The organism is Sanguibacter sp. HDW7 (assembly GCF_011300875.1).
In the GTDB taxonomy this organism is placed as follows: Bacteria; Actinomycetota; Actinomycetes; order Actinomycetales; family Cellulomonadaceae; genus Flavimobilis.
Genome location: NZ_CP049862.1, coordinates 3142101 through 3254551, shown reverse-complemented (window position 1 = coordinate 3254551; position 112451 = coordinate 3142101). Strand labels below are relative to the sequence as shown.

109 protein-coding genes (2 of these 109 cut by a window edge) are annotated in these 112451 nt (G+C 73.1%); 69 read left to right on the top strand and 40 right to left on the bottom strand.

What is annotated here, in order from left to right:
* Positions 1-78, top strand: the final stretch of a protein-coding gene (locus G7063_RS14665) for a DMT family transporter (RefSeq protein ID WP_240916126.1). Its footprint begins 912 nt before the window's first position; 78 of the gene's 990 nt are visible here — the last part of the coding sequence; its start codon lies off the left edge, out of view; its stop codon occupies positions 76-78.
* Positions 79-81: 3 nt separating this feature from the next.
* Here G7063_RS14665 and G7063_RS14660 read toward each other — a convergent pair whose 3' ends face one another.
* The gene (locus G7063_RS14660; protein ID WP_240916125.1) at positions 82-1167 is read right to left on the bottom strand and encodes a magnesium and cobalt transport protein CorA; all 1086 of its coding nucleotides are present in this window, start codon (positions 1165-1167) and stop codon (positions 82-84) included.
* 93 nt (positions 1168-1260) lie between these two features.
* Between G7063_RS14660 and G7063_RS14655 the strand changes: the two genes are divergently transcribed.
* From G7063_RS14655 to G7063_RS14615, 9 genes are all read left to right on the top strand, one after another.
* On the top strand, positions 1261-1905 hold the full coding sequence (locus G7063_RS14655; protein WP_166415044.1) for a metalloregulator ArsR/SmtB family transcription factor: 645 nt from the start codon (positions 1261-1263) through the stop codon (positions 1903-1905).
* 171 nt (positions 1906-2076) lie between these two features.
* On the top strand, positions 2077-3390 hold the full coding sequence (locus G7063_RS14650; protein ID WP_166415043.1) for an MFS transporter: 1314 nt from the start codon (positions 2077-2079) through the stop codon (positions 3388-3390).
* 84 nt (positions 3391-3474) lie between these two features.
* Positions 3475-7257: a nitrate reductase subunit alpha gene (locus G7063_RS14645; protein WP_166415042.1), complete on the top strand. Its 3783-nt coding sequence runs from the start codon at positions 3475-3477 to the stop codon at positions 7255-7257.
* On the top strand, positions 7257-9059 hold the full coding sequence (gene narH, locus G7063_RS14640; RefSeq protein WP_166415041.1) for a nitrate reductase subunit beta: 1803 nt from the start codon (positions 7257-7259) through the stop codon (positions 9057-9059). Before G7063_RS14645 ends, narH begins: the two co-directional genes overlap by 1 nt.
* Positions 9056-9844: a nitrate reductase molybdenum cofactor assembly chaperone gene (gene narJ, locus G7063_RS14635; protein ID WP_240916124.1), complete on the top strand. Its 789-nt coding sequence runs from the start codon at positions 9056-9058 to the stop codon at positions 9842-9844. Before narH ends, narJ begins: the two co-directional genes overlap by 4 nt.
* The gene (narI, locus tag G7063_RS14630; RefSeq protein WP_166415040.1) at positions 9841-10587 is read left to right on the top strand and encodes a respiratory nitrate reductase subunit gamma; all 747 of its coding nucleotides are present in this window, start codon (positions 9841-9843) and stop codon (positions 10585-10587) included. The genes narJ and narI overlap by 4 nt, the downstream gene beginning before the upstream one ends.
* Before the next feature lie 13 nt (positions 10588-10600).
* Positions 10601-11848 carry a ThiF family adenylyltransferase gene (locus tag G7063_RS14625; protein ID WP_166415039.1) on the top strand — a complete coding sequence of 416 codons (1248 nt, stop codon included), beginning with the start codon at positions 10601-10603 and terminating at the stop codon, positions 11846-11848.
* Between the two features lie 98 nt (positions 11849-11946).
* Complete coding sequence (locus tag G7063_RS14620; RefSeq protein WP_166415038.1) at positions 11947-12186, top strand: plasmid stability protein; 240 nt, start codon at positions 11947-11949, stop codon at positions 12184-12186.
* Positions 12183-12620 carry a type II toxin-antitoxin system VapC family toxin gene (locus G7063_RS14615; protein WP_166415037.1) on the top strand — a complete coding sequence of 146 codons (438 nt, stop codon included), beginning with the start codon at positions 12183-12185 and terminating at the stop codon, positions 12618-12620. The genes G7063_RS14620 and G7063_RS14615 overlap by 4 nt, the downstream gene beginning before the upstream one ends.
* A gap of 77 nt (positions 12621-12697) precedes the next feature.
* Here G7063_RS14615 and G7063_RS14610 read toward each other — a convergent pair whose 3' ends face one another.
* Genes G7063_RS14610 through glp form a run of 3 tightly spaced genes read right to left on the bottom strand, consistent with a single transcriptional unit; the run spans position 12698 to position 14993 of the window.
* Entirely contained in the window at positions 12698-13174 is a 477-nt protein-coding gene (locus G7063_RS14610; protein ID WP_166415036.1) for a molybdenum cofactor biosynthesis protein B, read from the bottom strand.
* Positions 13174-13659 carry a cyclic pyranopterin monophosphate synthase MoaC gene (gene moaC / locus G7063_RS14605; protein WP_166415035.1) on the bottom strand — a complete coding sequence of 162 codons (486 nt, stop codon included), beginning with the start codon at positions 13657-13659 and terminating at the stop codon, positions 13174-13176. Before moaC ends, G7063_RS14610 begins: the two co-directional genes overlap by 1 nt.
* Positions 13656-14993, bottom strand: coding sequence for a gephyrin-like molybdotransferase Glp (gene glp, locus G7063_RS14600; RefSeq protein ID WP_166415034.1), 1338 nt, complete (start codon positions 14991-14993; stop codon positions 13656-13658). Before glp ends, moaC begins: the two co-directional genes overlap by 4 nt.
* A 103-nt stretch (positions 14994-15096) precedes the next feature.
* On the opposite strand from glp, the gene moaA reads away from it, so the two are divergent.
* Both moaA and G7063_RS14590 read left to right on the top strand, forming a co-directional pair.
* A complete protein-coding gene (gene moaA, locus G7063_RS14595) occupies positions 15097-16203 on the top strand; it encodes a GTP 3',8-cyclase MoaA (RefSeq protein WP_370520720.1) in 1107 nt (368 codons plus the stop codon).
* 4 nt (positions 16204-16207) lie between these two features.
* Complete coding sequence (locus tag G7063_RS14590) at positions 16208-16480, top strand: MoaD/ThiS family protein (protein WP_206188170.1); 273 nt, start codon at positions 16208-16210, stop codon at positions 16478-16480.
* Between the two features lie 58 nt (positions 16481-16538).
* Here the strand turns inward: G7063_RS14590 and G7063_RS14585 are convergent, their stop codons facing one another.
* A complete protein-coding gene (locus tag G7063_RS14585) occupies positions 16539-17015 on the bottom strand; it encodes a molybdenum cofactor biosynthesis protein MoaE (RefSeq protein ID WP_166415033.1) in 477 nt (158 codons plus the stop codon).
* 240 nt (positions 17016-17255) lie between these two features.
* On the opposite strand from G7063_RS14585, the gene G7063_RS14580 reads away from it, so the two are divergent.
* The 6 genes from G7063_RS14580 (at position 17256) to G7063_RS15160 (ending at position 21322) form a co-directional block, all read left to right on the top strand.
* The gene (locus G7063_RS14580; protein WP_166415032.1) at positions 17256-17846 is read left to right on the top strand and encodes a molybdenum cofactor guanylyltransferase; all 591 of its coding nucleotides are present in this window, start codon (positions 17256-17258) and stop codon (positions 17844-17846) included.
* A gap of 237 nt (positions 17847-18083) precedes the next feature.
* On the top strand, positions 18084-18485 hold the full coding sequence (locus G7063_RS14575; RefSeq protein WP_166415031.1) for a molybdopterin-binding protein: 402 nt from the start codon (positions 18084-18086) through the stop codon (positions 18483-18485).
* Complete coding sequence (gene modA, locus G7063_RS14570; protein WP_206188169.1) at positions 18482-19393, top strand: molybdate ABC transporter substrate-binding protein; 912 nt, start codon at positions 18482-18484, stop codon at positions 19391-19393. The genes G7063_RS14575 and modA overlap by 4 nt, the downstream gene beginning before the upstream one ends.
* An 11-nt stretch (positions 19394-19404) precedes the next feature.
* Positions 19405-20235 carry an ABC transporter permease gene (locus G7063_RS14565; RefSeq protein ID WP_240916123.1) on the top strand — a complete coding sequence of 277 codons (831 nt, stop codon included), beginning with the start codon at positions 19405-19407 and terminating at the stop codon, positions 20233-20235.
* Positions 20232-20987 (top strand): ABC transporter ATP-binding protein, encoded by a 756-nt coding sequence (locus G7063_RS14560; RefSeq protein ID WP_166415030.1) that lies wholly within the window; start codon positions 20232-20234, stop codon positions 20985-20987. Before G7063_RS14565 ends, G7063_RS14560 begins: the two co-directional genes overlap by 4 nt.
* Complete coding sequence (locus G7063_RS15160) at positions 20984-21322, top strand: DUF6457 domain-containing protein (protein WP_206188167.1); 339 nt, start codon at positions 20984-20986, stop codon at positions 21320-21322. Before G7063_RS14560 ends, G7063_RS15160 begins: the two co-directional genes overlap by 4 nt.
* Positions 21323-21365: 43 nt before the next feature.
* On the opposite strand, the gene G7063_RS14550 is transcribed toward G7063_RS15160, so the two are convergent.
* A complete protein-coding gene (locus G7063_RS14550) occupies positions 21366-22517 on the bottom strand; it encodes an MFS transporter (protein WP_166415029.1) in 1152 nt (383 codons plus the stop codon).
* A gap of 215 nt (positions 22518-22732) precedes the next feature.
* Here G7063_RS14550 and G7063_RS14545 point away from each other — a divergent pair, with 215 nt between their 5' ends.
* Together G7063_RS14545 and G7063_RS14540 are read left to right on the top strand one after the other, a co-directional pair.
* The gene (locus G7063_RS14545; RefSeq protein WP_166415028.1) at positions 22733-23404 is read left to right on the top strand and encodes a DNA alkylation repair protein; all 672 of its coding nucleotides are present in this window, start codon (positions 22733-22735) and stop codon (positions 23402-23404) included.
* Between the two features lie 128 nt (positions 23405-23532).
* On the top strand, positions 23533-25182 hold the full coding sequence (locus G7063_RS14540) for a polysaccharide deacetylase family protein (RefSeq protein ID WP_166415027.1): 1650 nt from the start codon (positions 23533-23535) through the stop codon (positions 25180-25182).
* 115 nt (positions 25183-25297) lie between these two features.
* Here G7063_RS14540 and G7063_RS14535 read toward each other — a convergent pair whose 3' ends face one another.
* Both G7063_RS14535 and rsgA read right to left on the bottom strand, forming a co-directional pair.
* On the bottom strand, positions 25298-26380 hold the full coding sequence (locus G7063_RS14535) for a Gfo/Idh/MocA family protein (protein WP_240916122.1): 1083 nt from the start codon (positions 26378-26380) through the stop codon (positions 25298-25300).
* A gap of 126 nt (positions 26381-26506) precedes the next feature.
* Positions 26507-27529 carry a ribosome small subunit-dependent GTPase A gene (gene rsgA / locus G7063_RS14530; protein ID WP_166415026.1) on the bottom strand — a complete coding sequence of 341 codons (1023 nt, stop codon included), beginning with the start codon at positions 27527-27529 and terminating at the stop codon, positions 26507-26509.
* Positions 27530-28008: 479 nt separating this feature from the next.
* Between rsgA and G7063_RS14525 the strand changes: the two genes are divergently transcribed.
* The 4 genes from G7063_RS14525 to G7063_RS14510 are packed head-to-tail and all read left to right on the top strand — an operon-like array spanning position 28009 to position 31858.
* On the top strand, positions 28009-28995 hold the full coding sequence (locus G7063_RS14525; protein WP_166415025.1) for an ABC transporter substrate-binding protein: 987 nt from the start codon (positions 28009-28011) through the stop codon (positions 28993-28995).
* A gap of 46 nt (positions 28996-29041) precedes the next feature.
* Entirely contained in the window at positions 29042-30049 is a 1008-nt protein-coding gene (locus tag G7063_RS14520) for an iron chelate uptake ABC transporter family permease subunit (protein WP_370520719.1), read from the top strand.
* Entirely contained in the window at positions 30042-31106 is a 1065-nt protein-coding gene (locus tag G7063_RS14515) for an iron chelate uptake ABC transporter family permease subunit (protein WP_166415023.1), read from the top strand. Before G7063_RS14520 ends, G7063_RS14515 begins: the two co-directional genes overlap by 8 nt.
* Complete coding sequence (locus G7063_RS14510) at positions 31103-31858, top strand: ABC transporter ATP-binding protein (protein ID WP_166415022.1); 756 nt, start codon at positions 31103-31105, stop codon at positions 31856-31858. Before G7063_RS14515 ends, G7063_RS14510 begins: the two co-directional genes overlap by 4 nt.
* A 171-nt stretch (positions 31859-32029) precedes the next feature.
* Here G7063_RS14510 and G7063_RS14505 read toward each other — a convergent pair whose 3' ends face one another.
* The 7 genes from G7063_RS14505 to G7063_RS14475 form a co-directional block, all read right to left on the bottom strand.
* Positions 32030-32989, bottom strand: coding sequence for a fumarylacetoacetate hydrolase family protein (locus G7063_RS14505; RefSeq protein ID WP_166415021.1), 960 nt, complete (start codon positions 32987-32989; stop codon positions 32030-32032).
* Positions 32986-34161 (bottom strand): glycoside hydrolase family 88 protein, encoded by a 1176-nt coding sequence (locus G7063_RS14500; RefSeq protein WP_166415020.1) that lies wholly within the window; start codon positions 34159-34161, stop codon positions 32986-32988. Before G7063_RS14500 ends, G7063_RS14505 begins: the two co-directional genes overlap by 4 nt.
* A gap of 52 nt (positions 34162-34213) precedes the next feature.
* Positions 34214-34918 (bottom strand): DUF624 domain-containing protein, encoded by a 705-nt coding sequence (locus tag G7063_RS14495; protein WP_166415019.1) that lies wholly within the window; start codon positions 34916-34918, stop codon positions 34214-34216.
* Positions 34918-35808 (bottom strand): carbohydrate ABC transporter permease, encoded by an 891-nt coding sequence (locus G7063_RS14490; protein WP_166415018.1) that lies wholly within the window; start codon positions 35806-35808, stop codon positions 34918-34920. Before G7063_RS14490 ends, G7063_RS14495 begins: the two co-directional genes overlap by 1 nt.
* Complete coding sequence (locus tag G7063_RS14485; RefSeq protein ID WP_166415017.1) at positions 35808-36749, bottom strand: carbohydrate ABC transporter permease; 942 nt, start codon at positions 36747-36749, stop codon at positions 35808-35810. The genes G7063_RS14490 and G7063_RS14485 overlap by 1 nt, the downstream gene beginning before the upstream one ends.
* Positions 36750-36808: 59 nt before the next feature.
* Positions 36809-38125: an ABC transporter substrate-binding protein gene (locus G7063_RS14480; protein WP_166415016.1), complete on the bottom strand. Its 1317-nt coding sequence runs from the start codon at positions 38123-38125 to the stop codon at positions 36809-36811.
* Positions 38126-38196: 71 nt separating this feature from the next.
* Entirely contained in the window at positions 38197-40095 is a 1899-nt protein-coding gene (locus G7063_RS14475; RefSeq protein ID WP_166415015.1) for a DUF2264 domain-containing protein, read from the bottom strand.
* A 232-nt stretch (positions 40096-40327) separates the two neighbouring features.
* On the opposite strand from G7063_RS14475, the gene G7063_RS14470 reads away from it, so the two are divergent.
* The 3 genes from G7063_RS14470 to G7063_RS14460 are packed head-to-tail and all read left to right on the top strand — an operon-like array spanning position 40328 to position 44140.
* Positions 40328-42274, top strand: a complete 1947-nt coding sequence (locus G7063_RS14470; protein ID WP_206188166.1) for a heparinase II/III family protein — start codon at positions 40328-40330, stop codon at positions 42272-42274.
* Positions 42271-43383, top strand: coding sequence for a substrate-binding domain-containing protein (locus tag G7063_RS14465; RefSeq protein ID WP_240916121.1), 1113 nt, complete (start codon positions 42271-42273; stop codon positions 43381-43383). Before G7063_RS14470 ends, G7063_RS14465 begins: the two co-directional genes overlap by 4 nt.
* A 22-nt stretch (positions 43384-43405) precedes the next feature.
* Positions 43406-44140 carry a peptidase E gene (locus G7063_RS14460; protein WP_240916120.1) on the top strand — a complete coding sequence of 245 codons (735 nt, stop codon included), beginning with the start codon at positions 43406-43408 and terminating at the stop codon, positions 44138-44140.
* 165 nt (positions 44141-44305) lie between these two features.
* On the opposite strand, the gene G7063_RS14455 is transcribed toward G7063_RS14460, so the two are convergent.
* Together G7063_RS14455 and G7063_RS14450 are read right to left on the bottom strand one after the other, a co-directional pair.
* Positions 44306-45787, bottom strand: coding sequence for a DUF4127 family protein (locus G7063_RS14455; RefSeq protein WP_166415013.1), 1482 nt, complete (start codon positions 45785-45787; stop codon positions 44306-44308).
* The gene (locus tag G7063_RS14450) at positions 45784-46482 is read right to left on the bottom strand and encodes a GntR family transcriptional regulator (protein WP_166415012.1); all 699 of its coding nucleotides are present in this window, start codon (positions 46480-46482) and stop codon (positions 45784-45786) included. Before G7063_RS14450 ends, G7063_RS14455 begins: the two co-directional genes overlap by 4 nt.
* 200 nt (positions 46483-46682) lie before the next feature.
* Here G7063_RS14450 and G7063_RS14445 point away from each other — a divergent pair, with 200 nt between their 5' ends.
* From G7063_RS14445 to G7063_RS15530, 9 genes are all read left to right on the top strand, one after another.
* Entirely contained in the window at positions 46683-47384 is a 702-nt protein-coding gene (locus tag G7063_RS14445) for an N-acetylmannosamine-6-phosphate 2-epimerase (RefSeq protein ID WP_166415011.1), read from the top strand.
* The gene (locus G7063_RS14440) at positions 47381-48295 is read left to right on the top strand and encodes an ROK family protein (RefSeq protein WP_166415010.1); all 915 of its coding nucleotides are present in this window, start codon (positions 47381-47383) and stop codon (positions 48293-48295) included. The genes G7063_RS14445 and G7063_RS14440 overlap by 4 nt, the downstream gene beginning before the upstream one ends.
* A gap of 217 nt (positions 48296-48512) precedes the next feature.
* Complete coding sequence (locus tag G7063_RS14435) at positions 48513-49532, top strand: LacI family DNA-binding transcriptional regulator (RefSeq protein ID WP_166415009.1); 1020 nt, start codon at positions 48513-48515, stop codon at positions 49530-49532.
* 331 nt (positions 49533-49863) lie between these two features.
* On the top strand, positions 49864-51189 hold the full coding sequence (locus tag G7063_RS14430; protein WP_166415008.1) for an ABC transporter substrate-binding protein: 1326 nt from the start codon (positions 49864-49866) through the stop codon (positions 51187-51189).
* Positions 51190-51276: 87 nt separating this feature from the next.
* Positions 51277-52194, top strand: a complete 918-nt coding sequence (locus G7063_RS14425; RefSeq protein WP_166415007.1) for a carbohydrate ABC transporter permease — start codon at positions 51277-51279, stop codon at positions 52192-52194.
* Positions 52191-53132 (top strand): carbohydrate ABC transporter permease, encoded by a 942-nt coding sequence (locus G7063_RS14420; protein WP_166415006.1) that lies wholly within the window; start codon positions 52191-52193, stop codon positions 53130-53132. Before G7063_RS14425 ends, G7063_RS14420 begins: the two co-directional genes overlap by 4 nt.
* A 53-nt stretch (positions 53133-53185) precedes the next feature.
* A complete protein-coding gene (locus tag G7063_RS14415; RefSeq protein ID WP_240916119.1) occupies positions 53186-55624 on the top strand; it encodes a glycoside hydrolase family 2 protein in 2439 nt (812 codons plus the stop codon).
* 107 nt (positions 55625-55731) lie between these two features.
* On the top strand, positions 55732-56967 hold the full coding sequence (locus tag G7063_RS14410) for an AGE family epimerase/isomerase (RefSeq protein ID WP_166415004.1): 1236 nt from the start codon (positions 55732-55734) through the stop codon (positions 56965-56967).
* On the top strand, positions 56964-58838 hold the full coding sequence (locus G7063_RS15530; protein WP_370520718.1) for a PfkB family carbohydrate kinase: 1875 nt from the start codon (positions 56964-56966) through the stop codon (positions 58836-58838). The genes G7063_RS14410 and G7063_RS15530 overlap by 4 nt, the downstream gene beginning before the upstream one ends.
* A 114-nt stretch (positions 58839-58952) precedes the next feature.
* On the opposite strand, the gene G7063_RS14395 is transcribed toward G7063_RS15530, so the two are convergent.
* Positions 58953-59591 carry a TetR/AcrR family transcriptional regulator gene (locus tag G7063_RS14395; protein ID WP_166415003.1) on the bottom strand — a complete coding sequence of 213 codons (639 nt, stop codon included), beginning with the start codon at positions 59589-59591 and terminating at the stop codon, positions 58953-58955.
* 123 nt (positions 59592-59714) lie between these two features.
* On the opposite strand from G7063_RS14395, the gene G7063_RS14390 reads away from it, so the two are divergent.
* Both G7063_RS14390 and G7063_RS14385 read left to right on the top strand, forming a co-directional pair.
* Positions 59715-60521 (top strand): SDR family oxidoreductase, encoded by an 807-nt coding sequence (locus G7063_RS14390; protein WP_166415002.1) that lies wholly within the window; start codon positions 59715-59717, stop codon positions 60519-60521.
* 172 nt (positions 60522-60693) lie between these two features.
* Entirely contained in the window at positions 60694-60993 is a 300-nt protein-coding gene (locus tag G7063_RS14385) for a DUF1905 domain-containing protein (RefSeq protein WP_166415001.1), read from the top strand.
* A 30-nt stretch (positions 60994-61023) separates the two neighbouring features.
* Here the strand turns inward: G7063_RS14385 and G7063_RS14380 are convergent, their stop codons facing one another.
* The gene (locus tag G7063_RS14380) at positions 61024-61668 is read right to left on the bottom strand and encodes an NAD(P)-dependent oxidoreductase (RefSeq protein ID WP_166415000.1); all 645 of its coding nucleotides are present in this window, start codon (positions 61666-61668) and stop codon (positions 61024-61026) included.
* 119 nt (positions 61669-61787) lie between these two features.
* Here G7063_RS14380 and G7063_RS14375 point away from each other — a divergent pair, with 119 nt between their 5' ends.
* The 8 genes from G7063_RS14375 (at position 61788) to G7063_RS14340 (ending at position 70559) form a co-directional block, all read left to right on the top strand.
* Positions 61788-62294 (top strand): helix-turn-helix domain-containing protein, encoded by a 507-nt coding sequence (locus G7063_RS14375; protein ID WP_166415399.1) that lies wholly within the window; start codon positions 61788-61790, stop codon positions 62292-62294.
* Positions 62291-63106 carry a macro domain-containing protein gene (locus G7063_RS14370; protein WP_206188165.1) on the top strand — a complete coding sequence of 272 codons (816 nt, stop codon included), beginning with the start codon at positions 62291-62293 and terminating at the stop codon, positions 63104-63106. Before G7063_RS14375 ends, G7063_RS14370 begins: the two co-directional genes overlap by 4 nt.
* Before the next feature lie 413 nt (positions 63107-63519).
* Positions 63520-64134, top strand: coding sequence for a PadR family transcriptional regulator (locus G7063_RS14365; protein WP_166414999.1), 615 nt, complete (start codon positions 63520-63522; stop codon positions 64132-64134).
* The gene (locus tag G7063_RS14360) at positions 64131-64823 is read left to right on the top strand and encodes an ABC transporter ATP-binding protein (protein ID WP_166414998.1); all 693 of its coding nucleotides are present in this window, start codon (positions 64131-64133) and stop codon (positions 64821-64823) included. The genes G7063_RS14365 and G7063_RS14360 overlap by 4 nt, the downstream gene beginning before the upstream one ends.
* Positions 64820-66832 (top strand): ABC transporter permease, encoded by a 2013-nt coding sequence (locus G7063_RS14355; protein ID WP_166414997.1) that lies wholly within the window; start codon positions 64820-64822, stop codon positions 66830-66832. Before G7063_RS14360 ends, G7063_RS14355 begins: the two co-directional genes overlap by 4 nt.
* Positions 66832-68844: an FtsX-like permease family protein gene (locus tag G7063_RS14350; RefSeq protein ID WP_166414996.1), complete on the top strand. Its 2013-nt coding sequence runs from the start codon at positions 66832-66834 to the stop codon at positions 68842-68844. Before G7063_RS14355 ends, G7063_RS14350 begins: the two co-directional genes overlap by 1 nt.
* Positions 68845-68953: 109 nt before the next feature.
* Positions 68954-69958 (top strand): bile acid:sodium symporter family protein, encoded by a 1005-nt coding sequence (locus G7063_RS14345; protein ID WP_166414995.1) that lies wholly within the window; start codon positions 68954-68956, stop codon positions 69956-69958.
* A gap of 145 nt (positions 69959-70103) precedes the next feature.
* The gene (locus tag G7063_RS14340; RefSeq protein ID WP_166414994.1) at positions 70104-70559 is read left to right on the top strand and encodes a hypothetical protein; all 456 of its coding nucleotides are present in this window, start codon (positions 70104-70106) and stop codon (positions 70557-70559) included.
* 327 nt (positions 70560-70886) lie between these two features.
* Here G7063_RS14340 and G7063_RS14335 read toward each other — a convergent pair whose 3' ends face one another.
* A complete protein-coding gene (locus tag G7063_RS14335) occupies positions 70887-72197 on the bottom strand; it encodes an MFS transporter (protein ID WP_166414993.1) in 1311 nt (436 codons plus the stop codon).
* Positions 72198-72272: 75 nt separating this feature from the next.
* Between G7063_RS14335 and G7063_RS14330 the strand changes: the two genes are divergently transcribed.
* The gene (locus tag G7063_RS14330) at positions 72273-72815 is read left to right on the top strand and encodes an ASCH domain-containing protein (protein WP_166414992.1); all 543 of its coding nucleotides are present in this window, start codon (positions 72273-72275) and stop codon (positions 72813-72815) included.
* Between the two features lie 3 nt (positions 72816-72818).
* Here G7063_RS14330 and G7063_RS14325 read toward each other — a convergent pair whose 3' ends face one another.
* Complete coding sequence (locus G7063_RS14325) at positions 72819-73787, bottom strand: cation transporter (RefSeq protein WP_166414991.1); 969 nt, start codon at positions 73785-73787, stop codon at positions 72819-72821.
* 71 nt (positions 73788-73858) lie between these two features.
* On the opposite strand from G7063_RS14325, the gene G7063_RS14320 reads away from it, so the two are divergent.
* Both G7063_RS14320 and G7063_RS14315 read left to right on the top strand, forming a co-directional pair.
* Positions 73859-74548 carry a 1-acyl-sn-glycerol-3-phosphate acyltransferase gene (locus tag G7063_RS14320; protein WP_166414990.1) on the top strand — a complete coding sequence of 230 codons (690 nt, stop codon included), beginning with the start codon at positions 73859-73861 and terminating at the stop codon, positions 74546-74548.
* Complete coding sequence (locus G7063_RS14315) at positions 74545-75039, top strand: GNAT family N-acetyltransferase (protein ID WP_240916118.1); 495 nt, start codon at positions 74545-74547, stop codon at positions 75037-75039. The genes G7063_RS14320 and G7063_RS14315 overlap by 4 nt, the downstream gene beginning before the upstream one ends.
* A 139-nt stretch (positions 75040-75178) precedes the next feature.
* Here G7063_RS14315 and G7063_RS14310 read toward each other — a convergent pair whose 3' ends face one another.
* Complete coding sequence (locus tag G7063_RS14310) at positions 75179-75505, bottom strand: hypothetical protein (RefSeq protein ID WP_166414989.1); 327 nt, start codon at positions 75503-75505, stop codon at positions 75179-75181.
* Between the two features lie 90 nt (positions 75506-75595).
* A complete protein-coding gene (locus G7063_RS14305) occupies positions 75596-75958 on the bottom strand; it encodes a DUF952 domain-containing protein (RefSeq protein ID WP_166414988.1) in 363 nt (120 codons plus the stop codon).
* A 500-nt stretch (positions 75959-76458) separates the two neighbouring features.
* Here G7063_RS14305 and G7063_RS14300 point away from each other — a divergent pair, with 500 nt between their 5' ends.
* The 3 genes from G7063_RS14300 to G7063_RS14290 all read left to right on the top strand — a co-directional run bounded on the left by G7063_RS14300 (position 76459) and on the right by G7063_RS14290 (position 77445).
* Positions 76459-76635 (top strand): CsbD family protein, encoded by a 177-nt coding sequence (locus tag G7063_RS14300; protein WP_166414987.1) that lies wholly within the window; start codon positions 76459-76461, stop codon positions 76633-76635.
* Between the two features lie 86 nt (positions 76636-76721).
* On the top strand, positions 76722-76934 hold the full coding sequence (locus G7063_RS14295) for a hypothetical protein (protein ID WP_166414986.1): 213 nt from the start codon (positions 76722-76724) through the stop codon (positions 76932-76934).
* Between the two features lie 103 nt (positions 76935-77037).
* Positions 77038-77445 (top strand): NUDIX domain-containing protein, encoded by a 408-nt coding sequence (locus G7063_RS14290; RefSeq protein WP_206188164.1) that lies wholly within the window; start codon positions 77038-77040, stop codon positions 77443-77445.
* Between the two features lie 58 nt (positions 77446-77503).
* Here the strand turns inward: G7063_RS14290 and G7063_RS14285 are convergent, their stop codons facing one another.
* From G7063_RS14285 to G7063_RS14275, 3 genes are all read right to left on the bottom strand, one after another.
* Complete coding sequence (locus G7063_RS14285; protein ID WP_166414985.1) at positions 77504-78139, bottom strand: D-alanyl-D-alanine carboxypeptidase family protein; 636 nt, start codon at positions 78137-78139, stop codon at positions 77504-77506.
* A 185-nt stretch (positions 78140-78324) separates the two neighbouring features.
* Positions 78325-79596 carry a M18 family aminopeptidase gene (locus G7063_RS14280; protein ID WP_166414984.1) on the bottom strand — a complete coding sequence of 424 codons (1272 nt, stop codon included), beginning with the start codon at positions 79594-79596 and terminating at the stop codon, positions 78325-78327.
* Positions 79597-79651: 55 nt separating this feature from the next.
* Positions 79652-80191, bottom strand: a complete 540-nt coding sequence (locus G7063_RS14275; protein WP_166414983.1) for a GNAT family N-acetyltransferase — start codon at positions 80189-80191, stop codon at positions 79652-79654.
* Between the two features lie 82 nt (positions 80192-80273).
* On the opposite strand from G7063_RS14275, the gene G7063_RS14270 reads away from it, so the two are divergent.
* Positions 80274-82772, top strand: coding sequence for a glycoside hydrolase family 31 protein (locus G7063_RS14270; RefSeq protein WP_166414982.1), 2499 nt, complete (start codon positions 80274-80276; stop codon positions 82770-82772).
* A gap of 240 nt (positions 82773-83012) precedes the next feature.
* A complete protein-coding gene (locus tag G7063_RS14265; RefSeq protein WP_166414981.1) occupies positions 83013-84032 on the top strand; it encodes an asparaginase in 1020 nt (339 codons plus the stop codon).
* An 18-nt stretch (positions 84033-84050) separates the two neighbouring features.
* Here G7063_RS14265 and G7063_RS14260 read toward each other — a convergent pair whose 3' ends face one another.
* On the bottom strand, positions 84051-84827 hold the full coding sequence (locus G7063_RS14260; RefSeq protein WP_166414980.1) for a VOC family protein: 777 nt from the start codon (positions 84825-84827) through the stop codon (positions 84051-84053).
* 260 nt (positions 84828-85087) lie between these two features.
* Positions 85088-86674: an MDR family MFS transporter gene (locus G7063_RS14255; RefSeq protein ID WP_240916117.1), complete on the bottom strand. Its 1587-nt coding sequence runs from the start codon at positions 86672-86674 to the stop codon at positions 85088-85090.
* 450 nt (positions 86675-87124) lie between these two features.
* Here G7063_RS14255 and G7063_RS14250 point away from each other — a divergent pair, with 450 nt between their 5' ends.
* Positions 87125-87751, top strand: coding sequence for a chitinase (locus G7063_RS14250; RefSeq protein ID WP_166414979.1), 627 nt, complete (start codon positions 87125-87127; stop codon positions 87749-87751).
* Positions 87752-88107: 356 nt separating this feature from the next.
* Here G7063_RS14250 and G7063_RS14245 read toward each other — a convergent pair whose 3' ends face one another.
* Positions 88108-88434, bottom strand: a complete 327-nt coding sequence (locus G7063_RS14245) for a branched-chain amino acid transporter permease (RefSeq protein WP_166414978.1) — start codon at positions 88432-88434, stop codon at positions 88108-88110.
* Positions 88427-89206 carry an AzlC family ABC transporter permease gene (locus G7063_RS14240; protein ID WP_166414977.1) on the bottom strand — a complete coding sequence of 260 codons (780 nt, stop codon included), beginning with the start codon at positions 89204-89206 and terminating at the stop codon, positions 88427-88429. Before G7063_RS14240 ends, G7063_RS14245 begins: the two co-directional genes overlap by 8 nt.
* A gap of 208 nt (positions 89207-89414) precedes the next feature.
* Here G7063_RS14240 and G7063_RS14235 point away from each other — a divergent pair, with 208 nt between their 5' ends.
* Together G7063_RS14235 and G7063_RS14230 are read left to right on the top strand one after the other, a co-directional pair.
* On the top strand, positions 89415-89723 hold the full coding sequence (locus tag G7063_RS14235) for a hypothetical protein (RefSeq protein ID WP_166414976.1): 309 nt from the start codon (positions 89415-89417) through the stop codon (positions 89721-89723).
* Positions 89724-89853: 130 nt separating this feature from the next.
* Positions 89854-91077 carry a glycerate kinase gene (locus tag G7063_RS14230; RefSeq protein WP_166414975.1) on the top strand — a complete coding sequence of 408 codons (1224 nt, stop codon included), beginning with the start codon at positions 89854-89856 and terminating at the stop codon, positions 91075-91077.
* A gap of 11 nt (positions 91078-91088) precedes the next feature.
* On the opposite strand, the gene G7063_RS15355 is transcribed toward G7063_RS14230, so the two are convergent.
* The 5 genes from G7063_RS15355 to G7063_RS14210 form a co-directional block, all read right to left on the bottom strand.
* On the bottom strand, positions 91089-91760 hold the full coding sequence (locus G7063_RS15355) for a YigZ family protein (RefSeq protein ID WP_240916116.1): 672 nt from the start codon (positions 91758-91760) through the stop codon (positions 91089-91091).
* Positions 91761-91764: 4 nt separating this feature from the next.
* Entirely contained in the window at positions 91765-92367 is a 603-nt protein-coding gene (locus G7063_RS15350; RefSeq protein WP_240916115.1) for a shikimate kinase, read from the bottom strand.
* A 308-nt stretch (positions 92368-92675) separates the two neighbouring features.
* Positions 92676-93263 carry a hypothetical protein gene (locus G7063_RS14220; protein WP_166414973.1) on the bottom strand — a complete coding sequence of 196 codons (588 nt, stop codon included), beginning with the start codon at positions 93261-93263 and terminating at the stop codon, positions 92676-92678.
* Entirely contained in the window at positions 93260-93604 is a 345-nt protein-coding gene (locus G7063_RS14215) for a PadR family transcriptional regulator (RefSeq protein WP_166414972.1), read from the bottom strand. Before G7063_RS14215 ends, G7063_RS14220 begins: the two co-directional genes overlap by 4 nt.
* A gap of 52 nt (positions 93605-93656) precedes the next feature.
* On the bottom strand, positions 93657-94508 hold the full coding sequence (locus G7063_RS14210) for a Cof-type HAD-IIB family hydrolase (RefSeq protein ID WP_166414971.1): 852 nt from the start codon (positions 94506-94508) through the stop codon (positions 93657-93659).
* Positions 94509-94543: 35 nt separating this feature from the next.
* On the opposite strand from G7063_RS14210, the gene G7063_RS14205 reads away from it, so the two are divergent.
* Positions 94544-95686 carry a MalY/PatB family protein gene (locus G7063_RS14205; RefSeq protein ID WP_240916114.1) on the top strand — a complete coding sequence of 381 codons (1143 nt, stop codon included), beginning with the start codon at positions 94544-94546 and terminating at the stop codon, positions 95684-95686.
* A gap of 40 nt (positions 95687-95726) precedes the next feature.
* Here G7063_RS14205 and G7063_RS14200 read toward each other — a convergent pair whose 3' ends face one another.
* Positions 95727-96122 carry an ATP-binding protein gene (locus G7063_RS14200; RefSeq protein ID WP_166414970.1) on the bottom strand — a complete coding sequence of 132 codons (396 nt, stop codon included), beginning with the start codon at positions 96120-96122 and terminating at the stop codon, positions 95727-95729.
* A gap of 347 nt (positions 96123-96469) precedes the next feature.
* Between G7063_RS14200 and G7063_RS14195 the strand changes: the two genes are divergently transcribed.
* Both G7063_RS14195 and rpmF read left to right on the top strand, forming a co-directional pair.
* Positions 96470-96751, top strand: coding sequence for an HU family DNA-binding protein (locus G7063_RS14195; RefSeq protein ID WP_102509853.1), 282 nt, complete (start codon positions 96470-96472; stop codon positions 96749-96751).
* A 205-nt stretch (positions 96752-96956) separates the two neighbouring features.
* Positions 96957-97127: a 50S ribosomal protein L32 gene (gene rpmF, locus G7063_RS14190; protein WP_102509854.1), complete on the top strand. Its 171-nt coding sequence runs from the start codon at positions 96957-96959 to the stop codon at positions 97125-97127.
* Between the two features lie 211 nt (positions 97128-97338).
* On the opposite strand, the gene G7063_RS14185 is transcribed toward rpmF, so the two are convergent.
* On the bottom strand, positions 97339-100026 hold the full coding sequence (locus G7063_RS14185) for a lysylphosphatidylglycerol synthase domain-containing protein (protein ID WP_166414969.1): 2688 nt from the start codon (positions 100024-100026) through the stop codon (positions 97339-97341).
* Between the two features lie 114 nt (positions 100027-100140).
* Positions 100141-100950: a CPBP family intramembrane glutamic endopeptidase gene (locus tag G7063_RS14180; protein ID WP_166414968.1), complete on the bottom strand. Its 810-nt coding sequence runs from the start codon at positions 100948-100950 to the stop codon at positions 100141-100143.
* Positions 100951-101041: 91 nt separating this feature from the next.
* On the opposite strand from G7063_RS14180, the gene G7063_RS14175 reads away from it, so the two are divergent.
* From G7063_RS14175 to G7063_RS14160, 4 genes are read left to right on the top strand one after another with little or no spacing between them, the layout of a single operon-like run.
* Entirely contained in the window at positions 101042-101683 is a 642-nt protein-coding gene (locus tag G7063_RS14175; RefSeq protein WP_166414967.1) for a hypothetical protein, read from the top strand.
* Entirely contained in the window at positions 101680-101985 is a 306-nt protein-coding gene (locus G7063_RS14170) for a transcriptional regulator (RefSeq protein WP_166414966.1), read from the top strand. The genes G7063_RS14175 and G7063_RS14170 overlap by 4 nt, the downstream gene beginning before the upstream one ends.
* Complete coding sequence (locus tag G7063_RS14165; protein ID WP_166414965.1) at positions 101982-102881, top strand: ABC transporter ATP-binding protein; 900 nt, start codon at positions 101982-101984, stop codon at positions 102879-102881. The genes G7063_RS14170 and G7063_RS14165 overlap by 4 nt, the downstream gene beginning before the upstream one ends.
* On the top strand, positions 102878-103645 hold the full coding sequence (locus G7063_RS14160) for an ABC transporter permease (RefSeq protein WP_166414964.1): 768 nt from the start codon (positions 102878-102880) through the stop codon (positions 103643-103645). Before G7063_RS14165 ends, G7063_RS14160 begins: the two co-directional genes overlap by 4 nt.
* A 77-nt stretch (positions 103646-103722) precedes the next feature.
* Here the strand turns inward: G7063_RS14160 and G7063_RS14155 are convergent, their stop codons facing one another.
* Both G7063_RS14155 and G7063_RS14150 read right to left on the bottom strand, forming a co-directional pair.
* Positions 103723-106242, bottom strand: a complete 2520-nt coding sequence (locus tag G7063_RS14155; protein WP_166414963.1) for a cation-translocating P-type ATPase — start codon at positions 106240-106242, stop codon at positions 103723-103725.
* Positions 106243-106258: 16 nt separating this feature from the next.
* The gene (locus G7063_RS14150) at positions 106259-106561 is read right to left on the bottom strand and encodes a metal-sensitive transcriptional regulator (RefSeq protein WP_166414962.1); all 303 of its coding nucleotides are present in this window, start codon (positions 106559-106561) and stop codon (positions 106259-106261) included.
* A gap of 139 nt (positions 106562-106700) precedes the next feature.
* Between G7063_RS14150 and G7063_RS14145 the strand changes: the two genes are divergently transcribed.
* From G7063_RS14145 to G7063_RS14130, 5 genes are all read left to right on the top strand, one after another.
* The gene (locus tag G7063_RS14145; protein ID WP_166414961.1) at positions 106701-107354 is read left to right on the top strand and encodes an HdeD family acid-resistance protein; all 654 of its coding nucleotides are present in this window, start codon (positions 106701-106703) and stop codon (positions 107352-107354) included.
* Positions 107355-107708: 354 nt separating this feature from the next.
* Positions 107709-109145 (top strand): glycine betaine/L-proline ABC transporter ATP-binding protein, encoded by a 1437-nt coding sequence (locus G7063_RS14140; protein WP_166414960.1) that lies wholly within the window; start codon positions 107709-107711, stop codon positions 109143-109145.
* Positions 109142-110005, top strand: a complete 864-nt coding sequence (locus tag G7063_RS15155; protein WP_206188163.1) for a proline/glycine betaine ABC transporter permease — start codon at positions 109142-109144, stop codon at positions 110003-110005. Before G7063_RS14140 ends, G7063_RS15155 begins: the two co-directional genes overlap by 4 nt.
* Positions 110006-110082: 77 nt before the next feature.
* On the top strand, positions 110083-111000 hold the full coding sequence (locus G7063_RS15150) for a glycine betaine ABC transporter substrate-binding protein (RefSeq protein WP_206188162.1): 918 nt from the start codon (positions 110083-110085) through the stop codon (positions 110998-111000).
* Positions 111001-111268: 268 nt separating this feature from the next.
* A protein-coding gene (locus G7063_RS14130) for a sugar MFS transporter (RefSeq protein WP_166414959.1) crosses the window boundary here: on the top strand, positions 111269-112451 show its 5' portion. The gene runs 197 nt beyond the window's last position; the window shows 1183 of its 1380 coding nt (coding positions 1-1183); the start codon lies at positions 111269-111271; its stop codon lies off the right edge, out of view.

Below are 112451 nucleotides of genomic sequence, written 5' to 3'. Positions count from 1 at the left end.
AACGAGTGGGTCGGCATCGCGCTCATCGTCGCGAGCAACGCCGTCGTCTCCGCGCGCGGCCTGCGCCCGCAGGCCTGACGGCTACATCCAGCGGTTGCGGCGGAAGAGGACCCACAGCCCCGCACCGAGGGCGACCATGAGGCCCAGCGCCATCGGGTACCCGAGCGACCAGTGGAGCTCCGGCATGTCGTCGAAGTTCATGCCGTAGATCGCGCCCACGAGCGTCGGCGCGAAGAGGATCGCCGCCCAGCCCGAGATCTTCTTCATGTTCTCGTTCTGCCGCTGGTTGACGAGCGTCGCGTTGACGTTGAGGATCTGCGCGAGCGCCTCGCGCAGCCCCGCGATCGCGCTCGTCACCCGCGCAAGATGGTCCGCGACGTCCTGGAGATAGGCGCGCAGCTCCGGATGCACCCCGTGCTGCTCGAAGCCCGCCCGCAACCCGTCGACCACCGCGACCAGGGGCACCGCCGCATGCTGGAGGTCGATGATCTCCCTGCTCAGACGATAGATGCGCTCGGCGACCGCCTCGTCACCGTCGAACACCTGCCGTTCGATCTGCTCCCGGTCCACCTCGAGGTCCTCGACCACCCGCGCATACCCGTCCACCGCGACGTCGAGGAACGAGTGGACGACGGCCTCCGGCCCCAGCCGCAGCACCCCGGGATCCCGCACGAGCTGGTGCGCCTCCACCACGGACTCCCCGGAGCGCGACTGGCAGAGGATCGCGACGACGTTGCCCCGACGCAGCAGGTGGAACTCCGTGACGACGACGTCCTCCGTGGGGTCGTCGTACGCCGCCATGCGCGCGACGACGAACAGCACGTCCCCGTACCGCTCGAGCTTCGGACGCTGCCGCGCCTTGAGGAGGTCCTCGACGAGCAGCGGATGCAGGTCCCACACGCTGCCGAGGTGCGCGAGCTCCTCGGGCGACGGCATGTCGTAGCCGAGGACGACGAGGCTCTCCGGCTCCTCCTGCGCGAACGCGAGCGCCGCGTCGGCGGCAGCATCCGACGCGTTGTCGCCCACCGACCGGGACTCCACGACCTCACCGTTGCGCAGCTGCGTGACGTGCAACGTCGCGGTGCTCGCGTCGTCGGACCCGTCGCGACGGCCCATGAGGTCGAGCAGGCGACGCGGACGGTCGCGACGGGCAGGGCTCGTGGACATGAATGCTCCTAGGACGACGACGTTCCGAGCCTAGCGACATGGCGCGGGACCTAGGTCCCGCGGTGCGTGCCCGGGGGGAGGTACAAACGGAAGATGACGACGAGCAGATCGGCGGTGGGACGGGCGCTCGCGGCCGAGAGCCGCGTCGAGCTGCTCCACCGCCTGCAGACGGACGGCCCCCGCCTCGTCGACGACCTCGTCGCCGGCACCGGCCTGCACGCCAACACGGTCCGCGAGCACCTCGCCGTGCTCGTCGACGTCGGCCTCGTCCGGCGCACCCCCGAGGTGCGCACGGTTCGCGGCCGCCCTCGCATGATCTACCGCGTGACGACGGCCGAGGACCTCGCGTCCGACCCCGACGCCCGGAGCCGCCTCGAGGCCGACATCGCGCAGGCCCGCCGAGCCGCCGCCCTGCTCGCCGACGCCGCCCGCGACGACGGCACGACCGGGCGCGTTCCGGTCCCGGAAGGGTCCGAACGCGACGTCCTCGCGCTCGAGGCCCACCTCGACCGCGTCGGCTTCGACCCGGTGTACGCGCCGGGCGAGCTCACGTTCCACCTCTTCCGCTGCCCGTTCGTCGAGCTGGCACGCGCCCGTCAGGACGTCGTCTGCCGCCTCCACACCGAGCTTGCGCAGAGCGTGCTCGAGCAGGCCGACGGCGCCCACGAGGTCGAGCGGCTCGAGCCCTTCGTCGGCGAGGAGCACTGCACGCTCAGCCTCCGCCGTCGCATCGCCTGACCCGACGACCGACGACACGCTCGACGGATGTCACCCGAGGGGTGGCTCCGCCCGAGCCGGACGACTACGGTCGATTAAGCACGGTGTCGACGACGACATGCGCGAACCCTCCCGGGGCATGCTCGGACGACGGCACGCACGCCGTATCCGAAACGCACCCTGGGAGTGCAGATGGCGACGACCGCAGGACCAGACCTCGTCCGAGACCTGTCCAACTGGAACCCCGAGGACGAGCGCACCTGGGACAAGGGCCTCGCCTGGCGCACGCTCTGGGTGACGACGTACAACCTCACCCTCGCGTTCATGGTGTGGTACCTCGTCTCGGCCATCGCGCCGCGCCTCAACAGTGTGGGCTTCGACCTCGACCCGAGCCAGCTCTACTGGCTCGCGGCGATCCCCGGCCTCGCCGGCGGCGTCATGCGGCTCATCTTCATGTTCCTGCCGCCGATCGTCGGCACGCGCACCCTCGTGGGCGGCGCGACGACGCTCCTGCTGCTGCCCGTGCTCGGCTGGACGTTCGCCGTCCGCGACTCCTCGACGTCGTACGAGACGCTCCTCGTGCTCGCGTTCATGACGGGCATCGGCGGTGGCGCCTTCGCGGGCTTCATGCCCTCGACGAGCTACTTCTTCCCCAAGAAGAAGGCCGGCACGGCGCTCGGGCTCCAGGCCGGCATCGGCAACTTCGGCGTGAGCCTCGTGCAGCTCCTCGCCCCGTGGGTCGTCGGCTTCGGCCTCTTCGGGACCGCCGTCCTCACGCCCCAGTCGACGAAGGACGGCGGTGACCTGTGGCTGCACAACGTGGCGCTCGTCGTCGTGCCCTGGATCATCCTCGGCATCGTCCTCGCGGCCGTCGTGCTGCGACGCGTGCCCATCCGCGCAAGCTTCCGCGACCAGCTCGACATCTTCCGCGTCAAGCAGACATGGGTGATGACAGCGATCTACCTCATGACCTTCGGCGCGTTCTCGGGCTTCGCAGCGCAGCTCGGCCTCATCACGCTCGCCGAGTTCGGCAGCTTCGAGAATGCGCCCGACCCGCTGAAGTTCGCGTTCATCGGCCCGCTGCTCGGGTCCGTGACGCGCGCCGCGTGGGGTCCGCTCTGCGACCGCTTCGGCGGTGCGATCTGGACGCTCGTCGCCGGCATCGGCATGACCGTCTCGACCGTCTTCACGATCTTCTTCCTCGACCCGTCCGACGTCTCGAAGTTCGGCTGGTTCCTCGGTGGGATGCTCGCGATCTTCACGTTCGCCGGCATCGGCAACGCGGGCACGTTCAAGCAGATGCCGATGATCTTCGACAAGCGTCGCGCGGGCGGCGTCATCGGCTTCACGTCCGCGATCGCGGCCTTCGGCCCGTTCATCGTCGGCATGAGCCTGTCGTTCGTCGCGCCGCGCTCCTTCTTCATCGGCGCCGCCGTCTTCTTCGCCTTCTGCACGTGGCTCACCTGGACGAACTACGTCCGTCCCGGAGCGCCCCACCCGAGCTGACGCCCGCACGCCGGCCCCCACGGGGCCGGCGTTCGTGCACGTACGACGTCCACCTGACCCGGCGGAGCAGCCGAGAGAACGAGGATGAGCATGACCGACGCAGCGACCCGGGCCCCGGGCCTCGACAACGGCCTCGTCGACGCGCTCGTGCGCGTCGGCTCGAAGCTTCACAAGGGCACGGTCTCCGAGGACCTGCGTGCCGTGTTCGTCGAGGGAGGTCGGACCGGCGACGCGTTCTACCGGGACCGCTGGAGCCACGACAAGATCGTCCGGTCGACGCACGGCGTCAACTGCACGGGCTCGTGCTCGTGGAAGGTCTACGTGAAGAACGGCATCATCACGTGGGAGACGCAGCAGACCGACTACCCGTCGGTCGGCCCGGGCTCGCCCGAGTACGAGCCGCGCGGCTGCCCGCGCGGCGCCGCGTTCTCCTGGTACACGTACTCGCCGACGCGCGTCCGCTACCCGTACGTGCGCGGCGTCCTGCTCCACGCCTACCGGGCGGCGAAGGCACGCACCGGTGACCCGGTGCTCGCGTGGGCCGAGGTGACGGGGGACCCGGAGACGGCGCGCGCGTACAAGGCGGCGCGCGGCAAGGGCGGGCTCGTCCGGGCGACGTGGGAGGAGGCCGCGGAGATCGTCGCGGCCGCGCACGTCCACACGGCCAAGGAGTTCGGTCCGGACCGCATCGCGGGCTTCAGCCCGATCCCCGCGATGTCGATGGTGTCGCACGGCGCCGGCGCGCGCTTCGTGCACCTGCTCGGCGGCACCATGCTCTCGTTCTACGACTGGTACGCCGACCTGCCGGTCGCCTCGCCGCAGGTGTTCGGCGACCAGACGGACGTCCCCGAGTCGGCCGACTGGTGGAACGCGTCGTACCTCATGATGTGGGGCTCGAACGTCCCCGTGACGCGCACCCCGGACGCGCACTTCATGACGGAGGCCCGCTACCGCGGCCAGAAGGTCGTCACCGTCTCCCCGGACTACGCGGACAACACGAAGTTCGCCGACGACTGGATGGCACCCCACCCCGGCACGGACGGCGCGCTCGCCATGGCGATGGGCCACGTCATCCTCACGGAGTTCCACGTCGCGCGGCGCACCGCGCCGTTCGTCGACTACATGCGTCGCTTCACCGACGCGCCCAACCTCGTGCGTCTGCGCCGCCGCGGCGATGCGTGGGTCCCCGGCAAGTTCCTCACTGCCGCGGACCTCCCGACGCCGCCCGCCGACCGCGACGCCGCGTTCCAGACCGCGGTCCTCGACGCCGACGGCTCCGTGAAGATCCCCGGCGGGTCGCTCGGCCACCGCTTCGACCCGGCCAAGGCCGGCACGTGGAACCTCGAGCTCGGCGACCTCGACCCGCGCCTGTCCGTCATGGACCTCGACGGCTGGGACGGGCAGGCGGTCGAGCTCGACCTGCCGCGCTTCGACGTCGCCCCCGGCGACCCCGAGAAGGACGGCGCCGTCCCCGGCACGACCGAGCAGGGCCGCCACACGGGCGGCGCCGGCGCCGTGCGGCGCGGCGTGCCCGTCGTCGCCGTGGGCGACGAGCTCGTCACGACGGTCTACGACCTCATGCTCGCCCAGTACGGCGTCGGCCGTGACGGCCTGCCGGGCACGTGGCCGACGGGCTACGACGACCCGACGACCCCCGGCACGCCCGCCTGGCAGGAGGAGATCACCTCCGTGCCCGCAGAGCTCGCCGCCCGGATCGGCCGCGAGTTCGCGCAGAACGCCGAGGACTCCGGCGGCCGCTCGATGATCCTCATGGGCGCCGGCACCAACCACTGGTTCCACTCCGACACGATCTACCGCACGTTCCTCGCGCTCACTGCCATGACCGGCTGCCAGGGCGTCAACGGCGGCGGCTGGGCCCACTACGTCGGCCAGGAGAAGGTCCGCCCCCTCACGGGCTACACGCAGTACGGCAACGCGCTCGACTGGCAGCGCCCGCCGCGCAACATGATCGGCACCGCGTTCTGGTACCTCGCGACCGACCAGTGGCGCTACGACGGCCTGCCCGCCGACGCGCTCGCGTCGCCGCTTGCCGAGGGCACGTTCGCCGACCGCACGACGGCCGACTGCCTCGTCGAGTCCGCGCAGCGCGGCTGGATGCCCAGCTACCCGACGTTCGACCGCAACCCGCTCGACCTCGTCGACGAGGCCCGCGTCGCGGGCAAGGAGCCCGCGCAGCACGTCGTCGACTCCCTCGCCGACGGCTCCCTGCGCTTCGCGTGCGAGGACCCCGACAACCCGGCGAACTTCCCCCGCGTCCTCAACATCTGGCGCGCCAACATCCTCGGCTCGTCCGGCAAGGGCAACGAGTACTTCCTCAAGCACCTGCTCGGCACCGACTCCGCGGTCCTCGCCGACGAGGCCGGCCCCGACCGGCGTCCGAAGACGATGACGTGGCGCGACGAGGCGCCGCGCGGCAAGCTCGACCTCCTCGTGACGAGCGACTTCCGCATGACGTCGACGACGCTGTTCTCCGACGTCGTCCTGCCGGCCGCGACCTGGTACGAGAAGTACGACCTCTCGTCGACCGACATGCACCCGTTCATCCACTCGTTCAACCCGGCGATCAACCCGCCGTGGCTGACGCGCACCGACTTCGACATCTACGCGACGCTCTCCCAGGAGGTCTCGCGGCTGGCCGTCGGGCACCTCGAGGCCCGCTCCGACCTCGTCGCCGTGCCGCTCCTGCACGACACGCCCGACGAGCTCGCCTACCCGCGCGGCGAGGTCCCCGCGCAGGCCGAGCGCGTGCCGGGGCAGACGATGCCGAAGCTCGTCGTCGTCGACCGCGACTACACGAAGATCGCCGAAAAGTGGGCCGCGCTCGGCCCGCTCACCGACCGTCTCGGCATGGTGACGAAGTCCGTCGCGTTCGACCCGACGCCCGAGGTTGCCGAGCTCGGCGTCCGCAACGGCATCGTGCGTGACGGGGTCGGCGCAGGCCGCCCCCGCCTCGAGACCGCGCAGCAGGCGTGCGAGATGATCCTCGCGCTGTCCGGCACGACGAACGGCCGGCTCGCCGTCCAGGGGTTCAAGGACATCGAGCGGCGCACGGGCACGCGCCTCGCGCAGCTCGCCGAGGACAACGAGGGACAGCGCATCACCTTCGCGCACACGCAGGCGCAGCCCGTCGCCGTCCTCACGTCGCCCGAGTGGTCCGGCTCCGAGCACGGCGGCCGCCGCTACACGGCGTTCGCCATCAACATCGAGCACTCGCGGCCCTGGCACACGCTCACGGGACGGCAGCACTTCTACCTCGACCACGACTGGATGACCGAGCTCGGCGAGTCGCTGCCCGTCTACCGTCCGCCGCTCGACATGCACCGGCTCTTCGGCGACGCCCGCGTCGGCTCGACCGACGCGTCCGGCACGCGCGCGTCCGAGGGGCACGCCGAGGTCGCCGTCAGGTACCTCACGCCCCACTCGAAGTGGTCGATCCACTCCGAGTATCAGGACAACCTCTTCATGCTCGCGCTCTCGCGCGGCGGCCCCACGATCTGGATGTCGCCGCAGGACGCGGCGAAGATCGGCGTCACCGACAACGACTGGATCGAGTCGTACAACCGCAACGGCGTCGTCGTCGCCCGCGCGATCGTCTCCCACCGCATGCCGGAGGGGACCGTGTACATGTACCACGCGAAGGACCGCACGGTGGACGTCCCGAGGTCGGAGACCTCGGGGCTGCGCGGAGGTATCCACAACTCGCTCACGCGCGTGCTGCTCAAGCCGAGCCACCTCGTCGGCGGCTACGCCCAGCTGTCGTTCGCGTTCAACTACCTCGGTCCCACGGGCAACCAGCGCGACGAGGTCACGACCATCCGCCGCCGGAGCCAGGAGGTGACGTACTGATGCGAGTCATGGCACAGATGACGATGGTGATGAACCTCGACAAGTGCATCGGCTGCCACACGTGCTCGGTCACGTGCAAGCAGGCGTGGACGAACCGCTCCGGCATGGAGTACGTCTGGTTCAACAACGTCGAGACGCGGCCCGGCATCGGCTACCCGCGCACCTACGAGGACCAGGAGCGCTGGCGCGGCGGCTGGGAGCTCACCCGCCGCGGACGGCTCAAGCTCAAGGCCGGCGGACGCTTCTCGAAGCTCGTGAGCATCTTCTCCAACCCCGTGCTGCCCGAGATCTCCGACTACTACGAGCCGTGGACGTACGACTACGACACGCTCATCTCCGCCCCGCAGGGCGAGCACACGCCCGTCGCCCGCCCCATGTCGCTCATCACGGGCGACAACATGGCCATCACGTGGTCGGCCAACTGGGACGACAACCTCGGCGGCGCCGGCGAGACCATGCAGCAGGACCCGATCCTCGCGACCATGTCCAAGCGCGTCGAGGCCGAGTTCTCGCAGTCGTTCATGTTCTACCTGCCGCGCATCTGCGAGCACTGCATCAACCCCGCGTGCGTCGCGTCGTGCCCGTCGGGCGCGATGTACAAGCGCGAGGAGGACGGCATCGTCCTCGTCGACCAGGACCAGTGCCGCGGCTGGCGCATGTGCGTCACCGGCTGCCCGTACAAGAAGGTGTACTTCAACCACAAGACGGGCAAGGCCGAGAAGTGCACGATGTGCTACCCGCGACTCGAGGTCGGCCAGCCGACCGTCTGCTCCGAGACGTGCGTCGGCCGCCTGCGCTACCTCGGGCTCGTCCTCTACGACGCGGACAAGGCCCTCGCCGCCGCCGCGACGCCCGACGAGAAGGACCTCCTCGAGGCCCAGCGCTCGATCTTCCTCGACCCCCACGACCCCGAGGTCGTCGCCGCCGCACGCCGCGACGGCATCGCGGACGACTGGATCGAGGCCGCGCAGAACTCCCCGTGCTGGGACCTCATCTCCCGCTACGAGGTCGCCCTCCCGCTGCACCCCGAGTACCGGACCCTGCCGATGGTCTGGTACGTACCGCCGCTGTCGCCCGTCGTCGACGTCGTCACCGACTCCGGCAACGACGGCGAGGACGCGCCGACGCTCTTCCACGCGATCGACAAGCTCCGCATCCCCGTCGAGTACCTCGCCGGCCTGTTCAGCGCGGGCGACCCCGGTCCCGTCGAGCAGTCCCTGCAGCGCCTCGCGGCGATGCGCGCGCACATGCGCAACGTCAACCTCGGCCTCGAGCAGGACCCGCTCATCGCCGAGTCCGTCGGCATGGACGGCGCGACGATCGAGGCGATGTACGAGCTCCTCGCGATCGCGAAGTACGAGGACCGCTACGTCATCCCGACCGCGCACGCCGAGACGGCGCGCGAGCTCGAGATGCTCGGGCTCGACGAGCTCGACTCCGGCTGCTCCCTCGACCACGACGGCGGGCCCGGCATGGGTGGCCCGCGCTTCGGCTCGTCGAGCGGCAAGCCGCTGCGCGCGACCGTCGAGAACTTCCACATCCTCCAGGAGCGCCAGACGTCCGACGGCATGGAGGAGCCGCGCTCGCGCGTCAACCTCCTCACGTGGGACGGCAAGGGCACACCGCCCGGCATGTTCCCCGACCGTGAGGACGCGCCGCACGAGCACCCGCACGACGCCCCTCCCGGTGCCCCCGACCCCGACGGCCTCACGCCGCCCCCCGGTCCGGGACCCGACGAGGGCCCCGACGCCGGACCCGACCCGGGCCCGTCCTCCCTGCCCGAGGGAGGACCGCGACCGTGAGCGCCCCCGCACCCACCCTCTGGCAGCGCGTCACCGGCCGGGCGCCCCTGCCCGCCGGGCCGCCCGAGCCCGTCACGTCCGTGCCGCCCGCCTCGACCGCGCCGCGGCGCGGCGGACGCACCGAGCCGCTGCCGTTCCTCGAGCCGATCGACCTGCCCGACGAGCTGCGGCGCGCGACCCACATGGCCGTCGCCCTGCTCCTCGACTACCCGGACGCGTCGTTCGAGGAGCGGCTCGATGCCGTCGCGACGACCTCCCAGGCCCTGCCCGCGGTCCTCGGCGACGACCTGCGCACCCACATCGACACCGTCCGTGCGTGGGGCGTCGACCGCACCCAGACGCACTACGTCGAGACCTTCGACCAGAAGCGCCGCTGCGCCCTCCACCTCACCTACTACTCCTCCGGGGACACGCGCCGGCGCGGCATGGCGCTCGTGACGTTCGCCGAGGCGTTCGCCGCCTGCGGCTGGGAGCTCGGCGACGACGACCTGCCCGACTACCTGCCGAGCGTCCTCGAGCTCTCCGCACGCGACGGCGGCCCCGTCGCCGACATGCTCCTCGCGACCCACCGCGAGGGCGTCGAGCTCCTCCGCTCCGCGCTCCACCACGTGCGCAGCCCCTACCGGCACCTGCTCGACGCCCTGTGCCGCACGTTGCCGCAGGTCCCCGACGCCGTCGCCGCGCGCTTCGTGGACCTGCTCGCCGCCGGACCGCCCCAGGAGATGGTCGGCCTCGGCGGATCCCTCCTCCCGTTCCCCACCGTCCGCCAGGAGACGACGCCATGAGCACGACAGACCTCCTCCTGTGGGGCGTCCTGCCCTACGTCGCCGGCGCCGTCTTCGTCGTCGGGCACATCTGGCGCTACCGCTACGACCAGTTCGGGTGGACGACGCGCTCGAGCGAGCTCTACGAGAAGAAGCTGCTGCGCTGGGGCTCGCCCATGTTCCACGTCGGCGTCCTCATGGTCGCGGGCGGGCACGTCGTCGGGCTCCTCGTGCCCCGCGGGTGGCTCTACGCGATCGGCATCAACGAGCACATGTACCACCTCGGCGCGACGTGGCTCGGAACGTTCGCCGCGGTCCTCACCGTCGCGGGCCTCGCGATCCTCATCTACCGGCGTCGGCGCACGCGCTCCGTCTTCCTCGCGACGACCCGCATGGACAAGCTCATGTTCGTCGCGCTCGGCGGCGCGATCGTGTTCGGCACGGCTGCGACCGTCGTCGAGCAGATCATCGGCGGCGGCTACAACTACCGCGAGTCCATCTCGCCGTGGATCCGCTCGGTGATGTTCTTCCAGCCCGACCTCACGCTCATGGAGGGTGTGCCCGTGCTGTTCGCGCTGCACATCGTCTCGGGGCTGCTGCTCATCGCGCTGTGGCCGTTCACGCGCCTCGTGCACGTGTGGTCGGCGCCCGTCGGCTACCTCGTGCGGCCCCACATCGTCTACCGCTCGCGGGACGTGCAGCACGGCATGCGCGAGGGGCGTCCGGGCTGGGACCCGGTCGAGACGCGCTCGCGGAAGCGGTGAGACGCTGGGTCGCATGACTGTTCCTCCTGGTCCCGCCGCGCCCGGGGCGGCCGGGGCCGCCTCGGCAGGCGCCGCCGCACCCGGGACGGTCCGCGCCCCGGGGCCGCGGCGGCTCGGGCCGCTCGTCGAGCCCGGGCCCGCGCTCACCGGCGCACAGGCCGAGCGCTACGCGCGGCACCTCGTCCTGCCCGAGGTCGGGGCAGAGGGGCAGCGACGCCTCCTCGGCGCGCGGGTCCTCGTCGTCGGGGCGGGCGGCCTCGGCGCACCCGTCCTGCTCTACCTCGCGGCCGCGGGCGTCGGCACGCTCGGGATCATCGACGACGACGTCGTCGACCTCTCCAACCTCCAGCGCCAGGTCATCCACGGGACCGCAGACGTCGGCCGCAGCAAGGTCGACTCCGCCGCCGACGCCGTGCGCGCCCTCAACCCCGACGTCACCGTCGTCACGCACGACGTGCGCCTCGGGCCCGACAATGCGCTGGCGATCCTCGGCGGGTACGACCTCGTCGTCGACGGCGCCGACAACTTCGCGACCCGCTACCTCGTCGGCGACGCGTGCGCCGAGCTCGGCCTGCCCTGCGTGTGGGGCGCCGTCCTCGGCGGGCACGGGCAGGTCTCGACGTTCTGGGCCGCGCCGCCCGGCGGCGACGGCGTCGAGTACCGCGACGTGTTCGACGCGCCACCGCCGCCCGGGAGCGTCGCGAGCTGCTCGACGGCCGGCGTCCTCGGCGCCGTGTGCGCGGCCGTCGGCTCGATGCTCACGCTCGAGGTCGTGCGGCTCGTCTGCGGCGGGCCCTCGCTGCTCGGGCGGCTGCTCGTGCTCGACGCGTGGGGATCGTCGTGGCGGGAGCTCGCCGTGTCCGGGACTCCTGGGGGGCGGCCGCTCGGGCGGGACCTCGTCGCTGCTGTGGAGGCGTGCGGGATGCCCGGGACCCAGGTCGCCAGGATCGACGTCGACGCGCTCGCGGAGCTGCTCGCCTCGGGCGCCTGCGACGTCGTCGACGTGCGCTCGCCCGAGGAGTTCGCGGCCTACGGCATCTCCGGCACGCGGTCCGTGCCGATCGAGCTGTTCGAGGACGGGACTGCGTTCGTCGGGTCGGACGCCGTGCGCGCGCCGCTCGTCGTCCTGTGCGAGCTCGATGCTCGCGCGCTGCGCGCGGCGACGCTCGCCCGTGAGGCTGGTGTGGCCGACGTGCGTGCCCTCGCCGGCGGTGTCGTCGCGTGGCACGCGACGGGACGCGAGGTCGTGGGGTCTGACTGACCTGGCGTGATCGCGCCGTACCGCGGGTGTGCGAGAAGCGGAGGTGTTGCCGCAGTGATATCGTCGAAACCGGTTGATATCAGCGGGAGGTGTGACGGATGGCCGCGATGACTGTGCGAGGGATCTCGGACGAGACCCACCGAGCGCTCAAGCTGCGCGCTGCGGCACACGGCAGGAGCGCGGAGGCCGAGGTGAGGGCGATCCTCGACGCCGCCGTGGCAGACGAGGGTCGGGTGCGGCTCGGTTCCCTCCTTGCCGACATCGGACACGCCGCCGGCGGTGTCGAGCTCGAGATCGTGCGCGACCGCACCCCGTACGAGCCGGTCAACCTCGGGTGATCGTCCTCGACACGAACGTCCTCTCGGAGGCGGTGCGTCCGACACCTGCTCCGCAGGTCATCGAGTGGATCGACGCCCAGCACGTCGAGACGCTCTATGTCAGCGTGCTCACGGTGGCGGAGCTGCGGCTGGGACTCGCGGTCCTTCCCGACGGCGCGCGCCGTTCGATGCTCACGCAGCGTCTCGAGGACGAGGTCTTCCCGCTCTTCGAGGGGCGGGTCCTCCCGGTCGACGGCGCTGTGGCGCTCGAGTTCGCGCGCCTGCAGGCCGCCGCGCGGTCCGGCGGGATGACGATGCCGGTGATCGACGCGCTCATCGCAGCCACGTGCTCCGCGCACCGCTTCACGCTGGCGACGAGGAATGTCGCTGACTTTGCGGCCAGCGGCGTTCCGCTGATCGATCCATGGAGGGCCCCGGGCGCCTCCGGCGTGTGACTTGCGCGATCAGCGCGCAGCGGGCGCGGCTGACGGGCAGGGCGCGAGAGTGCGTCCGGGACGTGGGTGTGGAGCTGTCAGTGCGTGCGGCCTGCGAGCTGGTCGAGGGCGTGGGGGAGGACCGGGCCGAGCACGCGGACGGCGTCGCGCGCCGCGCCCGTCGAGCCCGCGACGTTGACGACGAGCGTGCGGTCGACGACGCCCGCGATGCCGCGCGAGAGGACCGCCGCCGGGACGCCGTGCGCCAGGCCGTCGGCTCGGAGCAGCTCCGCGAGGCCCGGCACCGGACGCTCGACGACCGTCGCCGTGACGTCGGGCGTGAGGTCGCGCGGGCCGAGGCCCGTGCCGCCCGTCGTGACGACGACATCCGCTCCGGCCCGCACCGCGTCGAGCAGCGCGGTGCGCACCGCGTCACCGTCGGGGACGATCGTCGCGTCCGGGACCTCCAGGCCCAGGGCTCGCAGGCCCGCGACGAGGATCGGGCCCGAACGGTCCTCGTAGACGCCCGCCGACGCGCGGTCGCTCACCGTGACGACGCGCGCTGACCCAGCCATCAGCGCGACCAGTCGCCCGAGCGGCCGCCGCTCTTCGCCTCGACCCGCACGTCCGTGATCGTCGCGAGCTTGTCGACGGCCTTGACCATGTCGACGAGCGCGAGCGCCGCGACCGATACGCAGGTCAGCGCCTCCATCTCGACGCCCGTCCGGTCCGCGGTGCGCACCGTCGCGGAGATCGCGACGCCGTCGTCCTCGACGACAAGGTCGACCTTGACGCCGTGGATCGCGATGGGGTGGCACAGCGGCACGAGGTCCGGAGTGCGCTTCGCAGCTGCGATGCCCGCGATGCGCGCGACCGCGAGAGCGTCGCCCTTCGGCATACCCTCGCCTCGCAGCAGCCGCACGACCTCGGCCGAGACGAGCACGCGGCCCGTAGCCGTCGCCGTGCGGACGGTCACGGGCTTCTCGGCGACGTCGACCATGCGCGCGGCGCCGCTCGCGTCGACATGGGTGAGGCGGGGAGCGTCGGGCGTCGAGGTCATGCTTCATCCTCCCGCAGGTCGAGGACGTCGACCATGGCCCCCGCCTCGAGATCCGTGACGTCGGCGGGCACGACGGCCAGGCCGTCCGAGCCGGCGAGCGCCCCGAGCAGGTGCGAACCGCGACCGCCGACGGGCGTCGCCTCCGGCACACCGCCCGGCCACGCGAGCGCGACCCGCACGTACTGCGCCTTGCCCAACGGCGAGGAGAGCGGCGACGTGAGCGCCGCCCGGACCCGCCGGCGCTCGAGCGACGCCGCGCCGGTGAGGCGCCGCAGCAGCGGCCGCACGAACACCTCGAACGACACGTACGAGCTCACCGGGTTCCCCGGCAGGCCCACGACCACCGCGCCCGACGGCAGCAGCCCCGACGCCTGCGGACGTCCCGGCTGCATCCGCACGTGCACGAGCTCGAGATGCTCGGCGAGCGCGTCCCGGACGACGTCGAACTCGCCGACTGACACCCCGCCGCTCGTCACGACGACGTCCGCCGCCAGATCGGGGTCAGTGAGCAGGGCGCGCAGCGCGGGGACGTCGTCGGGCACCGTCCGGACCTCGACGTCAGCGCCCGCCGCGCGCGCGAGCGCAGCAAGCTGGACGGAGTTCGACTCGAAGATCGCCCCGTGCGGAAGCGGCTCCCCGGCCGCGAGCGACCCGGGCGCGACAAGCTCGGAGCCCGTCGAGACGACGAGGACGCGCGGCCGCGCGTGGACCTGCAGCGTCGCGTGGCCCGTCGCCGCCGCGAGCCCCAGGCGAGCCGCCGTGAGGACCTCGCCCGCGCGCAGGACGACCTCGCCCGTAGTCACGTCCTCGCCGCGACGGCGGATGTTCGCGCCCGCCGGCACGGCCTCGCGCACCTCGACGAGCTCCCGGCCCGCGTCCGTCCGCTCGACCTGCACGACAGTGTCAGCGCCCGCCGGCACCGGCGCACCCGTCATGATGCGCACCGCAGAGCCCGGGACGAGCGTGAGGTCGCGTGGGTCGCCCGCGGGGACGACGTCGACGACGGGAAGGCGCCCCGTGCCGAGGAAGGGTCCGCCGTCCGAGGGCTCGCCGGTCCCGGAGGCGTCGTCCCGCTCCGCCAGACCTCGGAGGTCCGCGTGGCGCAGCGCGTAGCCGTCCATCGCCGAGTTGTCCCACGGCGGCAGGTCGACGAGCGCGACGACGTCCGCCGCGAGGACGCGCCCGAGCGCGGCGACGTCGGCCGGGATCTCTTCCGCGGGGAGCGGGGCGCCGAGCGCGAGGATCGCGGCCGCGTGCTCGGCGGGCGTGCGCGTCGGGCGCGGCGCGTCGAGGCGGGGTACGTCGGTGCGGGGAACGTCGTCGGAGAGGTTCACGGCGCCAACCTACTCGGCGCCACCGACATCCCGCAGGGCAGTCACCGGGTTTTTCCACGGGCGGCCCCGGGCAGATGTCGGTGGCCGCTCCTAGACTGGCGGAGTGGCGGACCTCACCTCGACCGACCACCCCGCGCAGGCGCCCGGCGCCGCACGTGCCGGGGTGCTCACGAGCGAGGTCGCACGGCCCGACGACCCCGGCCTCGTCGACCGTTTCGGCCGCCGTGCCGTCGACCTGCGTGTCTCTCTCACAGACCGCTGCAACCTCCGCTGCACCTACTGCATGCCCGCCGAGGGCCTCGAGTGGACGCCCACCGAGCAGATGCTCGACGACGACGAGATCTCGCGGCTCGTCCGCATCGCCGTCGAACGCCTCGGCGTCACCGAGGTGCGCTTCACGGGAGGCGAGCCCCTCCTGCGACGCGGCCTCGAGACCATCGTCGCCGCGACGCACGAGCTGCGCACCCCCGGCGGCGCGCGCGTCCCCACGTCGCTCACGACCAACGGTCTCGGCCTCGACCGGCGCGCCCGCACGCTCGCGGACGCCGGCCTCACACGCGTCAACGTCTCTGTCGACTCCCTCGACCCCGCCCGCTACGCGCAGCTCACCCGCCGTGACCGCCTGCACGACGTCCTCGCGGGCCTCGACGCGGCCGAGGCCGTCGGCTTCGCCCCCATCAAGGTCAACGCCGTCCTCGTGCGGGGCATCAACGAGGACGAGGCGCCACGCCTGCTCGACTGGGCGCTCGAGCGCGGCTTCGAGCTGCGCTTCATCGAGCAGATGCCGCTCGGCCCGCACGGCACGTGGGTGCGGGACGACATGGTGACGGCCGACGAGATCCTTGCGTCCCTCACCGCCGCGCACACGCTCGCACCCGAGGGCGCGGCCGTCCGCGGTGGCGCTCCCGCCGAGACGTGGCGCGTGCTCCGCGACGGCGTCGACGTCGGACGCGTCGGCGTCATCGGCACCGTCACCCGGCCTTTCTGCGGCGCGTGCGACCGCACCCGCCTCACGTCCGACGGCCAGATCCGCACCTGCCTCTTCGCGCGCGAGGAGACCGACCTGCGCGGGCTGCTGCGCGGCGGCGCGTCCGACGACGAGATCGCCGACGCCTGGCGCACCGCCATGTGGGGCAAGAAGGCCGGCCACGGCATCGACGACGAGGGCTTCCTGCAGCCCGACAGGCTCATGAGCGCGATCGGAGGATGACGGCATGACCGAGGTCATCGACGGGACCACGACCCTCACCGTCCGCTACTTCGCCGCCGCCTCGGCCAGCGCCGACTGCGAGCAGGAGGTTCTCACCGTCCCCGCCGCGCCGACCGTCGGGCACGTCACCGCCGCCGTCCTCGCCGCCCACCCCGGGCTCGAGGCGCTCCTCGCGCTGTGCAGCGTCCTCGCCGACGGCCGACTCCTGCGCGACCCTGACGCACCGCTCGACGGGGCGACCACCGTCGACGTCCTGCCGCCGTTCGCCGGAGGGTGAGGGACGCGGTGCGTGCCGGGGTGCCGGGTGCGTCGTCCGGACGCGCGAGCGGCGCTGCTCAGGCCGAGCCGACCCACTCCTCGCCGCCGTCGGACAGATCCTGCCGCTTCCACACCGGGAGGTGCTCCTTGACCGCGTCGACCAGCGCTGCCGCAGCCTCGAAGGCCTCGCGGCGGTGCGCCGAGCTCACCGCGAGAGCGAGCGCGCACTCGCCGACCACGAGCGGTCCGAGCCTGTGCGTCACGGCGACCGCGTCGACGTCGAGATGCTCGACGGCCTCCGCGACGACCCGCGCAAGGACCTCCGCCGCGTCGGGGTGCCCGACGTACTCGATGCCCGTGACCCCGCGGCCCCCGTCATGGTCGCGGACGACGCCTGCGAACGTCACGACCGCACCCGCGGCCGCGTCCTCGACGAGGCGCGCGTGCTCGTCGACGTCGAGCGGGTCCGTCGTCACGGTCGCGCGCACGACGGCGCGGCGCGGCGGCACGATCCGCGAGCTGTCGCGGTGGGCGGAGGCGTCGGGCAGGGTCACGCCCCCACCCTACGCACGCGCGGACGCGCTCCCCACGGCCTGCACCGTGTCAATGAACCGCGCGGTGTCGATGGAGAGCCCGCGCGTCGCGTCCCGTGCCCACGCCCGTCGCGTCACCCCCCACGTCGCCCCCCTCTCCGTCCTTCCCGACGGATTGACGCGTTCCGACGGTTCGACGGTCGGATGCCGTCAATCCGTCGGGGAAGGGTGCGGCGCGATGCGGTTGGGGGAGACGTGGGGATGAGAGCTGCGGACGTCGTCGTCGTCGTGCCTGCCGGCGGGACCGCTCGGCGGCTCGGGGGCGGGGACAAGACCGCGCTCGACGTCGGCGGGCGCTCGATCCTCGACCGCGTGCTCGACTCGACGTCCGCCTGGCCGCGCGTCGTCGTCGCCGACGACCCCGGGCACGCCGCCCACGCCCGCCACCCGGGCGTGCGCTGGGTCCGCGAGGACCCACCGGGCGGAGGTCCCGCCGCGGCGCTCGCCGCCGGGGCCGCGACCGCGCCCGACGCCCTCGTGCTCGTCGCGCTCGCGGGGGACCAGCCGTGGGCCGGCGACGTCGTCCCACGGCTGCTCGCCGCGCTCGACGCGACGCCGGGCGCGGGCGCTGCGCTGGCCGTCGGGGCGTCGGGCAGGAGGCAGCCCCTGCTCGCGGCCTACCGGCTCGCGGGTGTCGCGCACGTGCTCGAGGGAGGCGCGCACAACCTGCCCGCCCGTGCCCTCGCGGAGGGCCTCGAGATCGTCGAGGTCCCCGTGACCGATCTCGAGGAGCTCGACGTCGACACCCCGGACGACCTCGCCCGAGCCCGTGCGACGCACGAGCAGAACTAGAGGCTGGCGCCGCCCGCGAGCTCGTCCCTTCGCGCTGACCTAGTCGGTTGGAACCTGACCTAGTCGGTTGAACCCTGACCTAGTACCCCGCGGGCACTAGCTCGAGCCCGAGGGACTAGGTCGCGGGACGGCGCGGGACGCCGCGGTACGGCGAGCGAGACGCTGCACAGTCTCGCGATGAGGGTTTTTCACGGGCAAACTCACGCAGGTGCGGGTGAATCCCTCTAGTGTTGCCGCATGAGCGAGATTCGGGTGAGCGAGGCAGCGCGGCTGCTCGGGGTGAGCGACGACACCGTCCGCCGCTGGATCGACGCCGGGCGCCTGCCCGCGACCCGCAGCGACACCGGCCGGCGGACCATCGCCGGCGCCGACGTCGCCGCCTTCGCCCGAGAGCTCGCCGACGCGCCCGACGGTGGCGACGGCACCGTCTCCGCCCGCAATCGCCTCGACGGCATCGTCACGCGGGTCGTCCGCGACGGCGTCATGGCGCAGGTCGAGGTGCAGGCCGGGCCGTTCCGCATCGTCTCGCTCGTCAGCCGTGAGGCTGCCGACGAGCTCGGCCTCGAGCCCGGCAGCCTCGTCGCTGCCCGGGTCAAGGCCACGTCCGTGATGATCGACCGCCTCGGGGAGGCCCTGTGAGCACCGCACGCACCACCATCGTCCGCAGCTCGTCCGCCACCGCACCGACGGGCACGACCGACTGCGGCCCGGCCCGCATCCACCGCGCCCCGCGCCGTCGGGCAGCATCCCGCGCCGTGGCAACCCTCGCGCTCGCGGCGCTCGCCGCGGGCGGGCTCGCCGCGTGCGCGGACGACGCTGCGCCGGGAACGGCCGGGACGCAGGGGGCGACGAGCACGGGCGCAACCTCCGACGCGGCCGTCACGGGCCGCCTCGTCGTCCTCGCCGCCGCCTCGCTCGAGCCCGTCCTCACCAAGCTCGGCGCCGAGCTCGAAGCCGCGCACACGGGCCTGAAGATCGACTTCTCGTTCGCGGCGAGCTCCGCGCTCGCGGAGCAGGTCGTCGCAGGCGCCCCCGCCGACGTGCTCCTCACGGCGTCCGCCGCGACCATGAAGACCGCGGCCGAGCACGTCACCGACCAGGCCGTCTTCGCGGGCAACACCCTCGTCATCGTCACGCCGCCCGACAACCCGGGCAAGGTCGCGAACCTCAAGGACCTCACGAACAACGACCTGAGGCTCGCGCTGTGCGCCGAGGAGGTGCCGTGCGGCGCCGCGGCCGCGCAGGTCATCGAGAAGGCCGGCCTCAAGGTCACGCCCGACACGTACTCCGAGAACGTCACGGCGGCCCTCCAGCTCGCCGTCTCCGACGAGGTCGACGCCGCGCTCGTCTACACGACCGACGCCAAGGACGCGGGCGACGACGTCCTCACGATCGAGTTCCCCGAGGCGTCGACCGTCGTCAACGACTACCTCGTCGCGACCGTCGCCGAGGCGCCCAACGCGGCCGCAGCCAAGGCGTTCCGCGACCTCCTCGCCTCCGAGCGCGGCCGCAGCGCACTCGCCGAGGCCGGGTTCCGTCTCCCGTGACGCGTCGCGCCGTGGCCCGTCGAGCGCGGGCACCGCTCGCGCTCGCGGTCCCCGGCGTGCTCGCGCTCGCCTTCCTCGTCGCACCGTTCGTCGCGCTCGTCGCGTCCGCGCCCTGGCGCGAGATGGTGGGGCTGCTCGACGACGGGCCCGCGGCGGAGGCTCTGTGGCTGAGCCTGCGGACCGCCGGGTTGTCTGCGCTGCTGTGCGTCGTGCTCGGGGTGCCGCTCGCGTGGCTCCTCGCGCACGACGCGCTGCCGCTGCCCGGGCTCGTGCGCGCGCTCGTCACCATGCCGATGGTGCTGCCACCCGTCGTCGGCGGCGTCGCCCTGCTCGCGCTGCTCGGCCGACGAGGCCTGCTGGGCGAGCACCTCGACGCGTGGTTCGGCGTGCAGCTGCCGTTCACGACGGCGGCGGTCGTCGTCGCGCAGACGTTCGTCGCGCTGCCGTTCCTCGTCATCTCCGTCGACGCCGCGCTGCAAGCGGTCGACCCGCGGCTCGCGCAGGTCGCGGCGTCGCTCGGTGGCTCGCGCTGGTACGTGTTCCGGCGGGTCACGCTGCCCGTCGTCGCGCCGGGCGTCGCGGCCGGAGCCGTGCTCGCGTTCGCGCGGGCGCTCGGCGAGTTCGGCGCCACGATCACCTTTGCCGGCAACTTCCCGGGCGTCACCCGCACGATGCCGGTCGCGATCTACCTCGCGCTCGAACGGGACCGGGCCACGGCCGTCGCGCTGTCGCTCGTGCTCGTCGTCGTGTCGCTCGTCGTGCTCGTCGCGCTGCGCTCGCGGTGGCTCGGCGGGCTCGCGGGGCTCGCCGCGCGCGGTGCCGAGACGGTAGGTGCGCGGTGAGGCTCCAGCTCCCGGGGGCCGGGGTGGACGACGGTCACGTGCCCGGGGGTCTCCGTGCGCACGTCGTCGCCGAGCGAGGCCGGCTGCAGCTCGACGTCGAGCTGTCCGTCGCGCCGGGCGAGGTGCTGTGCGTCGTCGGCCCCAACGGGTCCGGCAAGTCGACGCTCCTCTGGGTGCTCGCGGGCCTCGTGCCGCTCGCTGCCGGACGCGTCACGCTCGGCGGTGCGGTGCTCGACGACGTCCAGGCGCGTGTCCACGTGCCCGCGCCCGACCGTCGGACCGGGCTCGTGCCGCAGTCGCACGTCCTCTTCGGACACCTGAGCGCGCTCGAGAACGTCGCGTTCGGTCTCCGCGCCCGCGGTGTTCCGGTCCGCGACGCCCGGAAGCGCGCGGCCGACGCCCTCGAGCACGTCGGTCTCGCCGACCACGCGCACGAGCGTGCCGACCGGCTCTCCGGAGGCCAGTCGCAGCGCGTCGCGCTCGCCCGTGCCGTCGTCGTCGAACCTGCGCTGCTGCTGCTCGACGAGCCGTTCGCAGCCCTCGACGAGGCTGCCCGGCCTCTCCTCCACGACGTCGTCCGCGACGTCGCCGCGGGGGGCACGCCCGTCGTTCTCGTCACCCACGACGCCGCCGAGGCTGTCGCGCTCGGAGATCGTTCCGTGCGTCTGGCTGACGGAAGGGCCGTCGAAAGGGGAGAATCGGTGCGGGAGGCGCGCGACGGGCGCGCCGAGGATGGATGGAGACCCCGGTGAGCGACCTGGACCGCTGGCTCGAGCAGGCCGGACCTGCCCTCGACATCGAGCAGGACGTGCTCGACCGCGTCACGGGGCCGATCCTCGACATGGTGCGAGACGTCGCCCACCACGCCGTCCGACCCGGTGCACCGCTCACGGCGTTCCTTGTCGGGCTTGCCGCCGGTCGAGTGCTCGACGACGGCTCCGACGTCGACGCCATCGAGTCCGAGGTGCTCGCACGCCTCGAGGTTGTCGACGGGCTCGTCTCCGAGTGGGTGCCGCCCGTCGACGATCAGCCCGCGCATACTGCAGGGGACGTCGCTGAGCGGGAGGCTCCGTCGGACGGGGCGTGACGGCGTCCGCCGTACGCACCCCCGCCCGGCGTGCCCCGAGCGGCTAGCTCGGTACCCGGCGTCGCAGCGTCCGCAGCAGCGGGATGCACACGACGAGCGCCGCCGCCGGCAGGAGGAACGCGAGGCCGAGCCGCGCGACCTCCGCGACGACCCCGGGAAGCGCGCCGCCCAGCACCGCCGCCGCATAGTTGAAGAGGTTGACGCGCGCGATGACCTCGTCGCTGCGTCCCGGCACGAGCTCGCCCGCACGTGAGAACGCGAGCGGCACGAGGCAGCCCGACGCGATGCCCGCCGCCGCGAAGCCCAGCACGACGAGCGGCACCGCACCCGACCACGCGATGACCACGCAGCCCACCGCGCCCACCGAACCCGCCACCACACCCACGCGCACCCGTCCCGCCGCGAGGACCGCGCGGTCCGTGAGCAGGCGCGCCACGAGCGACGCCGCGAGGTAGGTCATGTAGAGCAGGGGCGTGCGAGCGTCAGCGAGACGCAGCTCGTCCGTCGCGAGCACCGTCCCCCACGTCGAGACCACCGCGTCGACGACGAACGCCGCGAACACCACCGACCCCACCGCGACGATCGCGCCCGTCGGCAGCGGCGTGCGGTCCGACCGACGCTCCTCGACCCGGTGCGCCGCGCGCCGCGGATCGAGGTCCCGCACGCCGCGCACCGCGACCGTCGCGTGCAGGAGCACCGCGACAACTAGCGCCGCGACCGCAGGCAGCCCCAGCGCGAGCGCCCCCGCCGTCACACCCGTCGCGACGATCGCCGCGAACGTCCCCGCCGCGTAGAGGCGACCGAGGACCGGCCGCCCCAGGCGCTGCTCCGTGAGCGACGCCTGCATGTTGTACGACGCGTCGATGCCACCCAGCCCCAGCCCGACGAGCACGAGCGACGGAACCAGCAACGCCACCGGCACCGCGACCGTGACGAGCGCGAGCGCCACCCCCTGCACCGCGAGTGCCGCGACGAGCGCCTGCCGTGAACCCCACCGGACCGCGACCCGCTCCGCGAGGATCGACCCGCACGCCGCACCGATGATGACCCCAAGCATGACGAGCGACAGGTCGCCGTCGCTGAGGCTCGACCGGTCGCGCAACGCGGGCAGCGCCGTGACGAGCGCACCGTACCCGAACTGCTGCGCCGCATAGGCGCCACCTACCGCGACCAGCTGCCTACGTTCAGTCGTCACGCGTCCTCCTCGTCGAGGGTCCCCTGCGGGGGTCGGGATGACGTTACTGCCGGTGGGGGCGGTCGGGCGAGAGGTGGGGCGGGGAGGATCCAGGCCGCGAGTCCCGGGTGCTCCGGTGGTCCGACGGGGCGCGGGGGCGGGACCGTGCGGCGGGGTCACGATGTCGGAGGCTCGTCGTACGCTGCCGACAACGGCTGAACGACGGAGGACCACCCATGCCTGAGACCATGACGCGCGACGACGCCCTGGCGGAGCTCGCCGCCCTGCACGACCCCAAGGTGCGTGCGGTGAACGAGCGTCACGGCGACGACCACTCGGTCAACCTCACCAAACTGCGCGGCGTCGCCAAGCGTCTCGGGACCACACAGACGCCGCTCGCGCGTGAGCTGTGGGCGACGGGCGACGGCGACGCGCGCCTGCTCGCGCTGCTCATCCTCAAGTCCAAGGACCTCACTGCCGACGAGCTCGACACGATGCTCCGCGAGGCGCGCACGCCCAAGCAGCAGGACTGGCTCGTCGGCTACGTCGTGCGCAAGAGCCCGCACGTCGAGGCGCTGCGCGTCCGGTGGAAGGGCGACTCCGACCCGTGGGTCGAGTCCGCGGGCTGGGCGCTCACGAGCGACCTCGTGCCGAAGAAGGCCGACGACCTCGACCTGCCGGGCCTCCTCGACGAGATCACGGTGCGCATGAAGGACGCGCCCGAGCGGCTGCAGTGGGCGATGAACTGGTGCCTCGGCACGATCGGCATCCACCACCCTGTGCTGAGGGAGCGTGTTCTCGCGATCGGTGAGCGGCTCGAGGTCCTCAAGGACTACCCCACGCCTCCCGGCTGTGTCAGCCCGTACGTGCCGCTGTGGGTCTCGGAGATGGTCAGCCGGCAGGGGTGACGCGACCCGGGCGCCCGTGACGAGAACCTGACCAGACGTCCTACCTTTGGTGGATGTGGTGACCCGCGACGTCTCGTTAGCGTGGGGCTCGGGCCCGCACCTGCGGGTCCGAACGAGGGGGAGCCACAGTGAACCGCGTCCGCACGACCACCGTCGCGCTGCTTGCTGCAGCGTTCGCGCTCGGCGCCTGCACGCCGGGTCCGGTCGAGCCCGCGGGCACGACGACGCCCTCGCCCGCCCCGACGATCTCGCCCCTACCGCCGTCGACGACGAGCCCCGCCCCGACGACCTCGCCCTTCCCGGACGAGCTCGACGCCACCGGGACGGTGCCCGCCCTGCTCGACCCCGAGCTGCTCGCGGGAATGCCCCTGAGCGTGGGCACCCACACCGACAACGCCCGGCGAGTCTTCGCGCAGTGGCCGCAGGTCGGCCGTCCCACGATCGACACGACGCTCGCGACGTACGTCACCGGACGCGTCGCCGACTTCGAGCGTGACTACCCCGCGACGGGCCCGGAGTCGATCGCCGTCCCGGAGCTCAACGTCGGCTGGCACGTGCTCGGCTCCGCCCCGGACGCGATCGGGATCGTCATCGACGAGTTCCTCAACGCCGGCGGCTCCGCAGCCGAGTCCTGGAAGACCTTCTGGTTCGACCCGACCGCAGGCACGGTGCTCTCCCCGAGCACCCTGCTCGACGTCGCCCGGACCGACGTCGCGCTCGCGGCCGCAGTCGCGACGCGTCCAGAGCTTGCAGGTGCGACGGTCTCGGCAGTGTCCGCACCGCTCGTCGCGTTCGCCGACGACGGTTCGCTCGTCGTCGGCTACGACGAGTGCGAGATCACCGCGTGCTACGTCGGACGCGTCACCCTCGCCATCGCCCCCGACGCGACGACGAGCCTGCTCACCGACCGTGGCGTCGCGGCCCGCGCGGCGACGCTCCACCCGGTCGCGCTCGGTCCCGTCGCCATGCCGACGCCGACGGACGTCCCGACGACCCCCGAGCCGACCAGCACCCCGACGACTGGACCCACCGACGAGCCCACCACGACGCCCACCGAAGGACCCACTGGCGCACCGTCGGCCGAGCCGACGGGCACGGCGACCAGCACTCCCTCCGCGGAGCCGTCGGCCAAGCCGTCCACGAAGCCCACGAGCAAGCCGCGTCCGGCCAAGCGCGTCGACTGTGCGAAGGCGAAGTGCATCGCGCTGACCTTCGACGACGGTCCCGGCCCGTACACCGCGCGCCTGCTCGACGAGCTGCGCCGGGCCAAGGCTCCAGCGACGTTCTTCGCGCTCGGCCAGCGCGTCGAGACCTACCCGAAGGTCGCCCGGCGCATCGTCGCCGAGGGGCACGATCTCGCGTCGCACACGTGGGACCACCGCGACCTCACGACCCTGTCCGCGACCGACGTGCGCCTCCAGCTCACTCGCACAGCCGACGCGATCGAGAAGGCCACGGGCAGGCGGCCGACGCTCGTGCGGCCGCCGTACGGCGCGACGAATGACACCGTTCGAGCCGCCGCGAAGAAGGCAGGCGAGGCGGTGATCCTCTGGAACATCGACACGCTCGACTGGAAGACACGCTCGACGCCGAGCACCGTGAAGGCCGCGACAGCGGCGAAGCGCGGGTCGATCGTGCTCATGCACGACATCCATTCCTCGACGGTCGACGCCGTGCCGCAGATCATCAAGGGGCTCCGGGCAAAGGGCTACACGCTCGTCACGGTGACCGACCTCCTGGGCTCCCCGCAGCCGGGCAAGGCTTACTACTCCCGCTGACCGGCTCGGTCGCCGTCCTCCTCGACGGATTGACGGGTTGCTCCCATCCGATGGGGGGAACCCGTCAATCCGTGGGAGGCGGCGGGTCGGGTGGGGCAGGAGCGACGGGAAGGGGTCAGGACCAGGGCTGGCGGGCGACGGTGACGGGCCGGTCGGTCTCGACCGCCTCATCGATCGCGAGCGACACGGCGTGGTCGTGGCACGCCCGTGCGAGCGGGTAGGGCCCCGGCCCCTCGTCGCGCGCGAGGTCGGCCGCGCCGAGCATGAGGGTCGCGATCGCGATCTCCTCGTCCATGAAGCGCTTCCCGATGAACGGGTTGCTCCACAGCACCTCGCCGCCGAGCGACACGTGGTCGGTGTCGTACCCGTCGAGGTCGAGGTCGTAGCCGAGCTGACGGCGCCGCAGCGTCGTCGTCGTCACCTGCCGCGGGCCCGAGAGCCGCAGCACGTCGTCGTTCGAGATCTCGCCGTGCGTGCCGCGCACGAGGACGCGGCGCGAGCGGAGCTGGTTGTGCCACTGGTTGTCGGTGAAGTCGTAGAGGCCGTGGCGGCCGTCGAGGTCGAGCGTCGCGAGGACCGTGCCCGCGTCGTGCACCGAGTCGTCGTCGCTCCAGCCGTCGCGCGTGAGCGGCTGGACGATTCGCCCGCCGAAGCGGTGCGCACGGACGGTGACGGGGCCGTGGTCGTCGGCCGCGCCGAGCAGCCCGCGGATCATCGCGACGGCGTGGTACCCGTGCGTCGAGGACACGTGGACGGACTGCGGCTCGCCGACGAGCCCGCGCTCGACGACGGCGAGGCGCGCGGCGTGCATGGGCAGGGAGAGGTACTGCTCGGCGACGTGCACGCGGCCGGTCGCCCCGACCTCCTCCCACAAGGTGTGGAGGCCGTCGAGGTCCGGGGCGGGCGGGGTCTCGGCGAGGGCGACGCCACCCGCCCGGGCGACCTCAGCCGTCGCGACCGGCGTCACGGGCCACGGCGTCGACACGACGGTGACCTGCGGCGATGCTCCGGCGAGGAGGTCGGCGACGGTCGCGTAGCCCTGCGTCCCCCACGCAGTTGCGACGCGCTCGACGCTCTCCGGCCGACGGCTCGTCACGCCGACGAGCTCGAAGCTCTCGGGCAGTGCGCGGGCGAGGCGGGCGAAGAACTCGGCACGCCAGCCGGAGCCGACGATCGCGAGGCGGACGGGTGCGGGCACGGTGGTCTCCTTCGACGCGGGGTGTTCCCCGACGCTACGTCAGGACCCACGGCGCGCGGCCGTGCCTCGCCGACGTCGCCAGAGGCGCCGTCGCCCGCCGTCAAGCCGTCGGAGAGACGCGGAGGGTCAGAGGCCGCGGGGGCGGCCCTTGACCGCCATCGCCTCGCGGATGCGGGCGACGCGCGCACGGCGCTCCGTCCGCGCTGTGTACGCCGCGACCTCGCCGCGGCGTCGCGCCTGGTAGGCGATCTCGCGCTCGAGCTTCTGGAACGCGCCGAGGCGCGCGGCGTCGAGCGTGCCGTCGTCGATCGCGGCGTTGATCGAGCAGCCGGGCTCCGTGCGGTGCTCGCAGTCGGCGAAGCGGCATGTCGCGGCGAGCTCTACGACGTCGGCGAACGCAGCTTCGAGCCCGTCGGCGTCGCCCGTCATCGCGACCTCGCGGACGCCGGGCGTGTCGACGAGGCAGCCGAGGTCCTCGACGACGACGAGCTCCCGGTGCGTCGTGGTGTGACGGCCCCGCCCGTCGCCGCGAACGTCGCCCGTCGCGAGGACCTCGCGTCCGGCGAGCGCGTTGACGAGGCTCGACTTGCCCGCGCCCGACGGCCCGACCAGCACGAACGTGCGGCCCGGCCCGAGCAGGCGTCGGACGGCATCGAGGTTCTCGCCCGTGAGCGAGCTCGTCGCGACGACGTCGACGCCGAGCGCGACGGCGGCGACGTCGGGCACGAGGTCGCGCGTCGCGAGGTCGTTCTTCGTGAGGACGACGACGGGCGCGGCGCCGCTCGACCAGGCGAGCGTGAGCATACGCTCGACGCGGCGGACGTTCGGCTCGGGGTCGGCGGGCTCGACGACGATCACGGCGTCGACGTTCGCGGCGAGCACCTGCTCGTCGGACGTCGTGCCGGCGGCCTGCCGGGCGAGCGTCGTGCGGCGCGGCAGGACGCTCGCCCATGTCGCGCCGTCGGTCGCGACCCAGTCGCCGACGGCGAGCCCCGAGACGGGAACGGTGACGACGTCGTCGGCGAGCGCGACGCGCGCGGCGGTGCGTTCGGCGCGCACGACGCGGCCGGGCTGCGCGCCGCTGAGCGAGAGCGGGTCGGCGTCCCACGCGGTGGCGCGAGCGTCGTCCCAGCCGAGGTCTTCGAGCATGTGTCCTCCTGTGCGGGACCGGACGGCCCCGTCCCGTCGACCTTGTCGCGGCGTCGGGCATGAGGGCAACGCCTTTTCGCGCCGTCCCTGCGCGCCAACGCTTCATCGATAGCGGATCCGCACACAGGTGCAGTACGGATCGACTATCGAGCGCCCACCCCGCGCAGCGCCGGTGTTCCGATAGCCGATCCGGGCGCGTCAAGTGGCTCGATCGGCTATCGGAACGAGGAGGGGTGGGGTGGTTCGGGAGGGCGCGCGGTCGATAGCGGAGCAGTGCGAGGGAAGAGTGGAGTGGGCGCTGGTGAGAGGTTCGACGGGCCTTGGGTGTCTCGGTTGGTGACTCGGCGTCATCCGACTGGCGGACGGGTTGTGAATATGGTTAGTGTCACGTCACGTAAATGTTGTGAGGTGAGCCTTACCTGAGAAGATGGCTCCATCGCAGCGCACGCGCCCTGCATGCATCGACCGAGGAGAACCACATGATCCGCGTCCGACCCGCGCTCACCGCGCTCGTCGCCGCCACCGCGCTCGCGCTCACGGGCTGCGCCGCCGACACCGAGGCAGGCGCTCCCACGTCCGCCGGCGACGCGAAGACCGTGACGATCGAGGACAACACCGGTTCCAAGACGGTGAAGCTCCCGCTCACGTCCGTCGTCGCGACCGACAACCGCACGTTCGAGACCCTCGAGGCCTGGGGCGTCGAGCTCACCGCCGCGTCCCGCACGCTCATGCCGACGACGATCGGCTACAAGACGAACGACAAGATCATCGACCTGGGCAGCCACGGCGAGCCCGACCTCGAGGCCCTCGTCGCCGCCGAGCCTCAGCTCGTCGTCAACGGTCAGCGCTTCACGCAGCACGAGAAGGCCATCGCCGACCTCGCGCCCGGCGCGACGATCGTCAACCTCGACCCGCGCGACGGCCAGCCCTTCGACGCCGAGCTCAAGCGCCAGGTCACCGTCCTCGGCGAGATCTTCGGCAAGCAGGCCGAGGCGACGAAGCTCGCCGCCGACCTCGACGCCGCCGTCGCGCGCGTCAGGGCCGCGTACGACCCGTCGCAGAAGGTCATGGCCGTGACGACGTCGGGCGGCGAGATCGGCTACATCGCCCCTGAGGTCGGCCGCACGCTCGGCCCGCTCTTCGGCCTGCTCGGCCTCACGCCCGCGCTCGAGATCGAGGGTGCGTCCGACGACCACCAGGGCGACGACATCTCCGTCGAGGCGATCGCGCAGTCGAACCCCGAGTGGATCCTCGTCATGGACCGCGACGCGGCCGTCGCGGCGGACGACCCGGCGTACAAGCCGGCTGCGAACGTCCTCGCGGCCGCCGAGCCGCTCTCGAAGGTCTCGGCCGTGACGAAGAAGCAGCTCGTCTTCATGCCGACGGACACGTACACGAACGAGGGCATCCAGACGTACATCGAGTTCCTCGACACCCTCGCCGCCGCCTTCGAGGCAGCGGCCTGATCCCTCGGTGGCGCGTGGCCCTGCGGGCCGCCCGCCGCCCGGAGCAATGATGACGACGACGTCCCGCCCCGCGGGTACGCCCGACGCCGACGCGCAGACCGCGCGCCGGCGTCGCGGCGTGCCGTGGCTCCTCCTCGCCACGCTCGGTGTCGTCGGGCTGCTCGTCGCCTCGTTGTTCACGGGTCAGTACGACGTCGTGGGGGCCGACGACGGAGCGTGGATGTTCGCCGTGACGCGCGTGCCCCGCACGGTCGCGCTCGTCCTCGCCGGCGCGGCGATGGCGGTCTCGGGCCTCGTCATGCAGATGCTCACGCAGAACCGCTTCGTCGAGCCCACGACGACGGGCACGACCGAGTGGGCGGGCCTCGGCCTGCTCGCGGTGACGGTGCTCGCGCCGACGGCGTCGATCATGGCGCGCATGGGCGTCGCGATCGGCGCGTCGTTCATCGGCACGATGCTCTTCTTCCTCGTGCTGCGGCGGATCACGCTGACGAGCTCGCTCGTCGTGCCCGTCGTCGGCATCATGCTCGGCGCCGTCGTCGGCGCGGTCTCGAGCTACCTCGCGCTCGCGACGAACTCGCTGCAGTACGTCTCGGTGTGGTTCGCGGGCTCGTTCACGTCGGTGTTCCGCGGGCAGTACGAGCCGCTGTGGGTCGTGCTGCTCGTGCTCGTCGCGATCGTCGTCGCCGCGGACCGGTTCACTGTCGCGGGCCTCGGCCGGGACGTCGCGACGAACGTCGGCCTCAACCACGACCGGGTGGTCATGCTCGGCGCGGGGCTCGTCGCCGTCGCGACGGGGGTCGTCGCGGTCGTCGTCGGCAACCTGCCGTTCGTCGGCCTCGTCGTGCCGAACGTCGTCGCGCTGCGGCGCGGCGACGACCTGCGCTCGAACCTGCCGTGGGTCGTCGTCCTCGGCGTCGGGCTCGTCGCGGCGTGCGACCTCGTGGGGCGCGTCGTCATCGCGCCGTTCGAGGTACCCGTGTCGCTCGTCCTCGGCGTGGTCGGCTCGGTCGTCTTCATCACGATGCTCGTCCGCGGGAGGCGACGTGGCTGACACCCTTCTGGCCCCCGCGGAGGCCGCGTCGGCGCTGACGCCCGAGCGCCCGACGCCGCGCCGCTCGGGTGCGTTCGCGACGCCGCGCGACGCCCGACGCTACGCGCTGCTCGTCGTCGGCCTCGTCCTCGTGGCCCTCGGCCTCGTCGCCGCCTACCTGCTGCTCGACAACCCGGGCCGCCCCGGCAGCGCGGGCTACTGGCTCGTCGCGCAGCGGCGTGCGACGAGCATCGTCGTCATCGCCGTCGTCGCGTTCTGCCAGGGCCTCGCGACCGTCGCGTTCCAGACGGTGACGGGCAACCGCATCGTCACGCCCGCGATCCTCGGCTTCGAGGCCCTCTACGTCACGGTGCAGACCGCGGGCGTCTACTTCCTCGGCGTCGCGGGCCTCACCGCGCTGAGCGGCGTCCCGCAGCTGCTCCTGCAGATCGGCGTCATGGTTGCGCTCGCGGTCGCGCTCTTCGGCTGGCTGCTCTCGGGACGCTTCGCGAACCTCCACGTCATGCTGCTCGTCGGTGTGGTCCTCGGCACCGGGCTGCGGTCCGTGTCGAGCTTCATGCAGCGGCTCCTCACGCCGTCGGAGTTCGACGTCCTCACCGCCCGCATGTTCGGCTCGGTGTCGAACGCGGACGCGTCCTACCTGCCCGTCGTCATCCCGCTCGCGGGGCTCGCGGGAGGCGCGCTCCTGTGGCGCTCGCGGCGCCTCGACGTGCTCTCGCTCGGCGCGTCGGCCGCGACGGGCCTCGGCGTCGAGCACCGTCGCGAGACGCGGATCGTCCTCACGCTCGTCGCCGTGCTGGTCGCCGTGTCGACCGCGCTCGTCGGGCCCATGACGTTCCTCGGCTTCCTCGCGGCGACGATCGCGTACCAGGTGTCCGGCACGTTCAGCCACCGGCACGTCCTGCCCGTCGCCGTCCTCACGGCATTCGTCGTCCTCGCGGGCGCGTACGTCACGCTCAAGCACGTCTTCTACGCGCAGGGCATGGTGTCGATCATCGTCGAGCTCGTCGGCGGCACCGTGTTCCTCGTCGTTCTGCTGCGGAAGGGCCGCCTGTGATCACCCTCGAGAACGTCCGCAAGGACTACGCGTCCGACGTGCGCATCGGGCCGCTCGACGTCGAGCTGCCCGCAGGCGGCGTCACGGCGCTCGTCGGCCCCAACGGCGCCGGCAAGTCGACGCTGCTCACGATGGTCGGGCGGCTGCTCGGCCTCGACGCCGGCACCGTGACGATCGGCGGGCACGACATCACGCGCACCTCGTCGAAGGAGCTCGCACGCGTCGTCTCCGTGCTGCGCCAGGAGAACCACTTCGTCACGCGCCTCACCGTGCGCCAGCTCGTGGGCCTGGGGCGCTTCCCGCACTCGAAGGGGAGGCTGACCGTCGACGACGAGAGGCACGTCTCCGAGGCGATCGACTTCCTCGGCCTGCGCGACCTCGAGGGCCGGCACCTCGACGAGCTCTCCGGCGGGCAGCGACAGCGCGCCTACGTCGCGATGGTGCTCGCGCAGGACACGCCGTACGTGCTGCTCGACGAGCCGCTCAACAACCTCGACATGCGCCACGCGGTCGCGATGATGCAGCACCTGCGGCGCGCGGCGGACACGCTCGGTCGCACCGTCGTCGTCGTCCTGCACGACGTGAACTTCGCGGCCCGCTACGCGGACCACGTCGTCGCGATGAAGGACGGCCTCGTCGTCGAGCAGGGCAGCCCGGCGGAGATCATGCGGGACGACGTGCTCTCGCGGATCTTCGACACCCCGGTGACGGTCGTCGACGGTCCGCACGGCCCGGTGGCCTGCTACTTCTGACGCTGCCGTCCTGCGTGACGGATCGCCCCGCCTCCCTGGTCGAACGGGGCGATCGCGCGATGCGCCGGGAGGGCGGTGGCCCTGCCCCGCGGTCCGCCGGGGGACAGACGGGCGCCCGGGCGCGCACCCCGCACACCCGAGCGCCCTGCCCTCCCCGCGCGACGGAGCGGATCAGGCGGTCGAGGGGTCCGGCGGCGCCGTGGCCGACGGCGATGCTTCCGACGCCGCCGCCTCCGACGGCGAGGGGACGCGCGTCGTCTCCGGCGCCACGAACCGCGTCGTGAGGGAGCCCAGGCCCGTGACGGTGATCGTCACGGCATCACCCGCGACGAGCGGGCGGTGCGTCGCGTGCACGCCGGGCAGCTTCTGCGGCGAGCCGGTCGCGATGACGTCACCCGGCTCGAGCGTCCACACGCTCGACAGGTGCGCGAGCAGGCGCGGCAGCGGGAAGACCCACGTCGACGTCGACTGCGACACCGTGACGAGGCCGTCGCGCTCGACCTCGACGAGCAGGTCGCCCGGGTCGCCGACCTCGTCGGGCGTGACGACGACGGGGCCGAGCTGGCCGAAGCCGTCGAAGTTCTTGCCGACGGCCCACTGGCTCGTGCGGCGCTGCCACTCGCGGTCGGTGATGTCGTTGAAGACGGCAAAGCCTCCGACGTAGGACATCGTGTCGGCCTCGGGCACGTCCTTCATACGACGGCCGACGACGACCGCGACCTCGCCCTCGTAGTCGACGTCGAGGCTCGCCCGCGGCACCTCGATGAGGTCGTCCGCGCCGCGCACGGTGTTCTGCGTCTTGACGAAGATGTCGGGGAACGTGGGGTCCGGGTCCGCGTCAGAGCCGCCGTCGGGGTTGTGCCAGCGGTAGTTGTAGCCGACGCACACGATCTTCGACGGACGAACGGGCGGGGCAAGACGCAGGTCGTCGACCAACGGCAGCGTCATCGCGTCGGAGGCCGCGATCTCGTCCGCGACGAGCGTCGCGAGCAGGGCGTTGCCGAGGACGTCGGTGACGGTCGTGCCGCCGGGCAGGACACCGTCGAGCGCGAGCGCACGCTCGCCGTCGGGCGACGGGAGGATGGCCGCGGGGATCTCGCCCGCGGCCGTGACGACGGTCGCGAGCCTCACCAGTACCTCACCCAGCCCTGGCGCGTGTAGCGGACGAGAGCCTCGAGGTAGAAGTAGTCGCCCCACAGGCAGCCCTCGTCGACGCCGATGGACTTGGGTGCGTCGTACACGGAGTGCAGCAGCAGCGCGTCGGAGCCGATGCCCTCGGCCGCGGGCGTGCAGCGCTCGACGAGCGTACGCAGCAGCCGCTCGCCGGCGGCGAGGTACGCGGCTGCGCGCGCCTCGTCGGTCTCGATCGCCGCGAGCTCCTGGAGCCCGCACGCCGCGATCGCGGCCGACGACGCGTCACGGGGCGCGTCCGAGCCGTCCGTGTAGACAAGGTCCCAGTACGGCACGCCGTCCGAGGGCAGGTGCGCGAGGAAGTAGTCCGCGCAGCGACGGGACGCGTCGAGGAGCTCGGGGTTCTGGGTCGTCTGGAAGTTCACAGCAAAGCCGTAGATGCCCCACGCCTGCCCGCGTGCCCAGCACGAGTCGTCGAAGGCGCCCTGCTCCGTGCCGCCGCGCAGGGGTTCGCCCGTGACGGGGTCCCAGTAGAACGTGTGGAACGTCGAGTCGTCGGCGCGCACGATGTGCCGTGCGAGCTGTTCGGAGTGCCGGCGCACGGCGTCCGCGTAGCGCTCGTCGCCCGTCTGCTCGTGCGCCCACGTGAGGAGGGGCGTGTTCATGAGCGAGTCGATGATCGTGCGGCCGCGCTGCTCAGGGTCGGAGAGGTCGCCCCACGCCTGGATGATGCCGGCCGGTTCGAGGAAGCGGAGCATGAGGTGGTCCGCCGCGGCGAGGGCCGCGGTGCGTGCCTCCTCGGAGCCGGTGAGCCGCCACGGCGCGACGCACGCGAGCGTGTAGAGGAAGCCGAGGTCGTGCGTGTGGAGGTCCTCGTCCTGCTCGACGCGCCGCACGAAGTCCGCGGCGTGGGCCTCGGCGGCCGTGCGGAACACGTCGTCACCCGTGAGCTCCCAGGCGAGCCACTGCGTGCCCGGCCAGAAGCTTGTCGTCCAGCCGCGGTTGGCGCCCTCGGCGAAGCCGGGGGCCGCGGGCCGCGGTCGGTACCAGCCGTCGGTCGTCGTGTCGTCCGGGTACGTGGCTCCGAACCGGGCGATGTTGGCGCGGACGGTTGCGACGGCGGCGTCGACCGCGGAGTCGAGCCCCGTCACGGACGTGGTGGCGAGCGTCATGGGAACTTCCTTCTCGGAGCGCGCCGAAGCGCTCCGACCTGTTGAGGGTGGATCAGCGGCGGGTGGCCGCGGCCGTGAGCGACGAGTGCAGCGCGTAGCGCGCACCGCCCCACGCGGCATAGAGGAGCGGTGCCGCCAGCGCGCCGAGCGCGAGGGCGGGGTGGAGCGTGAACGCGGCGGCGAGCATCATCACGACGACGAGCGACGGCGCGGTGAGGAACAGGCGGCGTACGGCGGTCCACAGCGAGACCTTGAGGATCGTCCTCAGCCGCACGTCGGTGTGGTCCGGGAGCGCGACCGCCGCGACGAGACCCGTCGCGACCGCGACCAGCGTGAGCACGGCGAGCAGCGGGATCGTCACGGCCCCGACCGTCGTGCCGAGCAGCACGACGATGTCGACGACGAGGACGGTGACGGTCCCGGCGACGAGCGCGCCGAGGGCGAGAGAGCGGCCCAGGGTGCGGCGGTAGGCGCTGAGGAACGTCCGCACGGGACCGTGGCGCGGCCCCGTGCCGATGGTCCCGAAGACCCCGAACGACGCGGTGAGCGCCGGGGCGGCGAGGACCGCCGCGACGACGAGCGCGGGCCACGACGATCGCGGGTCGGTCGTGAGGAGCAGCACGACGAACGGCAGCGAGCCGACCGTCAGGAGGAGGTTCGTCGCGAGCGCGGCCCACACGGTGTCGGCGACGAGCTCGAAGCCCTCCTGGGTGAAGATCGTGCGGTGTGCGCGCGCCGGCGCGACGGACTGAGCCATCAGCCCTTCACCCCCGTGGAGGCGATGCCCTCGACGAAGTACCGCTGGCCGAGGAGGAAGATCACGGCGATCGGCAGGACCGACAGGACCGAGCCGGTCATGATGAGCGCGTGCTCGGCGTTGTACTGGCTGATGAACGTCTTGAGACCGATCTGGATGGTCCACAGGTCGCGGTCCCGCAGGTAGATGAGCGGGCCGAGGTAGTCGTTCCACGTGTTGACGAACGTGATGAGCGACAGGGACGCGATGGCCGGCACGCACAGCGGCATCATGATGCGCCGCCAGATGCCGTACTCGCTGAGACCGTCGATGCGGGCGGCCTCGCTGAGCTCCTCGGGCACGGACTCGAAGTACTGCTTCATGAGGAAGACGCCGAACGCGCCGAAGGCCTGCAGGGCGATGATCGCCCAGAGGGTGTTCGACAGGCCCATCTTCGAGAGCATGATGAACTGCGGGATCATGTAGGCCTGCCACGGCACCGCGATCGTGCCGATGTAGACGAGGAAGAGCACGTCGCGCCCGGGGAAACGGATGCGGGAGAAGCCGTAGGCGGCGAACGATCCCGTGAGCACCTGGAGGAACGTCACCGTGACGGAGAGGATGAGCGTGTTCTTCAGCCACGTCGACATGTCTGACTTCTGCCAGATGTCGAGGTAGTTCTGCCAGACGAACGGGTCCGGGATCCACTGGATCGGGATCGTGAAGACCTGGTTGTTCGACTTGAGCGAGGAGATGATCATCCACGCGAACGGCAGGAGGATCGCGGCGGACGCGATGATCATCACGGCGTAGCCGAGGACCCGGCCGACGGGCGCGAGGGGGCTCCGTCGACGGTCGGCGACGGGCGGCTCCTCGATGCGGGGCGTGGGTGGGGTGAGGGTCGCAGCCATCAGGACTCCCTCCTCTTGTTGACGAGGAACTGGAAGATCGTCACGGCGATGCAGATGAGGAACAGGACGACGGCGACGGAGGACGCGTAGCCGAACTGGTTCTCGACGAAGCCCTTGTTGAAGATGTACTGGCTGAGCACGAGGGTCGACTGGCCGGGGCCGCCGTTCGTCATGACGAGGACGAGGTCGAGCACCTTGAAGCTGGCGATCGTCAGCATGACGGTGACGAAGAACGTGGTGGGGCGCAGGCACGGCAGCGTGACGTTGGTGAAGCGCTGCCAGGCGCTCGCGCCATCGAGGCGCGCGGCCTCGTACAGCTGGGTGGGGACGGTCTGGAGGCCCGCGAGGAAGAGCAGCATGTAGTAGCCCATCTCGCGCCAGACGCTCACGAGGATGATCGCGGGCATGGCCCACGTCGAGCTCGTCGTCCAGCCCGGGCCGTCGATGCCGAACCAGCCGAGGATCTGGTTGACGGGTCCCGTGTCCGGGCTGAGGAGCATGTTCCACACGACGGCGATCGCGACGACCGACGTGATGTACGGGAAGAACGCGACCGTGCGGAAGAACGCGACGCCCTTGAGCTTGCGGTTGAGCAGGAGCGCGAGGCCGAGGCTCGCCCCGAGGGTCAGCGGGATGTGGACGACCGCGTAGTAGAGGGTGTTCGTCAGCGCCTTGTGGAAGCTGCGGTCCTGGAGCAGGCGCTCGAAGTTGTCGAGGCCGACCCAGTTCGCGGCGCCGAAGACGTTCCAGCTCGTCATCGACATGTAGAAGAGGATGACGACCGGCACGAGCGTGAGGACGGCGAACCCGATGAAGTTCGGGAGGATGAAGCTCCAGCCGACGAGCGTCGACCGCAGCGTGAGGCTCAGGGAGCGCCTGCGGCGGAGCGGCGCTGGGGGTTCGCCGGCTCGCCGGTCGTCGTCGACGACGAGGGTGGACATGGGGTCTCCTTCGGGAGGTGCCCCGGGGGCGCCGCGGACGGCGCCCCCGGAGCGGGATGTCAGAAGCTGGCCTCGGACTTCGCGCGCGCAGCGGCCTCGGCGAGGCCGTCGTCGACGCTCACGGAGCCGGAGAGCACCGCCGTGTGGAAGTCGTTGAGGATGTTCTGGAGGATCGCGGTCGTCGGGAGGACCGGGTTCTCCGGGCGGGTGTCGTGCGTCTGCCACGCGAACTTCGAGAGGTCGTCCGTCGGGATGCCCTCGAGGCCGAAGTACGTGTCGGTGACCGCGTCGGACAGGAGCGCCGGCGTGATGCCGATCTTGGCGAGCGCCTGCGCGCCGCCCTCGCCCGCGGCGAACGCGAGGAACTTCTTGGCCGCGTCGACCTTGCCCTTGTCGATGCCCGGGTTGATACCGAGACCCGTCGGGTCGGCGAACGTCACGGGCGTCGCGGACGTGCCGGCGGTCGAGGCGTCGAGCTGCGGGGCGGGAGCGATGCCCCACTCGAAGTCCTCGGCCTCGCCGTTCGCCTGCTGCTGGAGCAGCGTCGCGATGTACCACGAGCCCATGGGGAGCATCGCAGCCTGCTGCGTGCCGAACTGCGCCTGGTACGTGAGCGAGTTCGTCGTCACGGTGCCGAGCGGGACCTGGGCGCCCGCGTCCTGGAGGTCGAGGACCCGCTCGTAGTACGGCTTGAGGTAGGAGAAGTCGCCGCTCGCGAGGTCGGCGCCGGCCGTCTGCGCGAGGGCGAAGCCCTGGACGGTCGACTGCCAGGAGTGCTGGTACGTGCCGAGGGCCTTCGAGCCCGCGCCCTTGAGGCCGGTCGTGACGGCCTTGGCAGCGTTCGCGTAGTCGTCCCACGTCCACGAGCCGTCGGGCAGGGCGACGCCAGCCTTGTTGAAGAGGTCCTTGTTGTAGTACAGGACCCACGAGTCCTGGCGGTAGGGCACCGCGTAGGACTTGCCGTCGACCGTGTACGCATCCTTGCCGCCCGTCGCGGCGTCGAGCGCGTTCGTCACGTCGCTCACGTCGAGGAGCTGCTGACCGGACTGGTACGTGTAGAACATCTTGAGGTTCTTCTGCACGAAGATGTCAGGCGCGGTGCCGGCCGCGAGGTCCGCGGTCATCTGCGTGTCGTAGTTCGTCGCGTCGTACTCCTTGAGCTCGACCGTGACGTTCGGGTTCTGCGCGGTGAACGCGTCGGCGATCGTCTTGAACTCGGGGGTCGAGGCGAGGCTCCAGCCGGCGAGGGACAGCGTGACCTTCCCGTCGCCGCCGCTCGTGCTGCCTGCGGTGTCGCCGTCGCTCCCGCCGCAGGCGGTGAGGGTGAGCGCGATCGCGGCGGTTGCCGCGATCACCATGGGGGTCCTGCGCTTCATCCGTGCTCTCCTTTGAGGTCGGTGGCCCCGGGTGGGGCCAGCCGTGCGCCCGGGATGGGCGTCCGGCGTCGTCAGGGCAGGTCGGTCGACGTGCGTGCGCCGTCCGGCCAGGTCACGCGTGCGCGGCCCGGGGTCGACAGGTCGACCTGCGGGTGCACGGAGGCGGGTGCCTCGCCGCGCGTGAGCGTGAGGATCGTGGTGGTCCAGGAGCCGACGACGACGTCGTGCTCGGACCAGGGTGCGTGGCCCGTGGGGCCGAGCGGGCTCGCGTCGTGCCGGGTCGCGGAGCCGGTGCGGGTGCTGCCGTCGAGGGGGACGATGGTGGAGGTGAGGCCGTCGCCGTCGACGAGCGGCCACCCGCCGATGCGGAGAGTCAGGGCCGCGGCATCGACTCCCTCGGCGAGGGCGTCGACGCGGACGAGCCTGATCTCCCAGGGGCCGCGGACGAGCGAGACGGTCGTGAGGGTCCCGAGCGAGCTCGCCTCGCCGCGGAGCCCCGAGGCGTGGTCGCGCTCGGGCGTGCCGGGCGTGAGGAGATGGGCGTCGGCGACGGAGGCCGCGACGCCGACAGGCACGGGGCCGTCGTCGACGCGGACGTCAAGGGTGCGCCAGCCGGCACGGTGGGTGCTGCGGCCGTCGGCGGTGACGAGGCAGACGGACTGCTCGAGGGGGTCGACCTTGCTCGCGGCGTCGGTCCACGACGCGGTGGCGGTCGAGTAGCCGAGGCGCGCGTACAGGGGCGCGTCGCCGACGGCGTCGCCCTCGTGGGCGTGGTCGGTGCCGTGGTTGACGGTGCGGACGATGCCGTCGGCGTGGGTCGCGGAGATCAGCCAGCCGGGGGCCCGGACGGCGCGCAGGACGTCGCCGCGCTCGACGGGCAGGGGCTCCTCGGTCGCGGTCCAGGCGGGGTGGTCCTGCGGGAGCGCGAGGCCGAGGAAGCCCTTGGACGCCCAGTAGGGGGAGCCGGGGCCGGTGTACGCCTGGGAGATGGGCAGCCACTCGTGGTGCCAGCCCTGGGTGAGAAGGCCGTGGGCGTCGGGGGCGCCGTGCTCGACGAAGTGGCGGGTGATGCCCGACGCGGCGCGGCGCAGGAGGCCCGGCGAGTGCGACGGGACCTCGGCGAGCGCGCCCACCCAGAAGGGGGCGGCGGCGGCGAAGCGGTAGGTGAGCGAGCGGCCCTGGACGAGCGGTGAGCCGTCCGCCCCGACGAGCGCGAGCGCGTCGGTGAGGAACCGGTCGAGCATCGCGGTGTCGCGCTCGCGGCGGGGTGCGGCGAGGTCGGCGGCGCCCTGCATGCGCGCCCAGAGGGTCGGGTACACGTGGAGCGCCCAGCCCGTGTAGTGGTCGTAGGCGCGTTCGTCGCCGTCCGCGAGCCAGCCGTCGGCGCGGACGAACGTGTCGTGGGTCGCGAGGTCGTCGGCCATCTCGTCGAGGGAGTGGGGACCTCCGACGGAGCGGAGGAAGGTCTGGACGACGAGGCGGAACCACACCCAGTTGATGCGGGGGTAGGTGTCGTCGCCGACGGCGTCCGAGAGGTAGTCGACGAGGCGCTCCTGGACGGAGCTGTCGAGACGGTCCCAGATCCAGGGCCGGGTCATGTCGAGGACGAGTGCGATCGACGCGGCCTCGACCTTGGCCTGCGCGTGCTCGGACATGCGGAGCCAGCGCTCGGGCGAGCCGGGGTCGGTGCCGGCGTCGAGCCCTGCGGCGTACCAGCCGGCGAGGTCGTCGGGGTCGGCGCCGCGCTCGCCGGTGAGACGGAACCCGGCGAGGAGGAAGGTGCGTGCGAAGCCCTCGAGGCCGTCGACGTCGTGACCGTAGCCGCCGACGGGGCCGGGCAGGGAGATGCGGGCGTGACCGGCGGACGCGTGCGGACGGACCGACGTGAGCATGTGGTCCGCGAGGCCGGCCCAGCGGGCTCGGTCCCACCCGGTGAGCGGGCTCTCAGCCCGTGCGGTGGTGCCGGTCATGTCGCCTCCGTCCTCGCAGGTCTGCCGGTGGTCGTTCACCGGGTGCTCGGTGGTCATTCACCGAACAAGTTCGAAGATAGTTGTTCGCACATGCGCATTGTCAAGACTCGATAGTTCTTTTATGATCGTTTGTGATCGCAGACGATGGTCGTTAACGTGGCTCACGTCACGGCCACCAGCTGCGACCCGCACGACCCGACCCCGCCCTTCGACGACGACGGAGCGACACACGGTGACCACGACCTTCCACGGACCGCTCGCGGCGGCCCTCGACGCGCGCCTCCCCGCCGGCACCCGCGCGTCCGACCACCTCCTCGGTGCGGACGCGGCACTTCCCGTGCCGCCCGCGACCGACCGCACCGCGTGGGCCACGGTCGACGCGCCGACGCTCCGCGCGATCCTCACGCGCGCCGACGCCGAGCGCGACGACCCCTGGCACGTGCCCACCGCGACCCAGGCCGCCCGCTACCACGGCGACGGCGACCGGCTCGGCTACGAGGACCAGGTCGCCGGCCGCCAGCAACGTCTCGCCCGCGCCGCGACCGCCGCCGCAGCGACCGGCGACGCGGACCGGCTCGATGCCGTCGCCGATCTCGTGTGGCAGCTCTGCGAGCAGAGCTCGTGGTGCTGGCCCGCGCACGACGACGTGCGCGCCGCCCGCGGCTGGGTGCTCCCCGACCCCGACCGTCCCTACCTGGACCTCGGTGCGGGCGAGGTCGTCGGGCAGCTCGCCTGGACCGACCATCTCCTCGGCGTGGCGCTCGACGAGCGGTTCCCCGGCCTGCGGGCACGGATCCGTCGCGAGGCGCGCATCCGCGTCATCACACCGTTCCTCGACCGCCGTGACTGGCACTGGCTCGGCCTCGACGGGGACGTCCACAACTGGAACCCGTGGATCCACGGCAACGTCCTCGTCGCCGCCCTCCGCCTCCTCGACGACCCCGCGGACGCGGCGCTCCGCGCCCGGGTCGTCGAGCTGTGCGTCGAGGGGCTCGACCGCTACGTCGCCGTCCTGCCGGCCGACGGCGCGATCGACGAGGGCTACGAGTACTGGTGGAACGGCGCGTGCCGCGCGATCGAGGCCCTCGGCATCCTTGCGCACGCGACGGGCGGAGCAGCCGACGTCCTCGGTCCGGACGGCGTGCCGGCCCTGCGCGCGGCGCTCGGATTCCCGCACCGCATGCGCCTCGGCGACGGGTGGTACCTCAACGTCGCCGACGGGCGCGCACGCCCGCCGCGCGACATGGCGTGGCACGCGCTCCACCGTGCCGCCGCGCACGCAGGAGACGACGACGCCCGCCGGCACGCCGCGGCCCACCGCGAGCCCGGCACCCCCGTCGCGGACGTCGCCGCAGGGTTCGGGCGCCTGCTGCAGGCCCTCACCGACACCGCATGGCGCGACGCGCGCCCCGAGCGGGCGCCGCTCCCGGCCGACGTGTGGCTGCCGTCGGTCGAGATCCGCATCGTCCGGGAGCAGGCCGACGACCCCCGCGGGCTCGCGCTCGCCGTCAAGGGCGGCCACAACGCCGAGCACCACAACCACCTGGACGTCGGGTCGTTCGTCGTGACGTCCGACGGCGTGCCCGTCGTCGTCGACGTCGGCCGGCCCACGTACACGGCCGTGACCTTCTCGCCCCGCCGCTACACGCTGTGGCCCATGCAGAGCACGTGGCACAACGTGCCCCGGATCTCCGGCGCCGAGCAGGGCGTCGGCCGCACGTTCGCCGCGCGTGGCACGACGCGGCTGGACGACGGGCTCACGCTCGACCTCGCGCAGGCCTACCCGGTCGAGGGCCTCGAGCGCTGGGTCCGGACGGCGCGCCTGAGGCGCGACGGGGAAGGGGCGTACGTCGAGGTGACGGACGCGTGGCGCGCCGACGCGGACGTCTCCGGCGCCTGCGTGCATCTTGTCCTCGCCGGACGTGTCATGCTTCACGACGACGGCGCGACGATCGTTCCCGTCGCAGGCGCCCGCCCGCTCCGGCTGGGCTGGGACCGCGGCACGACCGTGCGCGTCGAGGAGCGAGCGCTCGACGACGAGATGCTCGCGCAGGTGTGGGGAACCAGGGTGACCCGGCTCGAGCTCGAGCCGGCAGGTAGGCAGGAGCTGCGCGTCGTCGCGCGCGTGCTCGACGACAGGGCCGGTGCTCACATGACCGGGAGCGAGGAGACGCTGTGAACGGGGGAGAGAGCATGGCGCGGGCGCCGCTCGCGGCCGAGCGCCGCGCTGCGCTGCTCGCGACGCTCGAGAGGGACGGGGTCGTGCGCGTCGCGGAGCTCACGGACGAGCTCGGCGTCACTCCCGTGACCGTCCGTCGTGACATCGTCCAGCTCGAGGCCGAGGGCCTGCTGCGCCGCGTGCACGGCGGTGCCGTGCCCGTGGCGCCGAGCGGCGCGTCCGGTGGTCGGGACGCGCAGCCCGAGGTCACCGGCTCGATCGGCGTCATGGTGCCGTCGCTCGACTACTACTGGCCGGGCGTGGTGCGCGGCATGGAGATCGAGGCGCGCAAGCACGGCCTGCGCGTCGTGCTGCGCGGCTCGTCCTACGACGCGCGGGACGAGCGGCCCATGCTCGAGCGGCTCGTGCGTGCCGAGAATCTCTTGGGTCTCGTCGCTGCGCCACGCATGATCGGACCGGGCTCGAGCGAGGTTGTCGAGTGGCTCGCGACGTCGGGCGTCCCGCACGTCCTCGTCGAGCGCGAGGCGACCCTCGCACCGCACCGTGAGGCCCTCGAGTCCGTCGTGTCGGACCATGCGCTCGGCGCGATCATGGCGGTCCATCATCTCGCGGGCCTCGGCCACCGGCGCGTCGGCCTCGTGCTGTCGCGGCAGTCGCCGACGTCGCGGAAGATCGCAGCCGGCTGGAAGGCCGCGTGCACCGAGCTCGGGCTCTCGGCCGACGAGCACTTCGAGCGCCTCGCGCCGGACAGCTCGCGGCCCGAGTACCCGCTCGTCGTCGAGGAGGTCGTGCGGACGGCCGTCTCGTCGGGCACGACGGCGCTGCTCGTGCACTCCGACCCGGACGCCTTCGCGATCGTCCAGCACGCGCAGGACCGCGGGCTGCGGGTCCCGGGTGACCTCTCGGTCGTCGCGTACGACGACGAGGTCGCGGGCATGTTCAGCCCTGCGCTCACGGCGGTGCGCCCGCCGCGCGAGTCGGTCGGGCACGAAGCCGTCGACCTGCTCGTCAAGCGGCTCGCGAACCCCGATCGGCCCGTGCACCGGACCTACATCAGTCCGCGCCTCGTCGTGCGCGACTCGACGGGCCCGGTCGCCGAAGGGGCCTGACGGCGCGGGGTACGGTCGTGGCGTGACGACGATCCTCACCCTCGGCGGCGGCGGCCACACGATGCCGCACGTCCACGGCCTTCCGTTCTCGCCGATCGACGAGCTTGCGCTCGAGCTCACGGGCAAGGACCGCCCTGCCGTCTGCTACGTCGGGACCGCCGGCGGCGACGAGCCGGGACCCGCGCTCCGCTTCCGCGAGGTCTTCGCGGACGTCGCCCGCCCGACGGTCCTCACGCTCTTCAACCGTGAGGAGCCCGACGCGTTCGGCACGGACGCCATCGGCCCGGGCGACCTCGAGCGGATCCTCGAGCAGGACCTCGTCTACGTCGGCGGGGGCTCGACCGCGAACCTTCTCGCCCTCTGGCGCCTCCACGGGCTCGACCTGCTGCTCGCCGAGGCGGCCGAGCGTGGGACGGTCCTCGTGGGCGTCTCGGCGGGCGGCAACTGCTGGTTCGAGGGGTCGAGCACGGGATCGTTCGGGCCGCTGCGGCCGCTCGGGGACGGGCTCGGCCTCCTGCCGGGCTCGAACTGCCCGCACTACGGCGGGGAGCCGGGCCGGCGCGAGGGCTTCGAGCAGGCGGTCGCGTCGGGCGTCCTGCCCGACGGCTACGGGGTCGACGACGGTGGGGCGCTGCTGTGGCGCGACGGGGTGCTCGTCGAGGCGGTGGCGGAGACGGCGTCGGCGGGCGTCGTCCGCGTGCGTCGGACTCCGGACGGCTCGGTGTCGGAGCCGGTCGCGGTCCGTCGTCTCGTCTGACGCCGGACGCACCGAGGGCCGGACGCGCCGAGGGCCGGCCGGGGACGCCCTCCACGGCGTCGTTCCCGACCGACCCTCAGCACCGCGTCACCGCGGTTCATCGGTCGTGACCGGACGATTACCTGTCCAGGACCCGTTCGGCCACGACCGAGGCCTTTGCTGCCCTCATGCAAGAAGTATGTCGACCTCGAAGGCGCGCTTCCACGGCAGGAACACCTGCTCGATGTGAAGCGCGTCACCTGGGAAGAGCATCTCATGCTCGCGCCGCAGCTCTGCGGTCACCCAGCTCTCCGCGTCCGCGACCTCGGCGTCGGGCAGCGGCATGTAGTCGCCGTGGAAGACGGCGTCCCACGCGCGCTTGCGCACGACCGACTGGTACGCGTGGTCGTCGAGCAGGCGACGCACCCGTGCGGGTCGCGCGAGCTCGCGCGCGGGCAGGCCGGTGCGGTCGGCGACGACGGCGGCGACGCCGAGCGCGACGGTCGATCCGAGGGCGTTGCCCGCGGTGTTCCAGCCGCCGTACGCGACGATCTCGTCGAGCAGCCCTGCGGCGCGCAGCCCCTCGACGAGCGTCGGGTCGGAGCCGTTCGCGTACCGGAGGTCGGCGACGGCGACCATGACGCCCGTCGCGACGTGCTCGGCGACGAGCGCGACGGTCGCGGCGGCCGCTGCGTCGTCGTCCTCTGGCAGGCCGGGGCCGCCCTGGTCGCCGCGCGCGGGGTCGGAGGTGTGGACGACGAGGACGAGGTCGGCGTCGTCGTCGACGACGCTCGCGCCGGCGGCCGCGATCTGGCGCGGGACGGACGTCGACAGCGGTGCGTTCTCGTAGGGCGGGATGCGCTCCATGCCCTCGGGGTCGGCCGTGACGTAGCGGACGCGCGGCGTGATGCCGGAGAGCATCGTCAGGGCGCGGCCGACGAGGACGGCGCCCGTCTCGTCGGCGCCCGGGTAGATCGGCACCTGCATCTCGGGGTCGAGCATGCCCCAGTAGGCGAGCCACGCCTGCTCGACCGAGCCCGCGGAGTAGCGGGCCGTGTCGTCGGCCGTGACGACGAGGTGGTCGAGGACGCCGTCGGCGCGCAGGTCGATCGACGAGAGGTTGACGATGTGGTTGCGCAGCCGGCGCCGCGCGAAGTCGCGCCGGACGTCGGCGGGGACGTCGGCGTCGGGGGAGCCCGTGCCGTCCTCCCACGCCTGGTGGGCCTCGCGGCCGAGGGCGTGCATGCGGCGGCCGTAGGTCGCCCAGTACTCGGGCTCCTCGATCGACGAGTCGTGGTCGGACGCGCGGGTGACGAGCGTGACGGCGAGGATCGGCAGCTCGGGCCGGGCGTTCTTGATCTCGCGGAGGACGTCGAGTCGGCGCAGGACCGTCGCGGTGTCCCCGTGGGTCGTGCGCGCGGGGATGAGGCCACCGTGGACGAGCATGTCGACGGAGACGACGAGCGCGCCGACCTCGGGGTCGGCGGCGCGCTCGCGCAGCCAGGCGGCGAGGGCGTCGGTGCTGGCTGCCTCGCGGTACGAGGCGCGCGCGCCCTCGGGCGGCAGCTCGAGGCGGTGGCCGGCGACGGCGGCGACGTCGGCGACGAGCCCGGTGTTGACGGGGCGTTCGTCGAGCGGGACGAGGACGATCGCGGGACGGGCGGTCATCGGGGGGGCTCCTGACGGGTGCGGCGGTGGATGGTGAGGCGGTAGTCGTAGCGGTCGCCGCGGTAGGTCGTCACGGCGTGCTCGACGACGCGGCCGCGGACGTCGTACGACGTCCGCGTGACATGGAGGGCGGCGGAGTGGTGCGGGGCCTCGAGGAGGTCGGCGGTGCGGGGGTCGAGGACGGTGGCGGCGACGGTCTGCTCGGCGCGGTCGACGTGGACGCCGCGGCGGGCGAGGGAGTCGTAGAGGGAGGCGTCGGGGACCTCGTCGAGGATCTCGGAGCCGAGCCAGCCGGGCAGCCAGACGTCCTCGTGGCAGACGGGTCGGCCGTCGGCGGTGCGGACGCGCTCGAGGTGGACGACGTCGGAGGCGGGCGGGACGTCGAGGGCGGGTCCGACGCGCGGACCTGCGGCGACGATCTCGCCGACGACGGTGCGCGAGCCGGGGACGACGCCGCGGGCGCGCATGTCCTCGGAGAAGGACGTGAGCTCGATGGTCTTGCTGATGCGGCGGTCGGCCGCGAAGGTCCCGGCGCCCTGGACGCGGTAGACGAGGCCGTCTGCCTCAAGGTTGGCGAGGGCCTGGCGGACGGTGGGGCGGGAGACGTCGAGCTCGCCGGCGAGCTCGCGCTCGGTGGGCAGCCGGGTGTGGGGGTCGGCGTCGGTGAGGAGGTGCTCGAGGTGGGCGCGGACCATGTCGGTCTTCGTGGCGCGTCGCGCGGCGGAATCGTCCGCCGGGATCGTGGCGCTGTCGTGAGCGAGAATGGTCCGGACCTCTTCGTCGACGGGCTGGGCACTTTTTCTGTCCTGCTAGCCATCATGCCCCGCTGGGGCCTAGATTGGATAGTACCTATTCGAAGAACGTTGCTCGACCGGACGGAAGGACTGCACACGCCATGGAGCGGGAACGGATCCTCGGGTGCATGCGCGGCGGGCTCGTCGTGTCGTGCCAGGCGCCCGCCGGGAGCCCCCTGCGCGACCCCGCGATCACGGCAGTGATCGCCCGCGCTGTCCTCCTCGGCGGAGCTGTCGGCCTCCGCGTCAACGGGCCCGAGGACGTCGCCGCGGTGCGCGCGGTCACCGACGTCCCCGTCATCGGCCTCCACAAGGTCGAGGGCGGCCCGCGCCCCTTCATCACGCCGACCGCCGACCTTGCGGCAGGGCTCGTCGCGGCGGGCGCCGACGTCGTCGCCCTCGACGCGTCGGCGCAGGTCCACGGTCCGCGGCTCGCGGGCTTCGGCGCGATCGTGGCTGAGATCGACGTCCCCGTCATGGCGGACGTCTCGACCCTCGACGAGGGTCTGCGGGCCGCCGAGCTCGGCGCGACGTTCATCGGCACGACCCTCTCGGGCTACACGCCCGAGTCGCTTCCCGCGCCCGACGGTCCTGACCTCGAGCTCGTCGCCGCGCTCGCCGCCGAGGGGCTCCTCGTCGTCGCCGAGGGCCGCATCCGCACGCCCGAGGACGTCGAGGCTGCCTTCGACGCGGGCGCGACCTCCGTCGTCGTCGGCGGAGCGATCACAGACCCGCTCCTCACCGCCCGCCGCTTCACGGCCGCGACCCCGCAGGCGCACGCCGCAGCGGGAGCCCCTGCATGACGGCCCTGACGATCGGCGTCGACCTCGGCGGAACGAAGATCGCCGGCGCCCTCGTCGCGCCCGACGGCGCGATCGTCGGCGACGTCGTCCGCGTCCCGACGCCCGCGGCCGACGGCGGCGAGGCTGTCCTCGCCGCGATCCTCGGCGTCGTCGCGCACCTCCGCCGCACGCACGGCAGCGTCGACGCGGTCGGCGTCGCGGCCGCCGGCGTCATCGACACCGAGGGTCGTGTCGTGAGCGCGACCGACCTTCTGCCCGGCTGGGCGGGAACGCCCGTCTCGCAGCGTGTCGCAGAGGCGACGGGGCTGCCCGCCGCCACGCTCAACGACGTCCACGCGGCCGCCCTCGGCGAGGCGACGCACGGCGCGGGCCGCGGAGCGGGCGTCATGCTCCTCGCAGCGGTCGGCACGGGGGTCGGCGGCGGCGTCGTCCGTGACGGGCGCGTCGTCCTGGGCCGGGCGGGCGTTGCCGGCTCCGTCGGGCACGTCGTCGTGCCGGAGGCCGCAGGGCACATGTGCTCGTGCGGGGTCGTCGGGCACGCCGAGGCGGTCGCGAGCGGTCCCGCGCTCGAACGCCTCCACGTCGCCGCGGGCGGCGACGCCGTCCCGCTGCGCCGCGTCGCCGAGCTCGCCGCGGCGGGCGACCCGCGCGCCGCCGCGATCGTCGCCGGCGGTGCGCGCGCTCTCGGCCGAGCCCTCGCGGGCGCCGTGAGCGTCCTCGACCCCGACGTCGTCGTCGTGGGCGGCGGCGTCGCCCAGATCGGAACCACCTACCTCGACGCGGTCGCTGCGGCGCTGCGCGAGGACCTCATGCCCGCGGTCCGCGACGTCCCTGTCGTCCCGGCCGCGCTCGGCACGGAGGCCCCCATCGTCGGGGCAGCCGTCGCCACCCGGAGGGACAGCGGCGCGTGAGAACGAGGGGTCGCCGTCCACGGCTCCTCGCTCTTGCGCGCCGCCTGTCCCTGGGCGGCGGGCGTCGGTCGACCGCGTCCCCGGAACGTCTCGTCGTGCCTCACGCACGCCCTTCGTCTCGGAGGGCGTGCCGCGACCTGCAGAGCCCGGCGACCGGGCGTGCGGCCCGGCGCGCCGTGGCCACGGTACTGTCGTCGCGGAACGAAAGGGGGCCGTCGTGGCTCGGGTGACGATCGCGGACATCGCGCGCAAGGCCGGTGTCTCGACCGGCGCGGTCTCGTACGCGCTCAACAACCGCCCCGGCGTCTCGGAGGAGACCCGCGCACGGATCCTGCGCGTCGCGAGCGAGATGGGCTGGGCGCCGAGCGCCGCGGCGCGGTCGCTGTCGGGCGCGAAGACAGAGACCGTCGGCCTCGTCCTCGCGCGCCACCCCTCGACGCTCGGCGTCGAGTCCTTCTACATGCAGTTCATCGCGGGCATCGAGTCCGTGCTCACGGAGCGCAGCTACGCGCTCCTGCTCCAGGTCGTGCCGGACACGGACGCCGAGATGCGGACGTACCGGCACTGGCGCGCGGCCCGGCGCGTCGACGGCGTCATCATGGTCGACCCCCGGCCCGACGACCCGCGTGTCGAGCTGCTCTCCGGTCCGGACCAGCTCCCCGCGGTCGTCGTGGGTGACCCGTCGCTCACGGGGTCGCTCACGAGCGTGTGGACGGACGACGCCGCGGCGATGCGCGAGTGCGTGCGGTACCTGCACGCGATGGGGCACCGACGGATCGCGCGCATCGGCGGGGTGTCGCACTTCGGCCACACGACGATCCGTGACGCGGCGTTCCGGGAGGAGTGCGCGCTGCTCGGCGTCGTCGGGCTCTCGGCGGAGACCGACTACACGCCGGCCGAGGGCGCGTCGGCCACGCGGGCGCTGCTGCTCGCTCCCGAGCGGCCGACGGCGATCGTCTACGACAACGACGTCATGGCGCTCTCGGGCATGGGCGTCGCGCGTGAGATGGGTGTCGTCGTGCCCGACGACGTCTCGCTCATCGCCTGGGACGACTCGCCGCTGTGCGAGGCGACGTTCCCGCGGCTCACGGCGCTGAGCCATGACGTCACGAGCTATGGCGCGCACACGGCGCGCCGGCTCTTCGCGCGCATGGAGGGGGCCGAGCCGGGCGCGTTCCTCGACTCGACGCCCGCCCTGCGCCCGCGCGGCACGACCGCGCGTCGTCGGCGGGACTGAGCGGGCCCGTCGGGTCCGGGTCGCGTCGGGCCCTCCTCGGCGGCGTGCCCGCGTCCGTGGCTCCGCCGCGCCCTGGCGTGCCTGCCCGACCGTCCCCGACGTGTGGGATCGATCCCACTGCCGCGTGCCCGGTACATGAGGGCCCTCAGGCATATCGCCCCTGATGGCGCGCGTCGCGTCGCTTAAGCGCGTCATAAGTTGCACGCTCGTACGCGCCGTCGAGACCAAACCGTGACCAGGAACCTTTGACTTACCACGACTTAACCGCTTCACTATCGAACGAGCGCAGGTCGAGAACCGCGCACGTCAACGACGACAGATGGGAAGCACGATGGCAAGGATCCACAAGGTGGCCGCGGTCGCGGCGATCGCCGCACTGTCCCTCACCGCCTGCAGCGGGGGCGACGACGCCCCCAAGGCGACCCCGACCGCGACCGGTGCCCCCACGGGCGACATCAAGGGCACGGTCACCGTCCTCACGAACCGCACCGACCTCACGAAGACGGTCTTCCCCGCCTACGTCGCGGAGTTCCAGAAGGAGTACCCCGGCGTCGAGGTGAAGTTCGAGGCGCACACGGACTACGAGGGTGAGGTGTCCATCCGCATGGGCACCGAGCAGTACGGCGACGTCCTGCTCATCCCGAACAAGATCACCAAGGACCAGTTCCCCCAGTACTTCGAGCCCATCGGCACCGTCGACGAGGCCGCCAAGACGTACCGCTTCGTCAAGACCGAGGGCTCGCTCGACGGCACGCTCTACGGCCTCGCCATCACCGGCAACGCCTCCGGCTACGTCGTCAACACCAAGGTCATGGCCGAGGGCGGCGTGACGACGCCCCCGAAGACGCCCGAGGAGTTCCTCACCGCGCTCAAGGCGGTCAAGGACAAGACCGGCGCCGGCTACTACACGAACTACAAGGACGGCTGGCCGCTCTCGCAGTGGCAGGGCAACCAGGGCGTCATCGCCGGCCCCGACTCCGTGACGATCCGCGACTCGCAGGACGCGCCGTGGACCGAGGGCAACGAGCAGTACGCGTTCGACAGCCTCCTCTTCGACATCGTCAACCAGGGCCTGTCCGAGTCCGACCCCACGACGACCAACTGGGAGGAGTCGAAGGTCAAGCTCGCCAAGGGTGAGATCTCCTCGATGGTCCTCGGCGGCTGGGCCGTCAGCCAGATGAAGGAGGCCGCGGAGAAGAACGGCGGCTCCGCCGACGACATCGCGTTCTGGCCGCTGCCCTTCACGACCGACGGCAAGCTCCACTCCGTCGTCTCGGGCGACTACAAGATCGCCATCAACAAGCACTCGAAGAACAAGGACGCCGCCAAGGCGTGGCTCACCTGGTTCATCGACAAGTCCGGCTACGCGTTCGACCAGGGCGGCGTCTCGCCGCGCCTCGACGGCAAGACCCCCGACACCCTCAAGGCCTTCGACGAGGTCGGTGCCGAGTTCGTCGACCTCAACCCGAGCCCGACCGGTGAGGAGTCCCTCGACTCCGACATCTACAACGAGGCCGAGATCGACCTCTGGGGCGACAGCTACCGCCGCAAGCTCGTCGACATCGCGCGCGGGGCCGAGAAGGGCGACAAGGCGTCGTACTTCACGAGCCTCAACGAGAAGTGGGCCAAGGCCCGCGCCGAGTTCGCCAAGAACTGACACGACCTGCGCGGGGCCCCTCGGGGCCCCGCGCACGGCCGTCCCGTCCACACCCCTGCACCTTCCCGCACGAGAAGAGCGTCGAGCATGGCCCTCCTGACACCGAACCGAGCGCGGACGGCACCCGTCCAGACGCGTACCCGCCGCGGCTGGCGCATCACGCCGTGGCTCTTCCTCGTCGTCCCGCTCGTCCTCCTCCTGACGTTCACGTACCTGCCCGTCGCGAACATGGTCTGGTGGAGCTTCACGAGCTGGGACGGGCTCAAGCCCGAGAAGATCTTCGTCGGGTGGAAGAACTACCACCGCATCTTCACCGACCCGGACATCCTCGAGATCTTCCTCGTGAGCGCCTACTACCTCGTCGGTGCCGCGATCCAGCTCGTGCTCGCGCTCTACTTCGCCGTGATCCTCAGCTTCAGGACGCGGCTCAAGAACCTCTTCAAGGGGATCATCTTCTTCCCCTACCTCGTCAACGGCGTCGCGATCGGCATCGCGTTCCTCTTCTTCTTCCGCCCCGACGGCACGCTCGACGCGCTGCTCGCGCTGTTCGGCGTCACCGACCCGCCCACGTGGCTCGGCGACCCGTCGATCGCGAACTACTCGCTCGCGTTCACGTCGGTGTGGCGGTACATGGGACTGAACTTCGTGCTGTTCCTCGGCGCGATCCAGTCGATCCCCGAGGACGTCTACGAGGCCGCCGACCTCGACGGCGCGACGACCTGGCACAAGGTCCGGTACATCGTCATCCCGGGCATCAGCCAGATCATCGGCCTCACCGCGATCCTCGCGATCTCCGGTGCCCTGTCGGTCTTCGAGATCCCGTTCATCATGACGGGCGGCGCGAACGGGACGACGACCTTCGTCATCCGCACGATCGACCTCGCGTTCGAGTACCGCAAGCTCGGTCTCGGGTCCGCGATGGGCATCGTCCTGCTCCTGCTCGTCATCATCATCACGATCGTCCAGAGGAAGCTCGTGCCGACCGAGAAGGGGGACCTCGCATGAGCGCCCCGACCCTCACCCCTCCCAGCAGCGACGACGTGCGTGTCGAGCGCACCCTGACGCTCGGCGACCGCTTCCGTGCCGCGAGCGCGCGCAACCGCGCTCGGACGGCCCGCGTCTCGAGCCCTGCGGCGGCCGTCCTCAAGTACGTGTCGCTCGTCGTCGCGTCGCTCGTCGCGATCGTGCCGCTGCTCACGCTGCTCTTCGCGTCGTTCAAGACGAAGGCGGAGTTCGCGGCGACGGGTCCGCTCGACCCGCCGAAGAACTGGCTGAACCTCAGCAACTACTCCAAGGTCCTTCTCGAGGGCGACATGATCGTCGCCTTCGTCAACACGCTCGTCATCCTGGCCGTCGCGCTGGTGGGCACGATCCTGCTCGGCACGATGACGGCGTACGCGATCGACCGCTTCAACTTCCGCGGCCGCGGGCTCGTCATGTCGGGCTTCCTCGTCGCGTCGCTCGTCCCGGCCGTGACGACGCAGGTCGCGACGTTCAAGATCATCAACTTCCTCGGCGTGTTCAACACGCGCTGGTCGGTCATCCTGCTGTTCCTCGGGACCGACATCATCGCGATCCAGATCTTCATGCAGTTCATGCGCTCGATCTCGCGCTCGCTCGACGAGGCCGCGATGCTCGACGGCGCCAACCGGTTCCGCATCTACCGCTCGGTCATCCTGCCGCTGCTGCGCCCGGCGATCGCGACCGTGGTCATCATCAAGGGCATCGCGATCTACAACGAGTTCTACCTACCCTTCCTCTACATGCCGAGCGGTGAGCTCGGTGTCCTCTCCACCGCGCTGTTCCGCTTCAAGGGTCCGCAGGGCTCCGAGTGGGAGCTCATCGCGGCTTGTACGATTCTTGTGATCGTGCCGACGTTGGTAGCGTTCCTCGCCCTCCAGCGGCACATTTACTCAGGCCTCACCTCTGGAGCGACGAAGTGACGAACCCTCAGGTCCCCTCGACCACGACCCGGGACCTCCGTGACGGATGGACGGTGCGCGCGACCCGCGGCCCCGTGCCCTACGGCCTCGAGCTCGGCACGGTGCCCGCGACCGTGCCCGGCTCGGTCCACACCGACCTGCTCGCCGCCGGGATCATCCCGGACCCGTACCTCGACAGCAACGAGCACGTGCTCGCATGGATCGGCGCGTGCGACTGGGAGTACCGCACCACGTTCGCGTGGAGCGCGGAGGGCCACGACCGCCACGACCTCGTGCTCGAGGGCGTCGACACCGTCGCGACCGTGACGGTCAACGGTGTCGAGGTGGGCCGCACGGCCAACATGCACCGCTCCTACCGCCTCGATGCCGCGGCCGCGCTGCGCGAGGGCGACAACGAGCTCGTCGTCGCGTTCACGTCGCCCATCAGCTACGCGAACCAGCAGGCGCTCGAGCTCGGCATCCGCCCGCAGTCGGGCAACGCGCACCCGTTCTACGCCATGCGCAAGATGGCCTGCAGCTTCGGCTGGGACTGGGGCATCGCGACCGCGACGAGCGGCCTGTGGAAGCCCGCGCGGCTCGAGTCGTGGTCGACGGCCCGCCTCGCCGCGGTCCGCACCGAGGCGCTCCTGCCCGACGGCGCGACCGAGGGCGCGCGCGGCGTCGTCCGCGTGAGCGTCGACGTCGAGCGCGTCGCGGACGTGCCGCTCACGCTCACCGTCGCCGTGGGCGACGCGACGACGACGGTCGACGTCCCGGCCGGTGCGACGAGCGCGACCGCCGACGTCGAGCTCGCGTCCGTCGAGCTCTGGTGGCCCCGCACGCACGGCGCCCAGCCGCTGCACGACGTCGACGTGACGCTCGCCGCGGACGGCACGGTCGTCGACGCGGCCCACCGCAGCGTCGGCTTCCGCACGATCACCCTCGACATGACCCCGGACGAGCACGGCACGAGCTTCACGTTCGTCGTCAACGGCGAGCCCGTGTGGGTCCGCGGCGCCAACTGGATCCCCGACGACGCGTTCCCGCACCGCGTGACGCGCGAGCGCTACGTCGCCCGCGTCGGCCAGGCCGTCGACATGAACATGAACCTCCTGCGCATCTGGGGCGGCGGCCTCTACGAGACCGAGGACTTCTACGACGCGTGCGACGCTCAGGGCCTGCTCGTGTGGCAGGACTTCCCGTTCGCGTGCGCCGCCTACCCGGAGGAGGAGCCGCTGCGCTCCGAGGTCGAGGCCGAGGCGCGCGAGAACGTCGCCCGCCTGGCCCACCGCGCGAGCCTCGCGCTGTGGAACGGCTCGAACGAGAACATCTGGGGCTTCCACGACTGGGCGTGGCAGCCGCGCCTCGCCGGCGCCAGCTGGGGCCTCGGGTACTACACCGAGCTGCTCCCCGCGATCGTCGCGGAGCTCTCGCCGGGCACGGGCTACACGCCGTCGTCCCCGTGGTCGGGCACGCTCGACCTCCACCCCAACGACGCGCAGCACGGCTCCATGCACTCGTGGGAGGCCTGGAACCGCCGCCCCATGAGCGCCTACCTCAAGGACGTCCCGCGCTTCATGGCGGAGTACGGCTGGCAGGCCCCGCCGACGTGGGCGACGCTCACGCGCTCGATCCACGACGAGCCGATGTCGCCCGAGTCGCCCGGCATGGTGACGCACCAGAAGGCCGCCGACGGCAACAACAAGCTCTGGTACGGCCTGCTGCCGCACTTCGAGCTGCCCTCGGACATGGACGCGTGGCACTGGGCCATGCAGCTCAACCAGGCCCGCGCCCTGCGCACGGGCATCGGCCACCTGCGCTCGCACGCCCCCGTGTGCATGGGCTCGGTCGTCTGGCAGATCAACGACTGCTGGCCCGTGACGTCGTGGGCAGCGGTCGACGGCGACGGCCGCCCCAAGCCGCTCGCGTACGAGCTCGCGCACCAGCACGCCGACCGCCTCGTGACGGTCCAGCCCCGCGAGGACGGCCTCGTCGTCGCGGTGCACGACGACAGCCCCGAGCCGTGGTCCGGTGACCTCGTGCTGCAGCGCGTCTCCTACGACGGTGACGTGCTCGCGTCGGCCACCGTGCCCGTCGAGGTCGCGGCGCGCGGCATCGTCGTCGTGCCCGTCCCCGCGGACGTCGCGACGGCCGGTGACGCCGCCGTCGAGCTCGTCACGGCGACGCTCGGCGACGTGCGTGGCGTGCGGTTCCTCGCGGAGCCGCGCGACTCACGCCTCGCGTCGGACCCCGGTCTCACGGTCGACGCGACCGTCGCCGAGGGCCCCGACGGCTTCGTCACGACCGTGACGATCACGCCCGACGTCGTCGTCCACGACCTCGCGCTGCTCGTCGACAAGGTCCACCCGGACGCGCGCGTCGACGACATGCTCGTCACGCTGCTGCCGGGGGAGACCGCGACGTTCCGCGTCACCTCGCCCGTCGCGGTCGACGCGGCGGCGCTCACGGACCGCGCCGTCCTCAAGCACGCAGGGCAGCTCGTCCGTTCCTGAACCGGTCGCGACGGCGGCACCCCCGGGGGTGCCGCCGTCACCCCCGCACGCACCTCACCGGGACGGGCGTCCACCGTCCCGGCCGCACGACGACGAAGGGCTCACCGATGATCCCCTGGACCTCCCTGCCCACGCACCGCGCCTGGCTCGACCAGCACGTCCGCGACCTCCTCGACTTCGGGCGCGCGCACGTCGTCGCCCCGGGCGGCGGCGCCGCCTACCTCGGCGACGACGGCCAGCCCTGGACCGACCGCGGCGTCCAGACGTGGATCACGTGCCGCACCGTCCACGTGTACGCGCTCGGCGCGATGCTCGGCGTGCCGGGCTCCGCACCCGTCGCGGCCGGCGCCCTCGCGGGCCTCACCGGCCCGCTGCGGGACGCCGAGCACGGCGGCTGGTTCCACGCGCTCGACGCGCAGGGCGCGCCCGACGTCGCCTCGGGCAAGTCCTGCTACGACCACGCGTTCGTGCTCCTCGCAGCGTCGACCGCGACGCTCGCCGGGATCCCGGGGGCGCGCGAGCTGCTCGACGAGGCCTGCGCGGTCTACCTCGACAAGTTCTGGGACGAGGCCGCGGGCCGCGCGGTCGACACGTGGGACGTCACGTTCACGACGCTCGACCCGTACCGCGGCATCAACGCGAACATGCACTCCGTCGAGGCGCTCCTCGCGGTCGCCGACGCGACGGGCGACGCCGCGTGGCGACAGCGTGCCGCGAGCATCGCGCGCTTCGTCGTCGGCCTCGCGGGCGAGCACGACGGCCGCCTGCCCGAGCACTTCGGCCCCGACTGGGTCGCGGACCTCGAGCTCAACGCCGACCGCCCGGGCGACCAGTTCAAGCCGTACGGCGCGACGATCGGCCACGGCTTCGAGTGGGCGCGCCTCCTCATCCACGTCGAGAGCGCGCTCGGCCTCGCCGCCCCGGACGACCTCCTGCCCGCCGCCGTCCGGCTCTTCGAGCGGGCGACCGCCGACGGCTGGGACGCCGACGGCGCCGAGGGCTTCGTCTACACGACCGGCTGGACGGGCGAGCCCGTCGTGCGCGACCGCATGCACTGGGTCGCCGCCGAGGCCACCGCGGCCGCCGACACGCTCCACCGCCGCACGGGCGAGAACCGCTACGCGGAGCTCTACGCCCGCTGGTGGGACCACGTCGTCACGTACGTCGTCGACCACGAGAACGGATCGTGGCACCACGAGCTCTCGCCGACGCTCGAGCCCGCCGGCACGGTCTGGCCGGGCAAGCCCGACCTCTACCACGCCGTGCAGTCCGCGCTCCTGCCGCGCCTCCCGCTCGGCCCCTCGATCGCGCGCGCCGTCGCGGACGGGCAGGTGGCGTCATGACGCGCTTCCTCGTCGTCGGCGAGGCCCTCGTCGACGTCGTGCCCGGGCCGGACGGCCCGCGCGACCTGCCCGGCGGCTCGCTCGCGAACGTCGCCCTCACGCTCGGCCGCCTGGGCCGGGACGTCACGCTCGTCACCGCGCTCGCGGACGACGACCGCGGGCGGCTCGTCCGCGGCTGGCTCGAGGAGTCGAACGTCGACGTCGCGGCCCACGTCCCGTCGACCGGGCGCACGTCGTCGGCCGCCGTGACGCTCGACGCCGCAGGCGTCGCCTCCTACGAGTTCGACCTCGCGTGGGAGCTCGGTGACGTGGACGTCGCGGACGCCGACGTCCTCCACGTCGGCTCGATCGCGTTGTTCCTCGAGCCCGGCGGGACCTCCGTGCGCGACGCCGTGCGCCGCGCACGCGGCAGCGCCGTCGTCGGCATCGACCCGAACATCCGGCCCGCTCTCGTCCGCGACGGCGACGCCGTGCGCGCACGCGTCGAGGAGATCGTCGCGCTCGCCGACGTCGTCAAGGTGTCCGACGAGGACCTCGCCTGGTTCGCACCCGGCGTCCACCCCCTCGACGTCGCCCGCCGCTGGTCGGAGTGGGGCGCGGGGCTCGTCGTCGTCACGCGCGGCGGCGACGGCGCCTGGCTCCTCCGCCACGACGGCACGCTCCTCGAGGTGCCCGGCCGGCGCGTCGACGTCGTCGACACCGTCGGCGCGGGCGACACGTTCATGGGGGCGCTGCTCGACGCGCTCGCGACGCGTGGCGTCGCCGGCGCCTCGGGGGCGGCACGCCTGCGGACCCTGTCCGACGCGGCCCTCCTCACCGCGGCCCGCGCCGCGGCGGCGGCCGCCTCCGTCACCGTCTCCCGTGCGGGCGCCAACCCGCCCACGCGCGCCGAGCTGCGCGACGTCCTCGGCCCCGTCGCCCCCGTGCCCTTCGCCGGCGCGCCGTGCACGGGCATGACCTGGGGCTGGACGGGCGTCCGCGGCACCTGGACCGGACCTGCCGCAGAGCGGTCGATGGACGAGCTCACGACGCTCGGCGTCGACTGGGTCGCCGTCGCGTTCACCGCCCAGCAGGCCACGGCGCAGTCGACCGAGATCCCCTTCGGCGACGAGCCCACCGTGACCGACGACGAGGTGCGCGCCGCGATCCGCGCCGCCAAGGAGCGCGGCTGGAAGGTCTGCCTCAAGCCCGTCGTCGACTCCGCCGACGGCACGTGGCGTGCCTTCATCGGCTTCTTCGACGCCGACGTGCCCGGCGAGCCCACGTGGGCGCAGTGGTTCGCGCAGTACACCGCGTTCATCGTCCACCACGCGCGGATCGCCGCCGAGGAGGGCGTCGAGATGCTCTCCGTCGGCTGCGAGATGGTCCGCACCGAAGGCCGCGACGCCGAGTGGCGTGCCCTCGTCGCCGCGGTGCGCGAGGTCTACCCGGGCCTCGTCACCTACAACTGCGACAAGTACCAGGAGGACCGCCTCACGTGGTGGGACGCCGTCGACGTCATCTCGTCGTCCGGCTACTACCCGACCGGCACGTGGGAGCAGCACCTCGACCGCATCGAGGCCGTCGTCGAGCGCGAGGGCAAGCCCTTCGTCTTCCTCGAGGCCGGCTGCCCCAGCCGCGACACGTCGCCCGCCCGGCCCAACGACTGGGCGCTCGACGGCGCGCCGTCCGGGCAGGCGCAGGCCGACTACCTCGCCGAAATGTTCGAGGCGTGCGCGCGACGCCCCTGGGTGCAGGGCTTCTTCCTGTGGGACTGGCCCGCCGAGCTCTACGCACCCGAGGACGCCGCGTCGAACACCGACTACTGCATGTACGCCAAGCCGGGTGCGGACGTCGTGCGCGACGCGTACGCGGCGATGCGGGGGCGCTGAGCACACGTCGCCCCTGGGCGGCGAGGACCGAGGTCGGCGATGCATATCGGCGACCTCGGTCCGCAGCAGCGACCTCGCAGAGGCTCGGCTGGGTCGCGGGGCGCTGGGTCGGGGTCAGAGGGGGAGGTCGTCGAGGGCGACCGGGGTGCCCGGCAACGGTGCGGTCGCGCCGCTGCGCAGCCCGGCGAGCACGAGCGCGTGCGCGCGGCGGAAGGCGTTCTCCGCCGCTGCCGGGTCCAGCGGGAGCGTCCGGCTCGTCGCGGCGGCCAGGAGGACGACGTCGCCCGTCGTGACGTCGTCGCGCAGCGCCCCCTCGGCCTGCGCCGCGGCGACGAGGCCGTCGAGGACGTCGAGCACCTCGTCGATCGACGCGCGCAGCGTCGGCGAGGCCCCGTCGGGGACCCCGCGCGCGAGGTGGAGCGCGACGCGCAGGGGCGGCGACCAGCCGGTCGCCCGGACGAGCGCGTCCCACGCGGTGGGCTCGGTCGCCCGGGCCTCGCGGACGGACGTGAGCACCCGCTCGACGACGCCCTCGAGCACGGCCGCGAGGAGGTCGTCGCGCCCCGAGAAGTGTCGGTAGAGAGTTCCGGGGCCGACGCCCGCCACGCGGGCCACCTCGTCGAGCGGAGCGTCGGGCCCGTGCTCGACGAAGACGGCGGTCGCGGCCTCGAGCAGGCGTCGACGGTTGCGGCGGGCGTCCGACCGGAGCGGTCGTGCGCCGGTGGGCAGGTGGTGCGGCGCGGTCTCGGTCATGACGTGCCTCCTCGGCGGCTAGGACCTTCGACTATTATCGACGGTAACCGGAGGTTGATCTCCGGTTCTACCGCAGCGACACGAGCGGACGGACAACGGCGTCCGGCCGGGAAGAAGGTTCACGTGCTCATCAAGGACAGCGTCGTCGTCGTCACCGGGGCGGGCGACGGCATCGGACGCGAGGTCGCCCTCGCCCTGCGCTCCCGCGGAGCGCACGTCGTCGCCGCCGACCGCAACGAGGCCGGGCTCGCCCGCACCGTCGAGCTCGCCGGCCCCGACGGCCCCCGCCTCACGACCCACGTCGTCGACGTCACCGACGACGCCGCGGTCTCCCGCCTCCGCGACGAGGCCCTCGCGGCGCACGGCCACGTCGACGCCGTCGTCAACATCGCCGGCATCATCCAGCGCTTCGTCCCCGTCAAGGACCTCTCCCTCGACGAGATCCGACGCGTCATGGACGTGAACTTCTGGGGCACGGTCCGCATGACGACGACCTTCCTGCCCGACCTCCTCGAGCGACCCGCCGCCGCGATCGTCAACGTCTCGAGCATGGGGGCGCTCGCGCCCGTGCCCGGCCAGTCCGCCTACGGTGCGTCGAAGGCTGCCGTCAAGCTCTTCACCGAAGGGCTCTACGCGGAGCTCCTCGGCACGAACGTCCGCGCGACGACCGTCTTCCCCGGTGCGATCGGCACGAACATCGCGAGCAACTCCGGGGCCGCGACGCCCGGCCGCCACACCGACGCCGCGTCGGCGGGTGCCAAGGTCACCTCGCCCGCCGAGGCGGGTCGCCAGATCGCCGACGCCGTCGAAAAGGGGCCGTTCCGGGTGCTCGTCGGGCCCGACGTCCGCGGGCTCGAGAAGCTCTCGCGCCTCTCGCCCCGACGCGCGACGGAGATGATCGCGAAGAAGATGGCTGCCCTCCTCGCCTGACCCGTTCCGGCGCGGCGCCCCAGGAGGGGAACGCGCCGCGCTGCCCGTGCACTGCGAGGTCGCTGTCCTGGACCGAGGTCGCTGATGCGCAGCAGCGACCTCGGTCCAGGGCAGCGGCCTCGACGGGCGCGAGCCCTCCCAGCGGGCAGGCCTCGTGTGGGACGGTGGGGGCATGGAGCTCGACGCCACCGGGGAGATCATCGAGTGGCGCGGCCCCGCGCCGTTCCTCTTCGTGCCGCTCGACGACGACGCTGCGGACGCCGTCGCCGCCGTCGCGCGCGACTACACCTACGGCTGGGGCGCGCTCCCTGCGGAGGTGCGGCTCGGCCGCACCGTCTTCCGCACGTCGCTCTTCCCGCGCGCCGGCACCTACTACGTGCCGGTCAAGGTTGCGGTGCAGCGGGCGGAGGGCGTCGGCCTCGGCGACGTCGTCGCGGTCCACGTGCGACTGCTCGGGCCGTCGGACCGCTGAGCGCGGGTCGACGGGTGCCGGGCGGGCGGCTCAGTAGCCGACCGTGAAGCGGGCGCGACGGTGGGCGGGGTTCTCGATCTCGTCGAGGAACGCGATCGCGAAGTCCTCGCCCGAGATGAACGACTCCCCCGCGTCGTCGACGAGCAGGACGTCGTCGCCCGTACGGTACGAGCCCGTCCGCTCGCCGGGTGCGAAGCCGCCGAACCCGGCCGACGGGCTCAGCATGAACCAGTCGAGGTCCGCCGGGCCGGTGCGCAGGTCGTCGAGGATCGATCCCATCGTCAGGGCCTCGGCGTGGAACGCCTCGGGGAAGTCGGGGCCGTCCGCGACGCGGGGCCCGTCCGGGCTGACGAGGAGCGATCCGGCGCCGCCGACGACGCCGAGACGTGCCCCGGCGTCGCTCGCGCGCGCGGTGACGTCGCGGGCGACGTCCTCGAGGCGTCCGGCGAGCGGGCCGCGCGGGGCGAGCGCGTGGACGACGACGTCCGCACCCTCGGCGACCTGCGCGATCGTCGCGGGGTCGAGCGCGTCGCCGGTGCGGTAGGTGACGCCGTCGACCCGGTCCTCGGGCAGCGTGCGGCTGACGGACGTCACCTCGTGGCCGCGGGCTGCGGCCTCGCGGACGATGTGGCCTCCGGCGTAGCCGGTGCCGCCGAGCACGGTGATGCGGGTCATGGGGCGCTCCTCTGGTCTGTTCGTTGCGGCGTTCGCCGCCTAGACTCACCGTAAGAGAGTCACTCTCTGCTGGGAAGTACGCACTTCGAGGTGCGTGGAAGGACGTGGTCGACGTGACGATGTGGGACCCCTACGAGCGGGGCTGCCCCTCGCGGCTGCTCCTCGACCGCATCGGCGACCGCTGGACCGTCCTCCTCGTCGGTTCGCTCGCCGACGGCCCGCGCCGCTTCGGCGAGCTCGGCCGCGCGGTCGACGGCATCTCCCAGAAGATGCTCACCCAGACGCTCCGCTCGCTCGAGCGCGACGGCCTCGTCGGGCGCACCGTCCATCCCACGGTGCCGCCGCGCGTCGACTACGAGCTCACCGACCTCGGCCGCTCGCTCATCGAACCGATCGCCACGCTCTCCCGGTGGGCCGTCGCCCACATGGACGAGGTCGTCGACGCCCGCGACCTCTACGACGCGGGGCTGCCCGTCGCCGTCGACCACGGCCGCGTCGGGGCCGCTTCTGCGGTGCGCGTCGCTGCGGGCGGCGCGGTGCAGGTCGGGGCTCCGGCGGGAGGGGGTGTCGACGACGGGCGCACGGCACCCGTCGTCGGGCAGGTCGTCGCGGGGAGGCTGCCGTGACGAGCGACGTCCGCGAGCTCGCGGACTTCTTCGACGCCGAGGCGCGCGGCTGGGGCCGCGCCGCACCCGCAGCGCCCGGCGTGCGCGCGAGGGACGCCGACGTGCGCGCGCACCTCGCCGCGCTCCTCACCCTGCGCCCGCCGCGCTCGATGCCCCGGCACGTCGCCGACGAGCTCGACGCGCTGCTCGCCCGCGAGGCGCTCGCGCGCCCCACGACGGATGCGGCGACGCTGCCGCGCCTCGCCGCCGACGGGCCGCTCGCGTCCGTGAGCCTCTGGCAGGGCGACCTCACGGCGCTGAGGGTCGATGCCGTCGTCAACGCCGCGAACTCGGCGATGCTCGGCTGCTTCACTCCCGGCCACGCGTGCGTCGACAACGCCATCCACACCGCTGCGGGGCCGGGACTGCGAGCCGAGTGCGCAGACCTCGTCGGCGCGCAGGGCCACCCGGAGCCGACGGGCTCCGCGCAGGTCACAGGTGCCTACCACCTGCCGGCGCGGCACGTCCTGCACACCGTCGGCCCCGTCGTCCACGACGGGGCACCCACGACGGCCGACGCCGCGCTGCTGCGGTCCTGCTACCTCGCGTGCCTCGAAGCCGCGCGGCGCGGGGGCGACGCGTCGGTCGCGTTCCCCGCGATCTCCGCGGGCGCGTTCGGCTACCCGCCGTACGAGGCGGCGACGGTCGCGGTGGCGTCCGTCGTCGAGTGGTTCGATGCGCACCCGGGCGCGGGGATGCACGTCGTGCTCGTCGCGTACGACGCGCGGTCCCGTGAGACCTACGAGGACGTCCTGGCGACGCGCGCGTCGTAGGGAACCGGTCCGGCTACCCGCAAGTCCGTGCCCTACCCGCAAGTCCGTGCCCTACCCGCAAGTCCGTGCCCTACCCGCAAGTCCAGACCTGCGAGTAGGGCACAAACCCGCTGGTAGGCGACCCGGCGGTCGCCCCGCCCGTCGGCCACCCGTCCGCCGCCGGTCCGCCCGCTGGCTGGCCCGTCGGCCGGCCCGCCCGCCGGCCCGCCGGCCGCCCGGCCGCCCGTCCGCTGGCCCGCCTGTCCGCCTGCGCGCGGTTTTCAGTCGTGCACGCGGGATTGAACCCGCGTGCACGACTGAGAACCGCGTCTAGGCGGAACGCGCCGGGCCGAGACCGGGCCGAGACCGGGCCGCGGAACTCGCCTGCACATCAGTATTCACTCAGGGTATACACCGGGTGTACAGTCGTGGTCATGACGGTTCCCATGGCGCTCCTCGCCTTCCTCGACGCAGGCCCCACGCACGGCTTCGCGCTCAAGCGACGCTACGACGAGCTGCTCGGCCAGGGCCGCGAGCTCAAGTACGGCCAGGTGTACTCGACGCTCGCGCGCCTCGAGCGCGACGGCCTCGCCGGCGGCGTCGGCATCGAGCAGGGGGAGGGCGCCGACCGCAAGGTCTACGCCATCACCTCCGACGGCGCGGGCGAGCTCGACGCATGGCTCTCCACGCCCCACGTCCCGTCGGGCCGCCCGTCCGAGCTCTTCACCAAGGTCGTCCTCGCGCTCGTCGCGGGACGCTCCGCGGCCGACGTCCTCGACGGCCAGCGCGCCGCCTACCTCGCTCGCATGCGAGAGCTCACCGCCGCCCGACGCGCGGGCGACGTCGTCGATCGGCTCGCCGGTGACTACGAGATCGCGCACCTCGACGCCGACCTCCGCTGGATCGAGCTCGCCGGCGCACGCCTCGACCAGCTCGCCACGGAGGTCCGCGGCGGCGTTGCGGCCCACGACGCGCCCGAGCACGCCCGCCACGAGTCCGCCGCACCCACGACCCACCCGAACACCCCCCTCACCGAGGAGACCCGATGACCACCCCCGTCCTCAGCGGCACGCACCTCGCCAAGTCGTTCGGCCCGACGACCGCGCTCCTCGACGCGAGCCTGTCCGTCGCGCCGGGCGAGATCGTCGCCCTCATGGGCCCCTCGGGCTCGGGCAAGTCGACGCTCCTCCACCTGCTCGCAGGACTGCTGCGCCCTGACGCGGGGACGGTCGAGCTCGCGGGCCAGCGCATCGACGCGCTGTCCGAGCGGCGCCGCTCCGAGGTTCGTCTGCGCCAGCTCGGCTTCGTCTTCCAGCACGGCGAGCTCGTCCCCGAGCTCACGGTCGTCGAGAACGTCGAGCTGCCCCTGCGGCTCACGGGCACGAAGGCAGGGCCCGCCCGGGCCCGCGCGCTCGAGATGCTCGACCGGCTCGGCGTCGCCGCCGAGGCCAACCGTCGCCTCTCGGAGGTCTCGGGCGGGCAGGCGCAGCGCGCCGCGGTCGCCCGCGCGCTCGTCCACACGCCGCCCGTCGTCCTCGCCGACGAGCCGACGGGTGCCCTCGACACGGTGACGGGCGAGCTCGTCCTCGAGGCGTTCGTCGACGCGGCCCGCGACCAGGGCACGGCCGTCGTCCTCGTCACGCACGACCTCCGTGTCGCGTCGTACGCCGCCCGCGACATCCTCGTGCGCGACGGCCGCACGGTCGTGGGCGCGTCGCTCGAAGCTGCGCTGCGGTGAGCGCGCTCCTCAGGCTCTCATGGCGGCTCGCCCGGGCGGGCGGCTGGTTCCGCCTCGGCGCGACGGTGCTAGCCAACGTCATCGGCGGCATCACCGTCGTGCTCCTCGCGGCGCTGCCCGACGCCTTCTCCTCGCCGTACGCCAACACCGAGGACGAGCCCAGCGTGCTGCCCGTCCTCGTCGGCGCGACCTTCTTCCTCGTGCCCGTCGCCGTTCTCCTCCTCACCGTCGGACGCCTGTCCTCCGAGACGCGCGACCGACGCCTCGCATCGCTCCGCGTCCTCGGGCTCAGCCCCGCGCGCACGCGCCTCGTCGCCGTCGGCGAGAACGTCGGCGCGGCCCTCGTCGGCACGCTCCTCGGCGCGGGTGCCACGCTCGCGGTGCTGCCCGCGATCGGGCGCTGGGGCGTGTCCGAGGGCTGGCTCGTGGAGCCGCTCGTCGTGAGCGTCCCGACCGCCGTCGTCGGCGTTCTCGGCGTCGTCGCGCTCTCCGGCGTCCTCGCCGCGGCCGGGACGACGCGCCGCACCGGCGATCCGCGCGCGGCCCGCGCGATCTCCGCCCGACGCACCCCCGTGCCGTGGTCGCTCGTCCCGCTCGCCGCGGGCGCCGGCATGCTGCTCTATGTCGCTCACGGGGCCCCCGAGGGCGAGAACGTGCGCAACGAGACCGGATGGTTCCTCGCGGGCTCGCTCCTGTGCGCGGTCGCCGTCGCGTTCGTCCCGGCACTCTTGTCGTCGTGGGCAGCGGCGCTGCTCGCGCGTGCGCCCTGGACGTCGACGCGACTCGCGGCGCGCACGATCCAGACCGAGCCGCGCGGGGCCGCACGGCTCGTCGCGGGCGTCGGCGTCGTCATCCTCCTCGCCTCTGCTGCCCTCGGCGGGCTCGGCGCGGCGCTCTCGACGCCGGAGTTCCTCGACGCGCAGCGCAACGAGACGACGGGACCACGGCAGGACTGGATCCGGGGGGCCGGGGCCGCCCCCGGCGCTGCCGAGCGCGAGATCTGGAGCGAGAGCGAGGACCTGCGTCCCCTCACGGACGCCGAGGTCGCGCAGCTCGCCGCACTCCCGGGCGTGCGCTCCGTGCTCCGCGTCGCGAGGAGCACGGACCTCCTGTGCGACGACGGCACGTACTGCGGCGAGGTGTTCGTCGGGACGTGCGACCAGCTCGCCGCGATCGCCTCCGTCACGGGCTGCGACGACGCGCGGGTCAGCCGCATCGCCCTGAGCCGGACCACCGGCCTGGGTGCCGCGACAGGACCTGCGACCAGTCGCATCACCCTGCTCGGGGACCCGCCGGAAGGGAGCGGTGACGCCCTGCCGCCCGCTCTCGCCGAGGGAGTCGTCGACGTCCCCGAGGGCACTCCCCGCACGGACGTCGCGGTCGACGGACCCGACATCCTCCTCGACGTCGACGCACAGGAAGCGTCCTGGGTGTACGGGCCGGCCGCGAGCTTCTTCGTCCCCGAGTCGCTCGTCGCGGACGAGGTCGGCTGGCGGACCAGCGGGAGGATCGTCATCGACGGCGGGCGCGTCGTGGCCGAGAAGGTGCAGAGTGCCGCGTCCGCGCTCGGCGTCGCGATCGCGTTCTACCCGGACGACGACTACACCGCTGGTATGAAGGTGCGCGCGGCCGTCCTGTCCGGCATCGCGATCGTCGTCGGCATCGTCCTCGTCGGGTTCCTCCTCGCCGCCGTCGACCGCACGCGCGAGCGCCGTCGTGCCACCGGGCGGCTCGTCGCGACCGGCGTCCCACCGGGTGTCCTGCGACGGGCCCAGCTGTGGCAGGTCGGTCTGCCGCTCGCGCTCGCGGCGCTGCTCGGCGCGGGGTGCGGGCGGCTCCTCACGGACGCGTACCTGGCGATCGGCAACGCCGACGGCTTCGGTGGGGCCGAGGTGTACGCGCAGGACTGGCTCGTGGGCGGCCTCGTCGTCGCATGCGTGGGCGTCCTCGCCGTGGCCGTCGCCTCCGCACGGGTCCGCCTCACGCCTGACCTCCTCAGAGCCGAGTGATGACCGCACTCGTCCCGATCGCCTGGCGCCTCGCGCGCGCAGGCGGCCGCTACCGGCTCGCGGCGCAGGTCGGCGTGAACGTCCTCGGCGGGCTCGCCCTCGCGCTCGCGCTCGCCGTCCCGGGCGCCGTGCTGCCCACGGACGCGACGGACGCAGCCCGGGCGGGTCTCGCGGTCCTCCTCGCGGTCGTGCTCCTGCCGCTCGGCATCCTCCTCGTCATCGTCGGACGCCTGTCCGCCGCGACGCGCGACCGCCGCCTCGCGGCGCTGCGCGTGCTCGGCCTCGGGCCGTGGCGGACCCGGGCCGTCGGTGCCGCCGAGGCCGGGATGCTCGCGGGGGCCGGCGCGATCGTCGGCGCTGCTCTCGCGTCCGCGATCGCTCCGCTCGTGCCGACGGTGGTCGTGCCCGGCGGCTCGCTCACCGATCCGCTGCGTGTCTCCCCGCTCGGCGCGCTCGCGGTCGTCGTCGGGCTCGTCGTCCTGGCCGCGCTCGCGTCGACGGCTGGCACGTGGCGTCTCACGACGACGCCTCTCGCGCAGCGTTCGACGAGCACGCGCCGTCTGCCGCTGCCGTGGGCGCTCGCCCCGCTGGGTGCGGGTCTCCTGCTCACGGGCTGGGTCGCGCTCGGCATGCCCGGCACCGTGAAGACGATGGAGGACGGCTCGATCGTCGGCGGGATCGTGCGGCTCGGCGACGTGAGGACCTCGTCCGCCCCCGTCTCCCTCGCGGTCGGTGCGTGCATCCTCCTGCTCGCCGTCGGCGCCGCATACGTCCCGGCGCTCCTCACGGCGTGGAGCGCGGGCCTGCTCGTGCGCAGCGGCCGCACCGCCGCGGTGCTCGGGGGGCGCGGCGTGCAGACCGAGCCCACGTCCGTGTCGCGAGTCGTCGCGAGCGTCGGAGTCGTCGTGCTGCTCGCGACGTGCGCCGCCGGCTATCTCGGCACGCTCAACACCGACCCGCAGTACCGGCTCGAGAAGCTGGCCGTCGAGGGCGGGCCCGTCGCTCTGCTTGTCACCGGCGACTACATCGATCACGGCGAGGAGACGTTCCCGGACGACGTCGGGCACGAGCCGCCACGCCTCCGTGAGCGGGACGTCACCCAGGCGGACCTCGCGGCGCTCCGCGCTCTGCCCGACGTCCTCGCCGTCAACCCGATACTCACGCGGACGTTCGACGAGAGCGGCGACCACTACGGCGCGCCGTTCGTCGGGACGTGCGCCGAGCTCGCCCGCATCGTCGTCGTCGAGGGCTGCCGTGACGACGCCGCCGCACGGATCGTCGGACGCGGCCTCGAGCGCGACGCCACCGGCACCGTCGTCCTGCAGAGCGTCGTCGGCGGGTGGGACGTCGTCGACGTGCCTGTCTCGCTCGCGGACGAGCCCGTCAGGGCCGACGCCGACGCGACGACGGCGCTGTGGGGCGGCGTCCCCGCAGAGTTCGGAGCGATCACTCCGGCACCGTTCACGATCTTCGTGCCGACGGCGGTGCTCGGCGACGACGCCCCCACGGCGTGGGCAGCAACCGTCCACCTCGAGGGCGGGCCCGCCGCGTGGCAGCGGCTCACCGAGTCTGCGGCCGCGCTCGGCCTCGTGACGTGGCCAGTCGAGCGATCCGTGTACGACAGCGTCCGCCTGCAGCAGACGTGGCTGCTCGGTGGTGTTGCGTGGTTCGTCGGCCTCGCGGGTCTCGGGATCGTTCTCGCCGCGATCGACCGGCAGCGGGAGCGTCGTCGTACCGTCGGGCGCCTCGTCGCTGTCGGTGTGCCGCCGCGAACCCTCGTCGCCGCACAGGCGTGGCAGGTGCTCCTGCCGCTCGGCACGGCGGTCGTCGTCGCGGCCGTGACGGGCCTCACGCTCGTCGGTGCCGTCGCCTGGTCGCACCGTCTCGGGGTCTCGGACGGCGGCCTGCCCGTCCTGCTCGGGGTCGTCGTCGGCGTGAGCGTGCTCGTCGCGCTGCTCACGCTGCCCGCGGCGACGACGCGCCTCACCCCGGAGCTCCTCCGCGAGGAGTGAGGAACGGGCGGGGCCGCGGCGACGCTGGGGGACGGCGCGGCCCCGCGGCGACGCTGGGGGACGGCGCGGCCCCGCCGATGGCCCGACGCGCTGGCGATAGGGTCGGCGGGTGGGGTTCAGGGAGCGTGCTCGGGCGTGGCGGCGGTGGGTCGACCCGCTCACGGCGTCGATCCTCGGGCTGCTCGCCCTCGGGCTGCTCCTGCCCGCACGCGGCGCGGTCGGCGACGTGCTCGACGGCGTCCGCGACGGAGCCGTCGTCCTGCTCTTCCTGCTCTACGGCGCGCGCATGCCGTCGGGCGAGCTGCTGCGTGCGATGCGTCGCATCCGCGTCCAGGGCTCGATGCTCGCCGCGACGTTCCTCGTCTTCCCGGTGCTCGGTCTCGCGGTGCAGCTCGTGCCCGACGCCGTCCTGCCGCCCGAGGTGCGGCGCGGGCTGCTCTACCTGTCGATCCTGCCGTCGACGGTCCAGTCGTCCGTCGTCCTCACGGGTGAGGCGCGCGGTGACGTGCCTGCTGCCCTCACGGGAGCGACCGTCTCGAACGTCCTCGGCGTCCTTGCCACGCCCGTCCTCGCGATCGCGCTGCTCGGCGCGGGCGGCACGGGCGGCGCCGGGTCCGTGCTGCTGCCGGCGCTCGGGATGCTGCTCGCGCCCTTCGTCGTCGGGCAGCTCCTGCAGCCCTTCGTCGGCGCGTGGCTGCGCGCGCACCCGCGGCTCACGCGCGTGACGGACCGCGTGACGATCCTCCTCGTCGTCTACACGTCGGTGTCCGAGGCCTCGACGTCGGGCGCGTGGGACGACGTCACGCCGCTCGTCCTCGCGGCGCTGCTCGGCGTGTGCGCGGTGCTGCTCGCGATCATGCTCAGCCTCACGTGGTGGGGCGGCGGGCGCCTCGGGCTCACGCGGCCCGAGCGGATCGCGCTGCTCATGTGCGGCTCGAAGAAGTCGGCCGCGACGGGCCTGCCCATGTCGACGGTGCTCTTCGCGCCCGCGGTCGCGGCGGGCCTCGCGCTGCCGGTCATCGCGTACCACCAGCTGCAGCTCACGGTCTGCGCGCTCCTCGCGCGCCGGCTGGCGCGGGGCGTGGCGGCGAGCGCGGAAGGCGGAGGATCGTGACCCGCGCACGGCGAGAGGCAAGGCGGTGAGGCCGGTCAGGATCGTGCGGTCCTTCGCTGAGGTTCGCGGTGCGTACTACGCATACGGCCCGTATGGCGGCGCCTTTGGTCTGGTCTCCGGAGCAGCTCGAGCGGACGACGTCCTCGTGGTGCTTGTGGGCATCTTCATCGCGATCGGCTTCTTCGCGTACCAGGCCTACGTCATGCGGAACGAGCCTCGCGGCGACGAAGGCCTGTTGTGGGCGGAGGCGCACCTCACCGCAGGGGCGCCCGGGTGGCGCCCGTGGCCCGAACCGTCACCGGCGCGAGCGCGCCGGACCTGCGTCCTGGCTGTCGGTGTCGTCACCTCACGGTGGCGTCCTCGGCGGTATGCGCTCGTCGCGAGCACCGGGAGCGAGGCGATCGAGGTGCGGATGGCGACGCCGCGCGGGGATCGTGTCTGGTGCAAGCCGCTTCCCGACGCCACTGTCGCTGCCGCCTACCTGGAGGCACGCGGTGCGCGCCGTCTCGCGGACGACGCGGTCGGCGGACGCATCGCTCACGACGTGTACGGCGTGCGTGAGGGCCGGCTCCCCGACCTCGCCGATCCAGGAGCGCCCTGACCCGCACCGGTGGTCACTCACGACGGCTCACCGTGACTGACGACGTTGTCGAGAGTCGCATGCGCTCCTCGGGTGCGTCCCTCCACCGACGAGCCTGTGGTCGTGGGTGAACCAGCTCGGTCGGCTGCGTGCCTCGAGAATGCTGAGACGCCGGAGGTCAAGGCGCTGCGCAAGGCGATCGCCGGGGGCCTCGACCTCTTCCTGCGGCGGCTCGCCGACTCACAGGAATGCCCCACCGCGCCGATCGTCGTCCTTGCCGACCTCAACTCGGACAACGGCCCTCACCCCGAGGGCGCCCACGAGCCCGTCGTCGCGAGGGGCTACGCGTCACGCCGGGCGCGGCGTCGCGCGAAGCGTGAGCAGCGCCGTGAGGGCGATCGCGAGCACCGCGCAGAGCACCCCGAGGGTCCCGAAGCTCCACGTGCTCATGACGAGGCCCGACGCCATGCCCGCGCCCGCGCCGCCGATCGACACGAGGACGTCGACCGACCCCTGCGTCCGCGCCCGCTGCGCGAGCGGGACGGCGTCGGTGAGCGCGGTGGTCCCCGAGACGAGGCCGAGGCTCCAGCCGAGACCGAGCAGGATGAGCGCGAGCGCCACGAGCGGCAGCGACGTCGGCGGCGCGAACGCCGCGGTGAGCGCGGCCCCGACGAGCGTGAGCGCCGCGAGCCGTGCGACCGCACGAGCCCCGAAGCGGTCGACGAGCCGCCCCGAGAGCGGCGCCGGCAGGTACATCGCCGCGATGTGCAGACCGATGACGAGGCCTGTCGCGCCGAGCCCGTGCCCGTGATGCTTCATGTGGACGGGGGTCATCGTCATGACCGCCGCCATGATGATCTGTGTCGTCACCATGACGACCGCGCCGAGTCGCACGCCGGACCGGTCGTCGGCGTGGGTTGCGAGCCCGGTCGGGGCTGGTGCGTCGGGCACCTGCGCTGCTGAGCGGTCGGGCACGACGTCCGACGCAGACGCGCCACCGTCGGACGGTGGCGCGGCCGCGGCTGCGAGCTCCGTCGTCGCGAGGTGCCGCGCGAGCACGAGCGGGTCCGGCCGCAGCGCGGTCGCGAGGACGAGCGCGGCCGCCGCGTACGCGAGCGCCGCGAGCAGGAACGGTCCCGTGAGCGCGGGCAGGCCGAACGACTCCGCGACGACACCGGTCGGCTCGACGAGGTTGGGGCCCGCGACCGCGCCGAGCGTCGTCGCGACGAGCACGGTCGAGATCGACGACGCGCGCCGGTGCGGCTCGGCGAGGTCAGCACCCGCGTACCGGGCCTGGAGGTTCGTCGCCGAGCCCGCGCCGTAGACGAAGAGCGACACGAAGAGCAACGGCGCGTTCTCGACCGACGCCGCGACGACCGTCCCGACCGCGCCCACCGCGCCGCCGAGGTAGCCCGCCGCGAGCCCGGGACGTCGTCCCGACCGCTGCGAGACGCGGCCGATGAGCACCGCCGCGAGCGCAGACCCGGCCGCGAAGAGGGCGGTGGGCAGCCCCGCGAGGGCCGTCGTGCCGAGGATGTCCTCCGCGAGGATCGCACCGACCGTGATACCTGCGGCGAGCCCCGCGCCCGAGAGGATCTGGGCGCAGACGAGGACGGTGAGCGCGCGCTTCTGGGCGGCCTCGCGCGTGAGGGTGAGCATCGGGCAAGCGTCGCATGCCGCGCCGCCCTGCAGTGAGCGGCCCCGGCGTGGCGTGCGTCGCGCGAGGATGGGGGCATGAGCCCCGACGTCGCGCCCGACGCCGCAGCTCCCGCCGACCTCACGGCCGCCGCGCGCCTGTGGCGCGCGTATCTCGACGCGTCGGGCGACCCCGACGGGCCGTGGACCGTCGACCGCTTCGCCGTGACGGCCGCGTACGCGACCGAGATCGCCGCGTGGGTCCGCACGCGGGGCAAGCGCACGACGTGCGACCTCGTCACCTCCTACCTCGCGGGCCGGGGCCACGTCCCCGAGGTCGGGGACCGCTGGGTGCTCGTCGACGGTGACGGCGCGCCCGTGCACGTCCTGCGGACGACGCACGTCCGGGTGGGCGTGCTCGACGACGGCGACGAGGCGTTCGCGCTCGCGGAGGGCGACGGGTCCTACGACGCGTGGCGCGCCGCGCACCTCGACTACCTCGGGGAGCTGTGCGTGGGCCGGGGCGAGGTCTTCGACCCGGCCGCGACGCCCGTCGTCCTCGAGACCTTCGAGGTGCTCGCGTCCGCGCCTGAGCAGGAACCAGTGCCGGGGCAGGAGACAGGGCCGGGGCGCGTCGGCTGAACGTCAGTCCGCGAGCTCGGGCCTCGTCGTGAGGTCGATCGACTCCCACACCTCGTACGGCAGGGTCGCGAGGCCGCGCACGAGGTCGAGGCGCACGGCGTCCTCCTCGTCGACCGTCCAGCAGTCGCGTTCGACGACGAAGCCGATCTCGACGTAGAGGCGCCGCCCGAGCTTCGTCGCGCGGACGGTCGGCTCGGGCAGGCCGTGGGCCTCGCGCACCCGAACGACGACGTCGTCGATGTGGGCGCGCACGTCGGGCGCGGGCGCCCCTTCGAGCAGCTCGTGCGTGCCGGCGCGCACGAGCCCGAGCGCGTCGCGCACGACGACGGCGACGGCGATGAGCACGAGCGCCGGGTCGACGTAGCGCGCCGCCGTCGTGAGGTCGAGCGCCACGAGCCCCAGTGCGACGAGGCCGCCCGCCGCGACGACGAGGCTGAGGACCGCGCCCGCGCGCCACGAGACGATCTCGACCTCGACGAGGTCGGAGCCGCCCCCCATCCGGCGGAGCACGCGTCCGACGACGATCGCCGCGACCCACGACGCGACGCCGTACACGAGGACGGTCGCGCCGCCCGCCTCGGATCCGCCGGCGACGATCGTGCCGACGGCCTCGACCGCGCCGTAGAGGAGGGTCGCGAGGAGCGCCGCGCCCTGCATCGCGACCGTGAGGGGCGTGAGGGCGTGCTTCCCGAACGGGAAGCGGCGCGACGGTCGCGACCACGCGGCGCGCGACGCGAGCATCGACGCGGCCGTGAGCGCGAGCCCCGCGATCATGTAGACGCCGTCGAAGACGATCACCTGCGCGCCCGCGAGCAGGCCCCAGACCAGCGCGGCGACGCCGATGGCCGCCGACGTGGCGAGGGAGGTGCGCAGGGCGCGGGTCTCACGCGCGAGCGCGCGTGCCGCGTCGGCCGGGACCTCGCCGGACGGGGTGCCTCCGGTCGTCACGGGGCGGGAGTCGTCGTCCTCCATGGGACGACGGTAGCGCTGCGGCGAGCCTGCGGGTGCTGATCGGCGCCCTGCGGCGCGTAGCATCGGGCGTCATGAGGTTCCGCCGCCTGCTCGCCCGCGCCATCTTCGCGATGGGTCGCTACGACCACCGGTCCACGGTCCGCCCGACGGACGGCGTCGGCGTGCTCGTCGGCGCGCCGCACACGTCGAACTGGGACTTCATCCTCATGCTCGCGCTCGCGTGGGACCTCGGGATCTCGGTGAAGTACTTCGGCAAGAAGTCGCTGTTCACGCCGCCGTTCGGCTGGTTCATGCGGGCGCTCGGCGGGATCCCCGTCGATCGCGCGAACCCGGCCGGGCTCGTCGACGCCGTCGTCGCTCGCCTCGAGGCGGGGGAGAGGTTCTACCTCGTCGTCACGCCCGAGGGGACGCGCGGCAAGGGCAGCTACTGGAAGTCCGGCTTCCTGCGGATCGCGACGGCCACGGGCCTGTCGATCACGCTCGGCTACGTCGACAACCCGACGCGCACGACGGGTCTCGGCCTGACGTTCGTGCCGACGGGTGACGTGCGCGCGGACATGGACGTCGTGCGTGCGTTCTACGCGGACAAGCACGGCGTGCGGCCCGCGCTGCGCACGGAGCCGCGCCTGCGCGAGGAGGACACGCTCGATGCCGCGGACGCGGAGCGTGCGGCGGCGGGCTCGGCGACCGACGGTGGTGCGACGACGTCCGGCAGCGACGCGTCGGGCTCGACCTCCGCGGGCACGACGCCCGACGCGTGAGCGTCGTCCCGGGGCGCGTGCGGCTCGCGCGTCCGCAGGACGCGGCCGCGATCGCGGACGTCCACGTCCGCGCGTGGCGCGAGACGTACCCGGGCATGCTGTCCGACGAGCTGCTCGCGAGCCTGTCCGTCCCCGCGCACGAGCGCATGTGGACGGCGATCCTCGGCGGGACGGACGCACCGGGCGCGCACGTCGCGGAGCGGGCCGACGGCACGCTCGTCGGGTTCGTGCTCGCGTGCACGCCGCACGAGGACGACGCGCCGCGGGATGTCGAGCTCGGCATGCTCTACCTGCTCGACGAGGCCAAGGGCAGCGGGCTCGCGGACCTGCTCGTCGAGGCGGCCCTGGGTGACCGGCCGGCGTTCCTGTGGACGGCGGACCTCAACCACCGGGCGCTCGCGTTCTACGCGCGGCACGGGTTCCGGCGCGACGGTGCGAGCAAGCGGATCGAGCGCTGGGACGACATCCTCGACGTCCGCCTGGTCCGCTGACCCGCACGCCCCCGGCCCTGCCCTGCCCTGCCCCCGTCCGGCCCCTGCCCTGGCCCCTGCCCCGCCCTCTACTCTCCCGACGGATTGACGGCTTCCGACCGTTCAATGGTCGGAAGCCGTCAATCCGTCGAGGAGGGCGTCAGACGGGGGACGTCGTGTCCGTGAGGGCGACCGTCGCGCCGGCCGCCGTGAGCGCGTCGGCGAGCCGACGGGCCTGGGCCTGGGTGTAGACGCGGGGGAGCGCCGCGGGGAAGCAGAGGTCGAGGCGCTGCGCGGACGTGAGCCCTGCGTGCTTCTCGAGCGCGTGACGTGCGGGGCCGCTGAGCGCGCCACGGGGCGCGCCGCCGTCGAGCACGTGGACCGTCGCGAGGGCGACGCGGAGCGGGACGTGCGCGGGACGACGGACCCGGGCCGTGGTGCGGACCGGGCCGGCCGTGCGCGCTGCGGAGGTCGTCGTGGTGAACATGAGAACTAGAGTGCTCCCACGTCAAGAAAAGGTCAAGTATTGACTGTGCGTGAGTCACGTCACGTCGCGTCCAGGTCACGACGGGCGGGCTCAGCCCGCCTCGGCACCCCACACGAACGTCCCGCCCCCGGCACGCACCGGGTGCACCGCGACGACCCACGCCGGGTCGAGCGGCCCGTACACGTGCGGGAACAGCTCGCCCGTCCCGCCGTCCTCGAGCCGCACGTCCGCGCCCGACGCTGCGACGAGCGCGTCGTCGAGCTCGAGGACGACGAGCTCGCCCGCGCCGCCGTCGGCATAGATGAAGGTCCCGACGCGCCCCACCTGGTCGCGCAGCGAGCAGTGGACGAACCCGACGTCCGCGAGCGATGCGCCCCGCGTCGAGCGCTCGTACGCGCCCGACACCTGCGCGGCCTGCCAGTCAGGGACCTCGGCGATGTGGAAGAGCGGCATGCGGCCACCCTACCGACGGCCGGGCACGCGCCAGCGACCCCGTACGATCCTCGCGTGGAGGCCAGGACGTGGGCGTGGGTCGCCGCCGGCGTCGCCGGCGTGACGCTGCTCGTGCGGCCCGAGTCGATGCGTGTCGCACCCGTCGCGGTGACGGGTGGGGCGGACGACGTCGTCGGCGACCACGGCCGGGTGCTGTCGGCCGTGTTCTACGGGAGAACGTCGAGTACGAGATCGAGACCGAGTACGGCACGGTCGTCGTCGTGCCCGACCCGAGCGTCGGCGAGATCCTCGCCGAAGGCGCTGCTGTGACGCTCGACCTCACCGTGTCGCGGGCCTGGCTGCTGCCGACGGGGGAGTGAGCCGGGCGCTCGTCCCCGGCCCGGGCACAGGGTGGCCCGGGCCGGGCCGGCAGGTGCTGGGACTCCGCGCCCGGATGCGACGGCGGGACGGACGTGCCTACGGTGGAGGTGCCCACAAGCACCACCGATCAAGGAGGAACCATGGGTATCGACGACAAGATCAAGAATGCTGCTCAGGGAGTCGAGGGCGACATCAAGGCAGCGGCTGGTCGCGCCACGGGCGACGAGAAGCTCGAGGCCGAGGGCCGCAAGGAACAGATCGTCTCCGACCTCAAGCAGGCGGGCGAGAAGGTCAAGGACGCGTTCCGTCGCGACTGATCCGCCCGACGGGGCCGGGTGCGGGGCTCACGCCCCGCACCCTCCACGCAGGACGCGCCCCGACGCTCCACGTGAGGAGAGCACCGATGGACCGACGCACCGAGGACGACACCGAACCTGGTGAGGAGCAGCGCGAGCCTGAGCCGAAGGGCGGCCGGCCCGCGCACGGACGCCCCGCGGACTCTACGGACGCGGTCATGGCACCGGCCGGCAGCGCGGGCACGGGTCCGGACGAGTCCGATCACCACAACGTCTCCGACAGCGACGCCTCCGAGGAGGAGCGCTTCGACGCGGGGTAGTCCCACACCCGCCCGGGGCGAGGCCCCGCCGGCCTTCCCGCGCACCACCCTCGACCCTTCTGCCCCCGCCGGGGCCAGAAGGGTCGCGGCGTACCCTGGGGGCGTGCCTCCCACCACCGTCCTCACGATCGCCGCCGTGTGCTTCCGCAACTCCGCCGGTGAGATCCTCACCGTCCGCAAGCGCGGAACCAGCAAGTTCATGCTCGTCGGGGGAAAGCTCGAGCCAGGAGAGGCGGCGTCCGCCGCTGCGGTCCGCGAGGTGCGCGAAGAGGTCGGCCTCGTCCTGAGCGCCGAGGTCCTCGAGCTGCTCGACACGTTCGACTCGGACGCCGCGAACGAGACCGACACGCGCATCGACTCGACCGTGTTCCTCGCACCGCTGCCCGCGGGAGCGGTGCCGGTCGCAGCGGCGGAGATCGCCGAGCTCGCATGGCTCGACCCGGCGACCGCGCCCGGCCGCGAGGACCTCGCGCCGCTGCTGCGCGACCACGTGGTGCCGCGGCTCGTCTGAGTCGCGCCGTGTCCCGGCGCGTGCCCGCCGTTCCTGCCGGGACGCGAGGGCACGCGTTTCAGTGCGTCGGGTGGTAGCCCCAGTGCCAGGACTCGCGCGGCGTGTCCTCGACGAAGCCGAAGTCGCCAGCGTTCGTCCGCATCCATGACAGTGCCTCACCGTCGAGCCGCAGGTCGAGGGCCGTGCCCCAGCCGTGGTTCGACGTGCCCGGCTTCGCGGCGAGACCGCCCTCGGTGTAGAGGCCCTTGCGGCGGACGAGGTCGACCTGCGTGTCGTACGTCCGGTACGAGTCGGTGATGCCGATCTCGACGCCGTCGGCCTTGGCCGCTGCGCGAAGCGCCTCGAAGGAGGTCGCGGCCGGCTCCCACAGCTTGTGGTGCGAGCCGGAGATCTCGGTGAGCGCCGACGCGGGGATCGTGCCATTCCCATAGCGCTTGAGCTCCGTGGGAACGCCGTGGGAGTCCACGGCGGATAGCCCTCCGCCCACGTCGGTGCGCGTCGTGCCGTCGACCTGCGAGAGAGTGCTGGCGAACGCATCGGCTGTCGACTGCATGCCTCCGACGTTCCGCGCCGTCGTCGCTCCCGTGGCCGCAAGGTCGAGCCCCAGCACGCCGACGGCGGGCCCCTGCGCGAGCGCGTCGATGTAGCCCGTGATCTCGCTGATCCGTGCGGTGACGGACGCGACACCGGTCATGCTGCTCCTCCTGCCGTGCCCGGGCGGACGCACCTGGGCACAGGTCCTATCGACGGGCGGATCGGATCCATGAGCGAGCCCCGGGACGTGATCCTCACGCGCCCCGGGGCTCGCGGGTGCCCCGCGCCGACGGCGGGCGCGGGCCCCTGGGCCGGGCCGTCGCGCGGTGCCGCCCGGCGGGAGGTTCAGGCCCCCGCGAAGAACGCGCCGATCGCGCCGGAGAGCGCCACGACGTCCCGGACATGGACGAGCTCGCGTGCGGAGTGCATGGAGAGGAGGGGCGCGCCGACGTCGACCGTGCGGATGCCGAGGCGGGTCGCGGTGAGCGGGCCCGTCGTCGAGCCGCACGGCACCGTGTTGTTCGAGACGAACGGCTGGGCGGTCGTCCCGGCGGTGTCGCAGCAGCGTGCCCAGAGGGCGGCGCCGGGTCCGTCGGTCGCGTAGCGCTGGTTGGCGTTGACCTTGAGGAGCGGGCCTGAGCCCGCGAGCGGGTGGTGCGTCGGGTCGTGGCGCTCGGCGTAGTTGGGGTGCACGGAGTGCCCGACGTCGCTCGAGACGTGCCACGACGCGGCGTAGGCCCGGCGCAGCTCGGTCGCGGTGCCGCCGGAGAGCCGGACGAGGACGTCCTCGAGGAACGGCCCGCACGCGCCTGACCGCGTCTCCGAGCCGATCTCCTCGTGGTCGAACGCGGCGAGGACGCTCGTGTGCGGGGCGTCGGCCGGAGCGTCGAGCAGCGCGAGGAGTGCCGCGTGCACGGACGTGAGGTTGTCCATGCGCGGGGCTGCGAAGAGGCCCTGGCCTGCGCCGAAGCGCTGCGGGGCAGCGGTGTCGACGGTGATGAGGTCGTGCCCGACGACGTCGGCCGGGTCGATGCCCGCGAGCGACGCGAGGTGCGTGAGGATGTCGCCCTCGGTGCCCGAGCCGTCGCCGACGACGCCGAAGATCGGCTGCGTGTGACGCTGCTTGTCGAGCGCGAGGCCGTCGTTGGCGGCGCGGTCGAGGTGGATCGCGAGCTGCGGCAGGCGCAGGTAGGGGCCCGTGCGCACGAGGTGCTCGGAGCCGTCGCGCGTGACGAGGCGGCCCGCGAGCTCGAGCTCGCGGTCGAGCCAGCTGTTGAGGAGCGGCCCGCCGTAGACCTCGACGGCGACCTGGTTCCAGCCGTGGGCGTCGAGGCGCGGGTCGGGCTTGGCCTTGAGGCCGGGGGAGTCGGTGTGCGCGCCGAGGATGCGGAAGGGGGTCGTCGGCGTCGCGTCGGCGGGGCGGACCCACGCGATGATCGCGCCCTCGCGGACGACGTAGGCGCGGGCCGTGTCCGTGGCGGCCCACTCGTCGGTCTCCTCGAGGCGCGTGAAGCCTGCGGCGTCGAGTCGCCGAGCGGCCTCGGCGACGGCGTGGAACGAGGAGGGGGACGCGGAGATGAACGACGCGAAGTCGTCGATGTGGTCGTCGAGGAGCATGCGACCATCCTCCCACCGCCCGTCGTCCCCCGACCCGGACGCGGCTCGGACCTCGTCAGAGGAGGATCGGGATGGGTGCGAGGTCGGGGTCGGGGTCGGTCGCGAGGCGCGCGTGGGTCTCGACGTCGAAACGCTCGGTGCCGTAGCGGAGCTTGTGCCGTTCGAGGCCTTCGGCAGCGAACCCGGCTCGGTGCGCGACCCGGCACGACGCGGGGTTGTTGACGCGATGCCCGAGCTCGAGCCTGTGGACGCCCAGGTGCTCGAACGCGTAGCGCGCGAGGCTCGCGCACGCGCGCGACGCCAGCCCCGCGCCGCGCGCCTCGACGGCGGTCCAGTAGTGCATCCACCCGGTGTTGTGACGCGGCTCGATCGCGCCGACGCCGACGTTCCCGACGGCGCGTCCGTCGACGTCGATCGCGAGGCTCACCTGTGACGTCGGGTCGACACACATCTCCGCGACGATGAACGCCTCGTGCTCCTCGAGGGTGCGCGGCCCGGAGCCGCCGAACTGCTTGTCGAGCTCCGGGTCGCCTGCGCGTGCGGCGAGGAGGGCCGCGGCGTCGTCGGGGGTCCAGGGGCGGAGGGTCACGAGCACTGCACGAGCATACGGTCGTCGGCCCCGTCGGCCCCGTCGGCCCCGTCGGCGGCAGCCGAGCGACGTGCGCGAGGATGGCTCCATGCAGCCCGACACCGGCCTCCGCCAGATCCGGACCACGCCGCTTGCTCGCCCCGACGCCGTCGTGTCGGGCGACACGTGGCGCATCACCGTCCTCACGGACGCCCTCGTGCGCATCGAGCACGCCCCCGACGGCCGCTTCGAGGACCGCGCCTCGGCCTTCGCCCTCCATCGCGACCTGCCCGTGCCAGATCTCACGGTCGACGACACCGGCACCCATGTCGAGATCACCACGGCCCGGCTCCGACTCACCTACGACAAAGGCCCGCTGACGACGTCGGGCCTCAGCGTCGAAGCGCTCGGTGGCCACACCGCCTACCAGTCGGTGTGGCGTCCCGACCAGCCGCGATGGGACCGCGACGGCAACTCCGCGGGCCTCGTCCGCCTCCCCGGCACGGCACGGACCCTCGACACCGCCGACGGTGCCGTCGACCTCGACGACGGCGTCGTCTCCCACACCGGCGTCATCGCGCTCGACGACTCGACGACCCTCCTCCTCACGGACGACGGCTGGGTCGCCCCGCGACCCGAGGGCGCTTGCGACCTCTACGTCTTCGCGCACGGCCACGACTACCGCGGCGCCGTGCGCGACCTTTTCCGCGTCTCCGGGCCGACGCCGCTCCTGCCGCGCTTCGCGCTCGGCTCGTGGTGGTCGCGCTACTACCCGTACACCGCCGACGGCTACCGCGAGCTCATGGAACGCTTCGCGGCCGAAGGCATCCCGTTCTCGGTGTCCGTCATCGACATGGACTGGCACGTCGTCGACGTCCCGGCTCGCTTCGGCTCCGGCTGGACTGGCTACACGTGGAACCGGGACCTCTACCCCGACCCGGCCGCGTTCATCGACTGGCTCCACGAGCACGGGCTGCGCGTCACCCTCAACGTCCACCCGGCCGACGGCGTGCGCGCCTTCGAGGACGCCTACCCCGCGATGGCCGCCGCGCTCGGACGCAGCACCGACGACGAGGCGCCCATCCAGTTCGACGTCACCGACCGCGCATTCCTCGAGGCGTACCTCGACGTGCTCCACCGCGGGCTCGAGCGCGACGGCGTCGACTTCTGGTGGCTCGACTGGCAGTCCGGACCCAACTCGCGCGTCTCCGGCATCGACCCCTTGTGGATGCTCAACCACGTCCACTTCCTCGACAACGCCGACCGACGCGAGGGCCGCGAGCGTCGGCCGCTGACCTTCTCGCGCTACGCGGGCCCGGGTTCGCACCGTTACCCGGTCGGGTTCAGCGGCGACTCTGCGATCACGTGGGCATCGCTCGACTTCCAGCCGTACTTCACGGCGTCCGCGTCGAACATCGGCTACGGCTGGTGGAGCCACGACATCGGCGGGCACATGCACGGCGTCAAGGACGACGAGCTCGCGACCCGCTGGGTGCAGCTCGGCGTGCTCTCGCCGATCATGCGCCTGCACTCGGGCAACAACACGTTCACCCACAAGGAGCCGTGGGCGTCCGGCCCTCAGGCGCAGCGGGTGCAGACGGCCTTCCTGCGTCTGCGGCACCGCCTCGTGCCGTACCTCCACACGATGAACCACCGCGCCGCGGAGGGCGCGCCGCTCGTCGAGCCCATGTACTGGGAGCACCCGGAGGCGCCGGAGGCGTACCGGGTGCCGAACCAGTTCCGCTTCGGCACGAGCCTGCTCGTGGCGCCCGTGACGCAGCCCGCCGACGCGCGCCTCGGTCGCGGCTCGGTGCACACGTGGCTGCCCGACGGCACGTGGGTCGACGTCCTCACGGGCACCGTCTACGACGGCGGCCGCGAGATCGTCCTGTGGCGCGACCTCGCGTCGATCCCGGTGCTCGCCCGGCCCGGCGCGATCGTTCCCCTCGACGGCGCGCACGTCCCCGTCAACGGCGCCGAGGCGCCCCGCGACCTCGAGGTCCTCGTCGTCGCGGGTGCGGACGGTGCGTTCGACTTGCTCGAGGACGACGGCTCCGTGCCCGGACCTGGCGGCCCGACCGAGGTCCCGACGCTCGTCACGCCGCTGCGCTGGACGCAGTCGTCGGGCACGTTCACCGTCGAGCCGGTCGCGACCCGCGGCGACGCCGCGGCGGCACGCGCGTCCGCGCCCGGCTCCCGCACGTGGACGGTCCTTCTGCCGGCGGTCGACCTCGGCTGGGGCGGCACCGCGTCCGCGACGGTCGACGGCCGCCCGGCCGACGTCCACCTCGACGCGTTCGCACCCCTGCCCGGCGAGACGGGCGCGACGGGCCTCGCCGTGCGCGTCGCCGACGTCGCCGCCGACTCGCGCCTGACTATCACCCTCCACCCTGCGAGCGGCGAGGTCGCGCTCGCGGGCAACGACACGGGCAGGCTCGTCTTCGAGCTGCTCGACGCGGCCCGCATCGAGTACGACCTCAAGAGCCGCGTCATGGACGTCACGACGTCAGGGCACCCGCTCGCCGTGCGCCTCGGGCACCTCGAGGCGCTCGGCCTCGAGCCCGCGCTGCGTTCAGCGCTCGTCGAGATCCTCACGGCGCGCGGCTGACGCGCGGCGCGGGCCGAGGCGGAGGCTACGCCCGTGCCCGTGCCCGTGCCCGTGCCCGTGCCCGTGCCCGTGCCCGTGCCCGTGCCCGTGCCGGGGGCGGTGCCGGCCCGTGCCGGTGCCAGTGTCCGGGCCGGTGCCGGTGCCGGTGCTGGTGTCCATGCAGGGGCGGGGCCAGCCCCCGGCCGACAGCAGGTCGTGGCGGTCCCCCTCCCGCGCGTCCGTGCGCGGGAGGATGGGCCCATGAGGATCGCACTGGTGACGCTCGGCGGGACGATCAGCTCCGAGCCGCTCGACGGCGACACGTCGCCCGGGCCCGACGCGGGCGGCGGCGGGGTCGTGCCGGTCTCGGGCGCGGCGACGTTCGTGCGGGAGGTCGCGCCCTTCCTGCCTGACCTCACGGTCGTGCCGGTCGAGATGCGCATGGTGCCCTCGCCGTCGCTCACGGTCGCGGACCTGCGCGAGCTCTCGGCGTGCATCGCGGAGCTCGTCGAGGACGGCGACGGTGTCGACGGTGTCGTCGTCGCGCAGGGCACCGACACGATCGAGGAGACGGCGTACGCGCTCGACCTCGTCGGCGCGGCCGACGAGGTGCCGGTCGTCGTCACGGGCGCGATGCGCGACCGCACCGCCCCGGGGCCCGACGGCGCGGCGAACGTCGTCGCGGCGCTGCGCACGGCGGCGAGCCCCGATGCGCGCGGGCGCGGCGTGCTCGTCGTGTTCGCCGACCGGGTGCACGCGGCGCGCTGGGTGACGAAGACGTCGACGTTCAAGGTCGATGCGTTCACGTCGGAGCCGTTCGGGCCGGTGGGGATCGTTGCGGAGGGGCGCGTGCGCCTGGGCGCGACGCCGCGGCCGCTGCCGCCGTTCGAGTCGCCGGACGGGCCGCCCGCGAAGGTCGCGATCGTCACGGCCGGGCTCGGCGACGACCTCGCTGTCCTGCCGGCGCTCGGCGACGCCGGTTACGACGGCGTCGTGCTCGTCGCCATGGGAGCGGGCCACGTGCCTGCGGCGGCGGTCGACGCCGTCGCGTTCACTGCGCAGACGATGCCAGTCGTCCTGTGCTCGCGGACCGGCGCGGGCCCCGTCTTCACGCACACGTACGGCTACGAGGGCGGCGAGATCGACCTTCTCGAGCGCGGTGTCCTGCCGGGCGGGACCCTCACGCCGACGAAGGCGCGGCTGCTGCTCATGCTCCTGCTCGCGTCGGGACTGCAGGGCCGCGAGCTCGCGCACGCGTTCGCCCGCCACGCGGAGGCGTGACGGGCTCCCGCGTCTGCACTACTGGACGAGCCGGAACACCGCCCCCGCCGGGTCGGTCACGGTGACGAGCCGACCGAACGGGGTGTCGTCGACCGCCGACGCCGCCCGGCCGCCCGCGGCCTCCGCGCGCGCGAGCGCTGCGTCGACGTCGTCGACCTTGAAGTACACGTGCCAGCGGCCGCCCTCGACCGACTCCTCGAGCGTCGCGTCGGCGAGCGCGATCGCGGGTTCGCCGTCGATCATGTGCCGCGCGTACCGGAAAGAGTCGGAGACCATGTCGTCGTTGAGCTCCCAGCCGACGACGCGCGTGTAGAACTCGCGGGCGCGCGCATAGTCGTCCGACCACAGCTCCGCCCATGCGGGGCTCCCGACGGTCTCGCCGTCGAACGTCTGCTCGGCGCCCTCGGCGATCTGCATGAGTCCGAGGTCGACGCCCGACGGGTCGGAGACGAAGGCGAAGAGGCCGCCGTCGGGCAGCGTCATGGGCTCGTGGTGGATCGTCGCGCCCTCGGCGCGGGCGCGTGCGACCGCGGCCTCGAGGTCGGTCACGCCGAGCGAGACGATCCATGCGTCTCGCGTGCCGGGGACCATCGCGGCAGACTCAGGGGTGACGGGCATGAGGCCGGCGACGAGCCGGTCGCCGACGTGCGCGAGGTGGTAATGGCCGCTCTCCTCGCCGCCGTCCTCGATGCGCCAGCCGAGCACGGACTCGTAGAAGGGGCGGACGGCCTCGATGTCGGTCGTCGAGATGTCGATCCAGGCGACGGCGCCGGGACGCAGGGCAGACGTGCTCATGGTGGTCCTTCCCTCGGGGACCTTCCACGCTACGACCAGCCACCGACACTCGCATGGGCACCGTCGCCCGCCACGCGTCCGGGCCGCGCTCCCGGCGCGCAGCTCCTCCTCGCCGGGGCGTGCGCCTCGCGCGCGGGAACGCCTACCTCACGGTGGTGCTGGCGGGCGCGTCGATGGGGCCCGCGCCTCGCGCGCGGGAACGCCGACGGCCCCGTGCTGCGCCTGCGCGCGCCACGGGGCCGTCGGGACGAGAGCATCGGTCAGTGCCCGACGATCCCCGCGGGAACGTCGTCCGCAGTGGCGTCGTCCCCAGGCCCGTCGTGCCCCGCGTCGTCGGGCCGCTGGACAAAGAACGACAGCACGACGGCCCCGAGCGAGACGATCGCGCCGACGAGGAACGCGTCGCGCACGCCGGAGGCGGTCGCGGCGGCCTCGGGCACGCCGTCCGCGACGAGCGAGGCAGCGCCCGACGCCATGAGCGTGACGAACACGGCCGTGCCGATCGCGCCCGCGACCTGCTGGACAGTGCCGAGGATCGCGGAACCGTGCGAGTACAGGCGCGGCTGCACCGAGCCGAGCGATGACGTGAACAGAGGCGTGAACGTCAGCGCGAGGCCGAACGACAGCGTCATGTGCGCGGCGACGAGCAGGGCCGTCGGCGTCGTCTCGCTCACCTGCGTGAGCGCCCACAGCACGGCCGAGACGAGCGTGATGCCCGGCACGACGAGCGGCCGCGGGCCGAGACGGTCGTACGCCCGCCCGACGAGCGGCCCGCACAGACCCATGAGCAGCGAGCCCGGAAGCAGCACGAGGCCCGACTGCAGGGTGTCGAGGCCGAGCGCCCGCTGCATGAAGAGCGGCAGCAGGATGATCGTGCCGAAGAGCACCGCCGTGAGCACGGTCATGAGGGCGATCGACACCGTGAAGTTCCGCGAGCGGAACGTCCGCAGGTCGAGCAGCGCGGAGTCCGTGCGCTGGCGCAGCAGCTGGCGCACGACGAACGCGACGAGCGCGACTGCGCCGACGACGAGCGCGATCGTCATGGTGCGACCGTGCATCGCGTTCGCGGCAGCCGTGTCGCCGCCGCCCTCGCCGCCGACGAGCGACAGGCCGTAGACGAGCCCGCCGAAGCCGAACGCGGAGAGCACGACGGACAGCGGGTCGAGCGGCGCCTTGCGGGTCTCGCCGACGTTCGTCACCTTGCGCGCGCCGATCGCGAGCATGAGCAGCGCGATGGGCAGGACGATGATGAACATCCACCGCCACGTGAGGTACTTGAGGATGAGCCCGGAGATCGTCGGGCCGATCGCGGGAGCGACCGACATGACGATCGAGATGCGGCCCATGAGGCGGCCGCGGGAGGCGGGCGCGACGAGCGTCATGATCGTCGTCATGAGCAGCGGCATCATGATCGCGGTGCCCGACGCCTGCACGACGCGCGCGACGAGCAGCACCGGGAAGCCGGGCGCGAGGGCCGCCACGAGGGTGCCCGTCGAGAACAGCGTCATCGCGGCGACGAACAGCGTGCGCGTGGTGAGGCGCTCGAGCAGGTAGCCCGTGATGGGGATGACGACGGCCATCGTCAGCATGAACGCGGTCGTGAGCCACTGGGCCGCGATCGCGTCGATGCTGAGGTCGGTCATGAGGTGCGGGATCGCGACGCCCATGATCGTCTCGTTGAGGATGACGACGAACGCGGCGGCGAGCAGCAGCCAGATGACGCCCTGGCCGCCCGCGGCGGACGCCGCAGGGGTGGACGTCGCAGGAGCGGACGTCGTAGGGCCGGACGTCGCGGCGGCGTGCGGGTTCGGTGCGTCGTGGTCGGTCGTCGGGGAGGGTCGGCTCACGGGGGTCCTTCGGGTGGGCGGTCGCGCCGGCGGTGGCCGGGGCGGCGGGTCGTGCTGCAGCGTCGTGCCGCGAGGTTGTGTCCTGCGGCGCGGCGCGGTGCGATGCTGCGCGATGCGATGCGATACGACGCGGTGCGATGCGGTACGAAGCGGTGCGTGCGTCGGCGTCGTGCCGTAGATGCGGCCTGACGTGTGGCGGGCTCGTGCGGGAGGGCACGCCGGTGCCGTCGGGGGATGTGCGGGGTGGGCTCCGGCGTCGTCCGGGCACCCACCATTGCCTCACCCCAACCTCGGGCGGGCCAAGGTTATTTCCCGCCTCCGACATTTCTATCGGCGGGCGTCGGTGCGGGGCCGTCGGGCGTGACGCGTCAGCTCGGTGCGAGCTTCGGTGGGAGCGCTTGCCGTGGCTAGGGTGGGCGCGACCGCCGCCCGACGACGAGAGGCCCTCCCATGTCCGCCACCTTCGTGGTGACCCCCGCGCAGTTCGAGCAGATCTTCCCCGAGCGCGCCGACTTCTACACGTACGAGGGTCTCGTGGCCGCGACCGCGAGCTACCCCGAGTTCGCGACAGCCGGCGGTGACGAGCTCGCCCTGCGCGAGGCGGCGGCGTTCCTCGCGAACGTCTCCCACGAGACGTTCGGCCTCAAGTACGTCACCGAGCTCAACACGGCGGTGTACGACCACTACTGCGACCAGTCGCAGCCATACGGCTGCCCGGCGGGCGTCGACCAGTACTACGGCCGCGGCCCCGTCCAGCTGTCGTGGAACTTCAACTACAAGGCGGCGGGCGAGGCGCTCGGGCTGCCGCTTCTCGAGGAGCCGTGGCTCGTCGAGCAGAACCCGACGATCGCGTGGCAGACGGCGCTCTGGTACTGGAACACGCAGGTGGGCCCGGGGTCGTACACGTGCCACGACGGGATCGTCGGCGGCCACGGCTTCCGCGAGACCATCCGGACGATCAACGGCCCGCTCGAGTGCGAGGGCGGCAACCCGCGCCAGATGAACAACCGGGTCAAGCTCTTCCGCGAGATCTGCGAGGTCCTCGGCGTCGACCCGGGCGACAACCTCACCTGCTGACCGAGGCGCCCGCGTGCCTCGGCGCGCACGCGGTTTTCAGGCCTGCACGCGGGTTGAAACCCGCGCGCACGCCTGAATACCGCGCGCAGGCGACGGCGCGGCCCCGCGCGGCCCCGCGCGCACCGGCTACCCGCAGCTTTGTGCTCTACCCGCAGGTTCAGACTTGCGGGTAGAGCACAAAGCTGCGGGTGGGCGGAGGCGACCCGGTGCGACCAGGCGGCCTGTCCGAACCCGAGGGGCACGATGGCCCGATAGCCGATCCGACCACTTCCCGCAGGGCGATCGGCTATCGGACCACTGGGCCCGGCCCGAACCGGCCCGGCCCGAACCGGCCCGGCCCGAACAGGCCCGGCGCGTCAGCCGAGCAGCGCGAGGAGGCCCGCGTAGAGGAGCGTGCCGCCGACGATGCTCAGCAGCGCGTTGCGGCGCCACAGGTGGAGCCCGACGGTGGCGACGAGCGCGATCGCCTCGGGCAGCCCGTGCGGCGCGGTCGTGAACGACGTGCCGCGCAGCGTGTAGACGACGAGGATCACCATGATCCCGACGGGCATGCGCGCGCCGAGCCAGCCGACGATCCGCGACTCCCGCAGCCGCTCGACGACGAGGAACGGCGCTGCCCGAAGCACGAACGTCACGACGAGCGTCGTGAGCAGCGCGGCGAGGAGGTATCCGGTCTCAGGCATCGCGCCCCTCCGTGGCCGGGTCGCCGAGCGCCGGCCCCGAGCCGGAAGGACGCGCGCCGCCCCCACCCGCGCTGCCTCCATCCCGTCGCCCCTCCGTCAGCAGGTACCGCCCGACGAGCAGCGCGACGAAGCCCGTCATCGCGACGACGAGCATCTGCCCGGGCGCGACGAGCTGGGCGACGATCGCGCAGCCGACGGCGAGCAGCGGGGCGGGCACGTCGCGGGTCGCGCGGAAGGCGTCGATCGCGAGCACCGCGAAGAGCGCTGTGAGGGCGAAGTCGAGGCCGGGGACGTCGGGCAGGAGCGAGCCGACGAGCGCGCCGAGGATGCCTCCGCCGACCCAGTACGCCTGGCAGAGCACCTGGATCCACAGGACGCGCGCACCGCTGAGCGCGCCGGGGGCGCGTGTCGCGACGACGGCGTAGGTCTCGTCGGTGAGCGCGTACATCGCGTACGTGCGTCGCAGGGGGCCGCGGACGACGTGCAGGGGGAAGGACAGGGCGTAGAAGACGTGCCGGAAGTTCACGAGGAACGTCGTCACGGCAATCGTCGCGAGGGGCGTCGCGGCGAGGACGAGCCCGATCATGAGGAACTCGAGCGACCCCGCGTAGACGAGGACGGAGAACACGGGCGTCCACCACCAGGCGAAGCCGGACTGCACCATGAGGACGCCGAACGCGAGCCCGAGCGGCACGAGGCCGAACCCGACGGGTGCTGTGTCGCTGAGGGCGGCACGCCACGCGGGGTAGGCGGGGTGGATCTCGTCGGGCACGCCCCCACGCTACGCGGCGCGCCGCCCCGCGGTGGCGGCCGTCTCGTCGGCCCGACGTGCTGGTGCGCACGCGGTTCTCAGGCGTACACGCGAGCTCAGACCCGCGTGTACGCCTGAGAACCGCGCGTAGGCGGGCATCCCCCTGCTGGCGCCGCCTGCCCCGCAGGCGCGGCCCGATTCGCACGCGCCCTCCGCATACGCTGGTGCCGTGCCCACGTATCGCGTCGTCCTGCCGATCGGCGACATGCGTGTCGGTCGCGTCCCCGAGGACGTGCTGCCGGCGGCGGTCGACGGCGCGCGCGAGCTGACGGACGTCGAGGCGTGGGACGTCGGGATCGTGCGTGGCCTGCCGCGCGTGACGGTCCGGTTCACGGCGGATGACGACGACGAGGCGTTCCGCGTCGCCGAGCTCACGCGGGCGCGGACCAATCTTGTCGCGCAGGTGCTCGGCGTCGACGTGCTGCGGCGGTTCGGTTCGCGCTTCCACCAGGTGGTGCGTCGCCCGGACGTGTGGTGAGGGCGGTGCGCCCCGCCTCGACGGTCTGCGTGCCGCCGGTGCTGACGACGGTGGACCGCCCCGCTCCGACGGCGTTCGTCGACCACGTTCCGGGAGCGGTCGTGCGCCCCGGCCGCAGGAGCGCATCGGCATGACCCGCGTCGTACTGGCCCCGGACTCGTTCAAGGGCTCGCTCCCGGCGACGGAGGTCGCGGCTGCGCTCTCGCGTGGCTGGCGCGCGGTGCGCCCGCACGACGACGTCGTGGAGGTGCCGCTCGCGGACGGCGGGGAGGGCACTCTCGACGCGTTCGAGCGTGCGGTCCCGGGCGCCGTCCGCCACGGTGCCGAGGTGCAGGGCCCCGACGGTCGCCCGGTGGCCGCGTCGTGGCTCGCGCTGCCGGACGGCACGGCGGTCGTCGAGCTCGCGTGCGCGAGCGGCCTCACGCTCCTCGGGTCGCCGTTGCCGCTCGACGCGCACACGCGCGGCGTCGGTGAGGTCGTGCGGGCGGCGCTCGCGGCGGGGCCGCGGCGGCTCGTCGTGGCGCTCGGCGGGAGTGCGTCGACGGACGGGGGAGCGGGGCTGCTGCGCGCGCTCGGCGCGCGGGTCCTCGACGACGACGGTGAGCCCGTGCCCGACGGTGGCCGGGGTCTTGCCCGCGTCGCGTCGGTCGATCTCACGGACCTGCCGGCGCTCCCTCCGGACGGTGTCGACGTGCTGTGCGACGTGACGAACCCGTTGCTCGGCCGGTCGGGCGCGGCGGCCGTGTTCGCGCCGCAGAAGGGCGCGACGCCCGACGACGTCGTCCTGCTCGACGACGCCCTCGGCCGGTGGGCCGAGGCGCTGGGACGCGCAGCCTCCCGGGTCGCCGATGTTCCACGTGGAACGTCGGGGACCGTTCCTGACGGCATGACCGTGCGGCCCGACGACCACGAAGGACGGGATGGCCGCGGGATGCTACCGAGCCTCGACCCGTCGCTCCCCGGCGCGGGTGCTGCCGGCGGGACGGCGTTCGGCCTGCTCGCGTGGGGTGCGCGGCTCGTGCCGGGATCGGTGGCCGTCGCGGACGTCGTGGGGCTCGACGCGTTGCTCGACGGCGCGGACCTCGTCGTCACGGGGGAGGGGCGGCTCGACGCGCAGTCGGCCGCGGGCAAGGCGCCCGCCGAGGTCGCGCGACGAGCCGTGCGTGCAGGGGTGCGGCTCGCGCTCGTCGTCGGCTCGGCGGAGCAGGGAACGACCGCCGCGCTCGGTGCTCACGCGGAACCCCCGGACGTCGTCGAGCTGGCTCACCTCGCGGGCTCGGCCGAGGCCTCGCTCGCCGACCCGGTCCGCTGGCTCGAGGTCGCGGGCGCCCATCTGGCTCAGCGCCTCGCCTGACGAGGCACGCGTCAGGCGGGCACGTCCGCGATCCGCGTGCCGAGCTCGACCGCGGTCACCGCGCCCGCGGTGGCGGCGGCGAGGTCCGCGTCGAACGTCGCGCGCAGGTGCGGCGGGACGAGGACGGTGAGCTCGGCGCAGGAGGTGTAGGTGACGTCCTCGAGCACGCTGTCGTGCGCAGCGACCCACGTCCGCAGGACGTGCTCGACGCGGCCCGCGTCGGTGAACGGCACGGCGACGACGAGCTCCGCGAGGACCTCGCGCCGGACGAGCGGCGCGACGTCCAGGGCCTGCGCGACAGCCCCCGAGTACGCGCGCACGAGCCCGCCCGCGCCGAGCAGCACGCCACCGAAGTAGCGGGTGACGACGGCGACGACGTCGGTGAGCCCGCGGTGGCGCAGCACCTCGAGCATGGGCACGCCCGCGGTCCCGGAGGGCTCGCCGTCGTCGGTGGACCGCTGCTGGTCGGCGTGCGTGCCGAGGATCATCGCGACGCAGTGGTGGCGGGCGTCCCAGTACTCCTTGCGGGCGGCGGCGACGACGGCGTCGGCCCCCTCGACGGTGGTGACGTGGACGATGCGTGTGAGGAAGCGGGACTTCTTGATGACGAGCTCGTCGTGCGTCTCGCCGGCGACCGTCGACGGCAGCGCGGCGCTGGGCCGCGCGATGTCGGGGGTGCTCACGGGTTCATCCTGCCGCGAGCCCGGAGGCGCGCCCCTGGGAGGGGACGGGTATCCCGAGGGCGGCGACGAGCAGGCGCACGCTCTCCTCGGGTGTCGCGCCGGCCGTGAGGTGCGTCGTGCTCGCGAGCGAGCGTGTACCGAGGTCGTCGAACCATTCCGCGAGGAAGTCGTGCCCGTCGCTGACCCAGTCGGTCCCCTTGGTTGCGACGGAACGGCTCCGCAGCTCGTCCAGCGCCCTGTCGCGGTCGAGCGACGGCAGGACGAGGATGACGTCGCGGACGGGTGCGAGCGCGGTGCGCACCGTCCCGAGGTGGGTGGCGTCGGTGTACGAGGTGTGACCGGCACCGAGTGCGATGACGGAGCCGCGGTGGTCCTCGAGCGTGCGGACGACGGCATGCGCGCGGGCCGGTTCCCACTCGCGTTCTGCGGCCACGCGGCCGATGACAGCGATCCGGTCGATGCTCCAGCCGACCTCGGCGTAGTAGTCGTCACCGATCTCGTCGATGTCGACGAACGCGAGCCCGAGCCGTGCTGCGACGAGCGCGCCCAGGGTCGTCTTGCCGGTCGCTGCAGGTCCGACGAGGACGATCTGCGTGGAGGAGGTCACGTCGTCCATCATCCCAGCACGGGCGGCCGGGGTCCGGGGCGTCGCCGACAGGGAACGGCGGCGCCCCGGCCACGCTCCCGGGTTCAGGGGGCCCGGGGCGCGGGGGCCGGGCTGTACCCGGCCGCGTGCCTGTCAGGGAACCGGCACGCTCGGGCGGTTCAGGACCACCCGAGGACACGACACTAACGCTCCTGCCTCGATGTCTCACCCCGGGAGATCGGTTTCACCTGTGTGGATGCGGAGCCAGGCGTGGAGGAGTTGTCGTCGTCGGACGTGCAGGACGGAAGTCCCGACCTTCTCGGAGGGGATCAGGGGGCAGGAACGACGCTTTCGACGACAGTGCGACCGCCGTCGGTCTCTGGGCCGACGGTGCGCAGGGTGAGGAAGCTCGCGAGTCCCGCGATGATCATGAGCTGTCCGGCGAGCGCGACGATGCCGAGTGTGAGCCCGGTCGTGCGGACCCCTTCGCGGCGGGTGCCCCGTCGTCGGGAGCGTCGGGCGAGGACGATCGCGGCGATCGCGGCGATGATCCCGACGAACGGCACGAGGAGCGCGAGGATGCTGAGGCCGAGCGAGACGGCGGCGTCGCTGTCGCCCGGGAGGGGCTCTGCAGCCGGAGCCGGGTGCGGAGCCACGTAGGCGGGCGCGTCGGCGGGGGCCGGTGCGGGTGCGGCGTCGTCGAGCAGGGCTGCGGCGACCGTGGCGGGGCTGCCGAGCCGCGCGAGGATCGCGGTGACGTCCTCGGGCGTCGCGGGCCGGCCGAGGACGGCGAGGGCGTCGTCGACGTGCTCGCGGACGGATCCGAGCGCGTCGGCGCGGTCGGCGGGCGGGAGCGTCGTGAGCATGCGGGCGAGGTCGTCGAGGTAGCGGTCGATGGGGTGCGTGGTGTCGTTCATGAGGGGCTCCCGGTGAGGGTGGAGTCGACGGCGTCGCGGAAGCGGGCCCAGACGGTCGTGAAGCGGGCGAGGGCGTCGTGGCCCTCGGGGGTGAGGGAGTAGTAGCGGCGGGGAGGGCCGGCGGGGGACTCGCGCCAGCTCGTCTCGACGAGCCCTTGCTTGCGGAGGCGGGAGAGCAGCGGGTAGAGCGTGCCCTCGCTCGTGAGGAGGACGCCGTCGTGCCCGAGGCGTGCGGCGATGTCGAGGCCGTAGGCCTCGCCGTCGCGCAGGAGGGCGAGCACGCAGTGCTCGACGCTGCCGCGCCGGAGGTGCGCCAGGATTGAGTCGTCGCCAGGTACCATGCGTCACACGATAGTCATGGACGGCGAGACCCCGCAAGCCCTTCGTGAGAGGTCAGCCCAGCAGGCGGTCGATCGCCAGCGCGAGGCCGTCGTCGGAGTTCGGCCCCGTCACCCACGTCGCCGCAGCCTTGACGACGTCCGACGCGTTCGCCATCGCGACAGCCGTCCCGACGTGCGCGAACATCCCCAGATCGTTCGGCCCGTCACCGACGGCCGCCATGGCCTCCGGCCCGACACCCAGGTCGGCAGCGAGCTGCGCGAGCCCGCTCGACTTGTCGACGCCCGACGCGACGATCTCCAGATAGTGCTCCCCCGAGAGGAACCCCTCGCAGCCGTCGGGCAGGTTCGCCGCGATCCGCGGCACGAGCTCCGGGTCCCACGAGCACGGCGGCACCATGATCTTGTGCGGCGCCCGTGCACCGGGGTCGACGAGCTGCGCGTCCCCGATGAACCCCGTCGGCTCCACGGCCGTCGCCCGCGCCTCGAGCTCCCCGAGGTCGTCCCACCGCGACGGCAGCCAGTCCGCGCCGTCGTACCAGTTGACGGTGTGCCCCGCCTCGACGACGGTCCTCACGATCGTCCGCGCAGCCTCGAGGTCGAGCCGCGTCTCATGGAGGACGTCGAGCGTCCCGTCGGCGAGCAGGTGCCCGACGACGGCCCCCTGGAACGACACGAACGCGCCCGCGAGGGGGTCGTCCGACGGCTCGTCCGCGAACGGCGGCAGCCCCAGCTCCTCGACGAGGTGCCGGAACGCCTCGGGCCCGCGGGCCGAGGCCAGGACGACGGTGACGCCTGCCTCCGTCGCGCGCCGCACCGCCGCACGCACGGCAGGCGTGATGCGGTGGTCGGGCGTGAGGAGAGTGCCGTCGACGTCGGACGCGATGAGTCGGATACCAGAGGTCACGAGATCCATCATCCCGCACGGGGTAGCGTCGGGGGGTGACGGATCTCCTCAGCACCCTCGACCTGGACCGGCTGCGCTCGCGGACGAGTGCGAAGTGGCGGGTCTACGGCCCCGACGTCCTGCCGCTGTGGGTCGCCGAGATGGACGTTCCCCTCGCCGAGCCGATCGTCCGCGCCGTGAGCGACCTCGTCGCCTCGGGCGACACCGGCTACCCCGCCGCACCCGACGAGTACGTCGCCGCGTTCAGCGCCTTCGCCGCCGCCCGCTGGGGCTGGCAGGTCGACACCTCGCTCGCGCGCGTCGTGCCGGACATCCTCGCGGGGCTCAGCGCCGTCATCGAGGCGACGACGGACCGCGGGGACACGATCCTCGTGCCGTCGCCCGTCTACGGGCCGTTCTTCCGCAACCCCCGACTCCAGGGCCGCGTCGTCGAGCCCGTGGCGCTCACGGCCGACGGCCGCCTCGACGTCCCCTCGCTCGAGACGGCGTTCGCCGCAGCCGTCGCGCACGGACGCCGCGCCGCCGTCCTCCTGTCGAACCCGCACAACCCGACGGGCGCCGTCCACACGCGCGGCGAGCTCGAGGCGCTCGCCGCCGCCGCCGCACGCCACGGCGTCGTCGTCATCTCCGACGAGGCGCACGCCCCGCTCGTCCACGACGGCGCGACGTTCGTGCCGTACGTCGGGGTCGACCCGCGCGGCTTCTCCGTGCTCTCGGCGGCCAAGACGTGGAACCTCGCGGGCTTCAAGGCCGCCGTCGTCGTCGCCGGGACCGACGCCCGCGAGATCGTCGAGTCCTTCCCCGTGACGCTCTTCAACAGCGTCGGGCACGTGAGCCTCGTCGCGCAGGCCGCAGCGTTCCGCGACGGCGAGCCGTGGCTCGACGAGCTGCTGCCGGCGCTCACGCGCTCACGCGACCTGCTCGCCGACCTCGTCGCCGAGCACCTGCCGCACGCACGCATGCAGCTCCCGGAGTCGACGTACCTCGCGTGGGTCGACCTCTCCGCGTACGGCGCGGGCGACAACCCGGCCGCACAGATCCTCGAGCGTGGACGCGTCGCCCTGTCCGCAGGGACCGACTTCGGGCCCGGCGGCGAGGGGCACGTCCGGGTGAACTTCGCGACGCACCCGGAGATCCTCACGGAGGCCGTGCAGCGCATCGCGGGGGCGCTCGCCTAGCGTCCGGGCCCCGGACGACGGGGACGTCCGGTACGACGGCTCAGGCGGGGCGGACCTCCTCGAGGGCGACCTCGAACCACACGGTCTTCGGCGCATCGTCGTCGACGGACTCGACCACGCCCCAGCGCGTCGCGAGCATGTCGACGAGGCCGACGCCGCGACCGCCGCCCTGCGTGGGCTCCGGCCGCCGGATGACGGGGACCTCGCGCGCGCGGTCAGTCACCTCGACGCGTGCGACGCCGTCCGTGATCTCGAGCCGGAGGTGGACCGGGGGAGAGGCGTGCGCGACCGCGTTCGTCACGACCTCGCTGACGAGCAGGACGAGGACGTCGAGCAGGTGGCCCTCCACACCGGCCGCGCGGAGATGGCCGGCAGCCCAGCGACGCGCGGGCGCGATCGCACCGAGGACTGGCGGGATGGCCAGTGCGTGCTTCATGGACCGATGCCCCTCTTCCGCTCATGACCGGGGGTGGCGCTGGGCGTTCGACGGCGTCGGGAGGACGCGCACGGACGCTCACAAGCGTCAACCCCTCCGCGTGCGCGCGCAACCGGAGAGCCGGGTGAGGTGACCCGGTCGGCGGCATCCTGCGGTCCTTGGCGCGTCGCGCGTGCGCCGACAGGGCCCGGAGGATGTACGGTGGCACGCGGAACGATGCTGGTGCGCCTCTCGGGGGGCATCGCAGGATTCCCGACGATTGTCCACGGTCCCGCCACCCGGCAGGCCGCTGAATACTGACGTCCCGACGCCTCGTCGCCGGGCCGTGACCCGATGAAGGGATACGCATGTCGCTCAACCGTTCCGACCTCGTCTCGGCCATCGCCGCCAAGGCTGACCTCACGAAGGCAGACGCCGACCGCGCCGTCGCCGCTCTCCAGGAGGTTCTCATCGAGTCCCTCGGCAAGGGCGAGGCCGTGAAGCTCACGGGTCTCCTCTCCGTCGAGCGTGTCGAGCGCGCCGCGCGCACGGGCCGCAACCCGCGCACGGGCGAGGAGATCTCGATCCCCGCCGGCTACGGCGTCAAGCTCTCCGCCGGCTCGCTGCTCAAGAAGGCCGTCCAGGGCTGACGCAGCACCGCACTCGTTCACGACCCCGTCCCTGGTCACAGGGGCGGGGTCGTGTCGTTCCCCGGGTGTGACGTGCGCCCGTGGTAGCGCCGGTGATTTGACCGTGGTTCCGGGCGAGCCGTAACATGAGACGAAATATGACCGCTCCCCGGGCCCCGGCTCGCTCTGACGGAGCCAGGTTTTACCCCCGATCCGAAGGACGATCATGGCAGTTCCGAAGCGGAAGATGTCCCGCTCCAACACCCGTGCCCGCCGTTCGCAGTGGAAGGCCACCGCGACCGAGCTCGTCGAGGTCCGCGTTGACGGTCAGACCGTCCGCATCCCGCGTCGTCTCGTCAAGGGCGCGCAGCGCGGTCTCGTGAGCGTCGAGGGCTGACCCCTCGTCTCACGACGTGAAGCACCCGGAAGCCCCCTGCCGCTGAGCGGCAGGGGGCTTCTGCATGCCCGGACGGATCCGACTCGTAGCGTCTCCGCACACCGCCCCCACCGACTCGTAGGTCTGGGGCACCGTTCGATGGTGCTGGGGCGCTACGAGTCGCTCTGGAGGGGAGAGCGAGGGGGAGGGCGGCTGTGGGCGACGGGGTGCCCTAGAGGTCGCCCGTGCGCTGGAGGGCGCGCATCGCGACCGCCCCGATGGGGATGCGCAGCCAGAACGTCAGCACACGGAACAGCATGACCGCTGTCGCGCCGACGGCGGGAGCGACGCCCGCCGTGAGCTGCAGGCCGAGCGTCAGCGCGCCCTCGACCGCTCCGATTCCGCCGGGCACCGGGACCGCGGCACCCGCGGTGTTGCCGAGCAGGTAGATGACGGCCGAGTCGACGATCGCGACGTCTAGCCCGAAGGCCTTGAGGGACGCGGCGAACGCGAAGATGTAGCCGAGCGACATGAGCGCGTTGCCCGCGAGGCCGATCATGATGCGGCGCGGGGAGGAGAGGATCGTCGAGAGGCGTGGCCACGTCTGCGTGACGAGCGGCTCGAGCTTCGTGACGATCCAGCGGCGCACGGTCGGCACGAGGAAGACGCTCGCGACGACGACGGCGATGATGCCGAGCGCGACGAGCACGGCGGTGGACGGAAGCTGGCGCAGGAGGCCGCCGTCACCGGTCGCGGCCGCGAGGATGACGAGGATGACGACGGTGACGACGACCTGCGCGACCTGCACGAGTGCGACGGACGCGGCCGCGAGGGTGCCCGACGCGCCCGCGCGGGTGAGGAGCCGCAGGTTGAGGGCGGCGGGTCCGATGCCGGCGGGTGCGGCGATCGACACGTAGGACGCGGCGACCTGCGTGAGCGTCGTCCGCCACAGGGAGAGCCGCGCGGGTGAGAACGCCATGAGGGCGAGCGCCGCACCGAACCACGTGAGGCAGCCGACGGCGAACGCGGCGACGGCCCACCACGGGTTGGCCTGGGAGACGGCGTCGGTGATCTGGTCGAACTTGATCTTCGTGACGAGCACGGAGACGGCGACGATAGCGAGCACGGCCGTGATGACGGTGCGCGCGCCGAAACGTACGAGGCGCAGCGGCTCGACGTTGGCCTCGGGGAGGCGCGCGACGATCTCGTCGCGCAGCCGGTCGAGGACGTCGGACTTCGAGCGGCGGATCTCCTCGCGCGTCGCGGCGGGCAGGGCGATCGTCTGCAGCAGGGGGCCGAGCGCCTCGATCTCGTCGTCGGGCACGAGGCCCGAGACGGAGGCGAGCGCGCGCTCGGGGCCGACGCGCAGCGCGAGCAGCGCGAGCATCTGCGTGAGGTCGACGCGGCGGGCGAGCTCGGCGCTCGCGATGTCGCCGTTCTCCCAGCCCGTGAGCCAGACCTCGGGCTGCCCCTCGGGGTCGTGGCCGACGAGGACGACGTCGGCGGTGAGGGAGCGGTGCGCGAGGCCGGCGTCGTGCGCGCGCAGGAGCTGGCGCCAGCACTCGGCGAGCGTCGCGTCGTCGAGCACGAGCTCGGGGACGTCGCGCAGCGGGAGCGAGCCGTCGACGTGCTCCTGGACGAGGATCATCGAGTCGTCCGCCGACGCGACGCCGAGGAGCTCGGGGGTGCGCACGCCCGCAGCCTGCGCGGAGTACTGCAGGAGCGCGGCGCGCTCGGCGATCTGCCGCAGCGAGATCGCTGAACGGCCCTCGATGCCGCGCATGCGCAGCGAGCGCCACGCGCGCGCGAGCATGCCGACGACCTGGCGCTCACCGTCGAGGACGACGACGTCGAGGCGGTCGCGCTCAGCGGTCGTCATCGAGTACACGCGATGGTCGGAGGACCGCATGAGGGCGAGCGTCGCCTCGTCGAACGGCGAGGGCTCGGGGGTGCCGAGGGCGCTCCCGGACCACCAGGGCCCCGAACGACGCATGGGCGAGGTGCCGTCGGGCACGATGTCCTGCACGACGTCGTGCGGGCGGTCCGAGAGGTCGCGGACGCGCACGAGCGCCGTCGGCTCGAAGCCTGCGCGTCGCACGCCGTCGACGAGCGTCGTGCCGTGCGCGCGCTCGGAGCGCACACCGGAGACATAGCGGACCGTGAGGCCTGCGACGCGGCCGACGAGCAGCATGAGGAGGACGCCCGCGAGCGAGACCTGACCCGTGACGAGGTAGATGCCGAGCGTGAACCACAGGAGGTTCCACGACCAGGCGACCGAGCGGCGCCGGGTACGCGGGCCGGCGCCGACGAGGAGGCCGCAGATCGCGGCGACGTACGCGGGCATCGAGAGCGTCGGGTGGGTGCCGAGGGTGATGGTCAGCCCGGCGATGAGCGAGTCGGCGCCGAGCGTCGTGACGGCGACGTAGGTGAGGAGTGCGAGCAGCAGGCCGAGGCCGGCGGCGGACAGCGCCTCGACGACCTGGCGGAGGTTGCGCCGCCAGATCAGCTCGCCGAGCACCATGAGGGGTGCGCCGAGCGTGACGACGCCTTCGAGGAGGACGACGGGCAGCGTGAGGATCTGCGCGAGGAGGCGCGAGAAGCCCTGCACGTCCTGCTGCACGCCGACGGTCGTGGCGTGGGCGAAGATCGTCAGGAGGATGACGAGCGTGATGCCGAGGAGCGAGAGGACGATGCCGAGGGCGTCCTTGGGGCGTCGGACGCGGTTCGACGGGGTGTCGACGAGGCGGACGTGCCCGGGCTCGCCTGGCTCGGGGAGCTGCGGGCGGGCGAGGCGTGGTCCGCGGACGTACGTGCCGACCTCGTGGGTGCGGCCCGTGCCGGGGGCGCCGGGCAACCCGGGGTCAGCGTCGGGCGTGCCGGCGTGCGGCGGCACGTCGGGGTGGCTCGAGCTGCTGGGCATGGCCCGAGTCTAGGGGTGAGGGGGCGTCGACCCGAGCGCTTTGCCGGATGTGGGCCGCCAGGATCATCCCTGGGTCGTAGCGGGTCGGTCCTGTGGGCGGACGGGGGCGCGCTCTCAGAGCACGCCGAGCGTCTCGAGGAGGCTCGTAGGCAGGAGCGCCCAGCCGACGAACGAGACGATGTCGAGGACCGTGTGCGCGACGACGAGCGGCATGGTGCGGCGTCTGCCCCAGCGCGAGAGGTAGAAGAGGCAGAAGACGACGCCCATGACGACGTTGCCGAAGAACGGGCCGATGCCCTGGTACAGGTGGTAGCTGCCGCGCAGGACGGACGACGCGATGATGATCGCGGGGACGGACCAGCGCATCTGCTCGAGCCGCGTCATGAGGTAGGCGACGACGACGACCTCCTCGAGCAGCGCGTTCTTCAGCGCGTGGAGGATGAGGACGGGGATGGTCCACCAGTAGGCGTCGAGGTTGGCGGGCTGCACCTGGACGGTGATGCCGACGGCACGCCCGAGCGCGTAGAAGCCGAGGCCGGGCAGGCCGATCGCGGCGGCGAGGGCGACGCCCCAGCCGAGGTCGCGCAGGGGTCGGGCGCGGTCGAGGCCGATCTGCTTGAGGACGGAGCGACCGGGCGCGGAGAGCAGGTAGAGCGCGAGGGCGACGGGGACGAGCGTGAACCCGATGCTGAGCAGCTGGTAGGCGAGGTCGACCCAGGGGCGCACCGAGAGGGAGGTGTTGATCGACGCGGACTGGTCGCCGAGCGGGATGTCGGCGGTGAGGCGCTCGAGGATGTTCGCGACGGCGTAGACCGCGGAGCGTCCGAGGGAGAGCCCGAGGACGATCCAGATCTCGACGCCGAGGCGTCGGCGCGTGCTGCGGTCGGCCGCGGGGGTCGGGGCGTTCTCGGCGACGGTGCTCATCGCCCCGTTATAGCAGTGGCGGCCGGGAAGGGGTTGCGTGTCCGCCGGCGCCGGTGCAAAGTAGTTTGCATCGCAAACTTCGGGAGGGGTCATGACCGACGACCACCAGGACGACGCACCGCTCGACGCGGCCGCCTCGCTCGCCCTCATCGACGCCCAGCGCGCAACCGTCGTCCACCGCGCCGAACCGTCCCCGACCTACCTCTTCACCGTGTGGGGCCTCGCCTGGCTGCTCGGCTACGGCGCCCTCGGCTGGGGCAGCCGCACCCACGACGGACCGCCCGGAGCGCTCGCAGGCATCATCTTCGGCGTGCTCCTCCTGGGTGCCGCCGTCGCGACCGGCATCCACATCGCCCGCCGCGCCGGAGGCGTCCGCGGACCCTCCGCACGCGCCGGCGCGATGTTCGGCTGGACGTGGACCATCGGTTTCGCCGCCGTCTACCTCATCATGGCGGGCCTCACCCGAGCCGGGGCGAGCGACCCCGTGCTCTCGCTCGCCTGGAACGCCCTGCCCGCGTTCCTCGTCGGCCTCCTCTACCTCGCGGGCGGCGCGCTCTGGCAGGAGATGACCATGTACCTGCTCGGCGCGTGGATCGTTCTCGTCGCCGGGGCCGCGACGCTCGCCGGCATCCCCGGGAACTACACCGTCATGGCGCTCGCGGGCGGCGGCGGCATGCTCGGCGCTGCACTCGTCTCCGTGATCCTCGCGCGTCGTCGTCGGGGCCTGCCGTGAGCGCCGGCGAGCTCGACCCCGTCATCCACGCCCCCGCGCGGCTCCGCGTCGTCGCGACCCTCGCGACGCTCGGCCCCGGCGACGAGATGACGTTCCCGCGCCTGCAGAAGCTGCTCGACATGACCGGTGGCAACCTCTCGACCCACCTGCGCAAGCTCGAGGACCCCGGCTACGTCGCCGTCACCAAGGCGCACGAGGGCCGCAAGCCCGTCACCTACCTCGCCCTCACCCCCGCAGGCCGCCGCGCCTTCGAGGTCTACACCGAGACCCTCCGCCAGATCGTCCGAGGAGCCACACCATGACCAGCGCAGTCACCGTCACGGGCGTCACCCGACGCTTCGGTCCCGTCGTCGCGCTCGACGACGTCTCCCTCGACGTCCCCGCCGGCCAGCTCGTCGGCGTGCTCGGCCCCAACGGCGCCGGCAAGTCGACCCTCCTCTCCCTCGTCTCCGGACGCCGTCGCCCCGACGCCGGGACCGTCCTCCTCGAGGGCCGCGACCCGCGCGACCCCGCCGCCCGCACCGGCCTCGGCCTCACCCCGCAGGAGACCGGCCTTCCCGCGACGCTCCGCGTCGCCGAGGTCGTCGACTTCGTCGGCGCGCACTTCGCCGATCCCGTCCCGACGATCTCGCTCCTCGCGGACTTCGACCTCGCCGACCTCGCCCGCCGCCAGACCGGCTCGCTCTCCGGCGGCCAGAAGCGACGCCTCGCCGTCGCCCTCGCGCTCGTCGGTCGCCCCCGCGTGATCCTCCTCGACGAGCCCACGACAGGCCTCGACGTCGACGCGCGCCACGCGCTGTGGGAGGCCGTCCGCGGCTACCACCGCTCCGGCGGCACCGTGCTCCTCACGAGCCACTACCTCGAGGAGGTGCAGGCGCTCGCCGAGCGCGTCGTCGTCGTGGACAGGGGCGTCGTCGTCGGCGACGACTCCCTCGCCGGGATCCTGGCCCGCGTCGACGTCCAGCGCGTCACCGTGACGTCCGCCGACGACGTCGACCTGCTCGACGGCGTCGTGAGCGCCGAGCGCGACGGCGACCGCCGCACCATCCTCACGCGCGACGCCGACGCGTACGTCCGCACCCTCGTCGGCTCCGGCCTGAGCTTCGCCGGCCTCGAGGTCCGCGGGGCGACGCTCGAGGAGGCGTTCGCGCACGTCGTCGCCGAACCCACCACTCGCACGGAAGGAACCCAGCGATGACCGCCACGGCCCCCGGAGCGCTCCGCCTCGTCGCGGTGCACACGAAGTTCCAGCTGCTCGAGACGATCCGCATCCCCGCGGCCGTCATCGGCAACGCCGTCTTCCCAGCGCTCGCCCTGTTCTTCTTCGTCGTGCCGCAGGCCGAGGTCGCGGGGAACCGGCTGTGGGCGACGATGTCCGTCGCTGGCCTCGCCTTCTTCTCCGTGTGCTCCGCAAGCATGTTCACGCACGGCCTCGGCGTCGCCGAGGACCGCGAGTCGCCGTTCGACCCGTTCGTGCGCGCGCTGCCCGCCGGTCCCGTGCCGCGGTTCGTCGGGCGGATCCTCGTCGGGCTCGTCATGGCCCTGTTCGGCATGGTGCCGCTGCTGCTCGTCGCCGCGTTCTTCACCTCGGCGGGCGTGCCCGCGCCGCGGCTGCTCGCGGGCGTCGGGATGCTGCTCGTCGGCGCGGTGCCGTTCATCCTCCTCGGCATCGGGCTCGGCTACGCGCTCACGGCCAAGGCCGCGATCGCGATCGTCCAGGTGATCCTCTTCCCGCTCGCGTTCGCGGGCGGCCTGTTCATGCCGCCGTCACTGTTCCCGGCGTGGATGGACACGGTGTCGCTCGCGACGCCGACGCGTGCAGGGCGTGACCTGCTCGTCGACGCACTCGGCGTCGAGCAGGCGCACGGGTCGTCGTGGTTCGTGCTGCTCGGCTGGACGGTCGTGTTCGCGGCGCTCGCGGTGTGGGCGTACCGGCGCGACGAGGGCCGCCGCTTCCGCTGACCGCCCTCGTCCCCCAGGGGCTCGATAGCCGATCCGTGCACGTCAGATGCACGGATCGGCTATCGAACGGTCTTGGGTCAGGAGGCCGTGCGGAGGCGGAGGCTGTTCGCCACGACGATGACCGAGCTCGCCGCCATCGCGGCCCCCGCGATCATCGGGTTGAGCATGCCGAGCGCCGCGAGCGGGATCGCCGCGACGTTGTACGCGAACGCCCAGAACAGGTTCTGCTTGATGATCGCGAGCGTCCGGCGCGAGATCCGCACCGCTGCCGCGGCCGCGCGCAGGTCGCCGCGCACGAGCGTCACGTCGGACGCCTGGATCGCCGCGTCCGTGCCCGTGCCCATCGCCATGCCGAGGCCTTGCGTGCCGGCCTGCGCGAGCGCTGCGGCGTCGTTGACGCCGTCGCCGACGACAGCGACGACCCGCCCCTCGGCCTGCAGCCGCTTGACGACGTCGACCTTGCCGTCGGGCAGGACGCCAGCGACGACGTCGGCCGGGTCGATGCCGACGTCGGCCGCGACCTCGCGGGCAGCACCCGCGTTGTCGCCCGTGACGAGGAAGGGCCGCAGCCCGAGGCCGCGCAGCTCGGCGATCGCATCGGCCGACGTGGGCTTCACCGGGTCGCGCAGGACGATGACGCCGCGCGCCGTACCGTCCCAGGCGACGACGACGGCCGTCGCGCCGGACTCCTCGGCCTCACGCACGGCCTCCGCCGCGCGCGCGGCCGCGAGCCCGGCGGGGCTCGCCGACGCGTCCGTGCCCGACGCCGTCGCGGCGATCCCCGTCTGGTCCGCGATCCACGCGGGCCTGCCGACGAGGACGCGGCGCGAGAGGTGCGGGCCCGAGTGCGCGGTGCGCACGGTGCCGCTGACGCCGCCGCCCGCGGTCGTCGTGAAGTCGAGCGTCTGGAGCGACCCGACGACGACGCCGTCGGCGCCGGTCGTCGCGGGCGCGTCGCTGCTGGAGGGCGTCCAGGCCCGCACGATCGCGCGGGCGACGGGGTGCTCGGAGCCACCCTCGACCGCAGCGGCGTACGCGAGGACGTCGTCGGCGCTCACGTCGTCCGCGAGCGGGACGACGCCCGCGACGGCCATCGCGCCCGCGGTGACGGTTCCGGTCTTGTCGAGGACGACGGTGTCGATGCGTCGCGTCGACTCGAGCGTCTCGGGGCCCTTGATGACGATGCCGAGCTGGGCGGCGCGCCCCGTGCCGACGAGCAGGGCGGTCGGGGTCGCGAGGCCGAGCGCGCAGGGGCACGCGATGATGAGGACGGCGACGGCCGCGGTGAACGCCGCCTGGACGTTCGCGGCGTCGGTGCCGCCGACGAGCAGCCACGCGACGAGCGTCACGAGGGCGATGACGAGGACGACGGGCACGAACACGGCCGAGATCCTGTCGGCGAGCCGCTGGACGGGCGCCTTGCCGGTCTGGGCGGCGGCGACGAGCCGGCCGATCTGCGCGAGCGTCGTCTCCTCGCCGACACGCGTGGCGCGGACGACGAGGTGGCCGTCGGTGTTGATCGTCGCGCCGGTGACGTCGTCGCCGGCCGTGACGTCGACGGGCACGGGCTCGCCTGTGAGGAGCGACGTGTCGATCGCGGCGGTGCCGCTCACGACGACGCCGTCGGTCGCGACCTTGCCGCCGGGGCGGACGACGAACTCGTCGCCGACCTGCAGCTGGGCCGCGGGGACCTCGCGCTCGGTGACGGTTCCGTCGGCGGCCGTGACGCGCAGGGTCGCGGTCGTCGCGCCGAGCTCGAGGAGCGTGCGCAGGGCGTCGCCCGCGCGTCGGCGCGAGCGGTGCTCGGTGTAGCGGCCGGCGAGGAGGAAGACGGTGACGACGACGGCAACCTCGAGGTAGAGCTCGGGCATGCCGGAGTGGTTGCCTGCGCGGGGGATGAGCGTCGGCTGCATGCGCATGCCGATCTCGCCAGCGCCGCCGAGGAGCAGCGCCCAGAGCGACCAGGTGGTCGCGGCGATGACGCCGAGCGAGACGAGGGTGTCCATGGTCGACGCGCCGTGGCGGCCGGCGCGGAACGCGGCGGTGTGGAACGGCCAGGCGCCCCACGTGACGACGGGCAGGGCGAGCGCGGTGACGAGCCACTGCCAGCCGTCGAACTGCGTGGCGGGGATCATCGAGAGGACGACGACGGGCAGGGCGAGGACGGCGGAGACGCGCAGGCGGCGCAGGAGGTCGGTGCCGCGGTCGGGGAGCGGGGCGGAGGTGTCGTGGTCGTCGTGCGCGTCGTCGGACGTGGTCGTCGGACCGGCGGGGTCGGTGGGCGCGGACGCGTCGGGCAGCGTCGCGACGAGAGCGGGAGCGGCGGGCGCCGTCGTGCGCGTGACCGACGCGGTGTAGCCCGCGGCCTCGACGGCGGCGACGAGCGCGGCGGCGTCGACGCTCGTGCCGTCGACGGCCTCGATCGTCACGTGCGCGGACTCGAGGGGGAGGTTGACGGTCGCGCTGACGCCGGGGAGCTTCGCGAGCTTCTTCTCGACGCGGGCGACGCAGGAAGCGCAGGTCATGCCGCCGACGGCGAGGTCGACGACGACGGGCTCGGTGGCCTCGGGCAGGCCGAGGCCGGTGGTGGTGCTCATGGGTGTCTCCCGGGGGTCAGCGGAGCAGGCGGGCGATCGCGTCGGTCGCCTCGGCGACCTTGGCCGCGCCGGCCTCGTCGGACTGCTTGGCGGCGTCGACGACGCAGTGGCCGAGGTGGTCGCCGACGAGGCCGACGCTCACGGCGTGGAGGGCCTTCGTCACGGCGGCGACCTGCGTGAGGATGTCGATGCAGTACGTGTCGTTCTCGACCATGCGGGCGATGCCGCGGACCTGGCCCTCGATGCGGGCGAGGCGTTTGAGGTAGGCGTCCTTGTCCTGGACGTAGCCGTGGGTCGCGGTGGCGGTCGTGTGCTCCATGTCCACGACGATACCCCCATGGGGTACGGCTGTACACCCCCAGGGGGTATCTGACCGGCGAGTCCCTTGCCCTTGAACCGGACAGGGAGGACGATCGGAGCAGCATGTCGCCCTGTTCTCACCAGCGCAAGGAGCCACGATGTCCGCACCGCGTCACGCAGACCCTGCCGCCACGACCCCGGTGCGCGACGCGCTCGCCGACGTCGGCAAGCGGGTCTGGTACCTCACCCTCGCCCGCGGCATCCTCCTCGTGATCTTCGGCATCGTCGCCATGGTCGCGCCCATGACGACGGCCTGGACGCTCGCGATCGTCCTCGGCGCGACCGCCCTCGTCGAAGGCGTCGTCGAGATCGTCGAGGCGCTCCGCCACCGCGAGCTCGGCGGCACAGGGCTTCACGTCGCCCTCGGTCTCATCAACATCGCGTTCGGCGTGATCGTGCTCCTCATGCCCGGGATCTCGCTTCTCGTGCTCGTCTACACCTCGGCGTTCTGGGCGATCGTCCACGGCATCGGCGAGGTCGTCCTCGCCGCGACGATCAAGGGCGTGCCGGGCGGTGCGCGGGTCTGGGGGATCATCGGTGGCGTGCTCTGGGCGGGCTTCGGCGTCGTCCTGCTCACGCAGCCGGCGGTCGGGCTCGTCGCGCTCCTGTGGATCTTCGGGGTGTGGGCGATCGTGCTCGGGATGTTCCTCGTGGGCCTCTCGTTCGCTGTGCGCAGGTGGGCCAAGGAGGGCGTCCAGGCGATGGGCCCGCTGGGCGAGCACGCGACGGCCGGGGCGCACCTCGCGGAGTGAGTTTCCCGATTTCCCTGTGAAACCCCTCACCTTGGTAAATGTCACGTTCCCATAACGATCCCTTGGGCTGCGTCGATGCAGGTCAGAGGACTATTCGCGCCAAGTCTCGGTCAAGGTTGCTTCAAATGAAGCGTTCGCCAGGTCGAGAAACGCTCTCGGCTGGGGCAAGGTGGTGGAGGACCAGGCCGACGACGGCGCAGGGCCGCGGCCGCCGTCGCGCAAGGTTCGACCGTCCGGTCGCCACCCCGCCCCGCCTCCCCGCGTGCAACGGCACCCTCCGGGCCGGTCCACGAGAGCAGGACCACCGTCCTGCTCCGGACAGCGAGCGCACGAAGGTGGCGAGCACCAACCCTCATGACAGCGATCCGCGTCGAGAACGTCGACAAGGTCTTCGGACGACGACCCCAGGAAGCAGTACGACGGCTCCGCGCCGGCGCCACCCGTGACGACGTGCGTCAGTACGGCACCGCCGCCGTCATCGACGCGTCCTTCGAGGTGGCGGCGGGCGAGATCTTTGTCGTCATGGGACTGTCCGGCTCCGGCAAGTCCACCCTCATCCGCATGCTCAACGGCCTGTGGCGCCCCACGTCGGGCCGCGTACTCCTGGGCGACGACGACCTCGCAACGGTGAGCGCCTCGCGCCTGCGCACCCTGCGCCGCACCACCGTCTCCATGGTCTTCCAGCACTTCGCGTTGCTGCCGCACCGCACCGTCCTCGACAACGCGGCCTACCCGCTCGAGATCCAGGGCGTCGGCACGGAGGAACGCCGCGAGCGCGCACGCGCCGCGCTCGAGCTCACGGGACTCGGCGGCTGGGAGGACTCCCTGCCCGGCGAGCTCTCTGGCGGCATGCGCCAGCGCGTCGGCCTCGCTCGCGCGCTCACCGCGGACACCGACATCCTCCTCATGGACGAGGCGTTCTCCGCGCTCGACCCGCTCATCCGGCGCGAGATGCAGGAGCAGCTCGTCGAGATCCAGCAGAAGCTCGGCAAAACGATCGTCTTCATCACGCACGACCTCAACGAGGCGATGTTCCTCGGCGACCGCATCGCCGTCATGCGCTCGGGTCGGATCGTGCAGATCGGCACGGCCGAGGAGATCCTCACCGCGCCCGCGGACGACTACGTCGCTCAGTTCGTCGCCGACGTCGACCGCACGCGCGTCCTCACCGCGTCGTCCGTCATGCTGCGCCCCGGCGTCGTCCTGCCTGCAGCAGCCGGCCCGCGCCGCGCCGCCCGCGCGATGCGCGAGGCCCAGGTCGCGGCGGCGTTCGTCGTCGACCGCGACCGCGTCCTGCTCGGCTTCGTCCGCGACTCCGACGTCGTCGACGCCGCCCGCGCGGGCATCCCACGCCTCGACGGTCTCGTCCGGAACGACGTCGCGACCGTCGACGAGGACACCCCTCTCTCCGAGATCTTCGCGCCGTCGGCCGAGTCTCTCGTCCCCGTCGCCGTCACCGACGACCACGGTCGCCTGCTCGGCGTCGTCCCGCGCGTCACCCTCCTCGAGGCCATGGTGCCCCCGGAGATCGACCTGCCCGACGAGACCGCGGGCGACGCCTCCCACGAGACCGTCGTCGGCGCCGGGGTGACGACCGTCGCGACGAACGGCGTGCCCGACGGCTACGAACCGCTGCCGCCCGACGACGGCGTGCCTGGGCTTGCGCCCGACGTGCTGCCCGTCGCACAGACCGCGGCCTCGGCCGCTGAGGTCGCAGCCGCAGAGATCGCTGCTGCGGAGGTCGCAGCCGCCGCCGAGCTCGACGCCCCGACCGACGGAGGTGCCCGATGAGCGACACCCTCATGCCCCGCCTGCCCCTCGGCGACGTCGTCGCCGACGCCGTCGACGTCATCACGAAGTCCGGCAAGGACGTCTTCGACTCGATCAAGACCGGCTTCCTCGCCGTCTACGACGTCCTCGAGCTCGCGTTGACGAGCCCGCCTGCGTGGGGCGTCATCCTTCTCGTCGCCGCCCTCGCATGGTGGGTCAAGGGCTGGCGTCTCAGCCTCGGCTCCGCCGCGGGCCTCGTCCTCGTCGCCGCTGTCGACCAGTGGCACAACGCGATGGCGACGCTTGCGCTCGTCCTCCTCGCGAGCGTCGTCGCGATCGTCCTCGCCGTTCCGCTCGGCATCTGGGCCGCTCGCTCCGACCGCGTCTCCGCGGTCCTGCGGCCCGTGCTCGACCTCATGCAGACGATGCCCGCGTTCGTCTACCTCATCCCGACCGTCGTCGTCTTCCTCACGGGCGTCGTCCCTGGGCTCGTCGCGACGATCATCTTCGCGCTCGCCCCCGGCGTGCGCTTCACCGAGCTCGGCATCCGCCAGGTCGACCCCGAGGTCGTCGAGGCCGGGCACGCGTTCGGCGCGACCGAGGGTCGCATCCTGCGTCAGATCCAGCTGCCGCTCGCGCTCCCGACGATCATGGCCGGCGTCAACCAGGTCATCATGCTGTCGCTCTCGATGGTCGTCATCGCAGGCCTTACCGGCGCCCCCGGCCTCGGCCGCGACGTCGTCGCCGCCCTGCAGCGGATCAACGTGTCCCTCGGCGTCGAGGCCGGTCTGTCCGTCGTCATCCTTGCGATGATCCTCGACCGCATCACCGCAGCCCTCGCCGATCGCGCTCCCGTCGCCAGGGCGCTCGCGCGCGGCTGAGCCGCCACTCTTCATCCGCACCCGACCCGGGTGCACCCCGACCCGACCTGGGCGCGACGCGCCCACGAGAGGAACGCATGACCCGCATGTCCCGCACGAACCTCCGGACGACCCTCGCCGTCGCGGCCGCGCTCGGCCTCGGCCTCACGCTCACGGCGTGCTCGGTCGACGACGCCGGCTCCGCGGCCCCCGGCAAGGAGGTGAGCATCGGCATCCACTCCGGCTGGGACGAGGGCATCGCTGTCTCGCACCTCTTCAAGGTCATGCTCGAGGACGACGGCTACCGGGTGACGACCGAGACCGCGGACCCCGGCATCGTCTACACGGGTCTTGCGGGTGGCGGTCTCGACCTGAACTTCGACATGTGGCTGCCCATCACGCACGCGGACTACCTCACGAAGTACGGCGACGACCTCGAGCAGCTCGGCTCCTGGTACGACGAGGCGCGCCTGACGATCGCGGTGAACGAGGACGCGCCGATCACGTCGCTCGAGGAGCTCGCGGGGGCGGCCGACGCGTTCGACGGGCGCCTCGTCGGTATCGAGGCGGGGGCGGGCCTCACCCGCATCACGCAGGACGAGGTCGTCCCGGGCTACGGGCTCGAGAAGATCGACCACGTCATCTCCTCGACGCCCGCGATGCTCGCGGAGCTCAAGAGCCGCACCGGCGCGGGCGAGAACGTCGCGGTGACGCTGTGGCGCCCGCACTGGGCCTACGACGAGTTCCCCGTCCGTGACCTCGAGGACCCCAAGGGTCTGCTCGGCGATGCGGAGGAGATCCACACGGTCGCTCGGTCCGGCTTCTCCGCGGCGCAGCCTGACGTGGCTGCGCTCGTCAAGGCGTTCGAGCTGTCCGACGATCAGCTGACGTCGCTCGAGAACGTCATGTTCAACGAGGACGAGGGCAAGGACCCGGACACGTCGGTCCGCACGTGGCTCGCGGCGAACCCGACGTTCGTCGAGGATCTCCGCGCGAAGGCGGGTCTGCTGCCCTGACCTCCCTGGCGCTGCTGCCGTCCAGCGGTGCTGCCCGTGCCTGACCCGCTGTGGTCCGACAGCCGATCCGTGCGCCTCCGCCGTACGGATCGGCTATCGACCACGCTGCGCCCCGACGCCACCAGGTTCGAGAGCGGATCCGGACACCACACGTGTCCGGATCCGCTCTCGAACGCCAGAGGCGCCCGCCTCTGACGGATCGACGGTTCCGGCCGTCGAGCGGTGGGGCCCACCGATCGGCCCGGTGCGCGGCCTAGGATCGTGAGACGTGACCTCCCTCGCCGCAACGCCCTCCGCCCCGTCGGTCGGCGCGATGCGCATCGCGCTCCTCGCCCAGTTCGGGATCTTCGGCGTCGTCGGCGCACAGTGGCTCGCACGCCTCCCGTCCGTCCGCGCGACGCTCGGGCTCGACGCCCTCGAGCTCGGCGGCCTCCTGACGATCGGCGGCCTCGGAACGCTCGTGTCCGTCCTCCTCACGGGCGGTCTGGTCACGCGCTTCGGCGCTCGACGCGTCCTCGTCGCAGGCACCCTCACGAGCGCCCTCGGCTTCGGCCTCGTCGCGCTCGGCCTCGCGACGTCGTCCGTCGTCACCCTCGTCGTGGGCCTCGTCGTCAACGGCGTGAGCGGCGCGTTCATCAACATCCCCATCAACATCGCCGGCGCCGCCGTCGAGCGTCGCCTCGGCCGCACCGTGCTGCCGCACTTCCACGCGACGTTTTCCGTCGGCGCGGCGCTCGGCACGCTCATTGCGGCCGGCTTCTCGTGGGGTCACGTCGCGGTCGAGGTTCAGATCTCCGTCGTCCTCGTGGTCGCCACGGTCCTGCGCGTCGTCACGCTCCGCGCGGCCTCGGCCGCGACGGATGCTGTGCCCGACGATGCTGTGCCCGACGAGGCTGTGCCCGACGCCGACGTACCCGACGACGCCTCCGCGACCGCCGACGCCGTGCGTGCCGTGGCGGGGGCGCCCGCGGTCGACGACGTCGTCACGGCGGACGCCGCCGACGCGACCGAGGCCGCGCGTCGCACGAACGCGTCGACCCGCCCTGCCTCCCCGGCGTCGCGCGGCTTCCGTTCGGCGCTCGGCGCGTGGACCGAGCCGCGCACCCTCCTGCTGGGTCTCGTCCTGCTCGCGTCGTCGCTGTCCGAGGGGTCGGCCGGCACGTGGCTGTCGATCGCGGTGACCGACGGCTTCGCGGCGCGGGAGGCCGTCGGCGCGATCGCCTACGGCACGTTCGTCGCGGCGATGACGATCGTGCGGTTCGCAGGCACGGGCCTCGTCGACCGCTTCGGTCGAGTGGCGGTTGTGCGGTCGTCGGGCGTGTCGGCGTTCGTGGGGCTCGCGCTGTTCGCGCTCGCGCCGAGCCTCGCGACGGCGTGGATCGGCATCGTGCTGTGGGGTGCGGGTGCGGCGCTCGTCAACCCGGTGACGATCGCGGCGGCGTCCGACGACC

Bases quoted from the DNA above. Each gene is read 5' to 3' on its own strand.
- G7063_RS14660 (WP_240916125.1), bottom strand. From the start codon at position 1,167: ATGTCCACGAGCCCTGCCCGTCGCGACCGTCCGCGTCGCCTGCTCGAC.
- G7063_RS14655 (WP_166415044.1), top strand. From the start codon at position 1,261: ATGACGACGAGCAGATCGGCGGTGGGACGGGCGCTCGCGGCCGAGAGC.
- G7063_RS14650 (WP_166415043.1), top strand. From the start codon at position 2,077: ATGGCGACGACCGCAGGACCAGACCTCGTCCGAGACCTGTCCAACTGG.
- G7063_RS14645 (WP_166415042.1), top strand. From the start codon at position 3,475: ATGAGCATGACCGACGCAGCGACCCGGGCCCCGGGCCTCGACAACGGC.
- narH (WP_166415041.1), top strand. From the start codon at position 7,257: ATGCGAGTCATGGCACAGATGACGATGGTGATGAACCTCGACAAGTGC.
- narI (WP_166415040.1), top strand. From the start codon at position 9,841: ATGAGCACGACAGACCTCCTCCTGTGGGGCGTCCTGCCCTACGTCGCC.
- G7063_RS14625 (WP_166415039.1), top strand. From the start codon at position 10,601: ATGACTGTTCCTCCTGGTCCCGCCGCGCCCGGGGCGGCCGGGGCCGCC.
- G7063_RS14620 (WP_166415038.1), top strand. From the start codon at position 11,947: ATGGCCGCGATGACTGTGCGAGGGATCTCGGACGAGACCCACCGAGCG.
- G7063_RS14610 (WP_166415036.1), bottom strand. From the start codon at position 13,174: ATGGCTGGGTCAGCGCGCGTCGTCACGGTGAGCGACCGCGCGTCGGCG.
- moaC (WP_166415035.1), bottom strand. From the start codon at position 13,659: ATGACCTCGACGCCCGACGCTCCCCGCCTCACCCATGTCGACGCGAGC.
- G7063_RS14590 (WP_206188170.1), top strand. From the start codon at position 16,208: ATGACCGAGGTCATCGACGGGACCACGACCCTCACCGTCCGCTACTTC.
- G7063_RS14580 (WP_166415032.1), top strand. From the start codon at position 17,256: ATGAGAGCTGCGGACGTCGTCGTCGTCGTGCCTGCCGGCGGGACCGCT.
- G7063_RS14575 (WP_166415031.1), top strand. From the start codon at position 18,084: ATGAGCGAGATTCGGGTGAGCGAGGCAGCGCGGCTGCTCGGGGTGAGC.
- G7063_RS14545 (WP_166415028.1), top strand. From the start codon at position 22,733: ATGCCTGAGACCATGACGCGCGACGACGCCCTGGCGGAGCTCGCCGCC.
- rsgA (WP_166415026.1), bottom strand. From the start codon at position 27,529: ATGCTCGAAGACCTCGGCTGGGACGACGCTCGCGCCACCGCGTGGGAC.
- G7063_RS14525 (WP_166415025.1), top strand. From the start codon at position 28,009: ATGATCCGCGTCCGACCCGCGCTCACCGCGCTCGTCGCCGCCACCGCG.
- G7063_RS14520 (WP_370520719.1), top strand. From the start codon at position 29,042: ATGATGACGACGACGTCCCGCCCCGCGGGTACGCCCGACGCCGACGCG.
- G7063_RS14500 (WP_166415020.1), bottom strand. From the start codon at position 34,161: ATGACGCTCGCCACCACGTCCGTGACGGGGCTCGACTCCGCGGTCGAC.
- G7063_RS14495 (WP_166415019.1), bottom strand. From the start codon at position 34,918: ATGGCTCAGTCCGTCGCGCCGGCGCGCGCACACCGCACGATCTTCACC.
- G7063_RS14490 (WP_166415018.1), bottom strand. From the start codon at position 35,808: ATGGCTGCGACCCTCACCCCACCCACGCCCCGCATCGAGGAGCCGCCC.
- G7063_RS14485 (WP_166415017.1), bottom strand. From the start codon at position 36,749: ATGTCCACCCTCGTCGTCGACGACGACCGGCGAGCCGGCGAACCCCCA.
- G7063_RS14480 (WP_166415016.1), bottom strand. From the start codon at position 38,125: ATGAAGCGCAGGACCCCCATGGTGATCGCGGCAACCGCCGCGATCGCG.
- G7063_RS14475 (WP_166415015.1), bottom strand. From the start codon at position 40,095: ATGACCGGCACCACCGCACGGGCTGAGAGCCCGCTCACCGGGTGGGAC.
- G7063_RS14455 (WP_166415013.1), bottom strand. From the start codon at position 45,787: ATGACCGCCCGTCCCGCGATCGTCCTCGTCCCGCTCGACGAACGCCCC.
- G7063_RS14450 (WP_166415012.1), bottom strand. From the start codon at position 46,482: ATGGTCCGCGCCCACCTCGAGCACCTCCTCACCGACGCCGACCCCCAC.
- G7063_RS14445 (WP_166415011.1), top strand. From the start codon at position 46,683: ATGGAGCGGGAACGGATCCTCGGGTGCATGCGCGGCGGGCTCGTCGTG.
- G7063_RS14440 (WP_166415010.1), top strand. From the start codon at position 47,381: ATGACGGCCCTGACGATCGGCGTCGACCTCGGCGGAACGAAGATCGCC.
- G7063_RS14430 (WP_166415008.1), top strand. From the start codon at position 49,864: ATGGCAAGGATCCACAAGGTGGCCGCGGTCGCGGCGATCGCCGCACTG.
- G7063_RS14425 (WP_166415007.1), top strand. From the start codon at position 51,277: ATGGCCCTCCTGACACCGAACCGAGCGCGGACGGCACCCGTCCAGACG.
- G7063_RS14420 (WP_166415006.1), top strand. From the start codon at position 52,191: ATGAGCGCCCCGACCCTCACCCCTCCCAGCAGCGACGACGTGCGTGTC.
- G7063_RS14410 (WP_166415004.1), top strand. From the start codon at position 55,732: ATGATCCCCTGGACCTCCCTGCCCACGCACCGCGCCTGGCTCGACCAG.
- G7063_RS15530 (WP_370520718.1), top strand. From the start codon at position 56,964: ATGACGCGCTTCCTCGTCGTCGGCGAGGCCCTCGTCGACGTCGTGCCC.
- G7063_RS14395 (WP_166415003.1), bottom strand. From the start codon at position 59,591: ATGACCGAGACCGCGCCGCACCACCTGCCCACCGGCGCACGACCGCTC.
- G7063_RS14385 (WP_166415001.1), top strand. From the start codon at position 60,694: ATGGAGCTCGACGCCACCGGGGAGATCATCGAGTGGCGCGGCCCCGCG.
- G7063_RS14380 (WP_166415000.1), bottom strand. From the start codon at position 61,668: ATGACCCGCATCACCGTGCTCGGCGGCACCGGCTACGCCGGAGGCCAC.
- G7063_RS14375 (WP_166415399.1), top strand. From the start codon at position 61,788: ATGTGGGACCCCTACGAGCGGGGCTGCCCCTCGCGGCTGCTCCTCGAC.
- G7063_RS14365 (WP_166414999.1), top strand. From the start codon at position 63,520: ATGACGGTTCCCATGGCGCTCCTCGCCTTCCTCGACGCAGGCCCCACG.
- G7063_RS14360 (WP_166414998.1), top strand. From the start codon at position 64,131: ATGACCACCCCCGTCCTCAGCGGCACGCACCTCGCCAAGTCGTTCGGC.
- G7063_RS14350 (WP_166414996.1), top strand. From the start codon at position 66,832: ATGACCGCACTCGTCCCGATCGCCTGGCGCCTCGCGCGCGCAGGCGGC.
- G7063_RS14335 (WP_166414993.1), bottom strand. From the start codon at position 72,197: ATGCTCACCCTCACGCGCGAGGCCGCCCAGAAGCGCGCGCTCACCGTC.
- G7063_RS14330 (WP_166414992.1), top strand. From the start codon at position 72,273: ATGAGCCCCGACGTCGCGCCCGACGCCGCAGCTCCCGCCGACCTCACG.
- G7063_RS14325 (WP_166414991.1), bottom strand. From the start codon at position 73,787: ATGGAGGACGACGACTCCCGCCCCGTGACGACCGGAGGCACCCCGTCC.
- G7063_RS14320 (WP_166414990.1), top strand. From the start codon at position 73,859: ATGAGGTTCCGCCGCCTGCTCGCCCGCGCCATCTTCGCGATGGGTCGC.
- G7063_RS14310 (WP_166414989.1), bottom strand. From the start codon at position 75,505: ATGTTCACCACGACGACCTCCGCAGCGCGCACGGCCGGCCCGGTCCGC.
- G7063_RS14305 (WP_166414988.1), bottom strand. From the start codon at position 75,958: ATGCCGCTCTTCCACATCGCCGAGGTCCCTGACTGGCAGGCCGCGCAG.
- G7063_RS14300 (WP_166414987.1), top strand. From the start codon at position 76,459: ATGGGTATCGACGACAAGATCAAGAATGCTGCTCAGGGAGTCGAGGGC.
- G7063_RS14295 (WP_166414986.1), top strand. From the start codon at position 76,722: ATGGACCGACGCACCGAGGACGACACCGAACCTGGTGAGGAGCAGCGC.
- G7063_RS14285 (WP_166414985.1), bottom strand. From the start codon at position 78,139: ATGACCGGTGTCGCGTCCGTCACCGCACGGATCAGCGAGATCACGGGC.
- G7063_RS14280 (WP_166414984.1), bottom strand. From the start codon at position 79,596: ATGCTCCTCGACGACCACATCGACGACTTCGCGTCGTTCATCTCCGCG.
- G7063_RS14270 (WP_166414982.1), top strand. From the start codon at position 80,274: ATGCAGCCCGACACCGGCCTCCGCCAGATCCGGACCACGCCGCTTGCT.
- G7063_RS14265 (WP_166414981.1), top strand. From the start codon at position 83,013: ATGAGGATCGCACTGGTGACGCTCGGCGGGACGATCAGCTCCGAGCCG.
- G7063_RS14260 (WP_166414980.1), bottom strand. From the start codon at position 84,827: ATGAGCACGTCTGCCCTGCGTCCCGGCGCCGTCGCCTGGATCGACATC.
- G7063_RS14250 (WP_166414979.1), top strand. From the start codon at position 87,125: ATGTCCGCCACCTTCGTGGTGACCCCCGCGCAGTTCGAGCAGATCTTC.
- G7063_RS14245 (WP_166414978.1), bottom strand. From the start codon at position 88,434: ATGCCTGAGACCGGATACCTCCTCGCCGCGCTGCTCACGACGCTCGTC.
- G7063_RS14230 (WP_166414975.1), top strand. From the start codon at position 89,854: ATGACCCGCGTCGTACTGGCCCCGGACTCGTTCAAGGGCTCGCTCCCG.
- G7063_RS14220 (WP_166414973.1), bottom strand. From the start codon at position 93,263: ATGAACGACACCACGCACCCCATCGACCGCTACCTCGACGACCTCGCC.
- G7063_RS14215 (WP_166414972.1), bottom strand. From the start codon at position 93,604: ATGGTACCTGGCGACGACTCAATCCTGGCGCACCTCCGGCGCGGCAGC.
- G7063_RS14200 (WP_166414970.1), bottom strand. From the start codon at position 96,122: ATGAAGCACGCACTGGCCATCCCGCCAGTCCTCGGTGCGATCGCGCCC.
- G7063_RS14195 (WP_102509853.1), top strand. From the start codon at position 96,470: ATGTCGCTCAACCGTTCCGACCTCGTCTCGGCCATCGCCGCCAAGGCT.
- rpmF (WP_102509854.1), top strand. From the start codon at position 96,957: ATGGCAGTTCCGAAGCGGAAGATGTCCCGCTCCAACACCCGTGCCCGC.
- G7063_RS14185 (WP_166414969.1), bottom strand. From the start codon at position 100,026: ATGCCCAGCAGCTCGAGCCACCCCGACGTGCCGCCGCACGCCGGCACG.
- G7063_RS14180 (WP_166414968.1), bottom strand. From the start codon at position 100,950: ATGAGCACCGTCGCCGAGAACGCCCCGACCCCCGCGGCCGACCGCAGC.
- G7063_RS14175 (WP_166414967.1), top strand. From the start codon at position 101,042: ATGACCGACGACCACCAGGACGACGCACCGCTCGACGCGGCCGCCTCG.
- G7063_RS14165 (WP_166414965.1), top strand. From the start codon at position 101,982: ATGACCAGCGCAGTCACCGTCACGGGCGTCACCCGACGCTTCGGTCCC.
- G7063_RS14160 (WP_166414964.1), top strand. From the start codon at position 102,878: ATGACCGCCACGGCCCCCGGAGCGCTCCGCCTCGTCGCGGTGCACACG.
- G7063_RS14155 (WP_166414963.1), bottom strand. From the start codon at position 106,242: ATGAGCACCACCACCGGCCTCGGCCTGCCCGAGGCCACCGAGCCCGTC.
- G7063_RS14150 (WP_166414962.1), bottom strand. From the start codon at position 106,561: ATGGAGCACACGACCGCCACCGCGACCCACGGCTACGTCCAGGACAAG.
- G7063_RS14145 (WP_166414961.1), top strand. From the start codon at position 106,701: ATGTCCGCACCGCGTCACGCAGACCCTGCCGCCACGACCCCGGTGCGC.
- G7063_RS14140 (WP_166414960.1), top strand. From the start codon at position 107,709: ATGACAGCGATCCGCGTCGAGAACGTCGACAAGGTCTTCGGACGACGA.
- G7063_RS15155 (WP_206188163.1), top strand. From the start codon at position 109,142: ATGAGCGACACCCTCATGCCCCGCCTGCCCCTCGGCGACGTCGTCGCC.
- G7063_RS15150 (WP_206188162.1), top strand. From the start codon at position 110,083: ATGACCCGCATGTCCCGCACGAACCTCCGGACGACCCTCGCCGTCGCG.